This is a genomic window from Pseudoscardovia suis, from assembly GCF_002797875.1.
GTDB classification, from domain to species: domain Bacteria; phylum Actinomycetota; class Actinomycetes; order Actinomycetales; family Bifidobacteriaceae; genus Pseudoscardovia; species Pseudoscardovia suis.
In genome coordinates this window covers 115,344-230,686 of record NZ_PGFC01000001.1, presented here as the reverse complement: position 1 = coordinate 230,686, position 115,343 = coordinate 115,344, and the positions used below count along the sequence as shown (strand labels likewise).

The following is a 115,343-nucleotide window of genomic DNA, read 5'->3' as shown; positions in this document are numbered from 1 at the left end:
AGTGCCGGGCTTTAGAAACGATACGATCCTCGTGCTCACCAAGCCCAGTTCCGGCCCCTCTTCGCTCATCTCCATCCCCCGCGACTCCTATGTGACCGTGGACGGTCAGGACATGAAGATCAATTCCGTCGCCGAAAACTACGGATATCCCCAGCTTGTCAAGACCGTGGAGGGGCTGACCGGCGTCACGGTGGACCACGTGGCGCTCATCGGTTTCTCCGGCGTGATGGGGATCGTGGACGCCTTGGGTGGCGTGAACCTGTGCCTTGACTATGACGTCAACGACGCCTATTCCGGACTGCAGTGGACGGCTGGCTGCCACACCGCCGACGGCACGACGGCGCTCGCGTTCGCCCGCATGCGCTATTCCGATCCGCAGGGCGACATCGGCCGTGCCGCACGGCAACGCCAGGTCATCTCCGCGATCATGACGAAGGTGACGACAGACAAATCGGTGCGCACCTATTCGACACTGCACAAGGTGGGCGATGCCACGTTGGGCGCGCTCACGGTGGACGAGAACTCCAATGCGTTCACGCTGTTGCAGATGGCTTCTGCATTCCGCGATGCCACGGGTTCGGGTGGCGTGACCGGCAGCGTGTATTACTCCAGCGTGAATTATCAGCCGGCGTCAGGCATCGGTTCCTGCGTGCTGCTGGACGATGACAAGAACCTCGACCTGTTCAAGGCGCTGAGCCGAGGCACCCAGCCCGCCGGCACCGTGGGAGGCTACACAGGGGCGTAAGCCGCAGGAGGTTAGGCACCAAGGGCTTAGGGCGCAAGCACAAAGGGCAGGACGCATAAACGCAATCCGAAGTTATCCACAGGATTGTCGCAGAGGTTTTTTCTGCCCCACATGCATCCACATTGGTCATATTCCCGCCGGTCCAAGCCTTCGTGGCGTGACAATGGTCGCATGCCCAAGACACGGATCTTTCCCAAACATTCGCTTCGCCCGCCCAAGGGTAGCGGACGAAACGACGGATATCACAGTGATGAATGCCGACGCGGCGATGCCCGGCCGCGTCGCAGTTCGCTGCTGCCCGTCCTCATGGTGGCTTCATTTCTGGCTCCGGTGTTCGGACAACTCGCGATGGCGGGCATGGTCATGCAGCAGGGCAACCACTGGTATCTGGGATTCGTGATTCCCGCGGCGGTCGGTTCGCTGGCATCCTGCGCTGCGATGATCGTGCAAATGCGCGAAGCCAAGAACGCCGCCGAACTGTACGAGGGCACGGATTCCGACACTGTGCGTCAAGCGCCCGCGACAGCGGATTTCGCAACCTTGCAGCTGCCTGCCCCTCCGCCGTTGGAGGAATTGCTGTTCCCTGCCGTTCCCGCTTCGAAATCCTGCCGGCCCCAGCATGCGTGGCGCGCGGTATGCCATGCGTGGTCACGGCGTTCTCCCCCATGCGACGGGCAGCCTGACGCGCGGCGTGACGGACGGAATGATTCGGGCCTGTGCGCCCCCATAGGCATTGGGACGGACGTGCCGAGTTTTGCGCCTCCGATGCCAGTCCCCGACGGGATGCCAGGGCGAGCAGACGCATCGGCGCGCACTGTCACCATCGACATCACGCGCCAAGGCCCGCACGCCTTGGTCGCGGGCACCACGGGGTCAGGCAAGTCCGTGCTCCTTGAATCATGGTGCCTGGCGCTGGCATGCCTCAATCCTTCGGACCGCCTGCATTTTGTGTTCCTTGATTTCAAAGGCGGCGCGGCATTCCGCCTGCTGCGCAAACTGCCGCACTGCGTGGGCGACGTATCGGATCTCAGTCTTGCGCACGCCGCCCGTGCGCTGCGTGCGTTGGAAAGCGAACTGCGCCGACGGGAGGAATTGCTCGCCAGGCAAGGCGCCGCCACGATGCATGAGCTTGGCCATCCGTGCCCGCGCCTGCTCGTGGTGGTCGACGAATTCGCCGCACTGCGCCAACGCATGCCCGATTACGTCAACCGTCTCGTGTCATTGGCTTCGCTGGGACGCTCACTGGGCATGAACCTCATCATCTGCACGCAGAATCCACTTGGCCAGGTCAGCGCCGACATGAAGGCGAACCTCAACCTCAACATATGCCTGCGCGTGCGGGACGCCTTGCAATCCTCCGAACTGATCGGCTCGCCCCACGCCGCCCATATCAGCCCGCGGCAGCCCGGCACGGCGTTCCTCAGCGACGGCGCGGATCTCACGATGGTGCGTTGCTCCCCATGCTCGTGCACCGCCACGTGGGTGCGCGCATGCCAGCGTGCCGCCGCGTTCTGCGGCTTGGAGACACCCGAACCGCTGTTTTCACCACCGTTGCCACGCCACGTGGACGGCAACGACCTGCAAGCTGCTTCCCTTGACATGCGAATGTCCGACCGACTTCTGCCATCTGGCCAATGCGGCAGCCACGCCTCCCCCAATGCTCAGGCGACGAGTGCACGGGCAGCAGGTGCACAGGCGACGGATGCAGGGACGACAGGTGCAGGGACGACAGGTCATGCAGCCAAAGCCGGCGAATCGCAATCCCACCGTCAGTGTCCCCGACCTTCGGACGGGCTTTCAGTGGGGCTGCGCGACGATGGCATCCATGTGTCCCTGTGGCTGCTGACGTTGAAAGGAAACCTTGCGATCATCGGCGCGCCTGGCTGTGGCAAATCGACGGCATTGGCCGCCATCATGCAAGCCGCGCGAGAGTCGGGCTGGCTTGCGCTCCCTGCGAAACCGCCATGGACCGCGCGCCTCATACAGCCCGATGGCCGCATGACATTCGTCGCCGACGACGCTGATTCTCTGCTCGACCCATTGGCGCAGGGCGATGGCGCGATGGACTTCCGCCGCGCCCTCGATGACCGGGCGACACACGTGGTGTTCGCAGTTCGCTCCGCCCGGCATGTGCGGTATCCGGAGGATTGCGCGCAACGCATCGTGTTTCCTACACCGGACAAGTCCACGAACACGCTCATGGGCATCCCTGCGGACTTAGCCGCGACGCTGAGCGAGGAGGATTGGCGCACTCCCGGCCGCGCCGTCGCCATGACGGATGCATCGTTCCTCGTGCAATGGAGGGCGTGCAATGGAGGACCGACTGCGCCCCGTGAACGCTAGACGTGTCATCAACGCATCCGTGTCATCGACGTACCCATGGAAGCGCTTGAAAAACGCGCATGAATAACCAAAGAACACTCTGGATGCCCACTGTGAAAAATCAGCGGAAAAAATAATCCTAATAAAACCTTGATTCTCGCGCCAAACAGTGCAAAGCTAAAAGTACCAGATTAGACAGGAGTCTTTCTATGAGCACTGCGAGCGATTGGCGTTCGAAGGCCGCGTGCCGGGACAAGGATCCCGAGCTTTTCTTCCCCGTGGGCAACACGGGCGCAGCCTACCAGCAGATTGAAGAGGCGAAGCAGGTGTGCCGCACCTGCGACGTCATCGATCAATGCCTCAAATACGCTCTCGAAATGAACCAGGACTACGGTGTGTGGGGCGGTCTTTCCGAAGACGAGCGCCGCGCACTCAAGCGCCGCGCCATGCGTGCGCGCCGGTCCCAGGCAATGCAGATGCAAATGCAAATCTGAGCATTCGGCATTGCGTCGGTTCTGGAGTTGTATCCCTTGGTTGCGTTGCAGCCAAGGGATTTTTTACTGTGTTACTGCGATTGTCTACCGGGAATCTTTGCCATTGATCACGATGATCACGAGCAGGGACAGCCCCAGCAGCACGCCAGGCGTGGCACCTGCCATGAAATCGCCGAAATTGCCGCGCACCGCAACGGCGATGAAGCCCAGGACCGACACGATGATGCCGATGATGGCTATGATGAGCAAGGCTTTGTACTGACCGTCGTTCATTGTGCGTTCTCTTCTGCGTCTGACGCTGATACGCCGTCAATGTCGGCTGTGCTGGCGGTTTCAGCAAGGCTGGAGCTCTGGGCAAGGATTATCGCCTTGCCGCTGCCCGTGATGGACATCGAAACGACGCAGAATCCCTGCTCTGCTATCTCGTTCGCCATGCGTTCGACCGCCGCTGCCATGTCCTTGGCCTTGGGGTGGTATCCGACCGTGAACGTCTTGTACATGGATGCAACCTCCTCAATGAGAAAATCCTTGTTTGAGTGAATCCCTGACATTAAGGGTAACGAAACACATAGCCCCCATGATGGCTGCCAGTTGAATCCCCAGTGAATTCCTATCGCATGCGAATCCCCGCTCACAGGGAATCTCCGGCATGTGAATCCCATTACAGAAAACCCCGCCCAGCGCCGTGAAAGAACGTTGAATGGCGACGCTGGACGGGGATAACGGATGGAAACAGCAGATGGTGCGGATCACTGCGCCGCGCGCAGTTTCATCTTGAGCACCACGCGCGTGCCATGCGGATGGTTGGGCTCCCAGCGGATCGTGCCTCCGAAGTCGTTCGTCACGAAGGTCTGCACGATCTGTGTGCCCAGCCCGGAGCCGGATGCCTTCGCCATGCCGTTTTCGGACTCAGTATCCATGCCGTTGCCATCGTCTTCGACGACCACGTCCAGAGAGTTGCCTCCCCTGCCGGCGGAGATGGTGATCGTGCCTTCCGTGCGGCCTTCGAAGCCATGTTCCACGGCGTTGGTGACCAGCTCGGTGAGCACCAACGACAATGGGGTTGCGTCTTGGGCGGGCATGCTGCCGAATTCCCCGACGAAATGCACGCCGATGTTCTGGCCGCGTTCCTCGGCCACGTCCACGCTCATGCGCAGCAGGCTCGGGATGATCGTGTCAAAGTCCACTGTCTCGTCCGCCGATTGGCTCAGCCCTTCGTGCACTGCGGCGATCGTGGAGATTCGCCGCTGCGCCTCCTGCAGCTCGGCGCGCACCTCGTCGCTCTTGGTGCGGCGGGCCTGGAGCCGAAGCAGCGCGGAGACGGCCTGCAGGTTGTTCTTGACGCGATGATGGATCTCGGAAATCGTCGCGTCCTTCGTCTGCAGCTCCACTTCGCGGCGCCGCACCTCGGTCACGTCACGGAACAGCACGAGCGCCCCATCGCGCTGCGATTGGGCGTTGTACAAGGGCAGCGAGCGCATGGCCAGGCTGGCGCGGCTCGTATCGAGTTCGCTGTCGGCGGCGCTTTTGCCGCTCAGCACGTATGACAGAGATTCGGGCACCGTGTCACGTTCATGGATCTGGTCGGTCGTCACTTCGGCAAGGTAACGCCCCACGAGCTCCCCTTGCTCCCCCAGTCGCCTGTAGCAGCTGATGGCGTTGGGCGAAGCGTATTCTATGATGCCTTCGCCGGAAAGCACACAGAATCCGTCGGAGACGCGCAGGTCGTTGGGCCGTTCCGAAATGAGTGTCTCCTGATAGGGGAAGCGTCCCAGGGAAATCATGCCGAACAGCCGCTTGCCCGTCTGGATGCATTCGAGCTCGTATCGACCGTTGCCGACGCGGGTGGCCATGTTGGTCTCTCGAATCACCACGCCCAGCACCCTGTCGTCGCGAATGACCGGCGCGAACACGTCGCATACGGTGTTGTTGCCCACCATGCGGTAGTGGTCGAGCCTGGCGACCACACGGTTGGAATACGCGCTTTCGATGGCGGGAACGATCTCTGCCGCGACCGGCTGACCGATGAGGTCCTCCATGAGCACGGACACGACGGTGGATGCGCGGCATTGGTCGGCGACCACATAGTCGCCTTCGTCATTGCGGATGACGAGGATGAGGTCGGCGAAGCTGAGGTCTGCGATGACCTGCCAATCGGACACCAGCCGGTGGAGCCATTCGCGATCGGCATCGATGAACCCTGTCTTGCCTGCGATGATCTGCGAAAAATCTGCCATGCACTTCATCCTAAGCGATGATTGCGTCAAATCCGTGCACCCATGCATTCGATCCGGTTTGCATTTGACAGAACTTACGATAAAGTAAGTTACGGAACGGAAAGTTATGTCGACACCACAGAAAGGCACGCACATGGCAGGCACACAGCACAGCTCGTCGGACACCCCGGACGCAGCGCTGTCGAAGCAGGCCATCGACGAAAACGCGCGCCGCCTTGCATCCCAGGCAGACGCTGAAGTCGAAGCGGCGATGACAGGCCTCGCCGCCCAAGAGACACGCCAGAGGGTGCGCGACGCAGACATCGCACGCGCCCAGGCGAAGGCGGATTCCAAGCGCGCCAAGGCGGAACGCAAGGCGAAGAAAATCCTCACCAAAGGCGAATACAAGGCGCGCAAGATCGAACTCAAGGCGCGCGGCATCGATTTCCGCAAGGTGCGCCTCGACGTGCATGGCCGGCCGAAACCCGCCATGCGCGGCTGGATCCACCTATGCGCCACGCCCCTGGCGCTCGCCGGCGGCATCGTGCTCATATGCCTGGCTCACGGCGCGGGACTCAAATGGGCGTGCGCGGTCTACATGGCGTGCTCGCTCATCCTGTTCGGCAACTCGGCGATCTACCATCTTGGCGACTGGTCGCCTAAGGTCACCGACGTGCTGCGTCGCATCGACCACATGAACATCTTCCTGCTCATCGCCGGCACCTACACGCCCGTCTCATTCGCCCTCGAGGCCCGTACCCGAGACCTCATCCTCATCTCGATCTGGGCGTGCGTGGCGGTCGCGATGATCATCCACGTCGTGTGGATCAACGCACCGCGTTGGCTCTACACGGTTGTCTACATCGTCTTCGGCATCTCCGGCATCGGCTACATGGGACTGTTCTGGCAGTCGCCGCATGCAGGCCCCGCCGTCGTGTGCCTGATTCTCGCAGGCGGCGCGTGTTACATCATCGGCGCCATCATCTACGCCAAGCGCAAGCCCGACCCCTGGCCGCGCGTGTTCGGTTTCCACGAACTGTTCCATCTGGGCACGGTTCTGGGATACGCATGCCACATGGTCGCGGTGTTCATGGTGGTGTGTGCGATGCGGTGATGCGCGATGCGGTGATGTGCACCCCGTCATTTTCAATTCTTCCCGGTTGCCAGCGGGGTCACGGCCGCTGGCGCTCGGGATCATGGCAGGCTTCACGGCCTGCCATTTTTCATGCCCTGACCCCGCACTGCGATTCACTGGCCTCGCCACGCCACATGGCACACCACGCATATGCCAGCGCATGCCCTGCAAACACCCCATGCAGCCCAAACCCCATGCCCGCACATGCCCCGTACAATGGAAAGCAGAGGTGGTTACGATGACGTTCCAGCACACCGACCATTCGGGTCATTCCAATCATTCTGATTCTCTCAATCACTCCGGCCTTGACGACGCCTCGGCTTACGTGCGCCCCGCCGCCGTGGCTGGAGCCTTCTACACCGCGAGCCCGAAGCGTTTGCGCCAGTGGGTCGACGACGCCTTGGCGCAGGCGCAGGCACAGGTCGCGCACTTGAGCGAAACCGGCATCATCTCCAGGGGCGTGCCAAAGGCCGTGATCGTGCCGCATGCCGGCCATCGCTACTCCGGGCGCACGGCGGCGCTGGCGTTCGCACTGCTTGCGCGGGGCAGGGGCCAGATCCGCCGTGTCGTGATTGCCGGCCCCACGCATCGCGTGGCGGTGAGGGGCGTGGCGTGTTGCAATGCACGAGCGTTCGAAACGCCCTTGGGATCGCTCACTGTCGATCGCGACGCCGAGCGCGACGCCGAGCGCCGCGTGCCGTGCATGATTGTCAACGATGCCACGCATGCGCAGGAACATGCCGTTGAGGTGCAGCTGCCGTTCATCCAGCGTGCGCTGGGCGGCGGCGTGCGCATCGTGCCGCTCAACGTGGGCGACTGCTATCCGCAGGAGGCGGGTGACGTGCTGCGCGCCCTGTGGGGAGGCGACGAGACGGCCATTGTGATCAGCTCCGACCTGTCGCATTACCATCCCCACGAATACGCACGCGAGCTTGACGACGCCACGATCGCTGACATCACCGGCGGCGCGCCAGCGATACGCCCGCGACGGGCATGCGGGGCGTTCCCCATCAATGGTCTGCTTGACGTATGTGACGAGCTGGGCATCCGGCCGGTGCTGCTGGGGCGCTGCACGTCCGGCGACGAGGGCGGCGTGCCGGCGCTCGCTGACGAACCGCGTGGTCCGATGCCTGACCCCGATGAGGCAGTGGTCGGCTATGCATCGTTCGGCGTGTGGACGGGCGGAAAGTCACCTGCTGGCGCTAAAAACGCTGATTCGGAATCCTCCCGTGGGGACACGTCCGCCCTGCCCGCGGATGCCGGTCCCGTGCTGCTCTCGATCGCCCGCCGTGCATTGGAGGATGCGCTGGGCATCGATTCGACAGACACAGCAACCGATGCACAACCAGAATCGCACCGCGCCAATCCCGCCGCGCAGGATTCTGACGCATCTCATCCCGCTGCGTCCGATTCCGCCAGCGCGCAGTCCCGCGCCTGGTTGCACACCCCGGGCGCATCGTTCGTCACGCTCACCGAGGACGGGCGATTGCGCGGATGCATCGGCACGCTCACGCCGCATCAACCATTGGAGGCGGATGTCGCCGAGCACGCGGTGGATGCCGCGTTCCGCGACCCTCGCTTCCCTGCCGTGAGGCCGTGGGAGTACCCGTTCCTTGACGTGGAGGTCTCGGTGCTGGGCTCGCCGCATACCATCGATGCGTCAAGCCGCGAGGCGGTGGAGCGGGCGCTCACGCCTGGCGCGGATGGCCTGATATTGGGCGATGGCAGGCATCGCGCCACCTACCTGCCCCAAGTGTGGGAGCAACTTCCCAACCCGCATGATTTCGTCGGGCAGCTGCTGCTCAAGGCAGGTCTGCCCCGTGATTATTGGAGTGACGAGATGACCGCGCAGACTTACCGCGTCACCGCATTCCACGACAGCGGCACGGCGACCGACCGCGATGCATCCGGCACGGACGAAGTCGGAAGGAACTGACATGGCAACCTCATCCACCGCTTCCGCCTCCACCGCTTCCGCCTCCGCCTCTCCGGCCTCCACCGCTTCCGCCTCCGCCTCTCCGGCCTCCGCCGCTTCTGCTTCCGATCAGCGCACCAATGCGGGTGACACCTCCCCGGATGTCGGCAGGTGGCAGCACCGGGGTGCCGATGGTCGCGTCGTATGCGACGTGTGCCCACGGCACTGCCGGCTGCGCCCCGGTCAGCGCGGGTTCTGCTTCGTGCGCTCCTGCCATGACGATGGCCTCATACATTGCGACACCTATGGGCGCAGTTCCGGCTTCGCCATCGACCCGGTTGAGAAGAAACCCCTCAACCACTTCCTGCCGGGCAGCCGCGTGCTCAGCTTCGGCACGGCGGGCTGCAACAGCGCATGCCGGTTCTGCCAGAACTGGGACATTTCCAAAGCACGGGACTGGGACCGCCTGGGCGCCGAGGCTTCGCCAGTGCAGATCGCCACGGCGGCAGTGCGCGACGGCGTGGAATCAGTGGCGTTCACATACAATGACCCCATCGTGTTTGCCGAATACGCCATCGACACAGCCAACGCCTGCCGTGACCGCGGAATCCATCCCATCGCCGTGACCGCAGGCAATATGGAGCTTGCCGCCGCACGCGACTTCTACCCGCACATGGATGCGGCGAACATCGACCTCAAGGGCTTCACCGAGGACTTCTACGAGCGCATCACCGGCTCGCGGCTCGCCGACGTGCTGCGCATCATCGACTATGCGTGCAATGACACGGACTGCTGGGTGGAGCTCACGACACTGCTCATCCCCGGTCACAATGACGACGATGCGCAGCTGCACGCCGAATGCATCTGGATTCGCGAACATGTGGGCTGCGACGTGCCGTTGCATTTCTCCGCGTTCCACCCTGACTACCGCATGCTCGATGTGCCGCCCACTCCTGCCGCGACACTGGAACGGGCGCGTTCGATCGCCATGGACGAGGGCCTGCGCTACGTGTATACGGGCAATGTGCACGACAGCGCCGGAGACGCCACGCTGTGCCCTGCGTGCGGTGCCACGCTCATCCAACGCGACTGGTACATGATTGAATCCGATTTGCTCTCCGCGCCCGCAGGAGACGGCACCTGCCCCACCTGCCATACGCCAATCCCCGGCGTGTGGCACTGAAAACCTGCGTGCGACACTAAAAATTCGGTGCGGTGACAACTGCCACCGCACCGAATTGCCATCGCATCGACATGATTATGAAGATGTGCTTAGAAGATGCGATTGAAAGATACAGCTGATAGCCGCGCCTACGCCGCGAGGGGCTTGGCGTCCTTGATCGTGACGGTGATCTTGCGGCCGTTGGGAGCCTCGTACGTCACTTCGTCGCCGGCCTTGTGGCCTTCGATGGCGGCGCCGATCGGGGATTCGGGGCTGATGACGTCATATTCGGTCGCCACGGCGATGTCACGGCTGCCGAGCACGTAGGTCATCTCGTTGCCAGCGATCTCGATGGTGACGACGGAACCGTTGCCCACCGTGCCTGCCTTGGGGGCCTGCATGATCTGGGCGTTGCGCAGCTTGACGATGAGCTCGTTGATGCGGCCCTCGTTCTTGCCCTGCGCCTCGCGGGCGGCCTGGTAGCCGCCGTTTTCGGAAAGGTCGCCTTCAGCGCGGGCTGCGGCGATCTTCTGCGTGATTTCCTCACGATTGGGGCCTTCGCGCCACTCAAGTTCCTTCTTCAGCTTGTCATATGCCTCCTGCGTGAGCAGGACTGTCTTTTCTTCGGCCATGCTGACCTCCCTGTCGTCCATGACGGATGCGTCACGCCCGCGGGAACCCCGTGCGGACGTGTGGTGTATGGGTATGTGTGCGCAAACGCCTGCGGCCATGAACCGCAGGCGTCCCGCTCACGGCTTCGCGCCGTGGGGCGTCCGGCTGATGCCGGAAAGATTATGTGGAAACCGGTTGAACGGCTGCTGCGACACTCAGTGGATGTCGACAACGAACACGAGGGTGTCGCCGCCCTTGATGCCCGCCTGGGGGATGCCACGGGAACCATAGCCGTAGTCGGAGGGGATGGAGATGAGGAGGCGGGAACGGCGGCTGCGGCCGACGATCGCCAGGTCCCATCCCTTGATGACCTGGCCCACGCCGATGGCGAATTGCGCCGGCGTGCCGCGGTCATAGCTGGAGTCGAAGGGCGTGTCGCTGCCCCAGACAGCGCCGTAATAATCCACGGTCACCGTATCGCCGGCACGCACCAGCGGGCCATTGCCTTCCACAAGCTCCACGACCTTGAGGCCCTTGGGGGCTTCGGTGGCCGGGAATTCGATGACCGGCTTGGCGCCGAACTCGGCGTTCACTGTGGGCATGACGTCTTCTGCCATTGCATTCTCCTCGCTTATGCGGGCTGTTACTGCGTTCTGCACGAGCACCTTGCGGTGCATGCAGGCATTCCGATTCCTTGCAGCACCGGAATGCGCTGGTACCCCAGACGAGACTCGAACTCGTAATCCTTACGGAGGCGGATTTTAAGTCCGCTGCGGCTACCGATTTCGCCACTGGGGCATCGCCGTGCCATGCCAAGGCATTGCACAGAACCACCATACTACCCCATCCATGGGTGTGCTGATAGCCGAACGGCTACGAACCGTCATGCGATTCCTTCCGCCGCGCACACTGCCGGATGCCGCGAAGGCTAGGCTTCGCCGCCCCCGCGCACCCGCTGCGCCAGGTCGCGCACGATTCCATCGAGCAGGCCATGTTCGGATGCCATGTAGGAATCGATGTCGTGCCCCTGTTCGCGCGCAGCCTCTTGGATGCGCCGCAGCACGCGGGTCCACACGAGCGCGCCGCCGCCAATCACATCGATGCGTCCGGGATGGATGACCGGGTACTGCGCCCTGTCGGCGCGGCTCATGCGCAAGATCCTGTCATCGGTGTCGCACACGGCGTCGATGCTGACGCGGGCACCGTCCACGGCGCTCTTATCGTATGTGGACAATCCCAGCGCCAGACCGGTCATCGTCGTGACAGTGCCGGAGACGCCGATGATTGTGCGCGCCGTGCCGGCCGACACGGTGCGGAAAGCCTCGGTGATGCGCTCGTCGATGTCTCGCGTGGCTGCGGCGATTTCTTCCTGAGTGGGAGGATCGGTGTGCAGGTGGCGTTCCGACATGCGCACGGATCCGATGTTCATCGAAAACGCCGCTTGCACGGTGTCCGCATCATCGCCTTCGCCGCCAAGCACCACCTCGGTGGATCCGCCGCCCAAGTCGACGACCACATACGGCGGCTTCGCCACCCCGCCGGCCTGCTGGTCCACGACGGACGTGGCACCAAGGAAACTCAGCCGCGCCTCCTCGGTGCCGGGAATCACATCGGGCCTCACTCCGAGAATCTGCTCGACGGTGTTTTCAAAATCCTCGCGATTGCGCGCATCGCGCGTCGCGGACGTCGCCACGAAACGCAGTGCATCGACCGGATGCTTGCCTAGCACATCGGCGAACTCACGGCACGCAGCGTATGTGCGTTCCAACGCCTCGTCGGCGAACCGGTGCGTCTCATCGATGCCCTGCCCCAGGCGCACGACGCGCATGATGCGGGGCACCACCACGTGCATGCCCGCATCATCGACCTGCGCCACCATGAGGCGAATCGAATTGGTTCCGCAGTCGATTCCTGCAACAGTGACTGCTTTGCTCATTGTTCCTCCCCTGTGCTGTTTGCGTTGACGACGCTGCCTGCATTGTCAGCATTGTCAGCATTGTCAGCATGGCAGCGGCATACCGACGGGCTGAATTCATCCTTCATGCGTTCGAGAGCCATGTCTCCGATCGGATTGGCGCCCGGACCCATCACAAGGCTTTGTCCGATAAGCGCATGCAGACATTTGACGCGAGTGGGCAGCCCGCCGGCGCTCACCGATTCGATATGCTCCTCCGTGTCGCCCAAGCGCACGGCAAGCGCGTGACGGAATGCCAAATACAGCCGGTGGGCGCGATGGTATGCAGCGCTGATCTTGGCGTCATCGTGCACAAGCTGCGTGTACTGCGCCATCACGCCCTGCGCTTCGAGACGCGACGCCGCACGCACCGCCGCCGTTCCGCACAGATAGAACGTCGTGGGGAACGGCACCTTCCCGTCCACCAGCGGACGGGTGACGGTGACGAGCGGCGTTCCGCACACGTCACACCGCCTGCCCACCGCGACCATGCCACGCGGATACCTTCCCAACTGGCGTTGCACAGCGGCGATATCGTCGTCGGACGGCACGTCTCGCATGATCCGCTCCAACAGCTGCGCCGCAAACGCCTCCTCGTCGGGCGTCGGCGTTTCCGCCACGGCGCGCGGCGTGTGGTGGCGGTCGTCGCGGATGGAATTCGTGGAATCTGTCATGTTTCCTCTCAAGCTGGGTTCATTGACACGGATGGATTGGCGCTAGCAGGTTGATGCGGGTGAATTAGCGCTGAGTTCATAGGCAGGGTTCACAGGCGGGTGGTACTGCGTCGGCAGACCCAGCGATGCTCACTGGGCTGCGGAAGAACTGGAATCAGACCCGCCCGCACTGGCGCTCTCACCTGAACTCCCTGCATCAGAGGACGCAGCATCGCCTGAAGCCGAGGCATCCGCCGAAGCGGAAGCACCCTGCGAAGCGGAAGGCGAACTGGAAGCATCGGACGATTGCGTTCCCAACACCTTGCCGATCGTCGCATCCGTGGCGTTTCCAGATGTATCATCCGACTTTTGCAGCGAATACATGAGTTCCTTGTACCACGGCATGGTCGAACCCGTCTTTTGCGAACCATTGGCGGTTGACGTGTCGGAATCCGAATCCCTGCCAGTGTTGATGAGATACACGGGTTTTTCGCCGGAATACACGAAACCGAGGCGCGACCTGGCCTGCGCCTCCACATACGTCTTGTCGCCCCACCTCTGGATCTCGTCTTCCAAGTCGGCCTTCTGCGCGGCAAGCTGAGCTTCCTGCGACTTTGCGGCGTCCAATTCCTTGCGATTTTGCACGTACAACGTGAGCACTTGTGCGAATTGCAAGAAGGCGATGGCGATGATGATAAGCACGACAATGAAGCTGAGCACCGATCCGCTGTTCGCGTCGCCCGTGGATTCGTTCCCGCCACCGTTCCCATGAGCGGAAGAATCACGGTTCTTCGTGCTGCCAGCGGAACCATTGGTGCCGGATCGGCGCGTCGAACCCCAGACGCTGTTACTGCGCCCGCCCGAATTGTGCTCAGCTGAATTGGAATGGTTCGAATGTCGCGTGTCGCTGCGGGATGATTCCGCGCGGGAACCGCCACCGCGGGTCATGCCTACACGCGGTTTGCTGGAGCCTGCTGCAGTACTGCGGGTTGAGCGGGTGCCCGGCCGGACGCCCGAACGGGGAGCTTTCGTTGGCATATCTATGAAAATACCCGTCCCGCTCGACTCAACGCGACGAACCATGGTGGTTCGCGCGCCTGTCGTGCGGGACGGGCATACGCTCGCTCCCCTGCCGCCAGCGAATCGCCGGCAGCCGAGGAATCATGCAATCAAGCGCGCATCACATCACATGACATCACATCACATGAACAGGATGCGCACCGGATGGATCACATGTACTTCTTGCAAGCCTTGAATGCGCTGTAGCCAGCGTACTCAGCGGTGGAGCCGAGCTCCTCCTCGATCTCGAGAAGGCGGTTGTACTTGGCGATGCGCTCGCCGCGAGCCGGGGCACCGGTCTTGATCTGGCGGGTGTTCTTGGCAACCGCGAGGTCAGCGATCGTGGTGTCGGAGGTCTCGCCGGAACGGTGGGACACCATGGAGGTGTAGCCGTTGGCGGTGGCGAGCTCGATGGCGTCGAGCGTCTCGGTCACGGAGCCGATCTGGTTGAGCTTGACGAGCAGGGAGTTCGCGGCACCCATGTCGATAGCCTTCTGCAGGCGCTTCGGGTTGGTCACGAGCAGATCGTCGCCCACGAACTGGAGGCGGTCGCCGAGCTTCTTGGTGATCATTGCCCAGTCGTCCCAGCCTTCTTCCTGGAACGGATCCTCGATGGAGACGATCGGGTAATCGTTGATCAGGTTCTCGTAGAAGTTGAGCATGTACTCAGCGTCACGCTCGCCACCCTCGAAGTGGTACTTGCCGGCCTCGCCCTTGCCGTAGAACTCGGAGGAAGCGACGTCGAGGCAGATGCCGATCTGCTTGCCGGGCTCGTAGCCGGCATCCTGGATGGCCTTCATGATGTAGTCGAGGGAGTCACGGTTGGACTTCATCTTGGGAGCGAAGCCGCCTTCGTCGCCAAGACCGGTTGCCAGGCCGTCCTTCTTCAGCTCGTTCTTCAGGGTGTGGTAGACCTCAACGCCTGCGCGCAGTGCCTCGTGATAGGTGTCGAAGCCGTAGGGGGAGATCATGTATTCCTGAATGTCGGTGGCGAAGTCAGCGTGAGCGCCGCCGTTCATGATGTTCATGTTCGGGACAGGCAGGATGTGGCCGTTGGTGCCGCCGATGTAGCGGTACAGCGGCAGCTCTGCGGATTCCGCGGAAGCGTAGAGAGCGGCGAGGGACACGCCGAGGATTGCATTGGCGCCGAGCTTGCCCTTGTTCGGGGTGCCGTCGAGCTCAATCATCAGGTCGTCGAGGGCGCGCTGATCGGTGGCGTCCATGCCGATGACCTTCGGAGCGATGACATCGTTGACAGCCTTGACGGCGTTGAGAACGCCCTTGCCCTGGTAACGGGACTTGTCGCCATCGCGACGCTCCCAAGCCTCAGCGGCACCGGTGGAGGCGCCGGAAGGCACGAGGCCACGGCCCTGCGCGCCGTCCTCGGTCTCGAGGATGACCTCAACGGTAGGGTTGCCACGGGAATCGAGGATTTCGCGTGCGTAAACGCTTTCGATAACTGCCACAACTACTCCTTTTACGTACTGTTGTGCGGACATTTCTTAGGATAATGGTTCAAATGGACGTTGGCTGGGAGAACGTTGGCTATCGGCGAAAACCTGCGTGTCCAACGTCTTCGAACGCGCAAGCGCCTCGTGTCGCCTGCCTGCGCAGGGCTGTATTGGCAGCGTTGCCGGCAGCCTGTTCGATACCGTTTGCACAACCGTCTCCGCAGCGTCATCGGCGCCCCTGTTCGGCACCCTTCTCAGCAGACTCTTCGGCACCCTTCTCCGCAACCTTACCGACAGCATCACCAGCTTGGCATTGGGCGTTCAGGCGGGATGGCAGGCGGGCAGCGATGAATCAATCCGCCGGTGAATCAACCCGCCTGTGAATCAGCCTGCCTGTGAATCAACCCGCGTATTCCACGATTGCTTTCGTGACATCATGCAGATACGTGAGCGACCGCTCCCAGTCCCCCGGCACTTCGATGGAATGGTTCGCCCCTTCGAACGTGCGCACATGGTCGGTGAGCAGATGCGCCTTGGCGTCATCGAAGTACGGATCAGCCGTGCCGGCGCAGATAAGAGGCTGCGGTGCTTCGTTCGCAGGAGCGGGAAGCGGCACGGGGATGATGGACTTGTGCTTGTCGAACGGCGGCGGATTGAGCACCGGCGTGAGAAGCACGACACGCAAGCCAAGGCGAGCGGCATGCGGGAACGACAACGTGGAAAGCGACTTCGTGATGACCAGCAGGTTCGGGTCCTCCCCCGCTTGGCGCGCCCGGTCAAGCGACTTGGCGCGCCACACGTCTATGACGCGTTCCATGCAGTCGATCATCTCCGGGAACTCCACGCTTTCGGTGAGCTTGAGGTCGAGACGGTCGACATACCAACCTTGCGGTGCGAGCGCTTGCGCAGCCCAATACAGCAACGGGCGGTCGACCGTGTAGCCGATGCCCGGCATGATGAGCACATGCTTGCCGGTGGCCTCGGGCTTGACGATGTTCTTGCCCCATGGTGTGAGTGCCGGCACCACGTTCTTCCACTGCCTGTTGGCGGCGGCACGGCCTGCGGATGTCTGCACGGCTGTCGCCGATGCGCTGGGCGCGGCTGGCCGACTGGATTCTTTTGCACTGGGTTCACTTGACATATGCGGTGTCCTTTTCTTGATGCTGCTTTCAGCTTCGCGCAACACACCGACACCGCCCAGCAAGTTCTTTGATCGTGGAACGCTGCGACCACCACCAGAATCCGCCCAACCTCCGTCATCGGCGACACATTCAGGATTCGCCGAACACGGAAGTTACACCCCCTAAAACGGATCACTAACCTCCGCCATCGGCGACCCACGGACTCGCTCGCCGAACACGGAGGTTACAGCCCCAGAAAACAGACCCTTAACCTCCAGGTTCGGCGACCCATCAACCACTCGCCGAAGACGGAAGTTTGGAGGTCACCAGGACCTGCCCCAACCTCCGCCTTCGGCGACACATTCAGGATTCGCCGATGATGGAGGTTACAGACCCCGAAAACGGGTTCCTAAACTCCGTGTTCGGCGACCCACAGACCATTCGCCGAACACGGAAGTTACAGGTCCCCAAAACGGGTCCTAACCTCCACCATCGGCGACACCTTCAGGATTCGCCGAACACGGAAGTTACACCCCCTAAAACGGATCACTAACCTCCGCCATCGGCGACCCACGGACTCGCTCGCCGAACACGGAGGTTACAGCCCCAGAAAACAGACCCTTAACCTCCAGGTTCGGCGACCCATCAACCACTCGCCGAAGACGGAAGTTTGGAGGTCACCAGGACCTGCCCCAACCTCCGCCTTCGACGACCCATGAACTCGCTCGCCGAACACGGAAGTTTGGAGGTCACCAGGACCTGCCCCAACCTCCGTCTTCGGCGACCCATGGACTCGCCGAACACGGAAGTTACAGACATCTAGAACGAGACCCCAACCTCCGTCATCGGCGAACAATCAACCACTCGCCGAAAACGGAAGTTTGGAGGTCACCAGGACCTGCCCCAACCTCCGACTTCGGCGACACATTCAGGATTCGCCGATGATGGAGGTTACAGACCCCGAAAACGGGTTCCTAAACTCCGTGTTCGGCGACCCACAGACCATTCGCCGAAAACGGAGATTACAGCCCCAGAAAACAGACCCTTAACCTCCATGTTCGGCGACCCATCAACCACTCGTCGAAGACGGAGGTGGCGGTGGCCACCCGCCCTAACGTTCCCCTGCTTACGCGCGGGGCTGGGGGCGCCAGGTGAGGTCGTCGAGCAGCTGATCGGCCCACGCCAGCACTTCGGGCGTGGTCATGGGCTTGGAACCAAGCGAGCCTTGGAACGGCGCGGGGATGATGAGCGTGTGCGTCACCGGGCGGTATTGCGTGCCGTGATATATGCGGATCATGCGCATAAGCACCGAGTCGCGCGGATCGAAGCCGACAACGCGCACGGAACGCCCCTGCGCGATGATGTCGGTGATGCCAAGCGAGCGCGCACGATTGCGCAGCTGCGCCACGGCAAACAGACCGTCGAGCGATTCGGGCAGCGCGCCGTAGCGGTCCCGCAGTTCCTCGCGGATTTCGCGGAAGTCATCCTCGGTGCGTGCCTCGGCGATCTCACGGTATGCGTCCAGGCGCAACTTGTCGGAGGAGATGTAATCCACCGGGATCGACGCCTCCACAGGCAGGTCGATGGTGACGTTCGGCTCTTCCTGCTTCTGCGGCTCCTTGTAGTTCTCGACCGCTTCGGACACCATGCGCACATACAGGTCGAAGCCCACGCCCTCAATGTGGCCGGACTGCTCGCCGCCCAGCAGATTGCCGGTGCCGCGGATCTCCAAGTCCTTCATCGCCACGTCATAGCCCGAACCCAGCGATGTATTCTGCGCGATGGTGGCAAGGCGGTCATGCGCCGTCTGCGTCATGGGTCGTTCCGGGTCATACAGGAAGTACGCGTAGGCGCGCTCGCGTCCACGCCCCACGCGCCCGCGCAACTGGTGCAGCTGGGACAGCCCGAAGCGGTCGGCGCGATCGACGATGAGCGTGTTGGCGTTCGAGATATCAAGCCCGGTTTCGATGATTGTCGTGCACACGAGCACGTCGATGTCGCGATGCCAGAAGTCGCGGATCACGGAATCGAGCTGCTTCTCGCCCATCTTGCCGTGCGCGATGCCGATGTGCGCGTCGGGCACGAGCTCGGCGATGTGGGCGGCGACCTTCGAAATGTCCTGCACGCGGTTGTGCACGTAAAACACCTGTCCGCCGCGCAGCAGCTCGCGCTTGATGGCCGCCGCCACCTGCGCATCCTCATACCGGCCCACATAGGTGAGCACGGGCAGGCGGTCCTCGGGCGGCGTGGCGAGCGTGGACATTTCCCGGATGCCGGTCACCGCCATTTCCAGCGTGCGCGGGATAGGCGTGGCGGACAGCGACAGCACGTCGACGTTCGTGCGCAACGCCTTGAGGGTCTCCTTGTGTTCGACGCCGAAGCGCTGCTCCTCGTCGATGATGACGAGCCCCAGGTCTTTGAACTTGATGGCGGGGTTGAGCAGCTTGTGCGTGCCGATGACGATGTCCACCGTGCCTTTGGCAAGGCCTTCCGCGGTCTGTTTGATCTCCTTGGCGGTCTGGAATCGGCTCATCTGCGCCACTTCCACCGGGAATCCCTCATACCGCTGGGTGAACGTCTCGTAATGCTGCTGCACGAGCAACGTGGTGGGCACGAGCACGGCGACCTGCTTGCCGTCCTGCACGGCCTTGAACGCGGCGCGCACGGCGATTTCGGTTTTGCCGAAGCCCACGTCGCCGCAGATCAGGCGATCCATCGGCACGGGCTTTTCCATGTCGGCTTTCACTTCGTCGATGGTGCGCAGCTGGTCGGGTGTCTCCTGGTAAGGGAACGCGTCCTCGAGCTCGCGTTGCCACGGCGTGTCGGGGCTGAAGGCGAATCCGGGCGTGGATTGGCGCGCCGAATACAGCTTCACCAAGTCGTCGGCGATCTCCTTGACATGCTTGCGGGCGCGCGCTTTCGTCGCCGCCCAATCGGAGCCTCCGAGTTTGTTGAGCTTGGGCTCGTCCGAACCGATGTACTTGCTGATCTGGTCGAGCTGGTCCGTGGGAATGTACAGTTTGTCGGCCGGGGCGCCGCGACGCGACGGGGCGTATTCGATCACGAGGTATTCGCGCTCGGATTTTGCAGCTCCGCTTCCGATCGCACGCTTCATGAGGCCTTTGAAACGACCGATGCCATGCTGCTCATGCACGACGTAATCGCCGTCCTTGAGTTCCATGAGGTCGATTGCCTTGCGACGGCGCGACGGGGTGCGCTGCACTCCAGCGGCCGAGTTGCGCCCGGTGATGTCACGTTCGGTGAGCACCGCCAGTCCGGCGGCTTCGTCGATGAATCCGTCGACGGCACGCGACGGCACGTAGTCCACTCCGGTCACGATCGCTTCGGTGAGCGCCCGCTTGAGGCGTGACAGCGTGCCTTGAGCAGCGGCGGTGACGACGACCTTCATGCGGCGATCGACGAGGGCGCGTACGCCGTCGACGACACGCTGCTCCTCCCCGCGGAACTGCTGGGCAGGCGTGGCGTCGAGAGTCACGTGGCCCGGTGTGTCAAGAGCTGCAGCAGGTGCGGATGTCCCGAAATCCGACAGTTCCCACACCTGGCGGCGAGCGGATCGGCCTGTCACTGTCCGCGCATCCGAAGAAGCAGAAGAACCTTCGGCGGAAGTATCCGCAGCGGAGCCATCGGCCGTCGTGATGCCGGCGACCGCATCATCGTAGTCAAGGAAGCTCGCGGCATCGAAGGTGATGGGGGCGCCGGCACCGGTTCCCTCGGCAGCCACATGCCAGCTGGCGGCGAGGAATTCGCCGGAGGTGCGGGCGAGGTCGTCGGCGGCGCGGCGCAACCGTTCGGGGTCGGAGAGCATGACGGTGCAATCGTCGCTGAACAGGCGGCTGACGGGGCGCAGATCGTCAACGAGCGCGGGAATGAGCGACTCCATGCCTTCCACGGGCACGGCGTTCGCGATGGATTCGAGCATATCGTCAGCGTTGTCGATCTTGCCCACCAAGGAGCGTGCGCGCGTGCGCACGGCGTCGGTAAGCGGCAGTTCACGGCAGGGCGTGGCCCAGATGACGGGCACGTCGCCACCGAACGTGCGCTGGTCGGATGCATGGAATTCGCGAATGGAATCGATGTCGTCGCCGAAGAATTCGATGCGCACAGGGTGAGGTGCCGTGGGCGGGAACACGTCGATGATGCCGCCACGCACCGCGAATTCACCGCGGTCCATCACCAGGTCGGTGCGGGTGTAGGCGTTTTCGACAAGTCTTTTTTCGGCAGCGTCGAAGCCGAGTTCGTCACCTTGACGGAATACGAGCGGCTCCACGTCCTCGATGCCGGCGACGATCGGCTGGATGAGCGATCGCACGGGCATCACGAGGATGCGAATGGGCGTGAACAGCGTGTCACCTGCCTGGGGATGCGCCAGACGGTAGAACACCGCCATGCGCTGCGCCACGGTGTCGGCGCGAGGCGACAACCTCTCATGCGGCAGCGTCTCCCATGCATCAAGCACCGCCACGTCGCGCGGATTGCCGTCACACCACGAGCGGATGGCTCCGGCGGCGTCCTCGGCGTCGCGTCCGGACGGCACGACGAGCACGACCTGGCCTGCCGTCGCCCGTGCCGCGGCAATTGCAGGGCGCAGACCTTCGGGAACGTCGACGACGATGCTGTCGCCGTCGCTGACGCCTTGATTCAACGAATGGGCAGCTCCACTGACAAGGGATGAATAGGCAGCGTCGCCGTCAAGCAACGGCAGCAGCGGGGCGAGCGAACCATCGAGACGAATCGGCGTGCGCTTGGAATCCGTCCGCCGTGCGCCACCTCGGGAGGCAGCGCCAGAAACACGGGAGGCGCCAGAGGTGCCAGAAGCGCGAGAGCGGCCAGAAGTGTGGGGAGCATCAGCGGCCATTGAAATGCTCCTGCGCGGCGGTCAGCCCGTCGATGGCGATGGTTTCCGCGGCATCCGCGCCATCGGCGAGGAATTCCTCAAGCTGCTTGCGCTGGGATGGCGCGAAACCGCCAAGCACCCAGTCGATCGTGTTCTGGTGGGCGTTCGCGCCGCGGGCTGCATGCCCCACGCCCAGGCGCACGCGGTAATACTTGTTGGTGCCCAGCGACCGGTCTATGGACTTGATGCCGTTATGCCCGCCCGCGGAACCGCCGGTCTTGACCTTGATGCGGCCGAATTCGAGGTCCATGTCGTCATGGATCACGATGACATGCTCGGAAGGGATGTTGTAATACGCGCAGATGGATGCGACCGCGTTGCCGGAATCGTTCATGTAGGTGAGCGGCTTGGCGAGGAAGAACTTGCGCGAAGTGCCGCCCAAGTTCATCACGCCCTTGCCCAGCATCGCCAGTCCCTTGTGGTCCGAGAAGCTCACATCCCAGCGTTGCGCGAGCACGTCGGCGCACATGAAGCCCATGTTGTGCCGCGTTCCTTCGTACTTCTTGCCGGGATTGCCCAGTCCAGCCACCAACCAGAAATCAGATGCCATGCCACTCCGCCTTCGCTCCTGTGGACCGATGATGCCTCGATCGACTCATTCATTCGTTTCGAGATAACTCTGAAGGCTCGACTTTGGCACGGTTTCTCACCCACGGTGAAACGGCAACGCTCCCCACGGAGAGAAGGCCATCCGCTCAGCCTGCGACAGGCACGCGCACCGGCTCGGCATCGCCCACGATGGGCACGCCCAGCTTGGCAGGAAGCCCTTCGAGCTCGCCTGCCACGTCCTCTCCCCTGCCGGCAGCACCAGCGGCAAGCGCACGATCGAGATCCGCGATGAGGTCCCGCACGTCCTCAATGCCGATGGACAGGCGGATCAAACCGTCGGTGATGCCCACCTTGAGTCGTTCGGCGCGGGGAAGTTCAAAATGCGTCATGCGGCTGGGCAGTTCGGCGAGGGATTCAACGGCTCCCAGCGACACGGCGAGGCGGAAGAGGCGGAACGCATTGAGCACGACCACCGGATCGATGAGGGATTCATCGACTTCGAACGAGAGCACGCCACCGAATCCGTGCAATTCACGGGAAGCCAGCTCATGACCGGGATCGGACGCAAGGCCTGGGTAGTGCACGGCGGTCACGCCGGGATGCGACTGCAGATGCTCGGCGATCTTCTGCGCGTTGTCCTGCTGGCGGTCGATGCGCAATGCCAGCGTCTGGATGCCGCGGCGCACCGCATCGGATTCCTGCGGTGGCAGCACGCCGCCCAGACGGTTCTGCGCGTAATACAGCCTGTTGGCGAGGTCCTCGCGTCCTGTCACCGCCACGCCGGCGATCACGTCGGAATGACCGGCGAGATATTTGGTTGCCGAATGCAGCACGATGTCCGCCCCCAAGTCGAGGGGGTTCTGCAGATACGGCGAAACGAACGTGTTGTCGACAATCGAAATGGCGCCGGCTTCATGCGCCAGCCGGGACAACGCCTCGACGTCATTGACCTTGAGCAATGGGTTCGTGAGGGTTTCGAAATACAAGGCCTTCGCGTCGGGCTGCGCGAGCGCCTCACGCACCGCATCGAGATCTTGCGTATTCACGACGGTGAACTGCAGCCCCCATCTGCGGAAGAACTCATTGACTTGGGAATAGGTGCCACCGTATATATTGTCACCCACGACGATGCGCTCGCCGGGCTTGAAAATCGACAGCGCCGCATGGATGGCGGCAAGCCCCGATGCGAACGCGAAACCGCGCACGCCATGCTCGAGCTGCGCCACCTGCCGTTCGAGGAATTCGCGGGTGGGGTTTCCCGATCGTGCATAATCCCAGTGGGGCATGGACTCCACCGATTCGAAGGCAAATGTCGATGAATTGTAGATGGGCGGGTTCACGGCACCCGTGTTGTTGTCGTTGACGGGAATCCCGTGGACGAGCTGCGTGGCGAAATATGACATGATGCACCTCCTCGGTGGTGTAAAGCGCAGCATGCGACGCGCTGCGCGATTGTCCTGCTCCGGCTTGTGCCGTCGCATGGCTCCACACTAAGGCGCCGCGCCGCCGGCAACGGCGGCGTGGCTATGCACAATATTGATGGACGGTTATCAACGCGGGACGTTTATCAACGCCGCGAGGAAATTTTCGGCGAATCGTCCCGAATCTGCATCAACCGCCACATGCACCCGCGCAACGTCGTCTTCGGCGACCAGCCGCGCCAATCCCATCGGATCGCCCACCGTGCGCCCGCGCACACCATGACCGTCCCCGGTGGCCAGCTGCACTTTCATCGGCAGGTCGATCGTGCGCACCAGCGTGGGGTCGAGCGCGACCGCCGCCGCCAACGGGTCATGCAACGGCGCACCGAGGGCGAACTGGGGGTCGACACTCGCGTTCGCCTCAATCATCACCGACATGATGTCGGCAAGGAAGTCTGTTTGCGCAGTGCCGGCGCTGCGCACGGCGTCGCGCATCGCCGGCGTGCACAGGCACCGATGCGTTGCATCGAGCCCGACGAGCGTCACGTCAGCGCCGGAGCGTACCACGAAGTCAGCCGCCTCAGGGTCCTGGATGATGTTGGTCTCGGACGTGAGGTCATAGCAATTGCCTTGTTGGAGGAAGGCGCCGCCCATGGCGACGATGCGCAGGTTCCGCGCAATCTCGGGGGCGCGGCGGATTGCCTCGGCGGCGTCGGTGAGCGGCCCGGTGGTGACGAGGGTGAGGTCGCCGCCCCACCTGCGAGCGGCGGCGATGATGGCGTCCACGCCGCCGCCGTCCCCTGCTGGCTCGGCGGTGGCGGGAATCGTGGGGGCGTCCTGTGCCGGCAGATACCCGCCGTACGATATGACCGTGGTGCGGGTGGCGCGTGCCGTGGCGTCGGCTGAATGCACCAGCGCCGGGTCAGGCAACGCCTGAGCGGCGTGCTTCATGGCGGCGCTCAGGTGAGCGGCACGCTGTGCGGCAACCGGGGCGCCAGCCGGCAGGTAATCATCGACGTCCAAGCCGCCCAATCCATTAAATCCATGGAAATGGGCGCAGGCGGCGTCGGGCACGAAGCAATCGGCCCACGAGGGGGCGCGGCTGCCCGCATACACGGGAACCGCATCCGCACCCAGCAGCCGCAGCACATCACGGGTGTTGCGCTCAGCCTGGGATTGCGCCACGTTGCCATAGGTCGCCACCACGCCAATCAACCGGCCCGGGGCGGCGCCGAGCAGCAACGCCAATGCCAGCGCGTCGTCCACGCCTGTGTCAGTGTCCATCAGGATGGGCCCGGCCGGCATCACGCCGCCGTCCGTCGTCCGGTTCCTCATAGCTGGCTTGCCGGCTGCGGATCGGCGAGGTAATCGTCGGTCGCGAGTTGCTTGACCTGCGGGTCGGCGCTCACGGGATCGCCGTTCGCGTCGGTGTAGGTGCCCGCCTGTGAAAGGAAGTCGAGGTACTTCTGCACGCCGTCGTAATCGATGTCGCCGACGCGGGCGGTGCCGGCGACAATGGCGTCATGGTCGCCCCAATACTGCCCTTCGACGATGGTGTTCATGCTTTTCTTGACGAATGCTTCGTCAAGGTTGGCGTCCGCAGCGCCTGCAACAAGGATGCTCGCCGCGTCGTCGGGATTGGCATAGGCGTATTCGTATCCGCGCTGCGTGGCCTGCACGAATGCCTTCACAAGGTCGGGGTCGGACGAGATCGTGGAATTCGATGTGATCACGCCGATCGAATCCGCATTGCCGGGGATGCCGTAGTCAGGTTCCTTGAAGCAGGTGAGCTGGGGGCCGTTCATCTCGGCCTGCACGCCTTCCCACGTTGCGTAGAACCCGCCGAAATCAGCCTGGCCACTGCCCAGCGTCTGGAATGTGGACGTGCCCACGGTCACTTTGTCGAACGTGCCTTGGCCACCGTCATTGCGAATCATGGCCTTGATGACGGCATCATCCTCATTGGAACCGAAGGTGGCGAAGGTCTTGCCGTCGAGGTCCTTGGGGCGGGTGATGGAGGTGTTGGATGCGAGCGCGCACCAGATGGCGCTCGGCTTCTGCTGCACTTGGAGCACTTCGGTGAGGTTGGCTCCCTTGACGCTGTAATCGGCGACGTTCGTGAGGTTCGACAGCGCGAAATCCGCCTGGCCGTTCTGCACAGCCTGCTCGGCGCCCGCCTGGGAAACGGCGATGATGTCGACGTCGAGGCCGGCCTGGGCGAAATATCCGCGGTCCTTGGCGACGTACACGCCGATGTGGTTGGTGTCGGGCGCCCACGACAGCATGAACGTGACCTTGCGCAAGCCCGATGAGCTCGATGATGCGGCGGTGTTGCCTGACCCCGAGCACCCTGATGTCAAGGCAAGTGCGGTGACAGCAAGCGCCGCGGCGAGTCCACGTGCGGCGCGATGAACCATGCCGCTCAGACGGATACGAGCATGGCGATTGAAATGGGATTGATGGTCGGTGGGACCGATGTGACTGGGCATGAAAGAAGGCATTCCCTGGTTCCTCTGATTGATGGATTCGCTTCCTCTGGGATGCGCCTAGGCCGGTCAGAGAAAGCGGCAGGGACCGGGAGCGCCGGCAACGCCCCCGCCACGCTCGTCAAGCCCTTCGCTTTACAAGCGTCCAGCGGTTTGCCACACGTTGCCGTCAGTCACTATAGCGCAACCGCCCGCCGTCCTTGACTGCAGCCGGCATGTCCGCAATCCCGCACCACGTCATCATCCTGCCTCACGCTATCATGGAGACATCCGGTGCTTCGGCACTGCTGGGGCCGGTCGGAGCGGGACTCATCACCTTACCCGCCACGCGGCCCGGAAAGGTGTTTTCGTGACGGTTCTCGCCCATTCCTCCTCGGCGGCATCATCTGCGGCGTCATCCGCTGCATCATCCGCGGTCTCGCCCACCGATTCTTCCGCGACATCCACGGCATCCGCTACATCCGCGACATCCACGGCATCCGCAACGCCCCGCCGCACACGCCGCATTCCGCAGCGTCTGATGCGGGCCGCGACCACCATCGTCACCGGTGTCGTGATCCTCATCATCTGGCAGATATGGACGGATGCGGCGCATGTGCCGTCCACCCTCATGCCCTCCCCCGTCGCCATCGCACAGGCTGCCGGCAAGTCATGGCACACGCTGTGGCCGGCGCTGCAAATCACCGGCGCGGAAGGCATCATCGGCTTCATCATCGCCATCGCGGCAGGCATTGCGCTGGGCGTGGGCTTCCACTGCTCGCGTCTGCTCCATGCCACGCTGCTGCCGTATCTCACCGCAGCGCAAACACTGCCGCTTATCGCCATCGCCCCGATGTTCCTCATCTGGTTTGGATTTGAACCCACGGGCAAGGTGGTGCTGGTGGCGATCTTCGGCCTGTTCCCCGTGGCGGTGCAGACGGTGCGTGGATTGGATTCGGTGCCACGATTCTACGAGGACGTGGCGCTCACCTGCGGCGCAAGCCCCGCGTGGACGCTGTGGCATGTCAAGCTGCGCGTCGCCGCACGGCAGATTTTCGGTGGCATTCGCATCAGCGCCGCTTACACGCTCTCCACAGCGACGACCGCCGAATACCTGGGAGCGCGCAAAGGCCTGGGCATCTGGCTGCAGATGGCCTATAACTCGTTCCGCACGCCGCTCATCTTCGTGGCGGCGTTCGCCATCATCATCGCCACGGGAATCCTGCTGTTGCTGGTGGATGGCGTGGAGCTGGCGCTGCTGGGCAATCCAGAAGACGACGACCTTTCATAACCCGCCGGCCGCCGCCAGCCGCCGATGCGCCGCCGGCCGCCAGCCACCAGCCGCCGATGGACCGCCGACCATCCGCTGACCGTCCGCCTGCCAGCCTCCAGCTTCCCGACAGACAGCCGTTTCCCGAACCCCTTCGCCTCGGGAGCATCAGACGAGGTTCTTGTACCAATACGCCACGTCGAGCGCCACCCCGTCGTTCACCACGCCACCGGGAAGAACCCCAAAGCGGGTGAAACCGAACTTGCGCATGAGCGCCGTGGAACCTTCGTTGCGAGTGAAGACAACGCTCACCGCCATGCGATATCCGCGGCTGCGGGCGGCGTCGAGCAGCCAGTGCACGAGCACGGTGCCCGCGCCCTTGCCCCTCCAGTATTGGCCGATGTAGTAGCTCAGCTCCACGACGCCGTCATAGCCGGCGCGCGGCCTGTAGCGGCTCAGCGACCCGAAACCGATGACCGCCCCGTTGCATGTGATGACCACCACTGGGTATTGCGAGCGCGGCTGGTGCGATCCCATCCAGTCGATGCGCTGATCGAACGTGCGCTCGTCCACATCGCTCGTGGCGTCGCCTTGGCGTATCGCCTGGTTGTAGATGGACGTGATGGAGTGCATGTCGCCCACGCGCGCGTCGCGCACTTCATAGGCCGCTGTGTCTGCCGGCAGACGTGCGCCAGAGCCCGCGGCGTCGGGTTCGGCGTTGCGCACGTCCTTGGGTTCGGCGTTGCCCGCGGCCTCGGATGCGGCCTTGGGTGCAGCATCGTGCGCGGCACTGTTCTGGGCGCCAGACGCATCGGCGCGGCGCCCCTCGGTCTGGTTCAGCTCATCGCCATCATTGCTGCTCATTGAGCTTCGATTCCTCTTCGGTTGCCTTCGCCAAGGCATCCTTGAGTTTCTTCTGGGCATCGCCGTAAGCCGACCAGTCGCCGTTCTTCATCGCTTGGTCTGCGTCGTTCAAAGCCTTGTTGGCGTCGTCGAGAGCCTGCTTCAACGCGGCGTCCGACTGGTCGGCGCCTGTGGAGGAACCGGTTGATGGGCTGGCGGATGACCCAGCAGAGGCACTGGCAGATGGGCTGGAGCTGCTGTCCGAACCGCTGCCGCTGCCTGACGAATCACTGCCGCTGGCATCGCCGCCTGTAGAGTCACCCGACGCATCGCCACCCAGAGCCCCGTTGTTCGCTGTGGTCGCTTTGTCGGCATCTCCTGCCTTCGCGCCGGAATCACCGCCAAACACTTGGTCAAGCGCCTCATCCAGCGTGTCGGCGAATCCCACTTGGTCACCGAACGCCACAAGCACCTTCTTGAGCAGCGGATAGCTGGTGGTGCCGTTCGACTTCACATAAACGGGCTGCACATACACGAGGCCGCCGCCGATGGGCAGGGTGAGCAGATTGCCGCGGTCCACCACGGTGTCGCCCTGCTGCAGCAGGTTGAGTTCCTTCGATACGGTGGCGTTGGCATTGAAGTTGTTTTGCGCCTGGCCCGGACCCGGCACATTGGAGTTCTTGGGCAGTTCGAGCAAACGCAGCGTGCCGTAACGCGAACCCACGGTGCCCGCCTGGTCGCCTGCATCGGAGTCGACGCTGAGGAATCCGGTGAGGATCTCCCTCGTGGAGGTGCCTGCAGGAATGTAGGTGCTGGTGAGCGAGAACGTGGGCTCACTCATGCCTTCGGTCTGAAGTGTGAGGTAGTAGGGCGGCTGGAGCACGCCTTCTGACTTCTGCGCGTCGGATTCCGTCGGATCGGTCGGCACTTGCCAGAAGTCCTCGCCGGAGAAGAACTCACTGGCATCGGTCACATGGTATTTGGCCAGCAGCGAGCGCTGTACCTTGAACATGCCCTCGGGGTAACGCAGGTGGCTCATCAGATCGCCGCTGATGTCGCTGATTGACTTGTATTGGCCGGGGAATATGCCTTCCCATGCCTTGAGCACCGGGTCGGAAGGATCCCAGGCATACAGGTCCACATGGCCGTCGTAAGCGTCCACGACCGCCTTGACGGAGTTGCGCATGTAGTTGACGGTCTCTGACTGCAAGGACTTGACGGTGCTGGAATCCTCCGTCACCGAATCCTTCGTGATGGATGCCAGGTCCACGCTCTGGCTGTAGGGGTAAGCGTCGGAGGTGGTGTAGGCGTCCACGATCCACTTGACGCGCCCATCCACGACCGCCGGATACACGCGTCCGTCCAGCGTGAGGTAGGGCGCGACCTTGCGTACGCGTTGCGACGGGTCGCGGTAATACAGGATTTGCGAAGCGGAGTTGACACGGTCGGAGAAGAAGATCTGGTCGGTGCCGAAACGCATCGAATACAGCAGCTTCGTCAACGGGTTGCTCACCTTGGGGCCGCCATTGCCCTGGAAGGTGGTCGTGACGCCGGAGGATCCGGACGGATAGTCGAACTCCCAACTGTTGGCGCTGTCGGAACCGACGATGGAATAGTCGGGTGCGTTGGGCGAGAAGTAGATGCGCGGTTCGTAGTTTTCCTGGCTGGTGAGCGCGCCGGTGGTGGGAATGTTGGACTCGAAGAAGCTGGGCTGGCCGTCGGCGGTGATTTTGTTGCCGTATGCCGCCACGACGCCGTAACCATGCGTGTAGACGGTGTGGTCGTTGACCCAGTTGCGGTTGTCGTTGCCGTCGAGATTGAGCTCACGGGCGGCGATCACGGTGTCCTGGCTCGTGCCGTTGATCGTGTATTTGTCGATGGACAGTGTGTCGGCGAACGTGTAGTACTGCTTGGACTGCTGCAGCTGTTTGAACGTGGGCGAGACGACCTGCGGGTCGAGCAGGCGGATCTGCGCGGTGGTCTCGGCATCCTGCGAGAGGGCGCCTGTCTTCGCCTGGGTGGAGGCGTCGTAGTCGTTCACTTCGATGTTTTGCAAGCCGTAGGCGTAGCGCGTGGCATCGATGTTGCGCTGGATATAGGGGGATTCAAGCTCCTGCGCATTCGGATCCACGCGGAACCGCGAGAGGACCGCCGGGTATGCCGCGCCTCCGATCATGGAGACGACCACGAGCACGGCAATCACCACGAGCGGCATGCGCCACGATTGCAACGCCTCGCCTGCCGTGGTGTAAACGGCGCCGCCGCGGAACGCCTTGGACGTCATGACCCACACGCCCAGCGCGATGCCGGAGACAAGGAAGAGGACCGCCATGATGAAGTCCATGGGGATTGTGGCGTGCACCGTCGTGTAGGATGCGCCGTCGGTGCGGGAACCGGCATCGGTGAAATGCGAGAAACCGGCGAGCGTCTGGTTGGCGGCAAGCGCCAGGCCGCACAGGATGAGCCATACGCCGACCTGACGGCGCGCCTTGGCGGTGAAGTCGAACACTCCCCTGCCATGCGTGGGCAGCGTGAAGCGGATGCCGCCTACGGCGATGTGCATGGCGACGCTCACCACGAGCCCCAGAAGCATGAGCGCCACGAGGGCGGATGCCAACAGCCTCAGTCCCGGCAGCATGAACACATAGAATCCGCTGTCGATGCCGAACTGCGGGTCGCGTGTGCCGAAACTTTGGTTGTGGAACAGCAGCAATATCTGCGCCCATTGCGAGAAGACCCGGGAGCCGACCGCGATGGCGACGATGATGGCGAGCACGACCGCGATGCGGCGCGCGAAGGAAGTCGTGATGCCTCCTCGCTGTTCGAGCACGCCGTCGTCGGTGGTGTGGAAGTGCTTGCCGTCGGCGCCGTCCGGCCTTACGGCGATGGCACGCCATGCGGCCAGCAGCGTGATGGCGAACGTCACCACGGCGTAGGCGAGCCACACGCCCACTTTGATGCCCAGTTGCGTCCAGATGACAGACGCATAGCCGGCTTGTGCATACCACATGACTTCAGTGATGAAGTTCGCGCACAGCATCAGCACGAGCACCAACGCGAGCACGACGATGGGGGTGATCCATGCGATTCTGTGCCCCTTGCCATGGCTGCCCGATGGCTCGGCGCTGCGGCTGATGCGCTTGCGACGGCGCGCGCTGGCACCCTCGGGGTCGATTCGGTCAAGGAAGGAATCCCACTGCTCGCTATATCTCATACGCACAGCTTACACAAGGCAGTCATGAAACCGCACGACATTCGCGTCTGACGAACGCACATCAACGAACGCACCGGACCACCACAGCAGCCGAGGGACCTCATACTGAGGCGGATCGGCGCTGCGGAAGGCATAAAAAAGCCGCCCGGGGCAGGCACTGCGTGCCACCGGGCGGCTTGATTGGCAGAAGAGACAGGGCGTTCACTCCGTGCCGGGATTCTTGCCGGCGCTGTGATCTGTGCCAGCGCCAGCATTCCCGTTGCCACCATTCCCAGCGCTAACATTCCCGTTGGCAGCCGGATTCTTGGGCTTCGTCTGGAACGGTCGGGCGAAGTCTCGCAGCGGCTCGTCCCAGTTGCGGGCGCGGACCTCGGGATGCTGCAGATCATGGCCATGGCTGTAATGCGCGTGCTGCCAATGGTCGGTCGTGGCGTTTGAACCGTGATAGTGGTCGTGGAAGCGGCGTTCCGCCCCGCCGAACGGCATCGGTTCGTGCGCTGCCGCAATCTGGTTGGCGTTCGTGGCGTCCATGATCGCGATGGGCGCGGTGGGTTCGGCAACGGTGTTGCCCCATGTGCGCCGCTGCATGACGGCAGGCATGCGTTCGGCCAGTCGAGACAGCAGCCAATCGAGGATGAAGTAAATGACTCCGGCGACGACCAGTGTCTGCAAAATGTTGAAGTACATGGCTCCCAGGCGGCGGGATTCCTGCAACAGGTCCGTGTACATGATGATGGAGCCCAGGGCGGTGTCCTTGAGCACGACCACGAGCTGGGTGATCGTGGCGGGGAGCATCGCATACAACGCCTGCGGCACTTCGACGGTCATCAGTGACTGCATCGGCGACAGTCCGAGCGCCACCGCCGCCTCACGCTGGCCGTGCGGCAGATTGCCCACGCCGGAACGCACGAGCTCGGCGACGACGGAACCGTTGTAAAGCACGAGACCGCCCACGACTGCCCAATAGCTGGGCGACGAGACGCCGGCGAAAGCGAACCACCGCCAGAAGAATACCATGAGCAGCAGCTCCGGCACGGCGCGGAAGAATTCGACGATGACCGCCGACACGGCGCGCACAAGGCGGCTGGGCACAAGACGGCCTATGCCGAACACCACGCCGAACACGATGGAGCCGATGATGGCCACGATGGCGGCTTTGAGCGTCATCCACAGGCCGGGCAGGTAGAAGTCCGACCACGCTTCGTAATCGAACGCAGGCTTCCACAACTCCCAGCTGAGCTGGTTCTCGCCTTGCGGCGGATTGTGCAGACGCGCGAGCACCGCCACGACGAGCGCGATGATGAGAACCGCTGCCACGGAGTTGAAGATGCGAATCATCCTGCGGCCGCGCGGACCGGGCTGATCGAAGAGCACGGCGCTTTCGGAATTGTTGGTCTGGGTGTTCATCGGCGCACCGCCAATCTGTTCGACAGATACGTGGTGAGCAATCCGATGGGGATGATCAAAATCACGTATCCGAAGGCGAAGATGAAGAAAATCTGCAGAATCTGGCTGGCGTGGAACTCGATCATGTCGCTCATCACCGAGGATGTCTCGGTGGTCACCGATGCGGCGGCCGCGACGGTGGAGTTCTTGATGAGGGCGATGAGGGTGTTGCCCATCGGGGCAACGGAACCGCGGAACGCCTGCGGCAGGATCACCTGCGAGGCGGACTGCCAGAAGTTCAGGCCGAGCGCACGGCACGCCTCCGCCTGCCCCAGCGGCACGGTGTTGATGCCGCTTCGCAGGGACTCGCACACGAACGACGCCGTGTACAGGCCCAGGCCGGTGACGGCAAGCCAGAAGAAGTTGATGTCGAAGTTGTCGGAGAACGACAGCTTGAGCTGGCCGAACATGCCGAGCACCATGAACACCATGATGATCGTTAGCGGCATGTTTTTGAAGAATTCGACGTAGGCGGTGGCGAAGCCGCGCAATGACGAAATGGGGCTGATGCGCATCATCACAAGGATCACGCCGAGCACGAGCGAGAGAATCGCCGCCCAGAACGTGAGCTGGATGTTGACCCAGAACGCTGCGGGGATGTTGTATTCCCGGAAGAGGCTGAGGAAGTCGTTCATGCTACTCGTCCTCCCCTTCGGTCGGGTCCGGCGGGTTGTATTGCGCATTGGGTTCGAAGCCGGTGCCTGACGTGTTGTCGTCGATGGCACGCTGCCAGGACCCGTCGGCGATCATGTCCTTGATCGCGGCGTTGATCTGCTTGGCCAGTTCCGTGTTGCCTTTCTTGATGCCCACGCCGTAGCGTTCCTGCGTGAACGGGGCGCCGACGAGCTTGAGCTTGCCGCGTGAATTCGTGGCGAGGCCGGCGAGGATGATGTCATCCGTCGTCACAGCGTCCACGATGCCCGAGAACAGTGCCGTGGCGCATTCCGCATAGCTGGGCTGCTCCATGAGCTGCACTTCGGTGGAGAATTTCTTCTTCACCGTGTTCGCCGAGGTCGAGCCGGTGACGGAGCACAGGCGCTTGCCGTTGAGGTCCTGCGGACCGGTGATGTTGGTGTTGTCGGAACGCACGAGAAGGTCTTGGCCGGCGACCAAGTACGGCCCGGCGAAACTCACCGCCTTCTTGCGTTCGTCGGTGATGGAATACGACGCGAGGATCATGTCGACGTCGCCGTTTTGCAGCATGGCCTCACGCTGCTTGCTCGGCGCCTCCTTCCACACGATCTCGTCGTCGCGATAGCCCAGTTTGTGCGCGATGTAACGCGCCACGTCCACGTCGAAGCCTTCGTACGTGCCGGATTTCTTGTAGCCCACGCCCGGCTGGTCGAACTTGATGCCGATCTTGATGATGTGCGTGTCCGTGTTCGCGGACCCGCATGCCGCGGCGGGAACCACGCATACGATTGCCGCCACTGCGGCGATCAGGCGCATTAGCGTGCGACGCCAAGCGCCGCTTCGTGCCCTCATAACGGTTCCTTCCGATGGTAATGGGAAAAAGACTTGAAAATCAGTGCTCGATGATCTCAGTGCACAGTGATTTCACTGCTCGGTGATCTCACTGCACAGTGATCTCAGTGTTCGATGATCTTGGAGAGGAAGTCCTTGGCGCGGTCGGTGCGCGGATGGTCGAAGAATTCATCCGGCGTGCCGGTTTCAAGGATCTGCCCGTCCGCCATGAACACAATGCGGTCAGCGGCCTTGCGGGCGAAGCCCATCTCATGCGTCACGCAGATCATCGTCATGCCTTCGGACGCCAATTCGAGCATGACGTCGAGGACTTCGTTGACCATCTCAGGGTCGAGGGCGCTCGTCGGCTCGTCGAACAGCATGACCTTGGGGTGCATGGCGAGCGCGCGGGCGATGGCGACGCGCTGCTGCTGGCCGCCGGAAAGCTGCGCCGGGTACTTGGACGCCTGCGAGTCCACCCCCACGCGCGCGAGGAGCTCCATCGCCTCGTCATGCGCCTGCTGGCGCGGCACCTTGCGCACCTTGATGGGCGCGAGCATGACGTTGTCGATGATCGTCTTGTTGGCAAACAGGTTGAATTGCTGGAACACCATACCGACCTCGGCGCGCAGACGGGTCAGGTCGCGGCCTTCCTGCGGCAGCGGCGTGCCATCGATGAGGATGCTGCCCGAGTCTATGGTCTCCAGACGGTTGATGGTGCGGCACATCGTGGACTTTCCCGAGCCGGAAGGGCCGAGCACCACGAGGACCTCGCCCTTGCGGACGGAAAGGTTGATGTCTTTGAGCACGTGAAGGTCGCCGAAGTGCTTCTCGACGTGCCGCAGCTCTACAAGCGGACGGTTGTCGTCTTGCGCCTGCCCGCTTGCGCTGGCATCAGGGGTTGTTGTGTGGTTCGTCATGCCCCACACAGTAGCAACCGTCGGTGATTGTTTCGCAACGCGACCACACAGTGGTCATTTCTTGGACACGCGGCGCGCCGGTCACGCTTCCTCTTCTTCGAGGCGGCGACGCGCCTCGGCCATGTCGAAATGCGCGGGCGGCCAGTTGAGGCCCATGTCACGCAAACCCACGCGCAGGAGTTCGGAAACCACGGCGCGCGAATACCAACGGTGGTCGGCCGGCACGAGGTACCACGGGGCGCGGCGCGTGCTCGTTTTCTCGAACACTTCCTGCCAGGCGTCCATGTATTCGTCCCAGCGTACGCGCGCATCAAGGTCGGATGGGTCGAACTTCCAGTACTTATGCGGGTCGTCGAGACGGCCGATGAAGTGCCTTTTCTGGCAGTCACGGCTGACGACAAGGAAGATCTTGATGATGGAACAGCCGTCGTCGATCAGGGAATTCTCGAACTCGTTGATTTCGTCATAGCGGGCGCGCCACACATGTTCGGGATACGTGCCGTAGACGTGCGGCATGACGATGTCCTCGTAATGCGACCGGTCGAAGACCTTGATCCATCCGTTCTGCGGTAGCTCGCGGCGGATGCGCCACAGGTAGTCATGCGATTTCTCTTCATCCGTGGGCTTGCCGAATCCGTGGTAGCTGATGCCCATCGGGTTGCCTTGGCGGAACACATGGCGCACGATGCCGCCCTTTCCGCTGGCATCCATGCCCTGAAGCACAAGGAGCATGCGGCGTTTGCCACCGTCCACGCCGTTGGCATACAGGAGTTCCTGATAGAACGCGATCTGGTGGGAGCTGAGCTCTATGAAACGTTCGGCGTCTTGCTTCGTGCCTTCGAAACCGGGGCGCGAGGCGCCGTCCACATCGGTGAGGCGCATTCCGGGGCGGAACTTGAGCAGGGAGTCGATGGACGGCCTCCATACCGCAGACAGCTTGCCGCTGGATTCCGCCGCGAGTTCGAGACGGTGTTCGAGTTCGGAGTATTCCGAATCGGCCCCTTCCACCACGCCGGTGGTTTTCGCCACATAGTCAAGCGTGCGAGAGACCTTTGCCTTCTCGGCCTTGAGAGCTTTTTTGTCAGCCTTGCCCAGCTTGTCCTTGTCGGCCTTGCCGATCTTGTCTTGCTTATCCATGACGACCGTCCTTCCTTGGAACGCCAGCGCCGATGCATCCATGCACGTTCGCTCCTCTTCGAGCGACGCCAGCGATGGCGCGCGGCGCTGTTGCGACACAGCCCTGTTGCCTACGATTGTAAGCGCAGCATGCACGATGCGAGCTCCGCGCGTCTCGTCCCTCAGCGAAATCACCGCACACGCCTGAAGGCGAATGCACGCATAGTGCTACGCTATGCGTAGCATAGATACTCGCCGCGTAGCATTGCAAGCGACTGCCGACGCCCGCGTCAGCGATCCGTCGCCCGGCGCGCACAAGGCATGGCCAACGCGCAGCGCATCCACAAGAGCACCATCATTACGCGCACCATAAATACACACGGTAAATACGGATAAATAAGGAGCCGCATGCACAATACCTTCAAGGTCTTCACACGCGACCTGCGACGGTTGCTTGCGACTCCCGCTGCCCTCATCATCATCGTCGGCATCACGGTGCTTCCCGCCTTGTATTCCTGGGTCAACATCTATGGCTTCTGGGACCCTTACGGCCACACGAACGCCATCACGATCTCGGTGGCCAACGAAGACAAAGGCGGCAGCAACCCGATGACGGGCGAGCTCAACGCCGGCGACAACATCGTGGAGGCCTTGAAAGGCAACGACCAGCTGGGATGGAGGTTCCGCAGCCATGACGAGGCGCTGCAGGATGTGCAAAGCGGCGACAGCTACGCCGCATTCATCATCCCGCAGGATTTTACCGCCGACCTTCTGACCATCCTCACCTCCGACTTCCAGGAACCGCAGCTTGAGTACTACGTCAATGAGAAGGTCAGCGCCATCGCGCCCCGCGTCACCGACACCGGCGCCACAACTGTGGACGAACAAATCAACGACACATTCGTGGCAACCGTCGCCAAAGTGGTGTCCGACAAGCTGAGCGGCGCATTCGCGCAAGCCAATTCCAAGCTCAATGACGCCGATGAAACGGCGACAGCGGCGCTGCGGGCTGCCGTCGGCAAAGTGGACACCGCCCAGGGAAAGCTCACCGACCTCTCCAGCGACATAGACTCCCAGCATGGCAAGATCGCCACGGTGCGCACCACCATCGGGCAGCTGAGCGACGAGGCGAAGAACCTCAACACACAGGTGTCTTCCATTGTTTCCACCGCCGATTCCACACGACTATCGCTCTCATCATTCGCCCTGGGGCTCGCTGCGCCGCTCGACACCGCATCGAGCTCCATCACGACGGCAGCAGGCACGGCTTCGCTCACGATGCAGTCCGCCAACGGCACATACGCGCGCATGAACGGGCAGATATCCACCGGCATCGACACGGCGCAAAGCCTCGCCGACGCCCAACAGTCCCTCATCGACACGCTGTCGAACTCGCCCTTGGCGTCGCGCCAAACGGTCAAGGACCAGATCTCCCGGCTGCAGTCCGAGCATGACAAGACCCAGAGCCAGCTCGACGCCCTCAAACAGATGCAACAGGACGCCACCAACACAATGAACGACACGACCGCTCTCGTCACCAATCTGTCGAACGACACGACAAGCGCGGTCACATCGCTCGACGCCATGCGGTCCCAGCTGACCGGCACCACCCTGCCCAGCATCAATTCAAGCTTCTCCACCCTCAATTCCGCGCTCAATTCCATGTCTGCCCTCGCCACGTCGCAATCGCGGGAAATCGCGCAGATAAACACGATCCTCGACCAGCTGGATGCGACGCTCACGCAAATGCAATCCGTGCTCAGCACGACGAACAACGCCCTGGGCACCCTCAAGACGGACCTGGACACCGCAGCGACGGACGTGGGACTGCTGGCGAATTCGACGACATGGCACAACATCATGAATGCGATGAATCTCGATTCAGGCAAGATCTCGGATTTCATGTCCTCCCCCACGAAAATAGAGACCGAGAAACTGTATCCGGTGGAAACATACGGCTCCGCCATGGCGGCGCTGTTCACGTCACTGACGATGTGGATCGGTGGCCTGGCATGCGTCATCATCCTGCGCACGGACGCCGATGACGAGGGCGTGCCCGGCATGACAATCCGCCAAGGCTTCATGGGGCGCTTCATGCTGATGTCCGTCGTGAGCGTCTTGCAGGCGATCACGGTGTCGGTCGGTGAAGTCGTGCTGAAAGTGCAGATGGTGAATGTCCCGCTGTTCTTCTTCACCTCCGTCATCGTGGGGCTCATCTTCCTCGCGTTCATCTATTCGCTGTCGGTATGCTTCGCCCACATCGGCGTCGGATTGGCGATGGTGGTCGCATTCCTGCAGATCCCTGGGTCGTCCGGCCTGTATCCGATTGAGATGATGCCAAGCTTCTTCCAACGCATCTACCCGCTGCTGCCGTTCACCTACAGCATCAGCATGTACCGCGAATGCATCGCTGGCTTTTACCGAAACTCCTATTGGATGGATCTGGCCAAGCTCACGGTGTTCGCACTGGTGGCATTCGTGCTGGGCCTCATGATCCGCCCGTATATGACGAACCTCACCCGCGTGTTCAACCGGGAGGCGCTTGAATCCCATCTGGTGGTGGCGGACGAGACGCCCACAGTGGCGCGCCGTTACCGTCTCATGCAGCTGATTCGCGCGCTGGGTTCGAGCGAGACATACCGCACGGATGTGATGCTCAGCGCCACTCGCTATGAGCTGCGCTACCCCAAGCTCAAGCGCGGTGCGCTCGTCGCAGGTTTCGTCATCCCGGCGATTCTAGCGATCCTTTCGCATTACAACACCGGCAACAAACCGCTGGTCATCGCCCTGTGGGTGGGCTGGATGATCATCATCATCGTGTTCCTGCTGGTGATCGACCTCATCCGCGATTCGTTCCAGCGCCAGATGCTGCTGCTCAAGGTGTCTCCGGATGAATTGCGTCGTATGCTGCGCGAACACCGCTCCACCATCCTGGGCAAGCTGCAAATCGCCAACACCACGCCTTCCCCGCTGCCGCGAGACGAAGAGCAGCAGACGCAAAGCCCCGAATCCACGCAGGACGACGACACGGCACAAGGCGATGGCATGGCACACGGCACCAGCATCGAACATGGCACCGGCACAGCCCACAACGACGCCATGGCACATACCGCCACGATAGGCAACGCAGCGACAAACAGCGCTGAAGCGGACATCGCTCACAAGCCCGACACTCGCATGACCAACGCTGTGCCGGCATACGCGACGTCCGCAGACTCCGACGCCCAGACGCAGCCCCTTCGCCCCATCGCCGTCAGTGATTCCGAGACGGAAGATTCAGACACCGGCTCCGACACAAGCGACGCCTCCAATGCAGGCACGGCCCCCAAGCATGGAAGCGATTCCGCGACTGGTGCCGATGCAGTGGCGGCATCGCTCGCCGCCCCGTTGGAAAAGCTCAGCGAAGCAATCGCCCAGCGCAAAGACAGCTTGCAGCTGCGGCAGGATCTTGAATGGGAAGACAATCTCATCGCACGCTTCACCGAGCCTCCAATCGACACCAACGATGAGAATGCACCGCAGACACACACGGGTCAGCCAGACGTCGAAGCAACGCAATCCCCCAAGCCGCTGAGCACCACGGAAGAGGAAGCGCGCACCGCCATGAAGAAGCGCGCCGCCGTCAGGGAACTCGCCAGGTCGCTGGACCCCTCTCTTGCCCAGACGGCATCCCTTCCGCCCATCACCGGAACCACGGCACCCGCAACGGATGCACCTGCCGCTTCGACTCCTGAGACACACATGGCTACAGCTGCACCCGCAGCATCCGCTGCGCCCACAGCTTCGGCCGCGCCTGCAGCTTCGGATGCGCCTGCCACTCCAGCCACAACCACCTCACCCACCACACCGGCCGATGGCGCAGCCACGCCGTCCGATGGCGCAGCTGATACCGACGACAACCAAGGAAGGGAGGGCGCACAATGAGAAACGTCTGGAAGATCTTCGTCACCGACCTCAAGCACGCCGTCTCCAACGCCGCCGCTCTCGTCGTCGTCATCGGTCTGACGATGCTGCCCGCGGTCTTTGTATGGTTCAACATCTCGGCGAGCTGGGACCCGTTCAGCAACACGAAGAACCTCAAGATCGCGGTCGCCAACAGCGACAAGGGATACCATTCCGATATCGCTCCGCTGACAATCAACATCGGCGACACCGTCATCAATACGCTGCGCGGGAACCATCAGCTCGATTGGCAGTTCATGGACGAGGATGAGGCGATCGAAGGCACGAAATCCGGCGACTATTACGCCGCCGTCATCATCCCCGAGGATTTCTCGGACGACATGATGACGTTCTTCTCCGACAACATGGAGCACGCGACTCTCGTCTATTACCAGAACGAGAAGAAAAACGGCATCGCCCCCAAGATCACCGGTCAAGGCGCAAACGAAATCAGCGCGATGATCAACACGGTGTTCACCAAGACCATCACATCGGTCGGCCTTGACGTCATCGACACCTTGGCGCGATATCTCAACTCCGACGACACCCGGGCACTGGTGACGAACCTCGACCATCACGTCCAGCAGCTGAGCTCTCAGGCAACAAGCGCCTCCACCGTCGTCGCCTCATACGGCACGCTCGTCGACTCCGCCCAGACGCTGCTCGACAGTTCGTCCACGCTGCTGTCGATGAGCCAACAGGATGCCGACTCCGCCAAATCCGACATAGACACGGCCGTCTCTTCCGTCAATGACATCACGTCCGCGCTCGATGCGGCATCAGCCACGGCATCGTCATCCATCGATTCCAGCGCGCATGCCTTCGACACGGTGAGCGACGACCTGGCGACCGTGATGGGAGACGCCGGCGCCGACGCACAGGACATGCAGTCGGCGCTGCAACAGCGTGCGGACGCGGTGCAGCAACAGATCGACGCCTACAAAAAGCTGCGCGATTCGCTGACAAGCGTGCGCGACCAGATCAAGCAGGATGCCCAGAACCAAGGCATCTCCGTGGACACGTCAGCGCTCGATCAAGTGATTTCCTCAATCGATTCCACCGTGCTGTCGAAGCTCGATGCCCTGCATTCCAAGATTCAGTCCGCTGCGGACTACGCCGGTCAGGCCGGGGCATCGGCAAATAACAAGAAGGATTCCGTGCTCGCCGCTGCAGCGGATGCCACGAACGCCGTCAACTCTCTCAAGGACGCTTACGATTCGCAGGTCAAGGCGAACCTCGCATCCATCAGCAGCAGCGCGCAGCAAGCCTCCGACTCGCTCGCGGCGATGGGCGACACCATGCAAAACGCCTTCGCCGACCTGTCGCAATCCGACGGTTCCCTCACCGATAAGCTCACCGATCTCAAATCCACGATCAGCGACATCTCGCAGGGACTGTCCACGGCCAGTGGCTCGCTTGACACGATCGACCAAGCTTTGCAGAAGGCGCTGGCGTCGAACGACCTGTCGCAGCTGACGCAGCTCGTGGGCGACGACGCATCCCAGTTCGCCGCGTCCCTCGCCGCCCCGGTGAAGGTGAACCGTCACGCGTTGTATCCTTCGTCGGCGTTCGGCGTGGCGCTCTCGCCGCTGTATACCTCGATCGCCCTGTGGCTCGGCGCGATGCTCATGGGCTTGGCGCTGCGATGCGTGCCCGACGAGGCGACGCTCAAGGAGATTCCGGGCACACGCAGCTGGCAGCGTTATTGGGGTCGTTTTGGCATCTTCGTCGTCATCTCACTGGCGCAAACCACCTTCCTCGCCGGCGGTCAGTTGCTGTTCCTCGGCATGGAATGCGCTCACCCCTGGCTGTATGTGCTGTGTGCTCAGCTGGCAGGTCTTGTCTTCACGTTCATCTGTTACTCGAACGTCGCCACGTTCGCAAACGTGGGCAAGGCCATCAACCTCATCATCATGGTCATGCAGATCGCAGGTTCGGACGGCGGTTATCCGTTGAGGATGCTCGACCCGCTGCTCACTCGCATCAGCTACTTCCTGCCGGCGACTTACCTCATCAAGGCGTTCCGCGCGGCCATCGGCGGCATCTACAACAACGATTACTGGCTCAACCTGCTGCGGCTCGTGCCGTTCATGCTGGTGTTCCTCGTGATCCGGCCGCTTGCCAAGCCTTTGGGACGTTTCAACGCGAAGTTCACGCAAAAGCTGGAGTCGACCAAGCTGTTCTGAGAGACAGCGATCAGATTGCAGCCACGCCCGTCGCCATGCTGCCAGCCTTGTGTCAGGATTCGCACACAACAGAAAGAGATGAAAAGAAAATGACAACCACTCCACCAGACCAGTCCCTGCCTTCGGAAGGCAGGGAGATGGGACGCCAGCGAGTTCGCAGTCGCACCGACCGCAAGCTCGTCGATGCCACGATGCGCATCGCCTTGCAGCGCGGCGTCGATGCCGTCACCATCGAAGAGGTATCCCGCATCAGCGGCGTTGCGAAAACCACAATCTACCGCCGTTTCCACAACCGACAGGAGCTGTTGGACGGCATCGCGCACACGGAGATGGTGCGACCGCTGGATATGTCGCACACCTCATTCGACGTCGAAGGCATCGCAGAGAGAATCCACGCCGCAGTGCAGGAATTCGACGAGGCTTTCGGCGTCAAGGCCGTGGGTCAGGTCATGTCGTCGGATTCGGGTTTCTTTCACAGCGTGGTCGTCAATGTGCTGGAACCAGTGCGCAACCGCATCGCCGATTATTTCAAGCGCGGAGCGCAGGCGCATAAGTTTCGCCCCGACCTCGACGTCGACTTCATACTTGACCTGACGCTGGGCGGCATGGTGGCGACCGCAGCCTTGCATGACGGCGTGCCACAGGAGTGGCCGCACCGCATGGCGGAGTTCCTCTGGCCACACATCGAGGCACTCCCACAGGGAAACACCGGCTCCCAGCCCACCAACCCGACGCAGCCATTGCAGACCGTCGCATAACGCAAACAGTCATATAACCCAGACCATCACCGAGCACAAGCCGTCGCAGAACGCAGACCATCGCAAAACGCATCCACAGAACACAACCTGCAAACACATCCCATTAACACATCCCATTGCATGAAAGGATCTCCCATGGCGAAAAACACCCAGGAAAGCACGCGTAAAAACGAACAGAAGAATGCGCAGCATGACGCACCGAAAAACACGCAGGGACGCCGTGCCGCATCACAACGCCGCCGCGGCCTGTTCCATACAATCGCCATCGGCGCGGAAGCCGGATGGGCCAAGAAGCACATCACCCTCGCCGAGGAACCGCAAGGCATGCGCCACGGCATACAAGTCGGCGACGGCGCCGACCCCACCGCACGCCCCATCCGAATGCTCGCTGTCGGCGATTCCATGATTGCCGGATGCGGCACCAGCGACCAAAGCATGGGGCTCATCCCCCAAATCGCAGGTCTCATGTCGCAGCGTCTCGGGGTTCCCGTCGAATGGCGCACCGACGCGAAGCTGGGCGCGACCATCCGCCGCGTGCGCTACCGGCAGCTCGCCAAACTGGAGCCTAGCTCCTCCAGCGAAAACACTGCCTCAGAAAACCCCGTCTCCGCAAGCACATCCCCCGCTGACGATGCTGCTGCTGCCGACGCCACCGCTGCCAACACCACCGCTGGTGCCACGGCACACGAACAGGCACACGAACCGGTGGAGCAATCGCCGATCAACGAAAGCCGTGACTTCGATGTCATCGTCATCGGCGCTGGATCCAACGACATCATGGCTCGCCGCAAAACGGAGGAATGGAGCGAGGAGCTGGGCGAATGCATTCGCATCGCCAAACGCCACGCTTCCCATGTGGCGGTCCTGTCATGCGGACAGCTCTTCACCATTCCTTCGCTGGGCAAGGCACTGCGCGCCGACCTCGAAAGGCTGTGCAATGAACAGGAAGCGGCATCGCAGGCAGTGTGCGATGCCGCGGGCGCGGTGTACCTCGACATGATCCACGAGGAGCTGCATTCCGATGACTTCTGGTTCTGGTGCGGCGACCAGTTCCACCCCAGCGCGGAAGGATACCGCGTGCTGGCGCATCACTGCACCGACGCCATGCCCAAGGAATGGCTGGACGGGCTGCGGAATCGCTGATACACCGCGCCGGCGTGGCGGTCTCATGCGAATCGCGTCACATCAATGACGTGTAGATGGCGAGGATGTCCTCTTCGGTCGCCTTGCGCGGGTTGCCCGGTGTGCACACGTCATGGAATGCGTCATGCGCGAGCGGCTTGAGATCGGCCTCGGTCGCACCGACCTGCGAAATCTTCGTCGGATTGCCCAAGTCAACGGTCAGACGATGAACCGCCTGGACCGCCTCCTCGCGCACGGTCTCCAGATTGCCGTTCATTGCATCCGCGACACCAAACGCCTGGGCGATGTCACGGTATTTTTCACCGATGTAGTCCTTGTTGTATTCCATGACCGGGGCGAGCAGGATGCCATTGGCCACGCCATGGGCGACACCCAGCCGTCCGCCGAGGGGATGCGCCATGCCATGCACCAAGCCCAGGCCAACGTTGGAATACGCCATGCCGGTGATGTAGCTGGCATACGCCATCTGCTCGCCCGCCGCGACATCGCCGTCAGCGCTTTTCGCCAGGTTCTGCGCAATCATGCGGATGGTCTGCATCGAGAGGCAATCGGACAGCGCCCACGCGCCTGGCGTGACGAACCCCTCGATCGCATGGGTGAGTGCGTCCAAACCGGTGGCGACCTTCAGCCCGCGCGGCATGGAATCGGTCAGGTCAGGGTCGACGAAAGCGACGACAGGGATGTCGTGCGGATCGACCGCCACGAACTTGCGCTTGTTCGCCGTATCGGTGATCACATAGTTGATGGTCGTCTCAGAAGCGGTGCCTGCGGTGGTGGGCACGCCGAAAATCGGGACGGACGGGTTCTTGGTGTCCGCCACGCCCTCGAGCGAAAGCACATCGGTGAACTCAGGGTTCGCAGTGACGATGCCGATGCCTTTGCAGGTATCCTGCGGTGAGCCGCCGCCCAAACCGATGAGGAAGTCCGCTCCGGCGGAAGCGAATTTCTTCACACCGTCCTGAATGCATTCGACCGGCGGATTCGGCTTCACATTGTCGAAGATCTCATATGGCAGGCCGGCTTCATCAAGCACCGCCGTCACCTTCGCCACGGTGCCGGTCTCCAGCAGCACCGGATCGGTGACGATGAACGCCTTCGTGAATCCGCGCGCCTTCGCAGCAACAGGGATTTCCTTGATTGCGCCGCGACCGAAATATGCAGTCTGATTGAAAATCATGCGATACACCATGTTGTTCTCCTTCGAACAGTTCCCGATGCACGGAAATCACCATTGACACACCCCATTGTAGCCACTCCCCGCAGCCACTCCATTGTGGCTCTGTCAGATGCATTGCATGGCATGCACGGGAGTGCTGCACACGGCACATCGGACACCGCGCAACATTGAGACCACGGCACATGGCGCACAGCACGCTGCGCACCACACCGCACATGGCACACGGCACACGATGCCGTCAGTCGGCCGACCCGGACTTCCCGGATTTACCGTTGCCGTCATGCCCACCATCATGGCGCGCACCATCCCGGCCGGTCTCCACATGGGATACGGCGATCTTTCCAGTATGGTATGACGCCGGACGCTTCTCTCCGGTCAAGCGATCCGCCTTGGGTTCACGCGTCGGCTTGCCGAACGGAAGCCCGAAGAACCACCCGGGACGCTGCACGGATGGCGAAGCGATCTGCGAATATCCCGAATCCGGGTCGGGTTCGTCACTCAGCGTGTCGCTGATGAACGCATTGTGTTCCGCCTCCTGGTCACGCTGTTGCTGCAAGCGGCGTCTCTCCGCCGCACGCTGGCGCTCCTGTTCCCCGTAACGCGCGATGTCGGCGGGATGCAGAACCACGGTGGTGTCGCCCGTCGGTTCGCGCCGGGCTGCGGTGCTCACATATTCGTCGTCATCCTCGTCGTCATCCTCGTCGAATCCGTCATCCGAGGCCTCGTGAACATCCTGAGCCTGCATCTGCATGGCAGCGAGCCCGCGTTTGATTTCCCGCAGGTCCTTCGAAATCTCGTCCATGTGACCATGGATCTTGGCGATGCGTTCCTTCGTGAGGCGGTCCTCACGGTTCTTGCGAATGGATTCCTCCTGAATGAGCCACGACGAAAGCAATGCGCAGATGATGCCGTTGAGAATGATTCCGGCGAACATCATGAGACCTGCTATCACGCGCCCCATCGTGGTAACAGGTGCGTAGTCGCCGTATCCGACGGATGTCATGGACACCCACAGGCACCACAGGGACTCGGGATATGTGCGGATCGTGGAGCCGGGAGCGTTGCGTTCAGCATCCAGCAGCGCGAGAGAGCCCACGAAAAACACCATGATGGACACCGCCACGGTGTAGGTGATGATGCGCGCGCGGAAGCTTTGCGAATTTGCCTTGCGCAGCGCACGCAACGGCGTGAGCGCGAAGACGATTCGCAGCGGACGGAACATCGGCAGCGTCACCACCAGCAGGTCAAGCAGGTGGGTGATGAACCATCGGCCTTTGTTAGGCACCAAGATGAGCGTGACGATGTAATCGATGGCGAAAATGATCCACAGGGCGTCCATCACCACGCTGGCGATGGTCGCAGCAAGTCCATATGGCTGCGCCAGCACCACCCACGTGTAGATGGCGAGGAATATGAACGACAGTGCCGTCATGAACGGCTCAGACGCTTTTTCCCACTTCTCGAAGGTCATGCAACCAACCTTAGTCGATGGAGAGAGCTTTACAGGTGGACGACACCCTTCCATGTGTTTTTCAGCCACAGGCACCATAATTGCTATCAGCAGTTCACGATTATTCACGATGCACCGCGGCGTGCGACCCATCGGAGGGTTATGCGCCGGCGGGCACTCATCGAAAGGACACTCATGACACAGCGCATCCGCCGACATTCGCTGTCGCTTTTCGCCGCTTTCACCGCTTTACTACTCGTGCTGTGCGCATCCGGCTGCGGTTCGGGTTCCGCCACGGGTTCGTCTTCGGATTCCACCAGCTCAACCTCTGGCACATCTTGGATCTCCACGGTGGATTGGGCGGCGCATCCGGCCACCGACACGCCGTTGTCCCTCTTCGGCGAGCTGACGGCCCCCATCACGATTGATGCGCTCGTTCCGCACTTGGCAGGCGTGAACATCGCGACCACCGGTGATTCCATCACCGACCCCTCGCAGCTGACAACAAGCGACCTGCAGCTGGATTCCGACGTGACATACGACACGTTCACGCTGGATTCGTCGATGAGCTCGCTGTCGATGAGCGTGTCATTCGCCTTCTATCAGACCGAAACGTCAACCGTGAAGAATGCCTTCACCAACGATTATTGGAAGATGTCGCTTGACTCCACGTCATCGAGCACCATCGACTCCCTGCTCAATGTCGAAGTCGAGGACCAGGACTCCACGAATGTCAATGATGAGGGATCCGTGCGCCTCAATGCGATAATCCGCGCATACGGCGCCCCCACATACATCTGGTATTACGGTTCGCAGTTCGATGTCGCCAATGCCTCCCAAGGCGGTGCCTACGACCTGGTGTGGGAACGCGACGGATACGCGTTCGACGTCGTGGTGCAAGACGTGGTGAGCAATGGCTCCACCGTCGCGGATGCCGCCGGTTTCGGCTACTACCCTGGCAAGGCATGGTCGCGTGAGAAGGAGCAGCTGCAATCCGGCCTCGAAGATGCCAATGGCAACAAGGTGGAGTTCAAGACCTTCGCCGACGTCGCCTCCCAGCTGTGAAGGCAGCTGTGAATGCTATCGCTTCCGTTTCATTGATTCCATTGTCGTGATTGCGGGGTGCGCGCTTCGCGTATGCGCCCCGCAACCCCATCAGACTTTCGCAACAAACGCCCAGGTTTGCGCAATACCCCAAGAACCGAGGAACCATGACACTGCCCACATTGCATACCGCTTCCCATCACACTCTCACCGACGGGCGCCCCCATGCGCACATGCCGATGCTGCGACGCTTCCTCGCGGCAATCGCCATACTGCCGCTGCTTGCGGCCAGCGCAGGCTGCGGCTCATCCGCCTCGACCGACACGTCCTCCAGCGCCTCGCCGTCGCGTGACAACACGGTCTCATGGCTATCGCAAACGGATTGGAACGCCCATCCCGCCAACGACGTGGCACTGAAATTCTTCGGAGTGATTGATGCGCCGGTCAAGGCCAGCGACCTGTTTGACCATGCGACGGATATCTCCGTGGCGGTGGCAAGCGGCGACGGAACAAAAGCGATGACCGACAAGCAGGAGCTGCTCACATCCACCGCAGCGAAGCCTAGCGATGATGCGGGCGACTCCATCGTGATGGACGATTCCTTCGGCGGAGTGACGCTCAATCTGCATTATGAGCTCGACAACAGCACCACCCCCATCAGCGACGTGTTTTCGAAAGGACTGTTCGACCTCGCATACACGCCTGACAGCACCGCAAGCCTGGAAAAAATCGTCGGAATCGCTGCTTCGGATTCGGATTCCTCCAGCGCGGCGCTCGATGCAGTCGTCGACACGTACGGACAGCCCACCGGCATCTGGTATTGGAACGACACGTCGTATTTCGATCCAACCAACGCAGCCAATGGCGGCATCTACGAGATGTGCTGGGAGCGTGACGGATACGCGTTCACCATCACGGTGCAAGACACCATCGGCACGGAATATTCCATCGCGAACACCTCGTTCACCTACTATTCGGGAGCGGCGTGGGAGTCCTTCAAGAAACAGCTGGAAAGCGGCTCCATCGACGGCACTGAAAACAATGTGAAGTACTGGGCGTTCACCGATTTCTACAACTCCTATCTGTCGCCCGAGGCAGTCGCGTCATTGCAGGCGTCGGCAAGCGCGGCGGCATCCTCGGCGGCTGCGTCGGCGTCGGGGACAGCGGAATCCTCAGCAACTGCGTCAACATCAGGATCAGCATCGACGGACGCCGATTCTGAATCCGGGACTGCCGAATCCAGCAACTAGCGCTGATGGGCGCGCCGCCACCCATCCAGCAACTGAGGCCACATAGCAGCTGAAACAATGCCGCGCCCGTCATTCCCGACAGGCGCGGCATTGTTGTGCAGAACGGGTTCGCAACCGCATCGGCTGTCACACGCACCGCAAAACCGTCCACACATCACTGACCAACCCACCACACGCCCTATCTCGCCTGCAATGTGCCAGCCGCCACTGACACATAACCGATCGAACCTCCACTCTGAGCGCCATCCACCCTGCACCGCCCGCAATGTGCCAGCAGCCACTCACACATAACCGCGCAAAACGACCAACTACCCCACAATGTGTCAGCCACCACTCACACATTGCCGCACAGCGAATATTCCCAAACGACAACAACCGCAGAAAACAGCCAATCCCGTACCCGCACCACCAGCCAAGCACCCCAGCTACCCCGCAATGTGCCAGCCGCCACTGGCACATAACCACCAAAACCACCATCAAGAACACCTCCCACCCCTACAAAACCGCAATGTGCAGCCAGCCACTCACACATAGCCGAGCAGCAGACGCTCTAAACACTGTGCATCCACAGGACTACGATGTGGCTGTACAAGAAGCCCAGCCAAAGCCCAAGGCCCAAAAGCCAAGCACCCCAACAGGACTGAGCACACAACCAAACACAGGAGAGAAAGAAGACATGCACAAGAAGCCAATCGCAACAGTCATCGCAGCAATACTCGCGCTCGGACTCGGGGCATGCGGCAACACCAGCGGCGCGCCAGCCTCCAGCGCTACTGGCTCAACGCAATCGCAGACGGCACAACCCACAGAGACGGAATCTGCCGAACAGCCGGCAAACTTGATTGGCACCTGGAAGCAGACAAATTCCAACAGCACCGACACGTGGATGGAGGCCGAAATCACAGCCGACACCATCACAATCCAGTGGGTCAGCGACAATGGCGACACGAAGAGCCTGTATTGGAAAGGCACCTACACCGCTCCCGACAAGGCCGGGGACTGGAAGTGGACAAGCCAAGGAGACACTGCGGCAATGCAGGCATCGCTGCTCGGGTCACAAGACGCCACCAAAGACTTCACCTACACCGAAACGGACGGCGTCAGCTGGGAGACCACCGCGATGGGTACCACCGTCACAGTAAAAACCGCCAAGCAGTGAACGACGATCAATAGATAACGACAAACTCCAAAGAAGTCGAATGCGGGGTGAGGTGCTCACGAAAATGCACACAAAGCGCACTCGCCCGAAGATACCGACCGTCCGGAACACGTCGGCAACAGGCTTGCACGGCGCACATCAATTCCAAAGCGCGCATAAATTCCGATATTCCGCGGATTGGAATCGTTGAAATCACACCGTATTGTCAGCGTCATCCCCTTCCGACAAGATGTGGGCACAGGGGCCAAGGAAAATATGGACAGTGACGGCAGAACGCCGCCTCGGGTTCAAGGGCTCACTCGTGTTCAGGGGTTTGCCAAACGCATCGATATGCTGCCCGGTGCACTGGGCGACTACCGGCCGCCCAAACCGGATGTGCACGTCGATGGCATCCGCGGATGCGGGGGAGCCGCCCATCGACGCGTCCGGGTCGCCGTGCGGCTCCCCCGCATCATCGCGCGCCTGCGATGTGGCGCGTGCTGTTGCGCAACACCCCTGCTGCTCCTGCGTGGGTTCGTTTTGAGGCGTGCTGCTGGTGTTGTCAGGCATTCCGATGTCCCCTCCTGCTTGTTTGATCGGCCCGTGCGGGCGACTGCCCCGCCCGCCGTGCGGCGGACTGGTCTCGTGGCCGGCCATGGAATCGCACCATGGCGCGCGGAGTGGTGTATGGAGAAGGATCCCGCGCCGAGGGCACTAGCCCCGGCCAAAAACACGAAACCCCAGCAGAATCCGCCGGGGTCGGTAAAAGAAAAGCCGCCCGAAGGCGGCTGGAATACATAAGAGGAATACGAGATGGTTAGCCGTTCTGGCCGCCATCGTTCTTCGGGTGATGCCGCGCCTGCACACGCTCCAGAATCTCAAGAGGTTCATGAGCATAACCCACAGCGGCATCTTCGACCCGCGCCAGCTGCATCACAGGAGTCGGGTCAATATCGTAAATATCCATCTCATTCACAGCGATATCCAACGCGCCTCCCACATCGAACGGAAGGACCATGTCCCGGATCTGCTCGGCGCTGTGCTGCCGCCCCGCAGTCTCGAGAAGATCGCACAAGGCGGCACCGAGCTGTTCCGCCAGCCGGTTCGTTTCGTCTATCGACCTCATCGCTTCTCCTTCCAATTCGGGTCAACCGGGAAGAACGACGTGATATGCCGATTCCCGACCTTCCCTGACCACGATACCCGGACGAGGAGCGAACAGGAAAAAACGAACACCATGCGCCTGATAGAACCGGATGATCTTACTCAGGATGCTGAACGGCGGATTATCCACGACGACACAGCCACCCGGATACTCCACGCGTCCGTAATCCGCGCCCGGCCAGAATGGACGAACAATCGGGACATCATCGCCGACACCATACATACTCGTCACGCACCCATGCGAGCACCGCATCATATACCTCAGGCGGCGTATAACAATCGTCAGTAGTCTTCTCCGGTTTGAATTTGTCGACGAACTCCTCATAGGACCGCGACTTCACTATCACCAGCCTCCCGGATACGAGAAAACCCCGCAGAAGCTGCGGGGTTGATAATAGAAAAACCGCCCGAAGGCGGCTGGAATACATAAGAGGAATATGAGACGGCTAAGCGGTCTGGCCGGCATCGCCCTTGGGACGAATCAGGGCCGCGTACTTCTCCGGAAGCGCAACCGGCTCCAATACGTCGAGCACGTCGAGGAACTCGGGATTACCGACGTTGAAGTACTTCCACCCGCCGTCGGCCTTGTGTACGATGATTGACACGCCGAACTCATACCTCGGCTGGCCTTCCGTCCAACCCTGCGCCTGCGTGTTGTACACCCAGCCACCTGAATACTCAAAGGCATCGGAGAGCGGCGACCCAGGGAATACAGATGCGGCGATGTCGCATGCCTGCTCGTATGTGACCATCTATGTCGCCTCCTCACACATCCTGCGGATGACAGGGATGTTCATTTCCTTGTCATCTATTCTCATGAAGGAAGGACTCGTGAAGGAAGGACTCGGGTTCAGGCCTTGCCGATTCTCTCGAGAATTCCTTCCAGCTGCTCGATGACATCATGATCGTATCCAAGCGCCCTGTCATGTCGGCGTGCCAGTTCCATGGCCGGCGACGGATCGATATCATGCATCTCCATGTAATCCGAGGCAGCTTCCAATGCGGCCCCCTCGTCCTCGTCCACGAGGCCACGGCAAATATCGACGGTGTATTGGGCGTCAGCGAATTTGCTTCGCGCGATGATGTCGCACAATGCCAGCGTCAGCTGACGCGCCATCTCGTCCGTCTCCTTTATGGTGCACATGCCGTGTCATCTCCCTTCGACGGCTGGGAAGAACGACGTGATGTGCCTCCCTTGTTTCTTGTTCGTACTCCATGTTATCGCGACTCGTATCGGTTTGCCATCCACGACCAGGTCGGCGTCCTCCCTGCCGCCGGGCCTCGCCGCGATGTCCGGCGCCTTGGCCTTCATTATCTCGATGCACGCGTCGAGTATCTTTTTCTCGTCCCAGTCATCTGGGAACTCGGGCTTGCCGCGGATCCACCCATAGCCATGCATGTGACCGCCGCCATCATCGTATCCATAAAGAATGTGATTCCATGATTTCGCAGTAAGCGGTGCCGGGTCGCCGTGCGCCCCGCATCAACAGGCGGCTACGATTGCGTCGGCTGTTGCGCGGCAGCCTGCGTGGGTTCCTGCGTGGGTTCGTTTTGAGGCGTGCCGTTGGTGTTGTCAGGCATTCCGATGCCCCTTCCTGCTTGTTTGGTTGGCCCGTGCGGGCGACTGTCCCGCCCGCCGTGCGGCGGACTGGTCTCGTGGCCGGCCATGGAATCGCACCATGGCGCGCGGAGTGGCGATATGCGTGGAGAAGGATCCCGCGCGTATGGCACTAGCCCCGGCCAAAAATACGAAACCCCAGCAGAATCTGCCGGGGCACGGTAAAAGAAAAGCCGCCCGAAGGCGGCTTATAGAATAAAACGGCAAGACTTTATGCTTTGCCTTCAGCATGAAGACGCTCATATTCGTCTTCAAGCTCGCTCTCACTCCATGGGATGCGCTCCTTGTTGCGACGTTGGATCTCATTGAAAATCCATTCGCATTCCGCATCCGGTAGGTGTGGCGGATCGTCAGGATCTTCACTGTCAAACGTGAGCTCACCGACGCGCCACGTGTACTTCTCCAGTCCATCACTCACTGTCATTCGCACACCACTCCTTGACATGATTGTCCGTCAAGGCCTCGTCAAGCTCAGCAACGGTCGTACCGTGCACCAAGTCGAGCTTCTCGCCCTTCTTATAGAGCCAATCTTGGAGACTGCGGAAATATGCTCCGGCCCATGCTCTCAACGCACAGGCCTTCCGGTTCGCCGCGTATTTGCCGTCCACTTGTCGACCAAGCACAGCCAACTCGCCTGCCGACGGCTCGATGATCCCGCCGTCCGCCCAAAATCACCGGCTATGTGCCAACCAGCGCTCGCACATAGCCAACCGAACAGCAGACTCAAGCGCCATGCACCCTGAACCGCCCGCAATGTGCAACCAATCACTCGCACATTGCCAACCAGCAAACACTCCCAGATGGCAGCAACACCGAAAACAGCCACTCCCGCGACCCCACCACCGGCCAAGAATCCCACCCGCCCCACAATGTGCCAGCCGCCACTGGCACATAACCACCCAGCCGACACTCCCAAACGACAACAACCGCAGAAAACAGCCATTCCCATGACACCACCTGCAGCCAAGCACATCATCTACCCCGCAATGTGACAGCCGCCGCTCGCACATAACCGCGCGAATCACCACCTGCCCCACAATGTGCCAGCCATCACTGGCACATAACCGCCAAAACCACCATCCAGAACACCACCCACCTATACAAAACCGCTACGTGCCAGCCGCCACTCGCACATAACCACCCAGCCGGCACTCCCAAACGACAACAACCGCAGAAAACAGCCATTCCCATGACACCACCTGCAGCCAAGCGCCTCATCTACCCCGCTATGTGCCAGCTGTCACTCACACATAACCGCGTGAACCACCACCCGCCCCACAATGTGCCAGCCGACGCTCACACATAGCCAATCAGTCAACGCCCCAAGTCAACAACCGCCACGTACGTGACCGCAACAGCCTTTTCGCGCGCATTGAAAAACGGCGCGATTGCAACGTTCCGGGCTTGGAATCGTTGTAATCGCGCCGTTCTAGCAGCATGCAGCAGTGCGCGCCGTAGCATCAGCACGAGCCGTCGCAACAGCGCATGCCGCCGTCGCAGCGTGCCGGCGGCTACTTGCTCACGTTGAACTTGAACTCGACGATGTCGCCATCCTGCATCACGTAGTCGCGGCCTTCCTGACGCAGCTTGCCTTCCTCCTTGATTTCGTTGAGGGATCCGTTCGCCGCCACGAAATCGTCATACGAGACGATGTCGGCCTTGATGAAGCCCTTCTCGAAGTCAGAGTGGATGACGCCCGCGGCCTGCGGCGCGGTCCAACCCTTGTGAATCTGCCAAGCGCGCACTTCCTTGACGCCAGCGGTGAGGAACGTCTGCAGGCCGAGGATGTCGAAGCCCACGCGCGCCAGCTGATCGAGGCCGGATTCCTTGAGGCCGGCGTCGGCGAGCATTTCACGGGCATCGTCCTCGTCGAGCTCGGTGAGGTCGGATTCGAACTGCGCATTGAGGAACACAGCAGGCGCCGGTGCGACGCTTGCGGCGAGCTTGGACTTAAGCTCGTCGTTCTGCAGCTCGTTGTCATCCACGTTGAACACATAGATGAACGGCTTGGCGGTCATCAGATGCAGGTCGTAGATGTCATCCTTGTTGATCTTGCCCGCGGATGCGGCATGGTCGATGGTCTCGCCATCCTCGAGAATCTTCTGGGCCTTCTTGACCGCGTCCATGTAGGCGGGCTCGATCTTGCGACCGCGCAGGTCCTTCTCCAGCTTGGGCAGCGCGTTTTCGATCGTCTGCAGATCTGCGAGAATCAGCTCGGTGTTGATGGTTTCGATGTCATCAGCGGGATCGACCTTGCCGTTGACGTGCACGATGTCGTCGTCTTCAAACGCGCGCACGACTTCGCAAATGGCGTCCGCCTCGCGGATGTTGGCGAGGAACTTGTTGCCCAGGCCTTCGCCTTCGGAAGCGCCCTTGACGATGCCGGCGATGTCAACGAACGTGACGGTTGCGGGCACGATCTTCTCTGTGTGCACGAGCTTGGCAAGCACGGGAAGGCGCTTGTCAGGCAGCGGCACGATGCCGGTGTTGGGTTCGATGGTGGCGAACGGATAGTTCTCCGCCAGCACATTGTTGCGGGTCAGTGCGTTGAACATGGTGGACTTGCCGACGTTCGGCAGACCGACGATTCCGATAGTAAGAGACATGACTCCCAGTCTAGAGCCGCGATTGACAATCCGCACCAGATAGAACATACAGGAGGCAGACGCGCCCCTCATGCACCGTCGAACCCTACCACCACCGTCGCACCACCACCGTCGCATCACCCCGCCATGCCTGCGTCACGCGACACAGCGCAACAGCGGCATAATAGTAAAAAGCGTTTCGAACTCAGAGAGGAGTTCTCATGGGATACGCATTGGTAACCGGAGCGACCAGCGGAATCGGCAAGGAATTCACGCAAATCTTGGCGCAGCACGGCAAAGACGTGATACTGGTGGCGCGCAAAGAAAACGCCTTGAAAACCTTGGCGACACAATTGCACCAGCAATACGGAGTGCACGCCGTGGCGGTGGCGATCGACCTGACGGACGAGGATGCCGCCGGCGAACTGTTTTCGCTGACGCAGGACGCCGGCTATTTCGTCGACACTCTTGTCAACAACGCAGGCTTTGGCGATCTCACGGGCTTCTTGGACTCCAACTGGCATCGCAGCCGAGACCTGATGGAGCTCAACATGATCACGCTCACCCACCTCACCTACTTGTATGGACGCGAGATGCGCGAGCATCATTTCGGACGGATCCTCAACGTGTCGTCGGTGGCGGCGGCATTCGCCGGCCCCAACATGGCGCTGTATTACGCGTCGAAGGCATTCGTGCTCAGCTTCACCGAGGCCGTCGCCGACGAGGTGCGCGGCACGGGGCTGACGGTCACCGCATTGTGCCCGGGCCCCACAGGCACGGCGTTCGGCGCGAACGCACACATGAGCGGGCGCAACTTCTTCACGATGGCGCCCCCGATGAGCCCCAAGGCCGTGGCGCAACGCGGCTATCGCGCAATGATGACCGGTCGCACCGCCGTGTATGCCGGTCCCATTACCAAGGCAGGGTTCTTTGCCGCGCGCATCCTGCCGCGCCGTGTCACCCACGCCATCTGCCGCTGGGCGAACGGCACGCCAGGGCGCCCCACCTTCTAAAGCATCTCCAAAGCCCTTGGCGAGTTCTGACCCGTCAAAAGCGTTCTGGGCTGTTAGAGGCGTTTGCCTTTCTAACAGCCCAGTCTTTCCAAGCCTTAATCACCCAAGCCTTAATCACCCAAGCCTTAATCACCCATGACCGCATCGACGGCGCTCATGACGTCGCCGCGGAAGCCGCGCAGTTCAAGGGCTTCAACGCCTTTGATCGTGGCGCCGCCAGGAGAGCACACGGTGTCTTTCATCGCAGCGGGAATCTGCCCTGTCTCAATCTGCAGGGCGCCGGTGCCCTCCACCATCGCGGAGACCAGACGGTAGGCGGCGACACGCGGGATGCCATGCTTGACGGCCGCATCGGAGAGAGCTTCGATGAACATCGCCGCGTACGCCGGCGCGCAGCTGGTGACGGTTCCCGCCTGATACAGCGTCGTGGTGTCGAGGGATTCGACGAGCGCGATGGGGTCGAACAGGCTGTGGAAGTCCTTGACCTGCGCATCGGTGAGGCTGTGAGTGTTTTCGGCGACCACGACGCCCTTGCCGGCGGCAATGGGGGTATTGGGCACGATGGACAGGTGGTGCGTGCCGGTTGCGAGCACCCTCTCATAGTGTTCGAAGTCCCAGCCCCACACGATGGAGATGACGGCGGTTTCCGCCGCTGCGAGCGCTTGACGGATCGGTTCGACGACCTTGGCGATGACGTTGGGCTTGACGGCGAGGATCACGATGTCGCAATCGCCCACGACTTGGGCGGCGCTGGTTGCAGCCTTTGCCCCCAATGCCTCCGTGGCGGCGGCGAGACGCGTGGAGTCGATGTCGAACGCGCTGATGCGGGAGCCGTTCACTCCCCCGTGGCGCACCATGCCGGTGGCGATGCCCTGCGCCATCGCACCGAAACCGATGAAGCCGATGGTCGGGGCTTCTCCGGTGACCGCCGCTGTATTCTTCTCCACTGCCATGATGTCTCCTTTGATTCCTTTGATTTACCTGATTTACTCGACTCGAGTTGCCGGGTCGATGCACGTCCGGCTTTGCAGCCTTGCGATGCTGCCATCGCTGCCATGCTCCGGATGCCGCACTCTGCGTCAGATTCCCGCGAGGTCGCCGCGGTCCATTGCCTCATTATAAAGGTGACGGAACACCTGGGATCCGTGCACGCCGTCATGCTCGAACTCATTGGTGACCCACGCATGCGACGCGCCGATATGCTCAAGGGTGGCGCGCGATAGGTCGAACGGCACGTACATGTCGTCGGCATACACGGCGGCCTGCAGTGGCGTTTCGTTCGCCGCGAGCCGCTGCACATCGTAGATTTTGCCCCAACGGGTGTCGTGCATGAGGAGTTCCTCGGCGGCGGCGAAGGGCTTGAGCGATGCATCCTGTTCGAACATCTGCGGCAGCGCCGCCTCGCCGATCAAGCACAGTGGGCGTGCGTCCTGCGCCATCTGCGGGTCGGCTTCGATGGCGCGCGATGCAGCCCAGCGCGCTGGCGCACATTCGCCGTCATCACCGCCGTCCTGGTAGATGAATTCCTGCAGCGTCCAATACAGCGGGCGGGAGTAGGACTGGGTAGATTCGAAAACATCCATGAGGAACGCATCGCTGAGCGGTCCGCCTACCGCCGCGCCATTCATCGCCGCGGATTGCGGCACGCTTCCGTCACCTGCGGCGAACGCTTCATCGAACATCCAGTGCAGTCGCTCGGGGCATGGCTTCATTCCCAGTCCCGCGCCCAGCATCTGCAGGCGACGCACGGTGAGCGGGCTCCCGTCAGGCAACGTCACGCCACCGGCCGCCACCACATCCGCCACCGCGCCCACGCGATGAGCATCCTGCGGGTAGCGTTCGTAATACCGCCGCGTCTTGAGCTTCATCATCGGCAGCGTATGCGCATAAGTGACGTCCGGGCTCGCCGGCACGGCCGGGATGCCGCCGGTCGTGAACGCCGCGGCGATTGCCCCGGGGAACAGCGACAGATAGCTGAGCGTAAGGAACCCGCCGTAACTTTGCCCCAGCGACACCCAGCGCCGCGAATCAAAACACGTGGTGCGCAGGTGTTCGAAATCCCGGATTATCGAATCGGCAAGAAAGTGATGCAGATAGTCGGCGAGCTCGCGCGGCTGCATGGATGCGGCGAGGGCGGCGGTGACCCGGCTGGAACGCCCGGTACCACGCTGATCAGGCAGCACGATGCGGAAATGCCGAAGCGCCTCGGCAATCCACCCATCGGAATCTGGCGTGAGCGGGCGCGGCCCCGGTCCGCCCGGTCCCCCTTGCAAGAACACGAGGAGCGGCAGGTCGGCGTGTTCGTTGCCAGGCGCGCACAGCACCCGGTAGAACAGGTCCAGCTGCCGCCCATCATCAGGGTGGTTCCAATCCAAAGGCACGCGGATCGAATGGTCCTCCGTGTACATTCCGGGCAGATAATATCGCGCCAGCAGCGTCATGCCATCCTCCTTTGCCAGCCTGCGTCGGCCGTCCGCCAACCGTTTGCCCAGGCGTCGCCATCGTCTGTCTTGACAATACCGCGCGATGGCAACGCCGCCGCACCGCGCCTGTAGGGGCATGAACACATAACCGAAAGTCGGACAGCACACACGGCCGTGAATCCGCACGAATCAGACCACAGAACGATGGCAGGTCATGCGCCGCCGGCGTATCGTGGTGCGCGACGACACGAAGCAAGGGGGACTCATGGACCACACCCAGCACACCGGGGCCGAGCCTTCCGCCATGCACACAACCGCATACCGTCACCCCAAGTCCCGCCACCCGCTGCCTGACTCATGGCATGCGGCATTCCCGGCCATGCCACGCGACATGACATGGCCGATGCTTGCCTTCGATGTGATTGCCCCGTTGGCGTTCCTGTGGATGTTCCTTGGAGGCACGGCGCTGCCGTGGAATCCGCTGTTGGGTGAGCTGGACGGCCCCCTGCCCCGCATCGTGTGGTCGATGCTGCTGATCATGCCGTGTCTGATGCGGCGCCTGGCGCCGGATGAGGCGGCGTGGTCCTTTGCCGTTATCGCGGCGCTGCAATTGGCATTCGGACCGCCGCTGCTGGGAGTCGATGTGCTTGCCGCCCCGATGCTGTTCACCGCCATCGTGTATGGTTCGCGTTCAAAGACACGCGATTTCATCACCGTCGCAGTGGTGATGGCGTGCGTCGCCACGGTGTTTTACGGCTATGGCACCACCGCAACGAACATGGTGGTCACCGCGCAACTGTCTGGCGAACAAGTGCCCGTGCCATCCCCGGCGTTGGTCTGGATGCATGAGCGCAGCTCCTTCCTGTCGGCGTGCATGGAATGGGGCGTTTTCATCGGCGCGTGCATCACCGCGGCGGCGACCATGGGACTGTGGCGGCGCACGACACGCGAATCCGTGATGCTGTTGCGCGAACACAACCAGATTTTGGAGCGCACACAACACGAGGCGCAGCATGAGGCGGCGATCCGGGAACGGGCGCGCATTGCACGCGACATGCATGACGTGGTGGCGCACACGCTGTCCACGATCATTGTGCAGGCGGATGCGGGACGTTATGCGGGGGCACAGGACCTTGCACTGGCTCGGCGCACGATGGAGACCATTCAGCGCGAGACCACGCACGCTCAGCATGACATGGACCAGCTGCTCGGCGTGCTTGACGTGCCGGGCGGCTCACAGCAGCGGCAGGACGTTGGTTACGACCGGATTCCCCAGCTCATTTCACAAGCATGCCTGGAGCCGAACACCCTTGCGGTGACCCACGCCGTGCAAGGAAATCCCAATCCCTCGCGCCTGAGCACGAATGGATCAATCTGCGCATTCCGCGTCGTGCAAGAAGCATTGACGAACGCGCGCAAGTATGCGGCAGGACCTTTGGTCACACCACAGCCCAGCCCGATGCAGTCCGGCAACACCATCAACCCCGCAAATTCCACCGACCCCGCCCCTACAAATTCCGCAAATTCCACTAGACCCACCAGCCTTGCCATTCCCACCGGCTCATCATCCACCGACGCTCCTGCGCCAATGCATGTGCCCGTGCATGTGCTGGTGGAAGAATCCTGGGATGCATTGCCCGGCAGTCATCCCGGTGACGGAGACACGACGGATACCGTCGGCCTTCATCTGACAATCATCGACGACGGCGTGGGGGCGGATTCCGGCCTGGACGGGCACAAGCCGGGATTCGGCCTCATGGGCATGCGCGAAAGGGTGAACGCCGCCGGCGGCTCGCTGTCCGCAGGACCGCGCAGCGCATTGGAGCAGCCTGACACGGCTGGATTCCGCGTCGAAGCATTCATTCCCTACGAAACGCCTGGCCCCCGCCATTCCGAACCGGACGACACCGCCGATTACGCGACTGGGAGCGCACGCGCCTTAAGCGAACCGACTGACACAGCGGGCATCAACGCCAGCACAAGCGCGGACGCCACCGGCGACGCCGGCGTTTGTGAGACTGGTCTCCGCACGGCTTCTGCACGCGCGGCTGGCAAAGCCATCCGGCGAAAGCGCCACAAGCCATCCATCATCGAACGGGCGGCACGCTGGACGATGCACCACACACTGGCCGTCGACACACTGGAGACGATTCCTGTGATATTGATCAAACTGGCGGCCATCACCAGTTCAGTCGAGACCACATGGTCCTCCGATGGATCGACGCACATCAGAATACGGCTGTGGGGAATGCCCAGCAGCCTCTCCGTTACCGCACTGGCCATCATCCTGGCCATCCTGCCATGCCTGCCGCTGTGTGTGCGACGCACGAAACCGGATCTGTCGTGCATGCTCGTGTTCGCCGCATGCATGCTTGAGCTCACGTTCATCAGCGGCGAGCCTCTTGTGGATATCCTCCCCGTAAGCCTGGCGCTGTATTCCGGTGCCCTGTACGGCACGGCCACGCGCACAAAGCGCCTCGTGGCGTGCAGCGCAATCGGCAGCCTGTGGCTGGGCGTGAACCTGTGGGTGGCGTCGATTGCCGAGACAGCCGATGGCATCGAGACCATCCACACGCCGGTCTCGCCATTCGGCTTGCTCACCGGTGCCCCGATCGCCTTGGCATCGGACGATGTATGGCGCGGCCAGGCGCTCGTCTGCCTGATTTGTGTGATTGTGAGCTTCCTCGCATGTCTCACGTTCATCTTCGCCGGGTCGCATGAGCGTGGCAACGCCGACAACTACATGCTGCTCAAGGCGCGGCAGGAAGCGCTCACCCGTGAACGGGAAGCGCAGGAGCAAGCCGCCGCAGCCGAGGAGCGCACCCGGATATCAGCCAGCATCCAGCAAGAGGTATCGGGCACGCTCGCTCACATCGCCGTCATGGCACGCGAGGGGCGCGCCGGTTTCGACAGCAATCCCACACCGCAGCAAATCAGCGAATCCTTCCATGCCATCGCCTCGGAGGGCAGACGCGCGCTACGCCGCATGCGTGAGCTTCTGGGCGTGCTGAGGGGCACCAGCGGCCAGACCGAGCAAATGGCGGAAGCGGCCGATACCGCCACACTGCCCCAGCGGGAGCTTCGCCCCGCGGCGCCACTGCCCGAGCAATTGCATGAATCCGGCCTGGATCAATCAAACCAAGACCAGTCCCATCAGTGACCTGTGCCCCGCCCCTGACCTGCCGGCGCTCCGTCCGCGACCGGTCACTGACCAGTCCGCAATCTGCCAATGACCCGCCCGCGACTTATCAGAAGCCAGAAATTCGCCAACGACCCGCCGGCACTCAATTCCGCGTTGCCGCGCAATGACTTGTTTACAATGGTGACGGGCGCCACACAGCGGCGCCATGCAGCGGCAGCGCGCCGCGGCACCGCTGCATGCTGGGAGGCGCACTCGCGTGCCAGAGCCTGCATAGCCCGAAGGAGCATGGATGGAGAGGACGACGACAGACAGTCCGACAACGCACATGGCGGACGCCACGGACACCCGGCCGATACGCGTGCGACCCATACGTGTGCTTGTAGCGGACGACCAGGCGCTGGTGTGCAGCGGCTTTGCATCGATCATCAACACCCAAGCCGACATGCAGGCAGTGGGCACAGCGGCCACCGGCAAGGAAGCGGTGGAACTCGCGGCGACGCTCAGACCCGACGTGATCTTGATGGACGTGCGCATGCCCGTCATGGATGGCATCGAGGCGACGCGGCGCATCTGCAGCGCGGAAACCGACAGCCCCTCCCCTCACTCGTCCCCTCACTCGTCCCCTCGAGTGATAATCCTCACAACATTCGATCTGGACGAGTATGTGATGTCGGCCATTCTCGCTGGCGCCAGCGGCTTTCTGCTCAAAGACACGGAACCCGAATCGCTGCTGAGCTCGATACGCACCGTCCACGAAGGCAATGCCATCATTGCCCCGACCGCAACAAAGCGGCTGCTTGAACATATGGTCGCCAATTCCCACACCCCCGCTACCCCGACGCTGGATGCCGGGCGGCAACACATCCCAAGCGCCGTCCCCACTGCCGTCCCCACAGGCACCCCAGCAATCACCCCAGCAGTCACCCCAGCTGCCGAAAGGCAACCCGCGCAGGCGGCGGACGGCTACCATGACGCCGAGCTGGACTCGCTCACCGCCCGCGAGCGCGAGATCCTCATTGAAATCGCCCATGGGTTGTCGAACCAAGAGATCGCTGCGAAACTGTTTATCAGCATGCCCACCGTCAAGACGCATGTCACGCACATCCTGCAAAAGACGCACGCGCATGACCGTGTGCAGGCCGCGGTGTTCGCATACGAGAACCACCTGGTGTGAAGCCGCCTCGCGCAGATTCGGCCATGCAGAGTCGGCCGCGTCAGGGCGTGGCGATGGGACGCACCACGCCGTGCACGATGGATGGGAATGCTTGGAGAAAGGGACAGCCATGAAACTGTATATTCGCGATGAAGACCGTTACGGAATAGACATCAAGAAGTGGGCGTGGGAGCACGAAGCCTACATGAAGCAGCATGAGGATGACCCCGACCCGGAGGCGCTGCTGCGCTGGCACATGGCGAAGACCCGCGAACTGCAGCATGAGCGTCTGGTGCATTTTCTCGTCACGTTCCTCACGGTGCTGGCGGTGATGTTCGATTTCGCCCTCGTGCTGTTCCTCCCCTCCGCCACCGGCGCCGCCATCGCCGCCATCGTGCTCATAGGACTGCTCATACTGCTCGCCTGCTACATGTATCACTACTTCGTGCTTGAAAACACCGTGCAGCATTGGTACCGCATCGCCGACCGCCTGCACGACCGCGTCGTCGCGCAACAGCAGCGCGAACAGGCACCCGCCTCATACCCCGACACCACCGCAATTCATACCGAGGAATGATGGGATTCCCCTCCCGCATCGCATACATTCAATAATGCAAGTAAACGATGCACGGCTGTATCGAACCGCGATGCAGCGAACCGCATCTGACGCGCCTACAGCGCTGCAAGGGAGGAAGAAATGACGAATACGACCGCACCGGCGACCGCACCGGCACAGGGAATTCAAACACCAGGAATGCAACCACAGGGAATCGGAGTGCCTGCGCCGCAAACGGCGCCAACCGCGGCGCCCTATCCGGACATCGCCGTGCAGGCCATCGATCTGGTGAAGGATTATGGCGAGGGCGACAATGCGGTGCACGCGCTGCGCCATGTGAACGTGGCGTTCGAACGCGGCAAGTTCACCGCGATCATGGGCCCGTCCGGCTCCGGCAAATCCACCCTCATGCACGCGCTCTCCGGCCTGGACACCGTGACGAGCGGCCACGTGCTGTTCGGCGGTCAGGACATCACGCAGTTCAACGACAAGGAACTCACGCTGCTGCGCCGCACCAACATCGGGTTCGTGTTCCAAAGCTTCAACCTGCTGCCGATGTTCACCGCGGAGCAAAACATCCTCATGCCGCTCACTCTCGCCGGCAAGAAGCCTGACACGCAGTGGCTGCAGACGCTGACCACGCAACTGGGCATCGCCGACCGCCTGCAGCACCGTCCGTCCGAACTGTCGGGCGGCCAGCAGCAGCGTGTCGCCATCGCCCGCGCTTTCATCGCCCATCCGCGCGTCGTGTTCGCCGATGAACCGACCGGCGCCCTCGACACCATCAGCTCCGCCGAAGTGATGGGGATGCTGCGTCGTTTCGTCAAGGAGATGGGACAGACGGTGATCATGGTCACGCATGACGCGGCGGCGGCATCCTACGCCGACCGCGCGCTGGTGTTCGCTGACGGCCGCATCGTGGCTGACGTGGCGAACCCCACGGAGGAAGGCATGACGGAGCTCGTCATGCGACAGCGCCAGCAGGCCACCGCCGTCCTAGGGAATACTGCGGTCGCGGACTGACCATCCCCATTGCACCGGGCGCTGCGCCCACCATTCTTCATTGTCGATTCTTTTTCAATTCGTAAGGACTTCACCACCATGTGGCCAATAACACGAGGCTTGATGAAGCGAAGCCGCCGCACGCTCGTGCCGGCAGGCATCGCCATCGCCATCGGCTCTCTTTTCATCTGCGCAACGCTGCTGCTGGGCAACGTGCTCGATTCAACATCCACGAAGAATTTCACCGCCCGCTTCGGCGGCGCCGGGTACTCTGTCTCGCTCAACAACCCTGACGATGCCATGAACGTCGGCAACGACGGTTCTCTCGAGCACACGCTCAAGAACACGGGCATGGACCAGGTCTCCCAAGTGCAGGGCGTGGACGACACCCGTTATTCCCTCGAACAGTATGTGCATGTTGTTTCCGCGAACAACACACGGTCGCTGACTGTATTCGAGGTAAGCGCACACCATTCGATCATGCCCGTCGAGCTCACGCAAGGGGCATGGCCGGGCAAAGCCGGCGAAGCGGCGATTGACGAAGACGCCGCGAAATCACTGGACGTGTCCACGGGCGACACGCTCACGATAGACAGCGACTTCGATTATTCGAATACCGAATCTTCCAAGTCTTCCGAATCTTCCGATCCGAGCGCCATCACGATCACCGTCACCGGCATCACCCATGACACGGACGACCAGTATTCGCTCTCCGGCGGTTCACTCGTCGTGACCCCCGACGACATGCTGGCGCTGTACAAGCAGCAGAACGTCGGCGACGACCCTGCCGCAGACCAATTCACCCACAGCGACCTGCCGGCATCGACCATCTACTATTCGGTCGCCAAGGGCGCCGATGCCTCGAAGGTGCGCGACGACGTGAGCTCCAAGCTCACCGGCGCCAAGGTTCAGAGCCGTTCCGAAGCCGCCGATGAAAGGCTGCGTGAGATGAACGGCGGCGGCATCAACCCGATCACCGCTGCCATCCTCGCCTTCGGCGTGCTCGCGATGTTCGTGGCGGCACTGGTGATCGCCAACACGTTCCGCGTGCTCGTCACGCAGCGTCGCCGCACCCTCGCCCTGCTGCGCACCATCGGCGCCAGCAAATCGCAGGTCCACCGTTCGGTGCTCACCGAAGGCACGCTGCTCGGCCTGGAGTACTCGGCCATCGGCACCGCCCTCTCCTGCCTCGTGGTGTGGATCCTTGACCTTGCGAATGTCAAGATCGCCGGCTCGCCAGTGGAATTCATCCCCTCGGCAAGCTCCATCCTCGTGCCCATCGTGTTCGCCACGCTCATCACACTGCTCGCATCCACCGGCGCCGCACGCGCCGCCACGATGGTGAGCCCGATGGAAGCATTGCGCCCCATCGACGCGACGGAGAAGCGCTCTGTCAAGGCCGGGCGCGCAGTGTTCTCCGTGCTGCTGCTGGCAGCAGGCATCGGTCTGGCCGCGAAGGCCATCACGCAGGCGAATCATTACGCTCAGTCGCCGTCCGACCTTGCCGCCGCATCATCGAGCGCACAGGTGACGCCGCTGATCTGCGCCATCCTTGGCGCCATGCTCTCGTTCATCGGCCTGGCGTTGTCGTCGCAGGTGTGGGTGCCATGGGTGCTCGCCGGCCTAGGCAAGCTCGTGTCGCTCATCGGCGGCGCCTCCGGCACGGTCGCCGCTGCAAACATCCGCAAGAATCCGCGCCGTGTGGCCGCGACCAGCACAGCGCTGCTCATCGGCGTCACGCTGGTCGCGACCGTCGCCACCGGCGCCTCCTGCGCCACCGCCACCGTCAACAAGATGCTCGATTCCCATTACACGGTGGATGCCTCCGTTACGACCACCGACCAATCGGATTCCGCACTCTCCACGCTCAAGGCGGTCGACGGCGTGAAGAACGCGACGCGCATACCGATGTATGCCGTGCAAGGCTTGAAGAATTCCGATGGACTCGCACAGTTCTACGGCACCGCGTACGTCGTGCCTGACTCCGCGATCGGCGTCGAAGTGGCGGACGTGTTCGGCACGAAGACGCTCAAGGACGGCACGATCTATGTGTCGAACACCTATACGAACTATCTGTCGTCCTCCACTGCCTCATTGACGGACGGTCAGCAGATCGACCTGACGTTCAAGGCGGCACCGGCGGAGAACTTCTACCTGGGTGTCTACGAGGGGACCGCCGCGTGGGGATCGTCGAGCGCTGCGCAGGAACCTGAGGAATCGGAGGAATCGCCGTCACAGGATGGCTCCGAAACCGAAAGCTCCGATTCCACGGACTCCGATTCCGCCAGCTCCGAAACGCACGACAACAGCATGAACGCCGCGGATGGGCTTGCCCTCGACGATTACGCTTCCCTGCCCTCCGCAGACAAGACGCTCACCGTGCAACTGACCGACTTTGCCATCACGTCATCCGCGGGCGTGCCCATGGTCATGTCTCAGTCCACCGCCAAGAGCCTGGGGCTTGACTCCAAGGCATCGGAAATCTGGCTGGACCTTGACACGGACCAGCCGGCCAGCGATCTCGTCGACAACTTGACGAAGGCAGCGGACGCCCTTCCCCAAGCCCAGCTGGACGGCTCGTTCATCATGCGCACGCTGTTCAACAGGGTGATCAACATCGCGATGTTCACGCTCTTCGCGCTGCTGAGCGCCGCGCTGCTCATCGCGCTCGTCGGCGTGGCGAACACGCTGTCGCTGTCCGTCATCGAACGCCAACGCGAATCCGCCACGCTTCGCGCCATCGGCATGACCGCCGGCCAGCTGCGCGCCTCGCTCGCATGGGAGGCTGTGCTGATTTCCATCGGCGCAGGCATCGTGGGCATCATCGTTGGCGCGTTCTACGGCTGGCTGGGATCCATCACCCTGTTTGTGGGAACCGATGTGGTCGCCGCCCCGAACTGGTCCGTTTACCTGGGCGTGCTGCTGCTCTCGCTCGTCGCCGCCCTGCTGGCAAGCATCGCCCCGGCACGTCGCGCCATCAAGGTGCCGCCCGTCGAGGCACTGACCGAAGCCGACTGACAAACAGCACCGCCGCCCTCGCGGGCGGCAGCTGGCAGACAGCCGACACAGGCAGCCGCCACAGGCCGGCCCTGCGCATTCCCGATACGGTGCGCTCCCGATGGAGCGCATCTCGGTGCAGTGCGCGGGGCCGGCCCTCTTTGTTATGTAATTCGCATTATCGGCTAACTATTCGGAATCTTAGAAACGGCTTAATTCCAACGGTCTTCATTTCGCACAGGTAACTGTGGATGCCTCTGGGGGGCCGTTGTGGCTACGCATTTGGCTACGCATTTCACATGACGGGAGACCAACAATGGCAATGAATGGCGGCGATTGGTGGCTCGCCGCCCGCAGATTCCGGGGCTTGTTGCTGGATGTATTCGGTGAAGCTCTTCCAGAGATCCGACGCGTAGGTAATGACATTGAACGCGATGAAAGTATTCGCGGCCGCGCGTGATATTGTTTCTTGCACATCTGGCAAGGCCATCAGGATTCCCAGGAACGGCAGTACCACAAGGGGTAGATGAGGAACTTGACACCGACCTCCTTGGCTTTACGGCTCTTCCCCTCCAAGTAGACGCCTTTTTACACGCTCCATACATCCTTGCGGCACTGCCTTGTTATCCTTCTTGCCGGCTTCCCTCTGCGAGATATACACCATGAGTGCCAAAGTGAAGAAGGACATCACAATACCTATCTTCCAGAATCCCCGCACCATTCCAGCATCTTTATCTGTATCGCAACAAATCAACAAGAGCAGGTACAAGACCATGTAAGAAAAAATAGATGGCCATCGGCCAACGGCACTCAGGATTGCGGGAGCACCATCCCATCCATATTTCAGCACAACCAAGTACAATAATAGCGTCCCAAAAGCCGGCATCCAGTTTGCCTTCGCTGAGAGTTGTTGCGAGAAAGCTCGCGTCCAGAATGAGGGAAGAAGCGATGCTCTCCCCCACGAATCGATCATTCACACAGTACCGGTATTATCAACTGAGACACCCGAAGATATTCTGGTGTCACACACCCCATTCCAGGCCGAACTCCTGCGGCAGCAGCCCGATGTTGGACCCCCGTGCCAGCGAGTTGGTTCCCTGTTGCGCCCATTGCCATGACGCGGCGTAATCATGCAGCCCGTGGAGCACCGGCTCCGAGGTGACCAGGTCCTTGAACCATGCCGGATCGTCGTCCGCCTGTTCGGTCAGGTGCAGCGAGAGGTCCCGTTTGTCCTCGGGTTTCAGGTCCCCCGTCTCGCCGTGCATGGCGTGTTCGAGGTTGCGTGAGTTGTAGAACAGTCGGTAGGGGACTTGCCGTCCGCCCGTGAGCTTGATCGATGTCTGTCTGCACAGTGCTTCCATGTTGTTTCTCTTGTGCCTGTTGCGTTCGACGATGGATTCCGGGTGGTCTGTTTCGATGCGGTCCGCCAGGTATGCCAGGCCATCGCCTTCGGTGACGTGGCTGTCGGGGATGTACGCGCCGTCGAGGTCGGTGAGCTGGGCCACGGCGATGATGTCACGCACCGCGAACTCATGCATCCTCGCGGTTTCATCCCGGATGAGGGTCCTGATCCTGCCCAGGATGGCCTTCACGGACATGTACCGCACGTCGGCGCCGATGCGGACTTTTTCGACGGTGATGTCCCCGTGCTCGGGGACGCCTTGGAAGCGCGGGGACAGGCATTCGTCGAACGCGTCGGCGATGCACTGGTCGTTCTCTCCCTCGGTCAGGAGGATGAAGACACGGTTACTCATCGCGGCCTCCCGCCACCCGTCCCGCGCGGGACAGCGCCACGGCAACGTGCGCGGTCTTGACCTTCTGCGCGAGCCTGGTGTTTTCCGCGTCGAGGCTGACCGAGCGGATGTACATGTCCCGCAGGTTGTTGCCCGCCCGCACGTTGGCGAACTGAACGAACCGGTTGTCCGGGTCGGCGGTCGAGAACACAATCGATTTGTGGTCGAGCACTTCGAGAACCCTGAGGTTGTGCGCAGTGAACACCAGTTGCCCGCGGCCCCGCTGGGCGAGGACCCTGAGGATGTCGCCGAGCAGCACCTCGAAGATGCCGGAGTCGATCTCGTCGATGGCGATGCACGTGTCCGTCTCGTTGAACATGCGCACCAGCAGGGACAAGATGCCCACGATTCGCCGGATGCCTTCGGATTCCGCCCAGAACGGGATCCGTACCCCGCCCCTTGACGAGTACAGGAACACGCGGGCGCCCGCCTCGCCGGCCTCGTCGACGTCCTCCTTCATCTCGCATTCCAGCTTAAGGCCGGGAATGACGACCGGGAGCACGAGGTTCGCCTGTTCCACCATCTGTTCGATCTCCCTGCGGATCGCGGCCGGCACGAAGCAGGGGCGCCCGATGTCGAGGATGTCGAACCGTCCGCCATGTATGAACGGCGTGTATCCGAAGCACACACTGGCGCCCTGCCGCGTGGTGACGACGCGGATGCCGTTGTCGGCGAACCGTGCGAGCCGTCTGATGACGTCCAGCAGCGGGTCGAGGGTCCTGTCCAGCGCCGTCCGGCGTGCGGCAGGCAGCGCGTCCTGCGCGTGCAGCCGGCCCGAGATGCGTGTGAACTGCGTGGAGAACTCCTTGGAGAACAGGAGGCTGCGGTTCTGACTGTATGCCAGGGCGGCCTCCTGGCGCAGGAGGTCGTCGGCATGCTGGAGGGCGGTGAGCGAGTTCCACGCGCCCGTGGGCGATACGGTGGGAGTCAGCAGGCCGGTCTCCTCGTCCCGCGCCATCCTGTAGTCCACGAGAATCCGCCGCCGGTCGCCGTCCGGTCTCACCGCGAGCGTCTCGCGCACCACGTGCAGGCCTGTGCCGCATGCTTCGAGGACCACGGTGTACACCGCCAGGGTGTCGTCCACCTGGATTTCCGCGTGCAGCGAGGCGTACGAGCCCGCGCCGCCGGCACGGTTCACGAGGATGCCCGCCCGCTCGCCTTTCAGCCCCTCGCCGACCATGAGCAGCCGGAGCACCTGTATGGCTTCGATGACGCTGGTTTTACCCGAACCGTTCTGCCCGTAGATGCCGGTGACGCTGCTGACTTCGTCGGCCGTGCGTCCGTCGCCGTTTCTGTCGGGCTTGTACAGGTCGATCGCCCCGTGGCGGATGTTCTTGACCCCGTCGAGCTCTATTCTGGTCAACCGTATCATGATGCTTCCTATCAGGGAACCATAAAATTCCGCTATTCCGTAAACCTTTTACAGATTTAGCAAATATTCTAAACGTTTCGACTGACATTGCACTGTAATGTCGGCGTGCCGGGGCGGGTTCGCCCGTCACCACAGTGTGACGGGCGCGCTCGACGCGGACGGGACAGCGATCGCGGCGGGGTCCAGGACGGGCATGCCCGCCGCGGTCCCGCCCATGGCTTCCAATCCGGCGCAGGGCTCCTCCCGCGTCCACGGCCGCCCGCCAGACGCCGCGTGCGTACCTGCGTATCCAAGCCCTGTGCCTCGCCCTCGTCGTGGAGGACACCTTGGTCAGTGAGGACATGAAATGCTCCGTCGGGATATGGAACTCAACCGCGTAACCTGTCATGCCCTTGGCTGTCCGGCCGCTTTCCGCGCCATGCCTTAGATGAACAAGGAAAAATGACGAAAGGTTGGCAAGCATATGTCGAAGGAGCTGGAGACCGTGGCGCTGTGGCGCGACGGGGGCGGCGGACTGTGGGTGGGGCGGAGCGGGCCGGAACGCCCGTGGAACTGGCTGACGGGGACGGACGCCTCACCGGACAACCTGCTGCTGGGCGGGAGCCGGAAGGCCGAGGGATCGTTCGTGAAAATCGACCCCGACGACGTGCGCCCGTCCGCTGACCTGCCCGACCGCGACCCACGGCAAGGGCAATGCAAACCGAGGCCGTGGGTCACTCCATCCCCATAGCCAATTGTCATATATGGGTTTGGCTACCTTCGACAGGCTTCGGTTCAAACCGCTGACTAACATGGCTTCAAACCGTTGAAATAAAGCCATTCTTGAAGACCAGCCGAATCACTGTCGCACAGCATACATTTACGCCAGCAACATCACTGCAATCGCCGCGGCGGTGCCACCGGCAGTGATGGCAAGCAGCAGCCAGTCGCCAGCGTTCATTCGCACCGTCACGTGGTAAGTGCGCCTGACGCCAGGCATTCCCAATCCGCGTGTCTCCATCGCCCACCCCACGTTGCGGCTCATCGTGTAAGCGCGTATGAGCACGGCGATGATGACCGGCATGTACGAGCGGAACCTGGCGACCATGCGGGCGAGCGGCCCTCGCCTTTTGCCGCCGGCACCGCCATCGCCGCCGATGTCAAGGCCCCGCGCCCTCTGGGCGTCCATCACGCTGCCGAAAATCGAGAAAAACACCGGGATGTAACGCAGTGCAGTCGACAACGTGAGCCCGGCTTTGTAAGGCACGCCGATCGAGACAAGACCCCGCACGAACATTGGCTGGCTGGTGGTGAACAGCGTGAGAAAGCAGGCGAATCCCAATGCCGGGACGCGCAGCCCCATCACGACCGCCCTGAGCAGGTTCTCTTGCGTGAGGCGAAGGAACCCCGCATGCCAGATTTCATTCGCGCCGCTGGGATCGGTGATTGGTGAGAGCACGACAATGAGCACGATGACCGGCGCGAACACCTTCCACGCCCATGTCACGCTACGTCGCGGCACGCCATCCGTGGCAAGCATCACATGCTCCGCAACGAGCGCCGCCGCAATCAGCCACCAATGCCGCCACACCAGGCACAGCACGAGCACCGCGAGGCTGAGCGCCATCTTGGCGCGCGGATCGCGCCGATGCAACCATCCGTCGCCCGGCACATACAGGTCCGAATCCATCAGGCGGTCTCCTTTCCCTGTCGGCCCGTGGATTCCGTGGATTCCGTGGCCCCTGTGGGTCCTGTGAATCCTGCGGATCCCGTGACCTTCGAGCAGCCGGCGCAGCGACAGCGCCCCACTGCGTCACATGGCCACGCTCCATGCGCAGCAGATGCGTGCAATGCCGCGCGATGGCCCGCATGTCATGGCTGATCATGATGACCGTCACCCCACGAGAATTCGCCTCGTCGACAAGGTGCAGAAAACGTTCCGACAGGTTTGCGTCAAGGCATGCGGTGGGCTCATCGAGCACCAGCACCGGCGTGCGCATCGCCAGCACGGAAGCGAAAGCCACCGCGCGGCGCGCACCGTAATCCAGCGTCGCGGGCGGAGCGGCGGCGACGTCGCGCAACGACAAGGCTTCGAGCAGGGAATCCACCCGCTCCCCCACCTCGTGTGCAGGCACGCCAAGGACACGCGGTCCGTAGCCGATTTCGTCGCGCACGGTGGAGCAGAAAATCTGATGATCGGGGTTTTGAAACACGAATCCCACATGGCGCGCCATGCCACCCACGCTGTGTGAAGAGACGTCCGTTCCGTCCACCCGCACCGTGCCGCTCTGCGGGCGTAGCAACCCATCGAAGTGACGCACCAGTGTCGTCTTGCCCGAGCCATTGCGCCCCACAAGCCCCACGAACGCCCCGCGGGGAATCGCCAGGGTCACGTCGTCGAGCGCAGGCGCCGCCCCTTTGAGCGCATTGGGATACCGATACGTCACATGATCGGCGGTGATGATGGCATCGTCCGGGCGCATCGCAGACTGCTCCAACTCTATGCGCGGATTCGCTCCGATGGGCTGCGCCACGCCGGCGTGGGCAAGCGGGACGCGCATCGTATCGAAAATCTCCATGCCACCGCTTGTCTGCACCTGACCGTGGTCGAGGAACACCACGCGGTCGGCGCGCCCCAGAAAGCATTCGGTGTGCTGCTCCGCCATGACGATGGTCATCGGTGTGCCGCGCTGCGCCGACCGACGCCGAATGGAATCGAGCGCTTCCATGACCTCGCGCCGCCCATCCGGGTCGAGCGCGGCAGTCGGCTCGTCCAGCACCAGCACATCCGGATGGCTGACGAGAGCCGCGGCGATGGCGACTCGCTGCATCTGCCCTCCGGAAAGCTGCGACGGCTGACGGTTGCGAAAGGCCTTCATGCCGACCGCGTCAAGCGCCTCGTCTATGAGACTGTCCATCGTCGCAGGATCGACGCCGCGGCTTTCAAGCGGGAAGGCGATCTCATCCTCCACGCTGGCGCAAAACAATTGCGATTCCGGATCCTGCTGCACGTAGCCGACGTGTCGTGACAGCTCGGGCACGCTGCATCCGCGGGTGTCCTGCCCCATCACCGTCACGGTGCCGCTCATGCGTCCCTCCGCGAGCGCGGGAACGATGCCGGTCAGTGCCATGCACATGGTGGATTTTCCCGCTCCGGTGGCGCCAACGATCCCCACGAATTCGCCGGACGCGATGCGCAGGTCAACGCCACGCAGGGCCTGCACCGGCGCCTGCCCCTCACGCGAGGGGTCGTAGCGCCAGCCCAGGCCCTGTGTTTCGATGACGATGCGTGGCAATTGTGTCACTGAGCATCCTCCATCACTGGGCAGCCTCTGTCATTGGGTATCTTCCGTCACTGAAACAACCCGTCACTTGGTACTGTCAGCCGCTTCATCGGCCGCAGCGTTCACACCGAGGTTGCCCAGCCGCACCAGCGGCGGATACGCCTTGCGCACCGCGGAGAACAACGCAATGCCAATCACGATGCCGACGCCTGCCTGCGCAAGGTTGCCCGGCACATCCACCAGCGATGCGGAAAGTCCGGAAAGCACAATTCCGGCAAGGAAGTAGCCGAGCACTTTCCACACGCCCGCCACGACGGAACCGACGATCATGGTCACCGGCTTGAACCGGCGCACCGACAGTCCCACGATGATCGCCTGGATGCCGTCGATGAGAAGCGTGAAAATCGCCCACTGCGGGTAGCCCGAAATCAGGTCGGAAAGCGCCGGACCCAAGCCGCCGATGATGCCGCCAATCCACGGGCCGAACGCATATGACGAGAAGTAGATCATCGTATCCGACAAGTTGAGGTAGCCGCGTGACAGCGTGGGGATTTTCACAAGCATCGTGCACACGGTCGTTACAGCCGTCATGATGGCGATGAGCGGAATGAGGCTCGCCGTGGGCTTGGAACCCCATGCGCCGCGAGCGCCGCGCGCTCCTGAGCCCTTGCCGGCCTGCTCGGAATCCTTGCCGGCCTGTTCGTCGTTTACAGCATTGGCATTGTTCGCCATGTGTTCCTCCTCGTGTCAAACACAAGCAATAGCAATATATATCCCTGCCGATATTTCGTCCCTGTTATGTTCCGCCGCCGTGACCTTGCGCTGCCGCGCGTTTCATGCTCCGCGACTGCCTGAGCGTACGCCGGGCACACGTCGGGCACGCCGGGTACACGCAGGGCACACGCAGGGCACACGCAGGGCACAGAAAAACCGCCAAGCCCAGCATAGGCTTGGCGGCAAAACAGGAGACATCGCTATGGCGATTTATAAGTAATGAATCGGCAGTGCGTCCGGCTCTTACTTAGCGAGTCCGGATTCGCGCAGGGCCTTGAATCCACCCTCGAGGTCCTCGATGATGTCATCGATGTTCTCGAGGCCGATGGACAGGCGGATCGTGCCCTGGTGGATGCCCTGGTCCTCCAGCTCCTCCGGGGATTCCTGGGAGTGTGTGGTGGAAGCCGGGTGCACGACGAGGGACTTGGCGTCACCGACGTTCGCCAGCAGCGAGAACAGGTGCAGGTTGTTGATGAACACGCGTGCCGCGTCCTTGCCGCCCTTGATGTCGAAGGTGAAGATGGAGCCGCCGCCGTTCGGGAAGTACTTGGCATACAGGTCGTGGTCCGGGCGTCCCGGAACAGCCGGGTGGCTGACGGACTCGACTTCCGGCACGGTCTGCAGGTATTCGACGACCTTGAGGGCGTTCTGCACGTGGCGCTCGACGCGCAGGGAGAGCGTCTCGGTGCCCTGCAGCAGCAGGAAGGCTGCGAACGGGGACAGTGTGGCACCGGTGTCGCGCAGCAGGATGGCGCGTGCGCGGGTGACGAATGCCACGGGGCCGAGGGCCTCATAGAAGTTGAGGTTGTGGTAGGACGGATCCGGCTCGGTCAGGGTCGGGAACTTGCCCGGCACCGCTGCCCAGTCGAACTTGCCGCCTTCCACGATCACGCCGCCGAGGGTGGTGCCGTGACCGCCGATGAACTTGGTGGCGGATTCGATCACGACGTCCGCGCCGTGCTCCAGCGGGCGGAACAGGTACGGGGTTGCGAAGGTGTTGTCGACGAACAGCGGCAGGTTGTGCTTGTGGGCGATTTCGGCGACGGCCTCGATGTCGGCCAGGTCAGCGTTCGGATTGCCGAAGGTCTCGATGTAGAGCAGCTTCGTGTTGTCCTGGATGGCGTCCTCGAAGTTCTTCGGATCGGACGGCTCGACGAAGGTCGTGTTCACGCCGTCGCGGGGAAGGGTGTGGCGCAGCAGGTTGAACGTGCCGCCGTAGATGTGCTTGGAAGCGACGATGTGGTCACCGGTCTGGGTGATGTTGCGCACTGCGTATTCGACTGCGGCGGCGCCCGATGCAACCGCCAGGCCTGCGGTGCCACCTTCGAGGGCGGCGATGCGGTCCTCGAACACACCCTCGGTCGTGTTGGTCAGGCGGCCGTAGATGTTGCCCGGATCCTGGAGGCCGAAGCGGGCCTCGGCGTGGTCAAAGTCATGGAAGACGTAGCTGGTGGTGGCGTAGATCGGGACCGCGCGGGAATCGGTCGCGGGGTCCGCCTGCTCCTGTCCGACATGCAGCTGCAGGGTCTCGAAACGGTAGTGGTTGTTCTTTTCTGCCATGGTGGCGCTCCTTGCGCTCCTTGCGGAGCCTCGTTGTTTTCCATCTGACGCCCGGTGCGTGTTGCCTTGGTGTGCACCGCGCTTCCGTGCTTGTTGATTTGAACAATATGACGGCTGCACGCTCGACACAACGGGGTTGCTATACCCAATGCTTATGACCTGCCATAACTGCAAAAATCGTTGCAAATGCAAGGGAAAAAACACCGTTCCATTCTGCTTGCCGCCGTGCGAGACCGACGTCGGGGATGGCAGCGGATAACTTGTATGTCTTGCATGCCCTTGCCCGCACGCTTTGGATTATTGGCTTGGATATTGGATTTAGGAAGACATGATGCCCTCTCATTTCGCTGCTGCCTCTGCTGCTGTTCCTTCTGCTGCCTCTGACACCTCCGCTGCCGCTATCAGCACCGATTCCGCTCAATCCGCCCGCTATGCAGGCCCCGCCGGTCACCCCGTCGCGACGGAGGGCGTGCTGTACGAACGCACACCCGGATACATCCCGCGTGTCGCGGCGGTGCATGACATGTGCGGTTACGGAAAGTGCTCCCTCACAGCCGCGATTCCGATTCTGTCGGCAGCCGGATGCGACGTGTGCCCGGTACCCACCGGCCTGTTTTCCGCGCACACGCATTACCAGACGTTCACGTTCGAAGACACGACAGACATGCTCACCGGGTATCTGGACGCCTGGCAGGCCGAGGGCGTGGAACTGGACGCCGTGTATTCCGGATTCCTCGGCAATGCCCGCCAAGTGCAGATAATCCAGCGCATCTGGCGCGACTACCCCACCGCCCTGCGCATCGTGGACCCGGTGATGGGAGACGGCGGCGTGCTGTATGCGACCTATGACGACGCGCTGTGCGCGGCGATGGGCGAGCTGGCGGACGGCGCGCAGGTGCTCACTCCGAACCTCACCGAGGCTGCAATCCTCACCAGCACCCCCTACCATGGCCAGGATCTGGCGGACGGGCAGGTGCATGAGCTGATTGAGGCGCTGCTGGCGCTGGGCGCGCAATCCGTGGTGCTCAAGGGCATAGACCGAGGTGACGGGGCGTTGCGCAACTTCGTGGCGAATGCGCATGATGGCGCCGGCAACGCCATGCAGATCGCACATGAGAAGCTGCCTTTCATGGCGCACGGCACGGGAGATGCGTTCGCGTCGTCGCTGTGCGGAGCAATCATGGCCGGCCGCACGCTTTCCCAAGCGGCGCAGATTGCAGGACGCTTCGTGCATGATGCGATGGTGGACACCCAGCGCCAGCCTCACCACGACGAGCGTGGCGTGAACTTCGAGCTCGAACTGCACGAGATGACCGCGCTGCTGGGCTGACGCGGCACTGGGCTGACGCGGCACTGGGCTGACGCGGCACTGGGCTGCATGTGGCGCCGGACTGTGCGTGCACGTGACGCAGCAGCAGTTGTCCACAGGACGTGAAGTTGTCCACATCCTGCCGCGACGTTCATCCACAGACGTCCCCGCAGGATGTTTTTTGCCTCAAGACGGTCCACATTTGCCAAAATGGGTGGGGTGGCGAGCGCCGCGATGCTTGACTTGGCGCCATGACATCTTCCCCAGCACACAGCACCGCAACATCCAGCATCGCATTATCCAGTGTCACGGCACCCAATGCCGCAACACACAGCGCCACGGCACCCGGCATCGCAGTATCCAATGCCACGGCACCTGACACTGCCGCTTGCAATGAGCCCGATGACATCTCGGCGCGCCTGGCGCGCACCCTCAACGCTTCCGGGCTCGCCTCCCATGCCTTGGGGCAGGTGGGCGAGGACTTCGCCTGCCATGAGCTCACCAAACGGGGCTGGCGCATACTCGACCGCAACTGGAGGTCGCGCTACGGCGAACTCGACATCGTGGCGCTTGACACCGACGACGTGCTGGTGTTCGTCGAGGTGAAGACGCGCCGCGGCCATGCGCATGGCACGCCGCAGGAAGCCGTGACGTTGCACAAGCAGATCGCCATGCGGCGCACTTCCTGCCTGTGGATGCGCGAGCGCAAGCCCGGCATGCGCCGCCTGCGCTATGACGTGGTCGCCATCGACGTGCGCCTTCAGGACCGGGACACGTCACGCTTGCCCGTCATCACTCACGTGGAAGGGGCGCTGTGATGCGCATTGGCTCCGCATTGTCCATCGGCTTGCTCGGACTCAAGGCGTTCACCATCCAAGTGCAGGCGTTCATATCCCCCGGGCTGCCGTATTTCTCCATCATCGGTCTGCCGGACACCTCGCTGAGCGAAGCGCGGGAACGGGTCAAATCCGCGTGCACGGCGTGCGGCTTCACGTGGCCGGACACTCGTGTGACGGTGAATCTCTCCCCCGCATCGCTGCCCAAGCGTGGCTCTCTTCACGACCTTGCCATCGCCGCCGCGGTGTTGGAGGCGGCGCATGCGATAGACCCGGATGCGACCGTCAACACCTTGGCGTTGGGAGAACTCAATCTTGACGGCACGGTGCTGCCGGTCAACGGCGTGCTGCCGATCCTCATGCATGCGCAGGCGCAGGGCATCCGTCGCGCGTTCGTGCCATGCGCGAACGTGGATGAGGCCAAGCTCGTGGACGGCGTCGACGTGATAGGCGTGCGGCATCTGGGCGAGTTCATGGAACTGTGCGGCGGCACGGCAACATGGAGCATGAACGAACAGGTGCTGGCGGAAGGCACAGGCGCGTCGCAGGACGCGACCGCCCCGCAGTCGCCGACGCTTGACATGAACCAAGTCATCGGCCAGGAGGAAACGAAATGGGCGTTGGAGGTCGCTGCAGCCGGAGGCCACCATGTGCTCATGATCGGGCCTCCCGGTGCCGGCAAGACAATGCTCGCTTCGCGGCTTCCCAGCATCCTGCCTCAGCTGAGCGACAGCGAACAGCTTGAGGTCGCCCAGATTCGTTCGCTGTGCGGCACACTGGGGGCATACGGGATCACGCCGGTGCCGCCGTTCGAGGCTCCGCATCACACGGCGTCGGTGGCGTCGCTTGCAGGCGGCGGATCGGGAATCGCCATGCCGGGAGCCATCACCCGCTCCCATGACGGCGTGCTGTTTCTTGACGAGGCACCGGAATTCTCTCCACGGGCGCTGCAATCATTGCGCGAACCGTTGGAGACGGGACTGGTGTCGCTGTCACGCGCCCGCGGCACCACACTGTATCCGGCGCGCTTCCAACTAGTGATGGCGGCGAACCCCTGCCCGTGCGGGCATGGCTGGGGACGGGCCACCAACTGCACATGCCGGCCGCAGGAACGCATGAGGTACTGGAATCGACTGTCCGGACCCATTCTCGACCGCATCGACATACAGGTGGACGTGCCTCCCATCACTTCCATGGCGAGCGCCGCCGGCCGGCCATCGGAATCCAGCGCTGTCATACGCACCAGAGTGGAGGCGGCGCGAGGTGCGGCACGCGAAAGGTTCGCACACCAAGGCTGGGGCTGCAATGCGGCGGCGAGCGGCGAATGGCTGCGCGACAACACGCCGCGGCAGGCACGGAAAGCCGTGGACAAGGCGTTGGAGGGCGAACTGCTGTCGCTGCGAGGCGCGGACCGCGCGCTCCGACTGGCATGGACGCTTGCCGACCTTGGCGGCAGGACAGTGCCTGATTCCGACGACACCGCGGCGGGAATCATGCTGCGCACGCGGCTTCGACAATGACCGCCCGCAGGCCTCTGCTGACCTCGATCATTCCGCTCCTTGCCCGCCCGATTCCTGAATCCTTTATCCCCTCACCCCGGGTTCTTGTTACACACAACCCCGATACCCTCACAACCCCGACATCCGCACATCTCACCTCTGCGAAAGGCACGCCATGACACTGGTCACGCTCCCACTCATCCCCGCACTCGCATCACCCGCAGCATCAGCATCACCCGCGGCGCCAACACCCGCAACATCGACAACGCCTGTGGCGCCAGCGCCCTCAACGCCATTGATGACCTCTGCATCAGCTCCATCGATGCCATCAGCGCCATCAACAACCACAGCAATGACCACCACGGCACATGCCATGATCGCAACCGACACAACCACCGCACCCAGCCCCCACAAGCCGGCATCCGTCGCACCCATCGTCGACGACGAGCATCTTGCACACGGCGCCCTTGCCCTCGTCTGTGACGGCGCCGATCCGGTGATGAACGCCGTGCTATGCGTCTGCCCTGCCGAACAGGTGTGGGAGACATTGCAGTGCGACCCAGACCGGTCAGTGGACGGCATCCTGGCGCTCGCCTTGCCAAACGCGCGACAGCGCAAAGAGTTCGAATCCGATCCGCGACGCACTGTGGCGTGGCGCACCCATATACGCGGTTGGGTGAACCGCGCCGCAGGTCTTCCGCGCAGCCTCGACGACCTGTGGGAACGCTTGACGGATTCGGGTGCGCTGCATATCGTCATCCCCTCCGACCGGCTATGGCCGCAACGTGTGGAGGACCTAGGCCTGTCGCAAGAATTCCCCGACCCCACCTGCCTTTGGGTGCGCGGCGACCCCGCATGCCTCACTGCCTGCGCGGCTCCTTTAGCGATCGTCGGCTCGCGCGAAGCGGATGCCTATGGGCTGAGCATGGCGCGCCAAGCCGCCATCGCCGCCGCCAAGGCAGGCCATACGATCATCTCCGGCGGGGCGATGGGCATTGACGCCGCAGCCCATCGCGCCGCCGTCGAAACCGCACCTGCCAGCACAATCGCCGTGATGGCAGGCGGCCTCAACCACACCGGCCCTGCACGCAACCTAGGGTTGTTCGACGACATCATCGCCAGCGGCGGAGCGCTCATCAGCGAGGTCGCGCCCGACACGCCACCCATGTCATGGAGGTTCCTCATCCGCAACAGGCTCATCGCAGCCCTCTCCCATACGGTGCTCGTGGCGCAGGCGCGCTACCGTTCCGGCGCACTCAACACCGCATCCCACGCCGCGCGCCTCAACCGCGTGGTACTGGCGATGCCAGGAGACGCCGACCGCGCAGGCAACGCCGGATGCAACGACCTCATCTATCAAGGCAAGGCGATCCTGCTGCCCGATCCGCGCAATGTGCTCGACATGCTCCCTGACTCCCATGAGCATCACAAGACCCCCAGCCAATCCACGAATCCGAACCGACGCACGGATCCTCATCCAGAAATGGGCCAAGGTGCGTCAAGCACACCCGACGGCTTTCCCCTGCCCTCCCGGACTGCCGATGACGAACCGCTGCCCGGCCTGTTCCCCGACCCTGACGAAGATCAGATTCCCAACGCCAGCGCCAATGCCAGTGTCCGTTCCAATACCGGCTCCAATGCCGGCGCCAATGCCAACACCGCCACGCATTCCATACGACCTGCCGATTCCGTCTCGCCATCTGACAGCGGCGAGAGGACACTGGACGATGAAATCATCCGCTCCGTGCGCACCCTGCGCTCGTCGCACCGCACCACCGACATCGGTTCCATACAGGCGAGGCTGCAACGCCATGGAATCGCCGTCACATGCCGCCGCCTAGCCGTGCGACTCGGCGCCTTGGAGATGGACGGAAGGGTGCTGCGTCATGCCGACGGCACATTCGCCGCATTGGAATGAGACGCCATGCAGCCCCCGACCGTCGCGCGCACAGCGTCTGGTCGCCGAGATCGAGGCGCGTCACAGCATGCAGTCCCTGACCGTCGCGCGCACAGCCCCAATCTCCACGCGTGCAGCCCCGACCGCCATGCCGGCAGCGCGCGGCGTCAATGCCCATCGCACCGGGAGGCACGGGTGCGGCGATACGTGGCGGGGGGTCGTGACACAATCAGAGGCATGAATCCACAGCTTCCGACACTCCCCTATGACCTGATCATCGTGGGAGCCGGCGCAGCAGGCCTTTCGGCGGCGCTCGGCTTCCTGCGCTCGTTCGACACCGAAGCCGCCGGACGCGACCCTCGGGTGCTCGTCGTCTCGAAGCTGCAGCCCCTGCGATCCCACACGGGGTCGGCGGAAGGCGGCATCGCCGCTTCCTTGGGCAATGTCGAGCATGATGACTGGCACTGGCATTACTTCGATACCGTCAAGGGCGGCGACTTCCTGGTAGACCAAGACATGGCGAAAATCCTCGCCCATGACGCCCCTGCCACGGTGATCGCGCTGGAACATGACGGCGTTGCATTCTCCCGTCTGCAGGACGGTCACATCGCCCAGCGTCTCTTCGGCGGCCATACCAGCGATTTCGGCAAGGCATCGGTGCACCGCACCGCCTACGCCGCGGACCGCATCGGCCATCAGATACTGCATTCGCTCTGGCAGCAATGCGTGAAGCAAAACGTGGACTTCGCCGAGGAATGGTATGTGACCGACTTGGTCGTGGACCATGATGATCCTGACGGCGCCGCATGCCGGGGAATTGTCGTGCTCGACACCCATACGGGCGAGCTTCACGCGCTTGCCGCCGCAAACGTGATTCTGGCGACGGGCGGCGCCGGCAGACTGTTCCACACGACGTCGAATTCATGGGATCTCACCGGAGACGGCATGGCCCTTGCCTTGCGCGCCGGACTGCAGCTCGAAGACAGCGAGTTCGTGCAGTTCCACCCCACCGGTCTGGCACACACCGGCATACTGTTGTCGGAAGCCGCCCGCGGCGAAGGCGGTGTGCTGCGCAACGCGAACGGCGAGGCTTTCATGGAGCGTTATGCGCCTGACCACAAGGACCTTGCTGCGCGCGACGTAGTGACGCGGTCCATCGCTTCCGAAGTCGAGGCGGGACGCGGAGTGGCCGACCCCATGCAGCCGGACGGCCCCAAGGATTGCGTGTGGCTCGATTTGAGGTCCCTTGGCAGGCAGACGCTGGAATCGAAACTTCCCGAAGTGTATTCGACGATCCGCACATACGCGGGCATCGACGCCGCCACGGATCTGGTGCCGGTCAAGCCGACCGCCCACTACACGATGGGCGGAATCCCCATTGACAAGGACGGTCGCGTCTACACGGTGGGCGCCGATGGCGAGCGCAAGTTCGTGTCCGGCCTGTACGCCGCCGGCGAATGCTCGTGCGGAAGTGTGCATGGCGCCAATCGTTTGGGCGCCAATTCCCTGCTCGATGCCTGCCTGTTCGGGCACCGCGCAGGACTTGCCGTCTGCTCATCGGTGTTGGAATCCGCGGCACAGGCCGATTCGGATGCCACCTCCGACGTTTCCGCTGCCCTTCCGCCGGCCTTGACGCAGGCTCTGACGCAACGCACGGCGGCAATCGACTCCCTTCTGCATCCCGCGGCTACCAGCGACGCTTCAGTCCACGGCAACGCATTGAGCGGCAATGCCCCGCATGGTACCGCCGATACCGCCGACAGCAACGACAGCGCCGACAGCAGCGACCATGGTGACAATCCGTATGCCGTGATGTCAGACCTGGGCGGCCTCATGGAACGCGACCTCGCCATCCATTGCTCCGAGAGGACCATCACGCACGCCCTGGAATCCATCGAATCCAGCATTGCACCGCGTGTGCAGCGCCTCACCGCCCACAGCGCATCCGCCGCCTTCAACCAAGAGCTTGTGGCAATCATGGAATCGCGCAACCTGGCCCTCGTCGCCACCGCAATGGCAACCGCCACGCTCGCCCGTCACGAATCGCGTGGATCGCTGCACCGCGACGACTTCCCGCAACGCGATGACAGCGGCTTCCTCAAGCATTCGTTCGTCAATTCCCATGGCGAACTCACGTGGGAACCCGTGGCGATCGTCGACTTCCAACCGCAGGCCCGCACATACTGACGCAACTGACACCCGTGTGGTGCGGCGGGGTTTGCGCCGCGACGCCGCAAGCCCCGCCGCATTCATCGTTTCCATACACCATCGCTTCCCTTTGCAAACAGGCTCACCAGCCATAGAGGTTCGCATAACAGAGGTTCGCATGACATTCGACCAAACGTCCGCAGTCCACGGCACTGACTCCCCCACGCTCATGACCGTCACGTTCCGCGTGCACCGGTTCGAGCCCTTCGACCAACGCAACGGAACGCAGAGCGCCCCTGCGCAGAACACCTCCGCGCAGAACCGTCCTGATTCCGCCACCGCGCAGCCGTCGGCATCACATGGAGCCGACGCCGCACGCCCGCGACGCCATCATTCCAGCCCCTTCGCCAAGATCGACGCCAAGCGGGAGCACGGCGACGAAAACGCTGCCGGCGCCGCTGACGGAACCAATGCCGCTGGAGCTTCCGCAGTCGCAGGCAGGGCTTCTTCAGCGGCCGCCACGCCATCCGCTCCGCGCGCTACGGCCCGTCCACCCCGCCGCACGCACACGAGTCCTTTCGCAAAAATCGATGCACAACGGGAACGTGAATCCACCGCAGGCACCGCACGTACCACGGGCATCACAAGCACCGACACAGCGAACACCACAGACGACGGTGTCCCACGACGCGGGCCCAAGGCTCGCTCCCATGGCCATTCCAGCCCGTTCGCCAGAATTGACGCCCGACGCGCCACCTCATCCCGCGATGCCTCTCAGGGCACAGAACCAACGACCGCCCCGTCCGCCTCTCGCATGCGCCGCACGATGCGCCCAACACGCCGTGCCGCCTCGACCCTGGGCGGAGCACCGGTGGCAGGCGGCTTCGGAGCCAGCGACGCAGGTCGCAGCTGGACGCAGGATTACACGCTCACCGTCGATCCACGCACCACGGTGCTTGACTGCCTGCTGCTCATCAAGCGCACACAGGATCCGACGCTCGCCTTCCGCTACTCCTGCGGGCATGGCATGTGCGGGTCCGATGCCGTCGCCATCAATGGCACGCCATCGCTGCTGTGCAAAACGACCGTCGGTCAGGCGGCGCAGACCGCCAAACCAGTCACCCCTGCTTTCCGCCGCACCGCAGGTGCACAGCCCACTGCCACTGCCACGCCATCAACAGCTGCCACAACCCCCACAACTACCCCAGCCTCGGCCTCGGCAGCCTCGACAACCTCCGCAGCTTCCGCAGGCACCATGAATGCCCCGGTCATCGATCTCGCCCCCATCGCGGCATTCTCGGTGCAGCGCGACCTCATCGCCGACATCGACCCGATGCTCGACCAGATTCGCGCACTGCAACCATACCTGCAGGCGCGCGGCGACCTCGCCATGACCGCCGACGGCAAGGTCAATGTGTTCGAATATCTGCAGTCGCCCGAGCAACTCGCAAAATTCGAGCAACTGACCACATGCATCGCCTGCGGGGTGTGCGAGGCGAGCTGCCCGGTGTTCGTCGGCGGCGACGCATTCGTGGGACCTGCCGCGCTCGTCAACCAGATACGTTTCATCGATGATTCACGCGATGGAGCGGCCAGCGAGCGCCTTGCCGCAATCAGCGAATCCGACGGCCTGCCCGCATGCCAGTCGGTGCGCGCCTGCGGCCTCAACTGCCCGCAGGGAATCGATGTAGGCGAGGTCATCTGGCAGTTCATCCAAGGCGTGCAAACCCGCAAGCAAGAGGGCTGAGGGCACTGATTGCGCGCTTTGCCGCGATTGCTGAGACGTTCCCAGCAATCGCGGCATCTGCGGTATACGCTTGCAGCCATGAGCTTGAATGTGTATGACAACATCGCACATGCGTGGGATTATGTGGAAAACCAAGCGATTAGACAAGAAACCGCTGGCGAGAAAAACGCGCGGCAACGCCTCAAGGATGCAGGCTTCCGCCCCGGTTTTGCAGCACAAGCGGAATTCATCGCCCACATGGCGCTGGCTGTGCGCGCACAATCCGTCATTCTGCTGGGCGGCGCACAGATCATCGAAGCCATGCATCTGACACATACCCTGGGCAGCGAAGGCCAGGTCACGATCATCGATACATCCGCACAAGCGACGGCGCTTGCCACTACCATCTTCAAGTCAGTGGAAGAGGAATCCACCGTCCGCGTGCGCATCGTCAACGCCAGCGGCGACAGCTACCTGCCACGCCTCAACAGCATGGACTACGACATGATCGTAGCGGCGGGCGACCCCGCCAATTACCGCACGGCTTACAACAGCGCGGAAAGGCTGCTGCGCCGAGGCGGCGAGCTCGTGTTCTCCGATGCCCTGGGATTCCTCAACGCCGATTCCAAAGGCGGTGTGACGAATCCCGCGGACCGCAGCGACAAAGCCACGTATCTGCGCGAATTGGACAAGCAGCTGCGCGACGACGACCGTTTCTCATCCACGCTCGTCTCCATCGGCACCGGCCTGTCGCTCAACGTACTTCAGTAGCCCAGCGCTTCAGTAGTCCCGTGCTCCAGTGCATAGTGCGTCCCAAACAGTGCGTCCCATTAGCTCAACGCCCTGGGACGCACTCCACTAATTCAATCTCAACGCGTGCGGGACGCGTCACCATTCCCTGCAATTCCAGGAATCATCCTGCACGCGTACTCCACGGCCTCCGTGGGGTCATCCGTGACCTTGAACAACTGCGGGTCGAGGGCTGAGATCATGCCGCGGCTTTGCAACGTGCCGGTGATCCAGTCAAGCAGGCCGCTCCAATACTCGGAATCGTAAAGCACCACCGGCATCTTCGCGGTCTTGTGCGTCTGCACGAGGGTCAGGCATTCGAACAGTTCGTCCATCGTGCCGAACCCGCCGGGGCACACGATGATGCCGGACGAATACTTGACGAACATCGTCTTGCGCACGAAGAAGTAGCGGAAGCTCATGCCGAGGTTCACATACGGGTTGATGCCCTGCTCGTGCGGCAGTTCGATGCCCAATCCTACGGACACTCCGTCTGCGAGCGCCGCTCCCCTGTTGGCGGCTTCCATGATGCCGGGGCCGCCGCCGGTGATGACGGCAACATTCTTTCTGGCGGCCATGCCGCCCATCTTCTCGGCTGCGATGTAGTCAGGCGTATTGCGCTTGACCCTTGCCGAACCGAAGATGGAGATCGCGGGGCCGAGTTCGGCGAGCGCACCGAAGCCGTCGACGAACTCAGCTTGAATGCGCAGCACGCGCCACGGGTCCATGTGAAGCCAATCCGTGGAGTCTTCGCCGCTGAGCAGGTGGCCGCTCGTCGTGCCGTCGGTGGGGATCATCTGTCCGCGGAACATCACCGGGCCGCGTTGGTACGTGGTTCCCAGCGGCGAGTCGGCGCCCTGCCGGGCCTTGTCATGGTCGAGAACGCTGGGGTCTTCCAGCGTGGCGGGCGTGATGTTCGCGTCCTGCGCCCACGGGCGGTCGTCTGTTGCTTCCTTGTGCCCGTCTTGCTGGTTGTCGCCGCCGCGTCCGGCCTGCGTTCCTTCATCTGCGGATTGCTCTTGCGAAAGCTGTGCGGACTGCGCCTGTTCCTCTGCCTTGCCGTCCTGCGTGTTGGAATCCGCGTCGCCCTGGATTCCTTCGCTCTGGATTCCTTCGCTCTGGATTCCTCCGCTCTGGATCCCTCCCAGTGCGTTCGCATCCGCCGTTCCTGCCCACACACCGCCATTGTGCTCGTCATCTGCGGTGTAGCGTCGAACGAATCTATTCATTATCACTTGTGCTTTCTGTCTTTTGATTATCTCTTTCCCTACTCATCGTAGGGCGAAATATGAATGACAGCACGCACCACAGTGAATTGTTGGTTTTTTCTTCACGCAACGGCAACGGATTGTTTGTCAATCCACGCGAGGCCAACGCATCAGGCGGCCTCAGGCAACCGCCGGCAGCAACTGGCATAGCCGGCGCGACCGACACGTCAGTCAGCGTCATCCTCCGATTCACCCTCATCCGCGATTTCCTTGCCGACGGCGGCTGCGGAAGTCTCGACGTAGGGGAACGCCGCGTCGCCATCCACGTGGGACATGTCACGCAGCTCGACAGCATCCTCCTCGGACGGCGTGGCGGCCTTGGTGCGCCGCGTGGCCTCAGCCGCAACGTAGCGGCGCGATTGCACGGACAGCAGGACGCTGGAGATGACGGCGGATATGATCGATCCGATGAGCACGCCCAGACGGGCCTCGCCAGAAAGCTCGGAATTCCTGAACGCAAGCGTGGCGATAAGGAACGACACGGTGAAACCGATGCCGCAGGCGGTCGCCATGGGGAACAGGTCGCGCACCCGCAAGCCCTTGGCGAGCTTGAGTCCGCACAGGTGCGTCGATATCCATGTGACGAGCATGACGCCGGCGGGCTTGCCGATGATGAGCGCCAGGGCGATGCCCATGACCACCGGCGACAGCAAGATCGCCGGGCCGCTTGCATCGATGTGGATGCCAGTGGCGAAAAGCGCGAAGATCGGCAGCGCGAGCAGAGCGGAGAACGTGTTGAGCTTGTCATGGTAGCGTTCAGCGCGCGGAGTGTCTTCCCCGTGGATGGTGTTGGCGGGCGTGAGCAGACCGACCAGCACGCCGGCGAGCGTGGGATGGATGCCGGCCTTGTACATCATGATCCATGCGAGTATGCCATCGGCCGCCACCAAGATCCACGGCACCTTGCTCATGCGCACGAGGAACGCCCAGATGACGGCGCACACGGCGACGCCCACGAACCAATACCACTGGTTGACGGAAGAGAAGAACACGGCGATGAGGATGATGCCCAGGAGGTCATCGACGGTGGCGAGCGTCATCAGGAACGCGCGGATGGCACCCGGCAGCGCCTTGGCGAACAGCGCAAGGATCGCCAGCGAGAATGCGATGTCCGTGGCGGTCGGCACCGCCCAGCCTTGCGCGACTTCGCTGAACGGATGCGTCGTGTGGTCGCCGATCACTTCGTTGCCCACGCCGCCGGGGCCGAACTGCGAAAACAGCTTGGACACGCAGATATACACGATAGGCGGCACGAGCATGCCTCCCACTGCCGCCAGCATCGGCACGGCGGCAGCCTTGGGGTTCGACAGGGATCCCGTGGTCAGCTCCTGCTTGAGGTCAAGTCCCACGCACAGGAAGAACAGCGTGAGCAAACCATCCTGCGCCCATTCGGAGATGGAGAGGTCGAAATCGGTGTTGGCGATTCCGATGTGGATTTCGGAGAAGTGCATGAACGCTTCCGTCGTGAAAGGCAGGTTGGCGAGCAGCAATCCGACGAAGGCGAAAACGAGCATGATGACGCCGCTCGATCTGTCGGAGGATGCCAATCGGTGAAGCCGTGCGCCGATGCTCATTTTCTCACTGCTGCTCATGCTGCCCTTCCCGCCTGCGTGCATGTCAGGCACTGTGTGCCCGGCTGCAGCGCATGCTTGTCGTGTCGATTGGTGTTTCGGCCTGTTGCTGGCGTGTTACCGTTGCGGTCACAGCACATGATGACGGATAACGCACCGCTTGCCGTGTTAAGGAACGATTCCATGGTATGCGGCGAGTGTGTCTTGCGCATAACGAATGTGAGAATTTGCCCGGCTCGTGAGATAGACGCATCCGATGAGCAACGCCAGCGCCGCGGATCATCACGACACGCCGATATTGCCATGCAGACCGCACAGACCTATTCTATAGAACCGTTGTGAGCAATCACAGCGTTGCGCCAGTAGCCCAATGGATTAGAGCAGCTGACTACGGATCAGCAGGTTGCAGGTTCGAATCCTGTCTGGCGCACAAGCGAAAACCGCGATTTTGTCGCGGTTTTTTGTTTTTCTGTATGTCTCTCATGCCGTTGTGCAAACCACGTTGCTCTTCCCCACATGCCGCGATACACGCCATAATACACCGCACACCACACCATGCGCCATGCCCTGCACCACACCATAAAACTGCACGCAATGCGGCTCAGATGTAGCCCGCCATCCAATGCGTCGCATCTCAAAACAATAAGACACGCCGTTTTTGGTGAATTCTCCGTAACGTGGTTAGTATGTTCGAGTTGCCGCAAGGAAAACAGATGGTAAATCCACCGTTATCCAAGCAAGCAGCGTTGCGCCAGTAGCCCAATGGATTAGAGCAGCTGACTACGGATCAGCAGGTTGCAGGTTCGAATCCTGTCTGGCGCACAAGGAAAGCCCGGGACCGAATGGTCCCGGGTTTTTCAATTCTCCAGCATCTTCATCACTAGTATCTTCATCATCAGCGCCCCATCACCCGAATATCCTCGCTTCCCTGCATCTCGTCACAGGATTCCAGCGAGGGTTGGATGATTGCACCGCCCGGCAGGGCGATTCGTATCGGTTGGATTCATGCCAACGGAACGTTCACGCACAAACGAGCGGAATTCACACCCGAGCGGGATTCACACCGAGGTGAGGGAAGAACCGGAAGACAGATTGCCGAGTGAATCACCGAGCAGCAGCAGCACGATGATGTACAGCACGGCAGCGATTACTCCAAGAAGGAGGATGGCTCGGGAGAAATTCTTCAGGTTCTCGTTCTTTGCCTTGATGGAGTAAAAGATAATCATGATGGTGCCGACGACGGGAAGCGAGAAGAGGATCAGATAACCCACGTAGTCGAGCACCGACAGAGGCCGCAACGACTGCGGCAGGTCATCGGAAGACAGCACGGAATCAAACAATGAGCCCGGATTCACCTGGTACATGGGGGTTCCCGACATCGGAGCGCCCTGTCCAGGGGTTCCTTGCCCCGGAACGCCGATCATCGGAGCGGCAGATGGGACTGTTCCGCCATTCGTCATACCATACGGCTGCCGGTACGGCTGCTGGTACGACGACTGTTGACCGTATGCCGCCGAATACGAATCCGGCCCCTGTGATTGATACTGTTGATTGCCACCGGCATTGGCCTGCGCATATGCAGATGGCGAATATGTGGATTGCGAATACTCAGTCTGCGTGTATTCCGATTGCGCATACCCAGGCTGCGTATATCCCGCGTTAGAGGTATCTGGCTGCACATACCCTGCGCTGCCAGAGGCGTCGGGCTGCGCATCGCTATACTGCGAGTACGTTTGCTGAGAATATTGCTGGGCATACTGGGACGGAGGATACCCAGTGAATCCGTTATCCCCGTTGTCTGGGATTCCATCAGTCATGACGACTCCTCATCTCTTGAGCCGGTTCAGCCGCCTTAGCTGCTCCATTTCACTGCCTTGGCTGCCCTGCAGATGCCGCTGCCTTGCAGACTCACTGCCTTGCAAGCATCCGTCCGGCAAACTCCTCTGATTCACCTTCCCTCTCTAGGATACACGAGGCGCAACGCCTCAGGTTCAGCTCATGCTGACGCGATTGAGCGGCATGGCCGAATCGATGGGAAAATCCAACGCGGATGGTGCCACGCCCGCCTGCATCAGGTTCGACCCCAGCATGGCGACCATGGCGCCGTTGTCGGTGCACAGCGCGATGCGCGGTATGCGCACGTCGATCCCCGCCGTGCGTCCGGCCTGTGCGAGGGCTTCGCGCAGCTGCGAGTTCGCCGAGAATCCTCCGCCCACAATGAGGGTATGGGAATCGAAGCGTTTGCACGCATCGATCGCCTTGCGGCTGAGCACCGTGGCGACGGAATGCGCCAGCGATGCGCACACATCGTCCACCGGCACGTCAAGGCCTTGCGCACGGCGCGCCTCCACCCAGCGGGCGACGGCGGTCTTCACGCCGGAGAAGCTGAAATCATAGGGATGCTCGGCGCCGGCACGCCCTTGGGTCAGACCCATCGGCACCTTGAGAGCCGTGGGGTCGCCCTGCTGACCGTGACGGTCGATGTAGGGGCCGCCCGGATAGGGGAATCCCAACAATCGAGCGACCTTGTCGAAGCACTCCCCCGCCGCGTCATCGAGCGTGGAGCCGACGACCTGCACGTCCGTGGCAATGTTGCGCACCCGCAGCAGCGACGTGTGGCCGCCCGAGACGATGAGCGCAAGGGTGTCCTCGGGCAGGTCACCGAACTGAAGCTGCGTGACACCCACATGGCCGATCACATGGTTGATGCCGTAGATCGGCTTGCCGGCGGACCATGCGAGGGATTTCGCGCCGGAGACGCCCACTGCGAGGCATCCGGCGAGGCCCGGCCCTGCGGAGACCGCGATGGCATCCACGTCGCTGATGTCCATGTTGGCGTCCGCCAAGGCTTTTGACACGACCGGCACGAAGCTTTCGGCGTGCGCACGGCTGGCAATCTCGGGAATCACGCCACCATACCGGGCGTGCTCGTCCATCGACGACGCCACGACGTTGCTCAGCAGCTGTTTGCCGCGCACCACCGCGGCGGCTGTTTCGTCACACGTGGATTCGATCCCCAGTATCACCGGGCCGTCGCCGGGCTTCGCCTCCGTCTCCACCATCGGCGCGTCCATCTGCGATTGGGATTGTTGTGTCATGGTCATTCCTTTGAAGTCTTCCGATCTTGTTGTGCTGTCTTCATGATCGTTCGTTTCATGATCGTTCGTTTCATGATCGTTCGTTGGCACCTGCGCCTGCGGATCCGCTGGAATCCACATCGCCGGCGGGCATGAACCCGACGACGCGCGGCTGTAAGTCCAGGGCCATCGTGTAGGCGTCCTTGTTTTCGGGCTGGTAGTAGCGTCGTCGCAGCCCAATGCGGTAGAAGCCAAGCTTGCGGTATACCGCGAGCGCCGGCTCGTTGTCGGTGCGCACTTCGAGAAGCATGCGGCGGGCGTGTGTGGTGCGTTTGGCGTCGTCGATGAGTGTGGAGAGCATGCGAGTGGCGATTCCTTTTCCTTGCTGGCCGGTCGCCACGCCGATGGTCATGAGTTCCGCGTCGTCGCCGTCGAACCAGTAGCCTGCGTATCCGCGCACTGCTGATGGCGCAGCATCCGTCTGGTTCGCCGCTTCTGCACTGTCGCCCGTCTCTTGCGATGCCGTGGCTGCCTCTTGCACGTCCACTATGTACCGTCGGTGTGGCGCATGGAATTCCTCATCAAGCGCCCCGCGGCTCCACGCGCCGGAACCGAACAGTTCGCTTTCGAGAGCCGCCACGACATCAAGGTCCGCTTCGGTCATCGGGCGTATCATCGCCGCACTTCCCCGTGAGATGCACCCTGGGATGCATTCTGGGAGGCACTTTCATGCGCGGCACCGGCTGCCTCCGCCTGTGCGATGCGTTCCATGCGGGCGGCATGGTTGGGTTCCTCCGTCACATGCTTGAACGGCGCCGGTTCCGAGACATCGGGACGGCGAAGGTACAGCGGTTCGCTGGAGCAGGGGTCGCCGGCGGCGTGATGCGCTGCGGCGAGCTGCGCAAATATGCGCGGCCCCTGCACGCCCGCCACATGCAGGCAGGAATCATCATGCAGATCGCCCAACGCCACAATGCCTTGGAACGACGAGAAATAGCGTTTGGCGCCCGTGCCGCACACATCCACCACGATTTCGCCGCCTTCAGGCGTGTCACGGCTGCGCAGCCATTCATTGACCTTGTGCGCGATGGTACCTGCCGACGCGATGTCCATGTCGATCAGCACGTGCGGCACCGGGTCGCCCGGCACCATTTCATACAGCGCGTAATACAGCTGCTTGCGGCGTGCGTCGTTGACGGCGAGTGTCACGTGACGCCTGCCGTCCGGCAACTGCCCTTGAGCCAGCCACGCCGCCTGGGGTTCGAGCACGTTCTGTCCCAGCAGTTCGGCGCCCGTGGCGAACGCCATTGCCCTCGCAGCGACGATTCCTGCGCGCAGCCCGGTGAACGGAGCCGGGCCGGTGCCCACGACGATGCGACGGATGTCGGAAGGCGTAAGTCCGGCCTGCTCCACGACGTGGCTGATCGCCGGCTCGAGTTTCTCGACATGCGAGCGCGAATCCGGCTCGTAATGGGGTTCGTGCCCCACGACCGCCACCGTCGCGCCGAAAGACGTGTCGATCACCAGTGTGGGAATGTCCTGGGACTCCCGTGTCGCGCTGCCTGCCGCCTGCGTCGTGCCATCAGCCGTGCTGTTTGTTGCGTTCATTGCATCATTCATAGCCATCACTCTTTCATCACTCTTTCATCACGCCTTACTCTTTCATCGCTCCGTCATCGCTCCGTGTGCCGCCTGCAGTGCTGCGATAAGCGCCGGCATGCGGTCGGCGCATCCGATTGCGTGGAATGTCACGGTGCGCGCCCCGTCGCTTGTCAATGGCGCGTCGTCCACCGACCCGCCGTCTTTCGACGAATCCGCGACGGAACGGTCGATTGTCACTTCCCATCGCGTGCTTGCCAATTCGCTGGCCATCGCGCTGCCCCATTCGATGAGCACGACGGTGCCGGGGCCTGGATCCTCGAGCTCTTCGTCCAATCCCAAGGATTCGAGTTCGTCCATGAGCCGGCTTGCGGCGACCTGCGGCTGGTCATCCGACCCTGGCAAGCGGTAAGCGTCCACGTGCACGAGATTGGCGGGAGAGCCGTCAGCGAAACGGCCGGCGAGGCTTCGCGCAATGGTGAACGTGGGAGAAACCATCTGGCCCTCCACATGGAGACCGGCGCCAAACCCTTGGGCGAACGTGGTTTTGCCGGCGCCCAATGGCCCGGAAAGCACAATGACATCCCCGCCGCGCGCCACGGAAGCCGCAGCGGCGCCCGCCGCGCGCATGTCGACGGCGCGAGGCGCCGTCACCGTGTAGGAATCCGCCTGCGACCGCGTTGAATAATCCTGAGACATGCTCCCGTTCATCAACGAATCCTTCCTGCATTGCCGAACATGCCGTAGTCCCCTGGCGCAAACCCCTGCTGTGGCACGCCTTTCGCTGCCACGCATTCGATGGCACGTTCCAGTGCGTAAACAGGGTCGCCGCCGTTCGTCTTGCATTGTTCATCCGCCTTGGCCAACGCTTCGAAGCACGCCGCCATCCCCGGTCCCGTCCACCCACGCAGATGACCGCGCGCACGGTTGAGCTGCCACTCGGGGATGCCTGCTTGTTGCACGCTGATTGAGCCGGCGCTCACAGCCGCCGCCTTGGCGAGTTTGCGCATCTCCGTGGCGATCGAACCGACGATGGAAACCGGGGCGACGCCTTGTTCCACCACGGAGCGCATCATCACGATGGACCGCGGGGCGTCGCCGCTGATGGCAACATCGGCGATCTCGTAGCCTTTGGCCTGCGGATTTGCCGTCATGTATTGCCTGACGCGTTCGAGCATGATGGGATCGTCATCGAAATCCGCACACAGCTGCTCGCACATCGCATAGAGTTCGCCGGGGTTCTCGCCCATCACGCCCACCAAGAGCTGCGCGGCGCGCCCATCGATGTGCCGGCCGAGGGATTCGAAGCGCTGACGCACGAAGTTGACCTTCGCCTGCGGTTTGTCGAGTTTGGGGACCTCATCCCGCCACGCACCCGCCTTGACGAGCGCGTCCACGATGCCTTTGCCTTTCTGCCCGCCGTCATGCCGGCAGATGATGATGGCGTCGGCCTGCTGTGGGTTCGCCATCATGCGTTTCGTGATGTCCACAAGGCTTTGCGCGACAACAGGATCGGCTTCCTGCAGGTTGTCGATGACGACGATGCTGCGCGGCGCGAGCAGACTCGGGCTTACCGCCTGAACCAGATCGGCGTTGGTGGCGGTTCGCGCATCAAGATCCGTCTGCTCGGCGTCAGGCATCGCTTCGCGAGCGGCATGGCGAATGTCACGCACTGCTTGGGAAGCCAGGAATTCGTTGCCGCCGAAGACAATATTGACCTGCGAAATCTGCATACTTGCTAATCTACACGCCTCCATGCCGACCCTCCCATGGTTCGTCCCATCGCGCATCCAGTACCTCGCGGCGCGTGTCACGCCACCATTGCCGCATGGCGTGGCGCATCATCATGATCGGCCCCACCGGCGTGCCCTCCTCGCTGCCCGTGCGATGGATGCGCCTCATGCGCACCATCCGCCGCGCAATAAGCGTCAACGCCACGGTGATCACTTCGCATGCCGCCGCAAGGAAGCCTCCTGCCACGCCGTCCGGCCATGCGAGCACACCACTCGCCCCTCCCATCCATGCGGCGCTGCGCTCCATGAGCGCCGTTCCGCCGGACGCCAGCCATGCCAACGCGAACCCAACGGACGGCGCGCACCAGCTGACCGCGAACGACGCCAGACCGCATATGGTGGCCGCGCTCACACACGGCGCCACAATCGCATTCGCGGCAACCGACCACAACGGCACACCCGTCCCCATCATCACCTGCACCGGCAGAGACAATGTCTGGGCTGCGATCGTGACGGCGCACGCCTGTGCCAGCGCGCGCGGCATCACACACCTGGCGGCTCGCGTAAGCATGGGGGTGAACGCCACGATTCCCGCCACAGCCGTCACCGACAGCGCAAACCCATAGCTCACCGCAAGCCCGGGGCATGCCACGACGGCAATCAACACGGTCCAGCTCAAGGCGCTCCACGCTTGGGTCCTTCTGCCCAACGCCAGGCATGCGGCGCCCATGCATCCCATCGCCGCCGCACGAGTCACGGAATCCGAGGGATACAGCACCGCGGCAAGCCCTGCATAAGCCACAACAGTGACGAACGCCGTAACGCGCCGGGACGCCAACCATCGGCGCGATACCGCCGACACCATCGCCGCCACCAGCGCAAAATGCCCACCGGAAACCGCCATCAGGTGCATGATGCCGGCATTGCAAAACCGATCGGTCAGTCCTGCGGCATACACGGCGTCCACCGCGTTCTGCCCCGCGAGGGCGTTCACCGCACTGCGCTGCCCCATGACGCCCAGGGTGAGGCCCGGCACCAACACGCGGCCTTGGTCAGACAACCGCCCTGCAACGCGCAGGAACGCGTCCTGCATCCGCGCAATCATGCGCCCAAGGGCATCCGGGGCGCGAATCATCGCCCATGCATCATCATCCTGCGCGACTTCCATCCACGCGGCATCATTCCCCCATTGAGGCGGCGTGACTTTCCCCACCGCCACGTAACGCGCACCAGACTGCGCCAGGCATCCACGAGAATCCGCCCACAGCGTCACATGCGCCATGCTGCCTTCGCTCACTTCCGACGATGTCACGCCCAGAGCCGTCGCCATCACACTGCAGGTGAATCCCCGTCGCACAGATGCCTGTGCCGGCGCCGTCACCCGCACCACGAGCCTCACACCATCCACACCTGCCGGAGCACCCTCAGCGGCAACGCGCGCCACCGCATCATGGGACGCGACCATCCGCACAGCCGTGGCACTCACCAACGCGCACAGCATGGCAACGCCGCACACCGCAACAAGACAACGCATGGCGCGCCGAACCGCCCTGCTCTCTCCTGCCCATGCCCGGGCATGCGTCTGGATTCCATGTGTCTGGGCTCCATATGTCTGGATTCCATCCGTCTGAACACCGTGCGACACCGAACCATGCGACACAGAACGCAAACCGTAGCCGTTCGCCATCGCCGCCACGCACAAGCACACGACCGCCGCTACGCAACATGCACCGCCTGTCAACGCCCCTTTCACCACTGAGCCCAGCGCATCGCCGAACGCCACACCGGATGTCCCTCCCACTGATTCCATGCACGATTGACAGACAGCGGAAGCCGACCACGCCACCATCGCCGGCACGACCATGCGGCAATCCTTCGCCCCGCTTTCCGCAAACCGATATCCCAGCGGCTCTCTCCGACCGGCGCGTCGAAAAGCGTGCACCGCGGTCATCTGCGGGACCGCAGCATCCTCCTGTTCCAGAGCAGCCACACCATCCGCCGGCCATGAGGCGACAATCCTCCATGCACCACCCGCCCGCCTCATACCGTCACCTTTCCACGAAGTTTCTGCACGGTCTTGGCACCGATGCCGTCGATGTTCAGCAGTTCGTCCACGCTGGCAAACGGACCATGGGCGTCGCGGTATTCGATGATTTTCCGCGCGGTAGCAGGTCCGATTCCCTTCACGGTCTGCAGCTGTTCGCTTGTGGCGGTGTTGATGTTGACGAGTCCCCCTCCCGCAGATGAGCCATCAATCGATGCCCCGGAATCGGGCGGCTGCGTTTGTTGCGCCGATGGTTCCGTGGATGAATTAATGGATGAATCAACGGATGGCTGCCCAGATGATTGCCCAGGTGATTGCCCAGATGGCTGCGCCGACGGTTGCATGGACGGATGCTCAATGCCTGACTGTGCGGACGACGATTGCGTCGCCGCACCGGAATGTGCCGTTCCCCCGTTTCCCGCATCCGCATGCGTTGACGACCGGGAGTATGAGGATTCCTCCCCTTGTGCGAACTGTGCCAGAGCAGTCCCCTGCTTGATGAGCAACACCAGGCAAGCGCACAATGCGACGGTGAGCACAAGGACAATGACCGCGCACGCTCCCGGCGTGAGAATGAACCGTGGCGCCTCCCGTTTGCACTCAGTCGAAATGTCGTGATCGGCATTCCGCGCACCGTACGCCCTTCCCGCGTCGTCCATGTTCTCTGTGTCGCCGACGCCCTCTGCAGCAGTTCCCGCCTTCAGACCCGCGAAGAGCGACCCTTGTAAATCCTGCGGAAGGACGCCGCCCAATGATTGCAAAGGATGCATGGGCTCGGCGCCACCATTCGCGCCACCTGTGTCCACGGTGTCATCGTCATCCATCCAATCCACGATGAGGCCATCAGCCGACGCTACCTGTGCTGTCAGCGCCGGCCGGGCTGTCAGCGCCGGCCGGGCTGTCAGCGCTGTCCTAGCAATCCCCGAGTTACTCATACTCATGCGCCCATCGAAGCACACTCTCGTGCTCGACCGACGCCTTTGAGACCAATGTGGACCGTTTGCACTCCTACAAATGAAGCCTGTGGATAACCTCAGCATTCACAGGGTTTCCCATAGATTCGTTCAGCAGACGTCCAATCCTTGGAACGAACGTTAAATCCGCCAAGCCTTATCGGCGCCAGTTTTCCACCAGCATCAGTTTCCCCACCGGCCCAGCCTCCCATCCACCTGCCTCGTCCACCCCTTAAACGCAACGGTCCCCATTCGTCCTGGCATATGCCACAGACGAACGGGGACCGTTCCAAAGCGCTGGCGCCGATTAGCACCGGCACCATTTATCGCCAGTGCCAATCAGCGCCAATCGGCTTCACAAGCCAAATCAGCCGATCACAGCACGATCGACACGATCTTCGGAGCCTTGACGATGACCTTGCGCGGCTCCTTACCGCCCAGCAGCTCCACGATCTTGGGGTGTGCAAGCGCCTGTGCCTGCAGGTCCTCACCGGAAATGTCCGGCGAAACCTCCAGCTTGGCGCGCACCTTGCCCTTGATCTGCACGACGGCGGTCACGCTGTCGGCGCCCACGAAACGCTTGTCGGCGACCGGCCACGGCGCATGTGCCAGCGATTCCTCGTGGCCCAGGCGCTGCCACAGTTCCTCGCACACGTGCGGGGCGATCGGCGAAAGCATGAGCACGAGCGGCTCCACGGCCTTGCGCGGCACTGCCTTAAGGGACGTCAGGTGGTTGTTGAGCACGATGAGCTTGGCGATGGCGGTGTTGGGACGCATGTTCTCCATCTCCACCGTCACGTCAGCGATCGTGTTGTTGAGCAGCTTGGCGGTCTTGGCATCGAGCTCGTCGTCAGTCACCGTGACGGTGCCGGAGTTCTCGTCTACCACATTGCGCCACAGGCGGGCGAGGAAACGCTGGGCGCCCACGACGTTGCGCGTGTTCCACGGGCGGGACTCGTCGAGCGGACCCATGCTCATCTCGTAGACGCGGAACGTGTCGGCACCATACGTGTCATACATGTAGTCAGGCGTCACGATGTTCTTGAGGCTCTTGCCCATCTTGCCGAACTCGCGGTTCACCTGCTCGCCGTCATACCAGAACGTGCCGTCGGCGTGTTCCTCCACCTCTGCGGCGGGCACGTACTGACCGCGAGCATCCGTGTAGGCATAGGCCTGGATGTAACCCTGGTTGAACAGCTTGTGGAAGGGTTCGGGGGAATCGACGAAGCCCAGGTCGAAGAGCACCTTGTGCCAGAAGCGGGCATACAGCAGGTGCAGCACCGCGTGCTCCACGCCGCCCACATACAGGTCCACGCCACCGGACTTGCCGGCTGTGGCGTTGTGGTCAGGTCCGAGCCAGTACTGGAATTCCTCGGGATCGACGGCATACTGTGCGTTCTTCGGGTCGATGTAGCGCATGTAGTACCAGCAGGAACCAGCCCAGTTCGGCATCGTGTTCGTCTCACGATGGTACTTCTTGGGGCCGTCGCCCAAGTCGAGGGTCACGTTGACCCATTCGGGGTTGCGGCTCAGCGGAGCCTCCGGATTGCTCTCGGCGTCCATCGGGTCGAAGGTGCGCGGCTTGTAGTCGGGCACGTCAGGCAGGTTGATGGGCAGCTGGTCATCCGGCACCAGGTGAGGCACCTCGTTCTCGTCGTACACAATCGGGAACGGCTCGCCCCAGTAACGCTGGCGGGAGAAGAGCCAATCGCGCAGACGGTACGACACGGTGCCCTTGCCCACGCCATGGGCCTCGAGCCATGCAATCGTGCGGTCCTTGCCCTCGTCGACGGTCAGGCCGTTGATGTCGAGCGTGTCGCCGCCCACATGTGTGGCTTCGACGCGGGAGTTGATGATCGTGCCGTCGTGGGAGACGTATGCCGCCTTGCCTTCGTAATCGGCGAGGGTCTCGCCGGATTCCTTCGTGGGGGCCACCGTGTAGATGACAGGCAGGCCGAACTTCGCTGCGAAAGCGTAATCGCGGTCATCGCCGCCAGGCACAGCCATGATGGCGCCGGTGCCGTAATCCATGAGCACGTAATCCGCCGCGAAAATCGGCAGCTTGGCGCCGGTGATCGGGTTGATCGCATACAGGCCAGTGAACACGCCGGTCTTGTCGCCTTCCTCAGCGACACGATCCTTGGCGGTCTTGGCTTCGGCCTGCAGCCTGTAGGCGTGCACCGCCTCCTTGGGGGTGGCGTATCCGCCCTTCCAGGAATCCGGCACGCCATCCTCCCACTGGTCGGGGGCGTCAGCGAGCAGCGGATGCTCCGGGGAGACGACGGCGAACGTCGTGCCGAACAGCGTGTCAGGACGGGTGGTGTAGACCTCCATGTCGCGCTCGCCTGCCGCGGTGGGCACTGCGAAATGCACGGAAGCGCCATGGGACTCGCCGATCCAGTTGCGCTGCATGAGGCGCACCTTCTCAGGCCAGTCGATCATGTCAAGGTCTTCGATGAGGCGATGACCGTAAGCGGTGATGCGCATGGACCACTGGCGCAGCTCACGCTGGAACACCGGGTAGTTGCCACGCTCGGAACGACCGTCTGCGGTGACTTCCTCATTGGCGAGCACAGTGCCCAGACCCGGGCACCAGTTGACAGGCGACTTGGAGATGTAAGCGAGGCGGAAGTCGTTGAGCACGTCGGCCTGCTGTGCTTCGGTGAGGGAATCCCAGGATGCGCAGTCGAAGCCGGGGATGGCGCGCTTGCCGGAACGGAGCTGCTCGACGAGTTCGCTGATGGGGCGTGCGGAACCCTTGCCGCCATCCTTGCGCACAAATTCGGGGTCGTACCACGAATCGTAGATGCGCGAGAAGATCCACTGCGTCCAGCGCACGTAGTTCATGTCGGTGGTGGCGAAGCTGCGGCGTTCGTCAAGGCTCAGGCCGAGGCGGTGAAGCTGACGGTGCATGTTGGCGATGTTCTGCTCGGTGGTGATGCGCGGATGCTGGCCGGTCTGCACGGCGTACTGCTCCGCGGGGAGGCCGAAGGCATCATAGCCCAGTGCGTGCAGCACGTTCTCGCCCTTCATGCGATGGTAGCGGCTGACGACGTCCGTGGCGATGTAGCCCAGCGGATGGCCCACGTGCAGGCCCTTGCCGGAGGGATACGGGAACATGTCGATGACGAAGTACGGCGAGCGCCCCTCAGCGTTGCGGCCCTTGCCATCCGTCAGGCCACCCTTGACGTTGGCTGCCCAGAAGGTGCCTTCCTTGTCCCACTTGTTCTGCCACTTTTCTTCGATCTTCTGGGCCAGCGCCGCGTTATAGCGGTACTCGGGCTCGCGGTCTTCGGAAACACCGGACTCGGCCATTGTTCTCCTCACGTGACGTGGCGCTCCTGCGCCGAATTATGAAAACCGCGTCGTCCGAACCCGCACAATCCCATGCGACGCATTGGCAGGTTGAGACGGCACGCACTGATTAAAAATTATCGTGAATCATGTGGACACGAGCCGCTTCGAACCGTTCACCATGCGAACCGCGCGGCGGCGGGATCGGTAGCGGCCATCATCGGCAGATGCCACACCTGCCGGCGGAAGCGGCGTGAGAGGGGCGCACGCGGCGGTCAGGATTTCGCAATCGCGGAGTTGAGCGCGAAGCCTTCGAGGTTGATGTTCGCCTTCACGCTGGCGTCCCAGCTGCCATCATCCACCATGCGTTGCAGCGCGTCATCCACGTTGTCCCGCAGCTTTGCATCACCAGCGGGAAGCGCGATGCCATATCCCACTGTCGTCAAAGGCGTGTTGAGAAGATGCATCGTTCCCGAACCACTGTTTTCCACGATGCCGGCAAGCACCAGGTCGTCGCCTTCCACGGCGTCCGTGGTGCCTGACAGCAACGCGGTGACGCATTCGGAATAGCTGGATGTGGTGATGGTGGTCGCCCCGGCCTTCTTTATGGCCTCCGCCACGCCGGGAGCCACGGAGCCGTCCACCGTGCAGATGGACTTGCCTTTCAGGTCGGAAAGCTCCGTAATCGTATCGGAATCGGACGTGCGGACCATCAGGTCTTGCGCGGAATTGACGTATGGCTGGGAGAATTCGACATCATCGGTCGTGCCGTCCAGGTCCGCGTGCACGCCCACGATCATGTTGACGTCGCCCTTTTTCAGCAGTTCGTCGCGATCGGCGTTGCTTGCCTCACGCCAGCTGATTTGGTTCTTGGCATATCCCAGCCGGTGTGCCACATACTGCGCCACGTCCACGTCCAGACCGGTGAGGTTGCCCGACAGCTCCATCGCGACCCCCGGCCTGTCATAGGCAATCCCGATGGTGATGATGGGTCCCGTGACTTCGCTGGCGTTCATGGATTCGGCGCAACCGGCAAGCGGCGCGACCGCCGCAACGACGAACGCCAGGAGCGCCGCCGTGCGCTGCCGGCGCGAAGTCTTGCTGTGCAACACGTGGAGAATCGACATACGTCTCATATTACCGACACCCCTGGGGCGCAATCGATGGGGATTATGCCACGCGTGAATAATCCGGATGGCAGATTGCTGTGGGTGGGACGATCGCGATGATGCGATGACGCAGCGCAGCCAGTGCAGCAGTGCAGACAGTGCTGCACCTGCTGCGCCCACTCATGCGAACCGACGTCTCACTTGAACATCTTCGTGCGCGTGAGCACCCATGCCACAATGGCGGCCAGCGCAATCGAAAGGATGACAACAACCGCAAAGCCCCACGGATCGCCTGTCAAAGGCATGCCGAGCATGCCGCCGTCCTGGAAGTTCATGCCGAACATCGAGAAGATGAGCGTGGGCACGGAAATGACGATGGAGATGATCGTGAACACTCGCATCACGTTGTTGAGGTTGTTCGACACAATGGACCCGAATGTCTCCGTCATGCTGGCAAGAACGCCGCTGTAAATGTTGGCCATCTCGATAGCCTGCTTGTTTTCGGTGATGACGTCGTCAAGCAGGTCGGCGTCATCCGGATACTGCCGGATGCGGTCGAGGCTCGTCATCTTCTCGAGCACGATTTCGTTCGATTTAAGGGATGTGGCGAAGTAGACCAAGGTCTTGCTCAGTTCCATGAGCTGGATGATTTCTTCGTTGCGCATGGAATCGCGCAAGCGGAATTCCAGCTTGTCACTTTCTCGGTCGATGATGCGCAGGTAACGCAGGTACATCGTGGCGTTGCGATACAGGATCTGAAGGATGAACCGGGATTTCATGAAGGTGTTGAACCCACGGATTGTGCCTTCCATGAACGGATGCAGCAGCGGAGTGTCCTTCATGCACACGGTGACGATGTAATCCTCGGTGACGATGACCGACAACGGGATCGTCTCATACCAATCGCGGCCACCTCGTTCCTCGACGGTGGGGATGTCCACGATGATCATCGTGTAGCCTTCCTCGACATCCACTCGCGAGCGCTCCTCGTCATCCAATGGTGCGCGCAAATCGGCGAGGTCGATGTCGCATGCGGTGGCGACGGAGGTGAGCTCCACATCGGTGGGGTCGGTCAGGCACAGCCAGGAGCCTTGCTCGGGTTTCTCAATCGGCTTCGTATGTGAGTTCACCGTGCTGAATATTCTCAACATTCCGATCACCTGCCCCTCGTGAGCCGTCTTCCTGCCTTCATGACCCCGACCAAGGGATCAACCTATAGAAGAATACTCCGACCCTGGGGCGTGGGAACGCCACTAAGTGAATTTTGCACGAATAATCCTGTCGCCAGTCCCAAGGATTGCCTAGAGCCGCCATCAGGATTGCATTGAGAATCGAGCATCGCATGTGAGCGTCGCGCGTGGATGGAAGCGGTCTGGCTACAGGGATGTGCGCCCCGTCTACCGTGCGCGACACGCCGAGTTTTGCGTGAGCAAAAACGCTATGTATAGTAGTCGAGGTTCGCAAGAACGGGGCTATAGCGCAGCTGGTAGCGCACCTCCATGGCATGGAGGGGGTCAGGGGTTCGAATCCCCTTAGCTCCACAAATCAAGGGTCGCAGCTCATTGGCTGCGACCCTTTTGTTGTTGTTTGCGTTGTGGTTAACCGGCTTTGTGACTATGCACCGGTTGCGTCACTCCGTCGGCACATCACCGGACTGGGTGTGGTCGAAGACCGGCTTGTTAGAGGCGTCGAAGGTATAGACGCCAATGTTCGCCGAGCTCGGGTCGTTGTTCGTGTTGAATGCCCCGATGCCAGTCTGCCCTTGGTACTGGATCTCCTTGCCATCCTTGAGCAGCGCAACGCACGCCTTGTAGGAATCGCACTTCTCGCCGTTGGTGGAGCCGGAGACCGCCGCCATGTTCGCCTGAATCGTCTTGCCGTCAGCGCTGCCACCCTTCTGCGCGGCGAGGGCGGCGAGGATGATGCCGTCATATGTTTCGGCACCATACGTCGTGACGTTCTTCAGATCGACGCCGGTGGACTCCAGACGCTTGACGAAATCCTCGGACGGGTTCACGCCAGGGATCGTGCCCTTCGAGCCTTCCAGCACGCCCGCGTCCACGTCATCGGAATAGTCCTGCGTGTTGCCATCGACGAAATACAGCTTCTTCGTATTGACGCCTGCGGAAACAAGAGCCTTGAGCAGCGGCACAGTCTGGTCGAAGGCGATGACGAGCGTCGCGTCCGGGTTGGATGCCTTGATGGCGGTGGCGATGGACGAGAAGTTCGTCTCGGTCGGGTCGAACGTGTCGGTCTCGCCATAGACGACGCTCACGCCTGCCGCAGTGGCGGTCTTGACGATGGTGTCACGCAGGCCGGTGCCGTACTCGTCGTTGAACGTCGCGATGGCGAGCTTCTGCACGCCGTCCTGTGCGATGAGGTTGCCCATGACCGCGCCCTGCACCGAATCCGGCGCGACCGTGCGGAAGAAGTAATCGGAAACGCCGGACAGGCTCGTGGACGTGGCGCCCATCGACAACATCGGGACGTTCTGCGCGGTGATCGTCTTGTACGTGTTCTTGACCACGGAGCTGGACGCCGGGCCGATGATGAATGACGGGTTCTTGCTGAGCACGGACTGGGCGGCGGATGTGTTTTGGTCGGCGTGGTCAGCGTCGGAGGTGTCCGCGTCCACGGTGGTGATTGAGTTGCCCAGCACGCCGCCTGCGTCATTGATGTCCTGCACCGCCAGCTTCTCCGCGGCGAGTTCGGGCGGCGCCAGGCTCGCCAAGGATCCGGTCTCGGGCCATAGACCGCCCAGCACGAAATTCGAAGTCGTGGCGGCGGAGCTCGAGCCCGAACCGCTGGAACTGGACGACCCACATCCGGCGAGCGCCAGGACCGCTGCGGTCGAGGCGGCGATGACGGTCATGGCTGCCTTCCTCACGCGATGGGACGCGTTGCTGCGCAAATTGCGGTGGGTAATGCCATTGATGCGTGTACGACTGATTGTCTTCATTGCGATCACCATTCCTTCTCATGGGTGGCAGAGCGCCACATCGGAAACGATCCCGGGCAGGCATTCGAACCATGTGTTCGGGAATCATTGATTCGCAATATATGCGGCTGCCTCGCAGGCTTTGTATGGCGCAGATTAACTGAACGTGACATGTGAAAAAATCAGGAAACACATGGCCCTTTGCTGAAAAATTGCATGATGAAGCCGCCGGAGAGCGATGCCCGCCGGCGGCATATCAGAAGACCGTTAGCGGCCTTCCTCGCTCACCTTCTCTTCCAAGTTGCCCAGATACAAGGCAATGACCTTGGGGTCGGTCATGAGATCGCGGCCCTTGCCGGAGTAGGCGTTGCGGCCTTGGTCGAGCACATAACCGCGGTCGCAGATCTGCAGGCAGCGCCGTGCGTTCTGCTCGACTATGACCACGGATACACCCGCTTTGTTGATCTTGCGCACCCTGATGAATGTCTCGTCCTGAAGCATCGGAGACAGGCCTGCGGACGGCTCATCAAGCAGCAGGACGGACGGCATCATCATGAGGGCGCGCGCCATCGCCACCATCTGGCGTTCGCCGCCTGACAGCTGACCGGCGAGCTGGCCGCGGCGCTGGCCGAGTTTGGGAAAGATCGAGCACACGTAGTCGAAGCGCTCATTGAACAGTTTCGGCGCTTGGAACGCGCCCATGCGCAGGTTCTCAGCGACGGTCAGGCTGGGAAAGACGTTTTCGGTCTGGGGCACGAAGCCCACGCCGCGTGCCACAAGCCGGTCGGCGCGCATGTTCGTGATGTCCTCCCCCTTGAGCATGAGCGTGCCCGAGTGGATGCGCACGAGGCCGAAAAGGGATTTGAGCAGCGTCGACTTGCCGGCGCCATTGGGACCGATGATGCCCACGATCTCGCCTTCGTGCAGCGTGAGTGATGCGCCGTTGAGGATATTCACGCCTGGTATGTAGCCGGCGACGAGGTTCTGCGCGTCGAGCAACGGCTCGCCTTCAGGCTCCCCCACGTGAATCTGCTCGCGGGCAAGGGGCGCGGGAGCCGCGGCCTCGCCTTCCGCCGTCCGGTCAGCGGCCGGGGCTTGCACGGCCGTGCCTTCCATGGTTGCGATGGCACTCATCGTGATGCCTCCTTTGCGTCGATTCCCGAGGTTTTTGCGATTTTTGCGGTTTCTGCGACTGCCGCAGTTCCCGAAGGTCCCTCAATTTCCGGAGTTCCAGCGGTTTCTGTGGTTTCTGCGGTTTCCCCAGGATCGTCGAGCACTGAATCGTCGCCCAGATCGATGTTCGCATGCGCCCCCAAGTAGGCATCGACGACCGCAGGGTCGTCCATCACCGTCTTGGGCTGGCCTTCGGCGACGATCGCGCCTTCCGCCATCACAGTGACCCAGTCGGCGATGTGGCGCACCATGTTCATGTCATGCTCGACGAACAGCACCGTGGTGCCTTCCTCGCGCAACGCGAGGATGTGATCGAGCAACGACTGCTTGAGGGCGGGGTTCACACCCGCCATCGGCTCGTCGAGCATGACGAGCTGTGGGTCGCTCATCAACGCCCTCGCCATCTCCAGCAGCTTGCGCTGGCCGCCGGAGAGGGAGCCGGCGTAATCATCCTTCTTCTTGATGAGCAGGAAGCGTTCGAGCAAGGCTTCGGCTTTCTCGACGTTCGCTTTCTCCTGCTTGCGCCACGTGGCGGGAAACAGTGCGCGGAACATGCCCTCGCCCGGCTGCACCGGGGCGCCGAGCAGCATGTTGTCGAGCACCGTGAGCCGACTCATCACCTTGGTGAGCTGGAACGTGCGCACCATTCCCATGCGCGCCGCCTTCTCGGGCTGCGCATGCGCCATGTCCTTGCCGTCGAACTGCCAGGAGCCGGTGTCCGGCGTATCGAAACCGGTCAACAGGTTGAAGAACGTCGTCTTGCCGGCGCCGTTGGGCCCGATCAAGGCGGTGATGCCGTGGCGTTCGATTTCGAAATGCGTCACGTCCACGGCGGTCATGCCGCCGAATCGACGGGTCACGTTGTCGGCAACGAGAATCGGGTCGGGCTTGTGCACGCCTGGCACGTTTTCCACGAATCTGAGATCCTCGGTCACTTTGTCGCGGTACGCGGTGGAGATGAGCTTCTCCCCTTCCGGGGCTTTCGTCGCCCATTGCGCCAGGTCGTGGAACGGCACGCCGGGTTCGATGCCGGCGGGCGCGACTGATGGATTCGTTGTGTTACGCATGGTGTTACGCATGGAAAGCCAACTCCTTTCGGTCTCCCAGCAGGCCTTGTGGTCTGAAAATGACCAGGCACATCAGCGCGATGCCGACGATGACCCAGCCGAGGGCTTCGATCTGATTGGAGGTGATGAACGTGGCGGGGATCGTGCCGCGCATGAGCTCCTTGACGAACGTCAGCAGCACCCACAGCAGACAGGACCCGAGGATCGGACCAAGGATCGTGGCGGCGCCGCCCAGCAGCAGGATCGTCCACGTATAGAACGTCACCGTGCGGCCCAGGGAATCCGGCTGCACGGACCGGGGCAGCACGAAGATGATGCCAGCGAGCGCGCCGAACACGCCGCCGAGGATGAGGGACTCCATCTTGTAGCGTGTCACCGGCTTGCCCAAGGAACGGATGGCGTTCTCATCCTCGCGGATGCCTTTGAGCATGCGGCCCCACGGGGAATGAAACCAGCGCCAGCACAGCAGCGCGGCGATCGCCACCAGCGCCCAGGCGACGATGCGCAGCCACCAAGAGTTCGCGATGTTGTTGCTATATGTCCACAGCAGCACTTTCGTCGTGCCGTCCGGCAGTGGCGAAAGCTCCTCGAACTTCTCGGTGAAGTTCTGCGGCGAAATGCCACCGGAGCCTCCGGTGACGTGCGTCATGGCGGTGGAGCGGCCGATGATGCGGATGATCTCGGCGGCGGCGAGCGTGACCATCGCCAGGTAGTCAGGCCCCAGCCGCAGGGTCGGGATTCCCAGCAGGAGCGCATAGATGACGGCGAGCAGCAATGCCGTGCACACCGAGGTGAACAGGTTGGCGCCCATCGACTGGGTGATGGCGAAGCCGTAGGCTCCCAAGAGCATGAAGCCCGCCTGCCCCATGTTCATCAGGCCGGTCATGCCGAAATGGATGTTGAGCCCGATGGCTGCGAGCGCGTATGCCGCCGTGGTCGGGGCGATGAACTCGCCGGCTGCGTTGGTGATTATTGTCAAGGTGTTCATGTCTCAGCCCACCCTTTGCTGCTTGCCGAAGATGCCCTGCGGGCGCACCAGCAGAACGATGATGAGAATTGCCAGCGCGCTGGCGTAACGCATGTCGTTGGGGATGACGAGCGAGCTCATGTCCGACACGATGCCGATGACGAGGGATCCGATCAGCGCACCGTTGGCGGTGCCCAAGCCGCCAAGCGTGACCGCGGCGAACATGAGCAGGATGAGCGTGGCGCCGGTGTTCCACGAGATTCCGTTGAGGTAAATTCCCAGCAGCACACCGGACAGCGCCGCCATCGCGCACGAGAGGATCCATACGATGCGCACGACCTGGTCCACGTTGATGCCGCTTGCCGCGGCGAGCGCCGGATTGTCGCACACCGCCCGCGTGGCGCGCCCGAAACGCGTCTTGTACAGGAACAGCGTGACGGCAATGATGACAGCGAGCGCGATGAGCGCGGAGACGATGGTCGGCGCGTTTGTGGTGACCGGCCCCAGTTGGAAGCTCGCCGGCACGGATTTGACGATGCCCACGATGTTGCCGCCGAAGAAGAACTGGAACGTGTATTGCAGCGCCATCGACAAGCCGATGGTGACGATCATCTGCTGCATGGTGCCCACGTGGCGGCGTCTCAGAGGGCTCCACACGATCTGGTTCTGGATGAGGCCGGTGAGCGCGCCGACCGCGATGGCGAAGACCGCTGAAACGATGAGCGGCATATGCATCAGCTGGGTGCCGACGTATGCCATGAGTCCGCCGAGCGTGACCTGCTCACCATGGGAGAACGACTGCAAACCGGTGGTGCCGTACACGAGGTTCATGCCCACCGACATAAGGCCGAGCATGAGGCCGAAGACGATGCCGGAATACAGCTGCTGCCAGATGCGCATGGCGGTGTTCGAACCGGACGGCTTGCCGGATGCCTGTACCGTCGAGCCTGAATCCGACGCGGTGCCGGAGGCGGCGCTTGCCGATCCGCTTGCGCTCGATGCGCCGGCGGCGGAATTCGCTTGGTCGAAGCGCACGACGGCGCGCTGTTTGCCAAAACTGGATTTTTTTATCGTGACTGTCGCGCTGCTTGCCGCGAGCCCATGCTGGCTGGCGACCGTCGCGTCGATGGTGACGGTGTAATCGCCATCATCGGCGACGGAAAACGCCCAGGTGCCGTCTGCCGCGGTCGTGGTCGTGCCGGTTTCTGCACCGGAAAGGGTGACGGTTGCGCCAGCAATCGGGGATTTGCCGGCATCCTGCAAGATGCCATTGACACACCCGTTGGAAGACGTTGGATTGCACGTTGCCACGGCCTGTGCAGCGGATGGGGCTGCCTGCGCCGTGGGGGCGCTGACAAGGGCGAATGCGAAGAACACGGAGAGAGCGGCACAGATCACGCAAGGCATTGCGATTGCCAATCGACAATGCCGTTTGGAAAACACTATGGCTGTCATTGGTTTCCTCTCTTCTTAACTTGTTGGTTCACAAGCTAAGCGAGAAAACCGCCATGAGGATTGCCTTCAGATATCCCGGATATTGCGCAATGTGATTTGTCGTAACCCCAACTATCGATTGCGAAACACAACGGAAACCCCATGGTGAAAAACCTCATGAGAGAACTTCATGAGGGGACCATGGAAAGCCATGAGAAGACTATGGGAACAGGCTGGGAATAATCCCGAAGAAAGCGATCCCTGCGGTCAGTCCCTGCGGTCAGTTCGTGCTGGTGCCCGTGGTGCTGCTGGCCGTGGCACTGCTGCTTGCCGGAGCGGATGCCGAGCTTGACGCGGATGCCGAAGGACTGGAGGATTGTGACGGCGAAGCCGATGTCGAAGCCTCCGGATTCTTCGTCTCCTCCTGTGTTGCGGACGACGAAGCCGTGACGGATGGCGACGCGGTGGCGGACTTGCTCGCCGTCTCGCTCGGCGACTGGTCCTGCGTCGGATAGGAGTCCACATCGTCGGTGGAATCCGTGTCGTCCTGGGAATCATCGATGGAGGTCTCGTCGTCAAGCGGCGTATTGCTCTGTTGCTCGTCTGTGCTCGGCGAATCCTGATATGGCGTCTGTATCTGCTGCTGCATATCCGCGGGCTTGGTGCCCAGGCCTTCGCCGCCGGTCACGGCACTGATGATGACGACGGTGATGACCACCGCGATGAGCGAGCATACAAGCGCCACGATGAACATGCGCGCCTTGGGGCTCAACTGCTTCCTGCCAGCTGTGCCACCCTTGCCGGACTTGGCGGAGTCTGCTCCCTGACCGCTGCTGATTTCACGGCGCAGCTGCATCGGGCTCGGCTTCGCGTCCAACGTCGCCTTGACGGCGGCGTCGCGCACGGCATCCGGCAAAATCTGGGTGGGTGCAGTCTCGGTGATGGATGTGAATCCAGCGAAATCCTCATCCTTGATGCCACTGCTATCGCCTGCGGACTGGTCTGCACCTGCTCCGGTTGTACCACTGGTCGCGTCGTCTGCCGCTGCCCCGCCAACCGACGACGCAACGGCGGCTGCTCCCAGTCCGTCCGCAAGATCGTCATCCTGCGCCAGGCGGTCCTGCATCTGTTTGCCATAGGGGTCTACGACAGCCACGGCGGCACGGGGCTTGCGCTGGGCCTTCCCATCGCCTTGACTGTCGTCGGATTCAGAATCTGTGGAATCACCGTCAGCGCCAGTGATCTTCTGCATGGTGTCGTGCGACGCTTTGAGCACGTCTTGGTAAATCTGCGTAGCGAGCGCCGTGACGATGGATGCCACGGCAGCGCCAATCACCGATCCGGCAATGCCAATCTTGTTCATGAACAGGAAGGATGTCACGGCTGCAAGCGCACCCGCGAGAATCTGTGACCACTTGATGTTGCCGAAGAAATTCTTCATGAGCCCTCCCAACCGTTTGCCAACCGAGGAACCGATACCAACATCCGATAGCGACGTCCGATGATATTGCCAAACCGGTTTCTTCGCCACCCGCTTCTGCACATACTCTACCGCAAAGGCTCAATACGTTAACGGCGTTACTTCATCGGCTGAATAGGTGGATGGCGGATGATGCTGACGGCGCTGATGACAGCACTGATGGCAGCGTCCGGCGCCGGTCACAGCACAGGTGGCACAGCTGCCGCCGTGTCATGCGCCGAATCCTCGCCGGAGCCATTCGCGGCGAACGGATCGTTCCAATCGACACCCGGCTCCACGCTGGGACCGCGATTGAATTCCGTCATGCGCCACAGCAGCGCGCCATCGAGCGTGCGCAACACACGGAAGCGCACCCAATGGCCGTTGTCAGGGCCACTGATTGAGGCATAGGTGGGGTCTACGACGTCCAGATGCATGAGCTTTTGGGCGGTTTGCGAAATCCATGCGCCGTGCGAAAACACGAACAGCTCATGGTCCTGTCCGGCACGGCTCGCCCAATCCTCCACGGCGAGCGCACCACGACGCCCCACCGACGCCTTCGCTTCGGCGCCATGGCGCATCTCACCATCCTGGAAGCGTTTCCACATGCCGAAGTCACGCGGATAATTCTGCTCGAGATCGGACCAGCGGCAGCCTTCCCATTCGCCGAAGCTGCGTTCCTTGACGCGCTCATCCACGGCCACCTGCACGCCTGCAAGCTGCGCGAAGCGCTCAGCCGTCTGGCAGGCACGCTCCAACGGGGAGCTCACGACGATGGGCGTGCGACCGCTGCCCTTCACATAACGCTCATACAGCGCTTGCGCAGTGCGGTCGGCCTGCCACAATCCGGTGTCGTTGAGTGGAATGTCCACTTGGCCTTGCAGCTTGCCGGCGGCATTGTATGCCGTGCGACCGTGGCGCACGAGCGTGACCGCGTAAACGGTCTGCCCATGGGAATCAGCGCCAGGCATATCAGGCCTCGTCGGAATCCGTGCCAGCCGTGGAGGAATCGGCGGAATCCTCACCGCTGTCCGCCTGTGACCCCTCCCCTTCTTCCAGCACGGACGCGCCTTCGGGCAGCTGCAGGTCGATGCACGGGCAATCCTTCCACAGCCTTTCGAGATTGTAGAAAGCGCGGGTCTGGGAATCCATCACATGCACCACGAAGTCGCCGTAGTCCAGCAACACCCATTCGCCTTCCTCAACGCCTTCGCGATGGCGAGGGTCGCGTTTCGTCTGCAGATACAGCTGCTTCTCGACTTCCTCGGCGATGGAAAGCACGTGGCGCGGCGTGGTGCCGGATGCAAGGAAGAAGATGTCGGTGATGGCAAGGGGTTCGGAAACGTCGAACGCCACCATGTCCTCTGCCTTCTGGCTGTCCGCCGCCGCTGCCGCGATGCGCACCGCATCGATGGAATCCTGAACTGCTGCCATGTGTTGTGTCCTCTCTGTTGTTTTCCGGTTTCTAGTGTTCTCTAGGATTTCTTGAAGTCCCTAAGGTCTTGGGACCCCGAGGAACTTTCGTTTGTGACGTTCCGTTTGTTGCTGACGCAATGGACCGGGTTGGCCTGGCCTTCGTTTGCCGCAGGGCGAAACCACCCCGATCCGTGCCGGCATCCGTCTCAGCGTGCGTCGTCCTGCGCGTCACGCTCCCACTTGGGCTTCCAACCGGGCACCACATGCTGCGTGTTTTCCGAGTAGACCATCGCGTCAGACTCCACGTCATGGCGCACGACGGAACCGGAGCCGGTCGTCACATTGTCGCCCACGGTCACCGGAGCCACGAACATGTTGCCTGCACCCACGTGCACATTCGAGCCAATCTCCGTATGGTTCTTATGCACGCCGTCGTAATTCGCCGTGATCGTGCCACCGCCCACGTTCGTGTGCGTGCCGATGTGAGTGTCGCCGATGTAGCTCAAGTGTGGTACCTTGGAGCCTTCGTCGATGTGGGCTTTCTTCATTTCAACGAATGCGCCAGCCTTCGTGTCCGCGGCCAGGTCGTTGCCCGGACGCAGATAGGTCCACGGCCCGATGTTGGCGCGTTCACCGATATGCGTGCCCTGCACGCGGCTGCGTTCCACGTGGGCGCCGGCGTCGATTGTCGCATCGATGAGCGTCGTGTAGGGGCCGACCACGGCGCCTTCACCGATCGTGGTGGTGCCTTGCAGGAAGCTGCCGGGCAGAATCTGGGCATCGCGGGCGATGGTCACATCATCCTCAATCCACGTGGTCTCGGGGTCAAGGATCGTGACGCCTTCGCGCATCCAGTTCTCGCACACGCGCACATTGTGGGCCTTCGCCAGACGGGCGAGCTGCACGCGGTCGTTCACGCCTTCCACTGCGAGGCTATCGGGGGCCTGCCATGCACCCACCTTGCCGAATTCACGCGCCTTCTCAAGGGCATCCGTCAGATAGAACTCGCCTTGCGCATTGTCGCTGTCCAAGTCGGCGATGGCACGCTCAAGCACCCGGGAATCGAACACAT

The 115,343-nt window shown here is 62.2% G+C and carries 90 protein-coding genes, 4 tRNA genes and 3 pseudogenes (2 of these 97 cut by a window edge); 31 read left to right on the top strand and 66 right to left on the bottom strand.

Annotated elements, in window-relative coordinates:
* The 3 genes from CLV65_RS00875 to CLV65_RS00865 all read left to right on the top strand — a co-directional run.
* Nucleotides 1-745: the 3' portion of an LCP family protein gene (locus CLV65_RS00875; RefSeq protein ID WP_094691027.1), read on the top strand. It extends 656 nt beyond the left edge of the window; the window shows 745 of its 1,401 coding nt (coding positions 657-1,401); its start codon lies beyond the left edge, outside the window; the stop codon is at nt 743-745.
* A 357-nt stretch (nt 746-1,102) separates the two neighbouring features.
* Complete coding sequence (locus CLV65_RS00870) at nt 1,103-3,088, top strand: FtsK/SpoIIIE domain-containing protein (protein WP_244569126.1); 1,986 nt, start codon at nt 1,103-1,105, stop codon at nt 3,086-3,088.
* 188 nt (nt 3,089-3,276) lie between these two features.
* Nucleotides 3,277-3,561, top strand: a complete 285-nt coding sequence (locus CLV65_RS00865; RefSeq protein ID WP_094691028.1) for a WhiB family transcriptional regulator — start codon at nt 3,277-3,279, stop codon at nt 3,559-3,561.
* An 84-nt stretch (nt 3,562-3,645) separates the two neighbouring features.
* Here CLV65_RS00865 and CLV65_RS00860 read toward each other — a convergent pair whose 3' ends face one another.
* The 3 genes from CLV65_RS00860 to CLV65_RS00850 form a co-directional block, all read right to left on the bottom strand.
* A complete protein-coding gene (locus CLV65_RS00860; protein WP_094691029.1) occupies nt 3,646-3,834 on the bottom strand; it encodes a hypothetical protein in 189 nt (62 codons plus the stop codon).
* Nucleotides 3,831-4,061: a hypothetical protein gene (locus tag CLV65_RS00855; RefSeq protein ID WP_094691030.1), complete on the bottom strand. Its 231-nt coding sequence runs from the start codon at nt 4,059-4,061 to the stop codon at nt 3,831-3,833. Before CLV65_RS00855 ends, CLV65_RS00860 begins: the two co-directional genes overlap by 4 nt.
* Before the next feature lie 249 nt (nt 4,062-4,310).
* Nucleotides 4,311-5,798, bottom strand: a complete 1,488-nt coding sequence (locus CLV65_RS00850) for a sensor histidine kinase (RefSeq protein WP_094691031.1) — start codon at nt 5,796-5,798, stop codon at nt 4,311-4,313.
* Between the two features lie 250 nt (nt 5,799-6,048).
* On the opposite strand from CLV65_RS00850, the gene trhA reads away from it, so the two are divergent.
* From trhA to amrS, 3 genes are all read left to right on the top strand, one after another.
* On the top strand, nt 6,049-6,891 hold the full coding sequence (gene trhA / locus CLV65_RS00845) for a PAQR family membrane homeostasis protein TrhA (protein ID WP_244569140.1): 843 nt from the start codon (nt 6,049-6,051) through the stop codon (nt 6,889-6,891).
* 259 nt (nt 6,892-7,150) lie between these two features.
* Nucleotides 7,151-8,848: an AmmeMemoRadiSam system protein B gene (gene amrB / locus CLV65_RS00840; RefSeq protein WP_094691033.1), complete on the top strand. Its 1,698-nt coding sequence runs from the start codon at nt 7,151-7,153 to the stop codon at nt 8,846-8,848.
* A 1-nt stretch (nt 8,849) separates the two neighbouring features.
* Entirely contained in the window at nt 8,850-10,010 is a 1,161-nt protein-coding gene (gene amrS, locus CLV65_RS00835) for an AmmeMemoRadiSam system radical SAM enzyme (protein WP_094691034.1), read from the top strand.
* A 128-nt stretch (nt 10,011-10,138) separates the two neighbouring features.
* Here the strand turns inward: amrS and CLV65_RS00830 are convergent, their stop codons facing one another.
* From CLV65_RS00830 to CLV65_RS00765, 13 genes are all read right to left on the bottom strand, one after another.
* Nucleotides 10,139-10,621: a GreA/GreB family elongation factor gene (locus CLV65_RS00830; protein WP_094691035.1), complete on the bottom strand. Its 483-nt coding sequence runs from the start codon at nt 10,619-10,621 to the stop codon at nt 10,139-10,141.
* A 195-nt stretch (nt 10,622-10,816) separates the two neighbouring features.
* Nucleotides 10,817-11,218: an FKBP-type peptidyl-prolyl cis-trans isomerase gene (locus tag CLV65_RS00825; RefSeq protein ID WP_094691230.1), complete on the bottom strand. Its 402-nt coding sequence runs from the start codon at nt 11,216-11,218 to the stop codon at nt 10,817-10,819.
* Nucleotides 11,219-11,314: 96 nt separating this feature from the next.
* Nucleotides 11,315-11,399 (bottom strand) — tRNA-Leu (locus tag CLV65_RS00820).
* A 130-nt stretch (nt 11,400-11,529) separates the two neighbouring features.
* Entirely contained in the window at nt 11,530-12,537 is a 1,008-nt protein-coding gene (locus CLV65_RS00815; protein ID WP_094691036.1) for a Ppx/GppA phosphatase family protein, read from the bottom strand.
* Nucleotides 12,534-13,115 carry a DUF501 domain-containing protein gene (locus CLV65_RS00810; protein WP_244569141.1) on the bottom strand — a complete coding sequence of 194 codons (582 nt, stop codon included), beginning with the start codon at nt 13,113-13,115 and terminating at the stop codon, nt 12,534-12,536. The genes CLV65_RS00815 and CLV65_RS00810 overlap by 4 nt, the downstream gene beginning before the upstream one ends.
* Before the next feature lie 243 nt (nt 13,116-13,358).
* Nucleotides 13,359-14,156: an FtsB family cell division protein gene (locus CLV65_RS00805; RefSeq protein WP_157847178.1), complete on the bottom strand. Its 798-nt coding sequence runs from the start codon at nt 14,154-14,156 to the stop codon at nt 13,359-13,361.
* A 281-nt stretch (nt 14,157-14,437) separates the two neighbouring features.
* Nucleotides 14,438-15,733, bottom strand: a complete 1,296-nt coding sequence (gene eno, locus CLV65_RS00800; RefSeq protein WP_094691041.1) for a phosphopyruvate hydratase — start codon at nt 15,731-15,733, stop codon at nt 14,438-14,440.
* A 385-nt stretch (nt 15,734-16,118) separates the two neighbouring features.
* Nucleotides 16,119-16,859 (bottom strand): alpha/beta fold hydrolase, encoded by a 741-nt coding sequence (locus CLV65_RS00790; RefSeq protein WP_244569127.1) that lies wholly within the window; start codon nt 16,857-16,859, stop codon nt 16,119-16,121.
* A gap of 1,106 nt (nt 16,860-17,965) precedes the next feature.
* Nucleotides 17,966-21,715 carry a transcription-repair coupling factor gene (gene mfd, locus CLV65_RS00785; RefSeq protein ID WP_094691045.1) on the bottom strand — a complete coding sequence of 1,250 codons (3,750 nt, stop codon included), beginning with the start codon at nt 21,713-21,715 and terminating at the stop codon, nt 17,966-17,968.
* Complete coding sequence (gene pth / locus CLV65_RS00780; protein WP_094691047.1) at nt 21,705-22,304, bottom strand: aminoacyl-tRNA hydrolase; 600 nt, start codon at nt 22,302-22,304, stop codon at nt 21,705-21,707. Before pth ends, mfd begins: the two co-directional genes overlap by 11 nt.
* Nucleotides 22,305-22,449: 145 nt before the next feature.
* On the bottom strand, nt 22,450-23,706 hold the full coding sequence (locus CLV65_RS00775; protein ID WP_094691048.1) for a trans-sulfuration enzyme family protein: 1,257 nt from the start codon (nt 23,704-23,706) through the stop codon (nt 22,450-22,452).
* A gap of 147 nt (nt 23,707-23,853) precedes the next feature.
* The gene (locus CLV65_RS00770; RefSeq protein ID WP_244569128.1) at nt 23,854-25,059 is read right to left on the bottom strand and encodes a nucleoside hydrolase; all 1,206 of its coding nucleotides are present in this window, start codon (nt 25,057-25,059) and stop codon (nt 23,854-23,856) included.
* A complete protein-coding gene (locus CLV65_RS00765) occupies nt 25,056-26,141 on the bottom strand; it encodes an ABC transporter substrate-binding protein (protein ID WP_094691232.1) in 1,086 nt (361 codons plus the stop codon). Before CLV65_RS00765 ends, CLV65_RS00770 begins: the two co-directional genes overlap by 4 nt.
* Nucleotides 26,142-26,730: 589 nt before the next feature.
* Between CLV65_RS00765 and CLV65_RS00760 the strand changes: the two genes are divergently transcribed.
* Complete coding sequence (locus CLV65_RS00760) at nt 26,731-27,480, top strand: ABC transporter permease (protein WP_094691233.1); 750 nt, start codon at nt 26,731-26,733, stop codon at nt 27,478-27,480.
* A 147-nt stretch (nt 27,481-27,627) separates the two neighbouring features.
* Here CLV65_RS00760 and CLV65_RS00755 read toward each other — a convergent pair whose 3' ends face one another.
* The 7 genes and pseudogenes from CLV65_RS00755 to CLV65_RS00725 form a co-directional block, all read right to left on the bottom strand.
* The gene (locus CLV65_RS00755; RefSeq protein ID WP_094691051.1) at nt 27,628-28,323 is read right to left on the bottom strand and encodes a GNAT family N-acetyltransferase; all 696 of its coding nucleotides are present in this window, start codon (nt 28,321-28,323) and stop codon (nt 27,628-27,630) included.
* A pseudogene (locus CLV65_RS00750) lies at nt 28,310-31,471 on the bottom strand (UPF0182 family membrane protein); the annotation flags it as partial. The pseudogene CLV65_RS00750 and the gene CLV65_RS00755, both read right to left, overlap by 14 nt.
* Before the next feature lie 246 nt (nt 31,472-31,717).
* Nucleotides 31,718-32,923, bottom strand: a complete 1,206-nt coding sequence (locus CLV65_RS00745) for an amino acid ABC transporter permease (protein WP_094691055.1) — start codon at nt 32,921-32,923, stop codon at nt 31,718-31,720.
* The gene (locus CLV65_RS00740; RefSeq protein WP_094691057.1) at nt 32,920-33,597 is read right to left on the bottom strand and encodes an amino acid ABC transporter permease; all 678 of its coding nucleotides are present in this window, start codon (nt 33,595-33,597) and stop codon (nt 32,920-32,922) included. The genes CLV65_RS00745 and CLV65_RS00740 overlap by 4 nt, the downstream gene beginning before the upstream one ends.
* A 1-nt stretch (nt 33,598) precedes the next feature.
* Entirely contained in the window at nt 33,599-34,447 is an 849-nt protein-coding gene (locus CLV65_RS00735; RefSeq protein ID WP_094691058.1) for a glutamate ABC transporter substrate-binding protein, read from the bottom strand.
* Between the two features lie 104 nt (nt 34,448-34,551).
* A complete protein-coding gene (locus CLV65_RS00730) occupies nt 34,552-35,346 on the bottom strand; it encodes an amino acid ABC transporter ATP-binding protein (protein ID WP_094691060.1) in 795 nt (264 codons plus the stop codon).
* 81 nt (nt 35,347-35,427) lie between these two features.
* Nucleotides 35,428-36,483: a PPK2 family polyphosphate kinase gene (locus CLV65_RS00725; RefSeq protein ID WP_094691234.1), complete on the bottom strand. Its 1,056-nt coding sequence runs from the start codon at nt 36,481-36,483 to the stop codon at nt 35,428-35,430.
* Between the two features lie 387 nt (nt 36,484-36,870).
* Here CLV65_RS00725 and CLV65_RS00720 point away from each other — a divergent pair, with 387 nt between their 5' ends.
* The 4 genes from CLV65_RS00720 (at nt 36,871) to CLV65_RS00705 (ending at nt 44,491) form a co-directional block, all read left to right on the top strand.
* On the top strand, nt 36,871-40,386 hold the full coding sequence (locus tag CLV65_RS00720; RefSeq protein ID WP_094691061.1) for a YhgE/Pip domain-containing protein: 3,516 nt from the start codon (nt 36,871-36,873) through the stop codon (nt 40,384-40,386).
* Nucleotides 40,383-42,590 (top strand): YhgE/Pip domain-containing protein, encoded by a 2,208-nt coding sequence (locus CLV65_RS00715; protein WP_094691062.1) that lies wholly within the window; start codon nt 40,383-40,385, stop codon nt 42,588-42,590. The genes CLV65_RS00720 and CLV65_RS00715 overlap by 4 nt, the downstream gene beginning before the upstream one ends.
* 89 nt (nt 42,591-42,679) lie before the next feature.
* Complete coding sequence (locus CLV65_RS00710) at nt 42,680-43,348, top strand: TetR/AcrR family transcriptional regulator (RefSeq protein WP_244569129.1); 669 nt, start codon at nt 42,680-42,682, stop codon at nt 43,346-43,348.
* Between the two features lie 135 nt (nt 43,349-43,483).
* Nucleotides 43,484-44,491 (top strand): GDSL-type esterase/lipase family protein, encoded by a 1,008-nt coding sequence (locus CLV65_RS00705; RefSeq protein WP_157847177.1) that lies wholly within the window; start codon nt 43,484-43,486, stop codon nt 44,489-44,491.
* A 37-nt stretch (nt 44,492-44,528) separates the two neighbouring features.
* On the opposite strand, the gene fucO is transcribed toward CLV65_RS00705, so the two are convergent.
* Together fucO and CLV65_RS00695 are read right to left on the bottom strand one after the other, a co-directional pair.
* Complete coding sequence (gene fucO / locus CLV65_RS00700; protein WP_094691065.1) at nt 44,529-45,680, bottom strand: lactaldehyde reductase; 1,152 nt, start codon at nt 45,678-45,680, stop codon at nt 44,529-44,531.
* Between the two features lie 226 nt (nt 45,681-45,906).
* Nucleotides 45,907-47,139 (bottom strand): ion transporter, encoded by a 1,233-nt coding sequence (locus CLV65_RS00695; RefSeq protein ID WP_157847176.1) that lies wholly within the window; start codon nt 47,137-47,139, stop codon nt 45,907-45,909.
* Nucleotides 47,140-47,313: 174 nt separating this feature from the next.
* Between CLV65_RS00695 and CLV65_RS00690 the strand changes: the two genes are divergently transcribed.
* From CLV65_RS00690 to CLV65_RS00680, 3 genes are all read left to right on the top strand, one after another.
* Complete coding sequence (locus tag CLV65_RS00690) at nt 47,314-48,183, top strand: hypothetical protein (RefSeq protein WP_100346261.1); 870 nt, start codon at nt 47,314-47,316, stop codon at nt 48,181-48,183.
* Between the two features lie 146 nt (nt 48,184-48,329).
* Nucleotides 48,330-49,412 carry a hypothetical protein gene (locus CLV65_RS00685; RefSeq protein ID WP_094691070.1) on the top strand — a complete coding sequence of 361 codons (1,083 nt, stop codon included), beginning with the start codon at nt 48,330-48,332 and terminating at the stop codon, nt 49,410-49,412.
* Nucleotides 49,413-50,088: 676 nt separating this feature from the next.
* Complete coding sequence (locus CLV65_RS00680; RefSeq protein ID WP_094691071.1) at nt 50,089-50,571, top strand: hypothetical protein; 483 nt, start codon at nt 50,089-50,091, stop codon at nt 50,569-50,571.
* A gap of 192 nt (nt 50,572-50,763) precedes the next feature.
* Here the strand turns inward: CLV65_RS00680 and CLV65_RS00675 are convergent, their stop codons facing one another.
* The 8 genes from CLV65_RS00675 to ychF form a co-directional block, all read right to left on the bottom strand.
* The gene (locus tag CLV65_RS00675) at nt 50,764-51,120 is read right to left on the bottom strand and encodes a hypothetical protein (protein ID WP_094691073.1); all 357 of its coding nucleotides are present in this window, start codon (nt 51,118-51,120) and stop codon (nt 50,764-50,766) included.
* A gap of 247 nt (nt 51,121-51,367) precedes the next feature.
* On the bottom strand, nt 51,368-51,676 hold the full coding sequence (locus CLV65_RS00670; protein WP_094691075.1) for a hypothetical protein: 309 nt from the start codon (nt 51,674-51,676) through the stop codon (nt 51,368-51,370).
* A gap of 21 nt (nt 51,677-51,697) precedes the next feature.
* Nucleotides 51,698-51,946: a hypothetical protein gene (locus tag CLV65_RS08660; protein WP_144441864.1), complete on the bottom strand. Its 249-nt coding sequence runs from the start codon at nt 51,944-51,946 to the stop codon at nt 51,698-51,700.
* A gap of 214 nt (nt 51,947-52,160) precedes the next feature.
* Nucleotides 52,161-52,466 (bottom strand): hypothetical protein, encoded by a 306-nt coding sequence (locus tag CLV65_RS00665; RefSeq protein WP_094691077.1) that lies wholly within the window; start codon nt 52,464-52,466, stop codon nt 52,161-52,163.
* Nucleotides 52,467-52,564: 98 nt separating this feature from the next.
* A complete protein-coding gene (locus tag CLV65_RS00660) occupies nt 52,565-52,858 on the bottom strand; it encodes a hypothetical protein (RefSeq protein WP_144441865.1) in 294 nt (97 codons plus the stop codon).
* Between the two features lie 6 nt (nt 52,859-52,864).
* A complete protein-coding gene (locus CLV65_RS00655; RefSeq protein ID WP_094691081.1) occupies nt 52,865-53,113 on the bottom strand; it encodes an EndoU domain-containing protein in 249 nt (82 codons plus the stop codon).
* A 430-nt stretch (nt 53,114-53,543) separates the two neighbouring features.
* Entirely contained in the window at nt 53,544-53,756 is a 213-nt protein-coding gene (locus CLV65_RS00650) for a hypothetical protein (RefSeq protein ID WP_094691083.1), read from the bottom strand.
* Nucleotides 53,757-54,843: 1,087 nt separating this feature from the next.
* Nucleotides 54,844-55,938: a redox-regulated ATPase YchF gene (gene ychF, locus CLV65_RS00640; protein WP_094691085.1), complete on the bottom strand. Its 1,095-nt coding sequence runs from the start codon at nt 55,936-55,938 to the stop codon at nt 54,844-54,846.
* Between the two features lie 200 nt (nt 55,939-56,138).
* Here ychF and CLV65_RS00635 point away from each other — a divergent pair, with 200 nt between their 5' ends.
* Nucleotides 56,139-56,930: an SDR family NAD(P)-dependent oxidoreductase gene (locus CLV65_RS00635; protein ID WP_094691086.1), complete on the top strand. Its 792-nt coding sequence runs from the start codon at nt 56,139-56,141 to the stop codon at nt 56,928-56,930.
* Nucleotides 56,931-57,055: 125 nt separating this feature from the next.
* Here CLV65_RS00635 and proC read toward each other — a convergent pair whose 3' ends face one another.
* Nucleotides 57,056-57,883, bottom strand: coding sequence for a pyrroline-5-carboxylate reductase (gene proC, locus CLV65_RS00630; protein WP_094691087.1), 828 nt, complete (start codon nt 57,881-57,883; stop codon nt 57,056-57,058).
* A 126-nt stretch (nt 57,884-58,009) separates the two neighbouring features.
* Nucleotides 58,010-59,371, bottom strand: a complete 1,362-nt coding sequence (locus tag CLV65_RS00625; protein WP_094691089.1) for an alpha/beta fold hydrolase — start codon at nt 59,369-59,371, stop codon at nt 58,010-58,012.
* Nucleotides 59,372-59,567: 196 nt separating this feature from the next.
* Here CLV65_RS00625 and CLV65_RS00620 point away from each other — a divergent pair, with 196 nt between their 5' ends.
* From CLV65_RS00620 to CLV65_RS08835, 5 genes are all read left to right on the top strand, one after another.
* Nucleotides 59,568-62,513 carry a sensor histidine kinase gene (locus CLV65_RS00620; RefSeq protein ID WP_094691091.1) on the top strand — a complete coding sequence of 982 codons (2,946 nt, stop codon included), beginning with the start codon at nt 59,568-59,570 and terminating at the stop codon, nt 62,511-62,513.
* A gap of 307 nt (nt 62,514-62,820) precedes the next feature.
* The gene (locus CLV65_RS00615) at nt 62,821-63,669 is read left to right on the top strand and encodes a response regulator (protein WP_094691235.1); all 849 of its coding nucleotides are present in this window, start codon (nt 62,821-62,823) and stop codon (nt 63,667-63,669) included.
* A 109-nt stretch (nt 63,670-63,778) separates the two neighbouring features.
* Nucleotides 63,779-64,225, top strand: a complete 447-nt coding sequence (locus tag CLV65_RS00610; protein WP_094691092.1) for a hypothetical protein — start codon at nt 63,779-63,781, stop codon at nt 64,223-64,225.
* A 120-nt stretch (nt 64,226-64,345) separates the two neighbouring features.
* Nucleotides 64,346-65,227, top strand: coding sequence for an ABC transporter ATP-binding protein (locus CLV65_RS00605; RefSeq protein WP_244569130.1), 882 nt, complete (start codon nt 64,346-64,348; stop codon nt 65,225-65,227).
* Nucleotides 65,228-65,329: 102 nt separating this feature from the next.
* Nucleotides 65,330-68,224: an FtsX-like permease family protein gene (locus CLV65_RS08835; RefSeq protein WP_158216096.1), complete on the top strand. Its 2,895-nt coding sequence runs from the start codon at nt 65,330-65,332 to the stop codon at nt 68,222-68,224.
* 274 nt (nt 68,225-68,498) lie between these two features.
* Here CLV65_RS08835 and CLV65_RS08655 read toward each other — a convergent pair whose 3' ends face one another.
* From CLV65_RS08655 to CLV65_RS00580, 4 genes are all read right to left on the bottom strand, one after another.
* Nucleotides 68,499-68,693: a hypothetical protein gene (locus tag CLV65_RS08655; RefSeq protein WP_157847175.1), complete on the bottom strand. Its 195-nt coding sequence runs from the start codon at nt 68,691-68,693 to the stop codon at nt 68,499-68,501.
* 66 nt (nt 68,694-68,759) lie between these two features.
* A complete protein-coding gene (locus CLV65_RS00590) occupies nt 68,760-69,089 on the bottom strand; it encodes a hypothetical protein (RefSeq protein ID WP_094691098.1) in 330 nt (109 codons plus the stop codon).
* Between the two features lie 136 nt (nt 69,090-69,225).
* Nucleotides 69,226-69,957, bottom strand: a complete 732-nt coding sequence (locus CLV65_RS00585; RefSeq protein WP_094691099.1) for a hypothetical protein — start codon at nt 69,955-69,957, stop codon at nt 69,226-69,228.
* Nucleotides 69,950-71,368, bottom strand: a complete 1,419-nt coding sequence (locus CLV65_RS00580) for an AAA family ATPase (protein WP_094691100.1) — start codon at nt 71,366-71,368, stop codon at nt 69,950-69,952. The genes CLV65_RS00585 and CLV65_RS00580 overlap by 8 nt, the downstream gene beginning before the upstream one ends.
* 463 nt (nt 71,369-71,831) lie before the next feature.
* Between CLV65_RS00580 and CLV65_RS08830 the strand changes: the two genes are divergently transcribed.
* The gene (locus CLV65_RS08830) at nt 71,832-72,098 is read left to right on the top strand and encodes a hypothetical protein (protein ID WP_244569131.1); all 267 of its coding nucleotides are present in this window, start codon (nt 71,832-71,834) and stop codon (nt 72,096-72,098) included.
* Nucleotides 72,099-72,227: 129 nt separating this feature from the next.
* Here CLV65_RS08830 and CLV65_RS00570 read toward each other — a convergent pair whose 3' ends face one another.
* The 4 genes and pseudogenes from CLV65_RS00570 to CLV65_RS00555 form a co-directional block, all read right to left on the bottom strand.
* Entirely contained in the window at nt 72,228-73,037 is an 810-nt protein-coding gene (locus tag CLV65_RS00570) for an energy-coupling factor transporter transmembrane component T family protein (protein WP_094691101.1), read from the bottom strand.
* 121 nt (nt 73,038-73,158) lie between these two features.
* A pseudogene (locus CLV65_RS08825) lies at nt 73,159-74,571 on the bottom strand (ABC transporter ATP-binding protein); the annotation flags it as partial.
* Between the two features lie 144 nt (nt 74,572-74,715).
* The gene (locus CLV65_RS00560) at nt 74,716-75,363 is read right to left on the bottom strand and encodes an ECF transporter S component (RefSeq protein WP_094691104.1); all 648 of its coding nucleotides are present in this window, start codon (nt 75,361-75,363) and stop codon (nt 74,716-74,718) included.
* 285 nt (nt 75,364-75,648) lie between these two features.
* On the bottom strand, nt 75,649-76,965 hold the full coding sequence (locus tag CLV65_RS00555; RefSeq protein WP_094691105.1) for an O-acetylhomoserine aminocarboxypropyltransferase/cysteine synthase family protein: 1,317 nt from the start codon (nt 76,963-76,965) through the stop codon (nt 75,649-75,651).
* Between the two features lie 328 nt (nt 76,966-77,293).
* On the opposite strand from CLV65_RS00555, the gene CLV65_RS00550 reads away from it, so the two are divergent.
* The 3 genes from CLV65_RS00550 to CLV65_RS00540 all read left to right on the top strand — a co-directional run bounded on the left by CLV65_RS00550 (nt 77,294) and on the right by CLV65_RS00540 (nt 80,630).
* Nucleotides 77,294-78,295, top strand: a complete 1,002-nt coding sequence (locus tag CLV65_RS00550) for a bifunctional hydroxymethylpyrimidine kinase/phosphomethylpyrimidine kinase (protein ID WP_244569132.1) — start codon at nt 77,294-77,296, stop codon at nt 78,293-78,295.
* A 230-nt stretch (nt 78,296-78,525) separates the two neighbouring features.
* A complete protein-coding gene (locus CLV65_RS00545; RefSeq protein WP_094691106.1) occupies nt 78,526-79,092 on the top strand; it encodes a YraN family protein in 567 nt (188 codons plus the stop codon).
* Nucleotides 79,092-80,630 (top strand): YifB family Mg chelatase-like AAA ATPase, encoded by a 1,539-nt coding sequence (locus tag CLV65_RS00540; RefSeq protein ID WP_094691108.1) that lies wholly within the window; start codon nt 79,092-79,094, stop codon nt 80,628-80,630. Before CLV65_RS00545 ends, CLV65_RS00540 begins: the two co-directional genes overlap by 1 nt.
* A 132-nt stretch (nt 80,631-80,762) precedes the next feature.
* Here CLV65_RS00540 and CLV65_RS08890 read toward each other — a convergent pair whose 3' ends face one another.
* Complete coding sequence (locus CLV65_RS08890) at nt 80,763-80,972, bottom strand: hypothetical protein (RefSeq protein ID WP_211287607.1); 210 nt, start codon at nt 80,970-80,972, stop codon at nt 80,763-80,765.
* A 10-nt stretch (nt 80,973-80,982) separates the two neighbouring features.
* Between CLV65_RS08890 and CLV65_RS00535 the strand changes: the two genes are divergently transcribed.
* From CLV65_RS00535 to CLV65_RS00520, 4 genes are all read left to right on the top strand, one after another.
* The gene (locus CLV65_RS00535; RefSeq protein ID WP_157847173.1) at nt 80,983-82,527 is read left to right on the top strand and encodes a DNA-processing protein DprA; all 1,545 of its coding nucleotides are present in this window, start codon (nt 80,983-80,985) and stop codon (nt 82,525-82,527) included.
* A 216-nt stretch (nt 82,528-82,743) separates the two neighbouring features.
* On the top strand, nt 82,744-84,693 hold the full coding sequence (locus CLV65_RS00530) for an FAD-binding protein (protein WP_094691110.1): 1,950 nt from the start codon (nt 82,744-82,746) through the stop codon (nt 84,691-84,693).
* A 775-nt stretch (nt 84,694-85,468) separates the two neighbouring features.
* Entirely contained in the window at nt 85,469-86,401 is a 933-nt protein-coding gene (locus CLV65_RS00525; RefSeq protein WP_094691237.1) for a succinate dehydrogenase/fumarate reductase iron-sulfur subunit, read from the top strand.
* 78 nt (nt 86,402-86,479) lie between these two features.
* Nucleotides 86,480-87,151 carry an O-methyltransferase gene (locus CLV65_RS00520; protein WP_094691111.1) on the top strand — a complete coding sequence of 224 codons (672 nt, stop codon included), beginning with the start codon at nt 86,480-86,482 and terminating at the stop codon, nt 87,149-87,151.
* A gap of 98 nt (nt 87,152-87,249) precedes the next feature.
* On the opposite strand, the gene CLV65_RS00515 is transcribed toward CLV65_RS00520, so the two are convergent.
* Together CLV65_RS00515 and CLV65_RS00510 are read right to left on the bottom strand one after the other, a co-directional pair.
* On the bottom strand, nt 87,250-87,981 hold the full coding sequence (locus CLV65_RS00515) for an LOG family protein (protein WP_094691238.1): 732 nt from the start codon (nt 87,979-87,981) through the stop codon (nt 87,250-87,252).
* Between the two features lie 623 nt (nt 87,982-88,604).
* Nucleotides 88,605-90,029, bottom strand: coding sequence for a Na+/H+ antiporter NhaA (locus CLV65_RS00510; RefSeq protein ID WP_094691112.1), 1,425 nt, complete (start codon nt 90,027-90,029; stop codon nt 88,605-88,607).
* Between the two features lie 335 nt (nt 90,030-90,364).
* Here CLV65_RS00510 and CLV65_RS00505 point away from each other — a divergent pair.
* Nucleotides 90,365-90,438, top strand: a tRNA-Arg gene (locus tag CLV65_RS00505).
* Nucleotides 90,439-90,756: 318 nt separating this feature from the next.
* A tRNA-Arg gene (locus CLV65_RS00500) sits at nt 90,757-90,830 on the top strand.
* A 236-nt stretch (nt 90,831-91,066) separates the two neighbouring features.
* Here CLV65_RS00500 and CLV65_RS00495 read toward each other — a convergent pair.
* The 11 genes from CLV65_RS00495 to CLV65_RS00445 all read right to left on the bottom strand — a co-directional run bounded on the left by CLV65_RS00495 (nt 91,067) and on the right by CLV65_RS00445 (nt 104,968).
* The gene (locus CLV65_RS00495; protein WP_094691114.1) at nt 91,067-91,825 is read right to left on the bottom strand and encodes a hypothetical protein; all 759 of its coding nucleotides are present in this window, start codon (nt 91,823-91,825) and stop codon (nt 91,067-91,069) included.
* Nucleotides 91,826-91,999: 174 nt separating this feature from the next.
* The gene (gene tsaD / locus CLV65_RS00490) at nt 92,000-93,070 is read right to left on the bottom strand and encodes a tRNA (adenosine(37)-N6)-threonylcarbamoyltransferase complex transferase subunit TsaD (RefSeq protein WP_094691239.1); all 1,071 of its coding nucleotides are present in this window, start codon (nt 93,068-93,070) and stop codon (nt 92,000-92,002) included.
* Between the two features lie 106 nt (nt 93,071-93,176).
* Nucleotides 93,177-93,749, bottom strand: coding sequence for a ribosomal protein S18-alanine N-acetyltransferase (rimI, locus tag CLV65_RS00485; RefSeq protein WP_244569133.1), 573 nt, complete (start codon nt 93,747-93,749; stop codon nt 93,177-93,179).
* A gap of 8 nt (nt 93,750-93,757) precedes the next feature.
* Nucleotides 93,758-94,621, bottom strand: a complete 864-nt coding sequence (gene tsaB, locus CLV65_RS00480) for a tRNA (adenosine(37)-N6)-threonylcarbamoyltransferase complex dimerization subunit type 1 TsaB (RefSeq protein ID WP_094691240.1) — start codon at nt 94,619-94,621, stop codon at nt 93,758-93,760.
* Nucleotides 94,622-94,747: 126 nt separating this feature from the next.
* Nucleotides 94,748-95,395, bottom strand: coding sequence for a tRNA (adenosine(37)-N6)-threonylcarbamoyltransferase complex ATPase subunit type 1 TsaE (tsaE, locus tag CLV65_RS00475; RefSeq protein WP_420848389.1), 648 nt, complete (start codon nt 95,393-95,395; stop codon nt 94,748-94,750).
* On the bottom strand, nt 95,395-96,417 hold the full coding sequence (gene holA / locus CLV65_RS00470) for a DNA polymerase III subunit delta (protein ID WP_094691116.1): 1,023 nt from the start codon (nt 96,415-96,417) through the stop codon (nt 95,395-95,397). The genes tsaE and holA overlap by 1 nt, the downstream gene beginning before the upstream one ends.
* A 10-nt stretch (nt 96,418-96,427) precedes the next feature.
* A complete protein-coding gene (locus tag CLV65_RS00465) occupies nt 96,428-98,461 on the bottom strand; it encodes a ComEC/Rec2 family competence protein (protein ID WP_094691118.1) in 2,034 nt (677 codons plus the stop codon).
* Nucleotides 98,458-99,402 carry a ComEA family DNA-binding protein gene (locus CLV65_RS00460; protein WP_244569134.1) on the bottom strand — a complete coding sequence of 315 codons (945 nt, stop codon included), beginning with the start codon at nt 99,400-99,402 and terminating at the stop codon, nt 98,458-98,460. The genes CLV65_RS00465 and CLV65_RS00460 overlap by 4 nt, the downstream gene beginning before the upstream one ends.
* Nucleotides 99,403-99,789: 387 nt before the next feature.
* Nucleotides 99,790-102,729 carry a leucine--tRNA ligase gene (gene leuS / locus CLV65_RS00455; protein ID WP_094691119.1) on the bottom strand — a complete coding sequence of 980 codons (2,940 nt, stop codon included), beginning with the start codon at nt 102,727-102,729 and terminating at the stop codon, nt 99,790-99,792.
* Nucleotides 102,730-102,983: 254 nt separating this feature from the next.
* Nucleotides 102,984-103,835: a transporter substrate-binding domain-containing protein gene (locus CLV65_RS00450; protein WP_157847172.1), complete on the bottom strand. Its 852-nt coding sequence runs from the start codon at nt 103,833-103,835 to the stop codon at nt 102,984-102,986.
* Nucleotides 103,836-104,014: 179 nt separating this feature from the next.
* A complete protein-coding gene (locus tag CLV65_RS00445) occupies nt 104,015-104,968 on the bottom strand; it encodes a magnesium transporter CorA family protein (RefSeq protein ID WP_094691121.1) in 954 nt (317 codons plus the stop codon).
* Nucleotides 104,969-105,285: 317 nt separating this feature from the next.
* On the opposite strand from CLV65_RS00445, the gene CLV65_RS00440 reads away from it, so the two are divergent.
* Nucleotides 105,286-105,358: transfer RNA gene (locus CLV65_RS00440), tRNA-Ala, on the top strand.
* An 89-nt stretch (nt 105,359-105,447) separates the two neighbouring features.
* On the opposite strand, the gene CLV65_RS00435 is transcribed toward CLV65_RS00440, so the two are convergent.
* The 9 genes and pseudogenes from CLV65_RS00435 to glmU form a co-directional block, all read right to left on the bottom strand.
* Nucleotides 105,448-106,689, bottom strand: coding sequence for an ABC transporter substrate-binding protein (locus CLV65_RS00435; RefSeq protein ID WP_211278413.1), 1,242 nt, complete (start codon nt 106,687-106,689; stop codon nt 105,448-105,450).
* A 333-nt stretch (nt 106,690-107,022) separates the two neighbouring features.
* Nucleotides 107,023-107,871 carry an ABC transporter ATP-binding protein gene (locus CLV65_RS00430; RefSeq protein WP_420848392.1) on the bottom strand — a complete coding sequence of 283 codons (849 nt, stop codon included), beginning with the start codon at nt 107,869-107,871 and terminating at the stop codon, nt 107,023-107,025.
* 152 nt (nt 107,872-108,023) lie between these two features.
* A pseudogene (locus tag CLV65_RS00425) lies at nt 108,024-108,995 on the bottom strand (ABC transporter ATP-binding protein); the annotation flags it as partial.
* A 4-nt stretch (nt 108,996-108,999) separates the two neighbouring features.
* Entirely contained in the window at nt 109,000-109,983 is a 984-nt protein-coding gene (locus tag CLV65_RS00420; RefSeq protein ID WP_094691127.1) for a branched-chain amino acid ABC transporter permease, read from the bottom strand.
* 3 nt (nt 109,984-109,986) lie between these two features.
* Nucleotides 109,987-111,369 carry a branched-chain amino acid ABC transporter permease gene (locus CLV65_RS00415; RefSeq protein WP_420848390.1) on the bottom strand — a complete coding sequence of 461 codons (1,383 nt, stop codon included), beginning with the start codon at nt 111,367-111,369 and terminating at the stop codon, nt 109,987-109,989.
* Between the two features lie 307 nt (nt 111,370-111,676).
* Nucleotides 111,677-112,837: a hypothetical protein gene (locus CLV65_RS00410; RefSeq protein ID WP_094691130.1), complete on the bottom strand. Its 1,161-nt coding sequence runs from the start codon at nt 112,835-112,837 to the stop codon at nt 111,677-111,679.
* Nucleotides 112,838-113,055: 218 nt separating this feature from the next.
* The gene (locus CLV65_RS00405; RefSeq protein WP_094691132.1) at nt 113,056-113,826 is read right to left on the bottom strand and encodes a histidine phosphatase family protein; all 771 of its coding nucleotides are present in this window, start codon (nt 113,824-113,826) and stop codon (nt 113,056-113,058) included.
* 1 nt (nt 113,827) lies between these two features.
* The gene (gene rsfS, locus CLV65_RS00400; protein WP_094691133.1) at nt 113,828-114,289 is read right to left on the bottom strand and encodes a ribosome silencing factor; all 462 of its coding nucleotides are present in this window, start codon (nt 114,287-114,289) and stop codon (nt 113,828-113,830) included.
* A 188-nt stretch (nt 114,290-114,477) separates the two neighbouring features.
* On the bottom strand, nt 114,478-115,343 hold the 3' portion of the coding sequence (gene glmU, locus CLV65_RS00395) for a bifunctional UDP-N-acetylglucosamine diphosphorylase/glucosamine-1-phosphate N-acetyltransferase GlmU (RefSeq protein ID WP_094691134.1). 589 nt of this gene lie beyond the right edge of the window; the window shows 866 of its 1,455 coding nt (coding positions 590-1,455); the start codon falls outside the window, past its right edge — the gene reads right to left on this strand; the stop codon is at nt 114,478-114,480.

What these genes read in the sequence shown, in the direction of transcription:
- CLV65_RS00730 (WP_094691060.1), bottom strand. Translation starts at nt 35,346, where the DNA reads ATGACGAACCACACAACAACCCCTGATGCCAGCGCAAGCGGGCAGGCG.
- CLV65_RS00695 (WP_157847176.1), bottom strand. Translation starts at nt 47,139, where the DNA reads ATGACCTTCGAGAAGTGGGAAAAAGCGTCTGAGCCGTTCATGACGGCA.
- CLV65_RS00435 (WP_211278413.1), bottom strand. Translation starts at nt 106,689, where the DNA reads ATGACCGTCATCGCCGCCTCGACCGCAGCGGTCCTGGCGCTCGCCGGA.
- CLV65_RS00740 (WP_094691057.1), bottom strand. Translation starts at nt 33,597, where the DNA reads ATGAACGACTTCCTCAGCCTCTTCCGGGAATACAACATCCCCGCAGCG.
- CLV65_RS00865 (WP_094691028.1), top strand. Translation starts at nt 3,277, where the DNA reads ATGAGCACTGCGAGCGATTGGCGTTCGAAGGCCGCGTGCCGGGACAAG.
- rsfS (WP_094691133.1), bottom strand. Translation starts at nt 114,289, where the DNA reads ATGGCAGCAGTTCAGGATTCCATCGATGCGGTGCGCATCGCGGCAGCG.
- CLV65_RS00405 (WP_094691132.1), bottom strand. Translation starts at nt 113,826, where the DNA reads ATGCCTGGCGCTGATTCCCATGGGCAGACCGTTTACGCGGTCACGCTC.
- CLV65_RS00665 (WP_094691077.1), bottom strand. Translation starts at nt 52,466, where the DNA reads ATGGTCACATACGAGCAGGCATGCGACATCGCCGCATCTGTATTCCCT.
- CLV65_RS00535 (WP_157847173.1), top strand. Translation starts at nt 80,983, where the DNA reads ATGATCGCAACCGACACAACCACCGCACCCAGCCCCCACAAGCCGGCA.
- proC (WP_094691087.1), bottom strand. Translation starts at nt 57,883, where the DNA reads ATGGCAGTGGAGAAGAATACAGCGGCGGTCACCGGAGAAGCCCCGACC.
- amrS (WP_094691034.1), top strand. Translation starts at nt 8,850, where the DNA reads ATGGCAACCTCATCCACCGCTTCCGCCTCCACCGCTTCCGCCTCCGCC.
- CLV65_RS00670 (WP_094691075.1), bottom strand. Translation starts at nt 51,676, where the DNA reads ATGAGGTCGATAGACGAAACGAACCGGCTGGCGGAACAGCTCGGTGCC.
- CLV65_RS00745 (WP_094691055.1), bottom strand. Translation starts at nt 32,923, where the DNA reads ATGAACACCCAGACCAACAATTCCGAAAGCGCCGTGCTCTTCGATCAG.
- CLV65_RS00465 (WP_094691118.1), bottom strand. Translation starts at nt 98,461, where the DNA reads ATGAGGCGGGCGGGTGGTGCATGGAGGATTGTCGCCTCATGGCCGGCG.
- CLV65_RS00610 (WP_094691092.1), top strand. Translation starts at nt 63,779, where the DNA reads ATGAAACTGTATATTCGCGATGAAGACCGTTACGGAATAGACATCAAG.
- CLV65_RS00825 (WP_094691230.1), bottom strand. Translation starts at nt 11,218, where the DNA reads ATGGCAGAAGACGTCATGCCCACAGTGAACGCCGAGTTCGGCGCCAAG.
- CLV65_RS00635 (WP_094691086.1), top strand. Translation starts at nt 56,139, where the DNA reads ATGGGATACGCATTGGTAACCGGAGCGACCAGCGGAATCGGCAAGGAA.
- pth (WP_094691047.1), bottom strand. Translation starts at nt 22,304, where the DNA reads ATGGCATCTGATTTCTGGTTGGTGGCTGGACTGGGCAATCCCGGCAAG.
- CLV65_RS00850 (WP_094691031.1), bottom strand. Translation starts at nt 5,798, where the DNA reads ATGGCAGATTTTTCGCAGATCATCGCAGGCAAGACAGGGTTCATCGAT.
- CLV65_RS00520 (WP_094691111.1), top strand. Translation starts at nt 86,480, where the DNA reads ATGAGCTTGAATGTGTATGACAACATCGCACATGCGTGGGATTATGTG.
- CLV65_RS08830 (WP_244569131.1), top strand. Translation starts at nt 71,832, where the DNA reads ATGTCGAAGGAGCTGGAGACCGTGGCGCTGTGGCGCGACGGGGGCGGC.
- CLV65_RS00765 (WP_094691232.1), bottom strand. Translation starts at nt 26,141, where the DNA reads ATGGTTCATCGCGCCGCACGTGGACTCGCCGCGGCGCTTGCTGTCACC.
- CLV65_RS00580 (WP_094691100.1), bottom strand. Translation starts at nt 71,368, where the DNA reads ATGATACGGTTGACCAGAATAGAGCTCGACGGGGTCAAGAACATCCGC.
- CLV65_RS00420 (WP_094691127.1), bottom strand. Translation starts at nt 109,983, where the DNA reads ATGAACACCTTGACAATAATCACCAACGCAGCCGGCGAGTTCATCGCC.
- CLV65_RS00545 (WP_094691106.1), top strand. Translation starts at nt 78,526, where the DNA reads ATGACATCTTCCCCAGCACACAGCACCGCAACATCCAGCATCGCATTA.
- holA (WP_094691116.1), bottom strand. Translation starts at nt 96,417, where the DNA reads ATGCAGATTTCGCAGGTCAATATTGTCTTCGGCGGCAACGAATTCCTG.
- CLV65_RS00620 (WP_094691091.1), top strand. Translation starts at nt 59,568, where the DNA reads ATGCGCCGCCGGCGTATCGTGGTGCGCGACGACACGAAGCAAGGGGGA.
- CLV65_RS00625 (WP_094691089.1), bottom strand. Translation starts at nt 59,371, where the DNA reads ATGACGCTGCTGGCGCGATATTATCTGCCCGGAATGTACACGGAGGAC.
- CLV65_RS00430 (WP_420848392.1), bottom strand. Translation starts at nt 107,871, where the DNA reads ATGGAAGGCACGGCCGTGCAAGCCCCGGCCGCTGACCGGACGGCGGAA.
- CLV65_RS00725 (WP_094691234.1), bottom strand. Translation starts at nt 36,483, where the DNA reads ATGGATAAGCAAGACAAGATCGGCAAGGCCGACAAGGACAAGCTGGGC.
- CLV65_RS00530 (WP_094691110.1), top strand. Translation starts at nt 82,744, where the DNA reads ATGAATCCACAGCTTCCGACACTCCCCTATGACCTGATCATCGTGGGA.
- leuS (WP_094691119.1), bottom strand. Translation starts at nt 102,729, where the DNA reads ATGGCCGAGTCCGGTGTTTCCGAAGACCGCGAGCCCGAGTACCGCTAT.
- CLV65_RS00770 (WP_244569128.1), bottom strand. Translation starts at nt 25,059, where the DNA reads ATGAGGAACCGGACGACGGACGGCGGCGTGATGCCGGCCGGGCCCATC.
- CLV65_RS00510 (WP_094691112.1), bottom strand. Translation starts at nt 90,029, where the DNA reads ATGAGCAGCAGTGAGAAAATGAGCATCGGCGCACGGCTTCACCGATTG.
- trhA (WP_244569140.1), top strand. Translation starts at nt 6,049, where the DNA reads ATGACAGGCCTCGCCGCCCAAGAGACACGCCAGAGGGTGCGCGACGCA.
- CLV65_RS00605 (WP_244569130.1), top strand. Translation starts at nt 64,346, where the DNA reads ATGACGAATACGACCGCACCGGCGACCGCACCGGCACAGGGAATTCAA.
- CLV65_RS00585 (WP_094691099.1), bottom strand. Translation starts at nt 69,957, where the DNA reads ATGAGTAACCGTGTCTTCATCCTCCTGACCGAGGGAGAGAACGACCAG.
- fucO (WP_094691065.1), bottom strand. Translation starts at nt 45,680, where the DNA reads ATGGTGTATCGCATGATTTTCAATCAGACTGCATATTTCGGTCGCGGC.
- CLV65_RS00515 (WP_094691238.1), bottom strand. Translation starts at nt 87,981, where the DNA reads ATGTTCCGCGGACAGATGATCCCCACCGACGGCACGACGAGCGGCCAC.
- ychF (WP_094691085.1), bottom strand. Translation starts at nt 55,938, where the DNA reads ATGTCTCTTACTATCGGAATCGTCGGTCTGCCGAACGTCGGCAAGTCC.
- CLV65_RS00655 (WP_094691081.1), bottom strand. Translation starts at nt 53,113, where the DNA reads ATGCATGGCTATGGGTGGATCCGCGGCAAGCCCGAGTTCCCAGATGAC.
- CLV65_RS00570 (WP_094691101.1), bottom strand. Translation starts at nt 73,037, where the DNA reads ATGGATTCGGACCTGTATGTGCCGGGCGACGGATGGTTGCATCGGCGC.
- CLV65_RS00540 (WP_094691108.1), top strand. Translation starts at nt 79,092, where the DNA reads ATGCGCATTGGCTCCGCATTGTCCATCGGCTTGCTCGGACTCAAGGCG.
- CLV65_RS00710 (WP_244569129.1), top strand. Translation starts at nt 42,680, where the DNA reads ATGACAACCACTCCACCAGACCAGTCCCTGCCTTCGGAAGGCAGGGAG.
- CLV65_RS00495 (WP_094691114.1), bottom strand. Translation starts at nt 91,825, where the DNA reads ATGACTGATGGAATCCCAGACAACGGGGATAACGGATTCACTGGGTAT.
- CLV65_RS00525 (WP_094691237.1), top strand. Translation starts at nt 85,469, where the DNA reads ATGCGCCGCACGATGCGCCCAACACGCCGTGCCGCCTCGACCCTGGGC.
- CLV65_RS00450 (WP_157847172.1), bottom strand. Translation starts at nt 103,835, where the DNA reads ATGTCGATTCTCCACGTGTTGCACAGCAAGACTTCGCGCCGGCAGCGC.
- CLV65_RS00685 (WP_094691070.1), top strand. Translation starts at nt 48,330, where the DNA reads ATGACACTGCCCACATTGCATACCGCTTCCCATCACACTCTCACCGAC.
- CLV65_RS00870 (WP_244569126.1), top strand. Translation starts at nt 1,103, where the DNA reads ATGGTCATGCAGCAGGGCAACCACTGGTATCTGGGATTCGTGATTCCC.
- amrB (WP_094691033.1), top strand. Translation starts at nt 7,151, where the DNA reads ATGACGTTCCAGCACACCGACCATTCGGGTCATTCCAATCATTCTGAT.
- CLV65_RS00815 (WP_094691036.1), bottom strand. Translation starts at nt 12,537, where the DNA reads ATGAGCAAAGCAGTCACTGTTGCAGGAATCGACTGCGGAACCAATTCG.
- CLV65_RS00560 (WP_094691104.1), bottom strand. Translation starts at nt 75,363, where the DNA reads ATGGCGAACAATGCCAATGCTGTAAACGACGAACAGGCCGGCAAGGAT.
- CLV65_RS00775 (WP_094691048.1), bottom strand. Translation starts at nt 23,706, where the DNA reads ATGTCATATTTCGCCACGCAGCTCGTCCACGGGATTCCCGTCAACGAC.
- CLV65_RS00715 (WP_094691062.1), top strand. Translation starts at nt 40,383, where the DNA reads ATGAGAAACGTCTGGAAGATCTTCGTCACCGACCTCAAGCACGCCGTC.
- CLV65_RS00755 (WP_094691051.1), bottom strand. Translation starts at nt 28,323, where the DNA reads ATGAGCAGCAATGATGGCGATGAGCTGAACCAGACCGAGGGGCGCCGC.
- CLV65_RS00855 (WP_094691030.1), bottom strand. Translation starts at nt 4,061, where the DNA reads ATGTACAAGACGTTCACGGTCGGATACCACCCCAAGGCCAAGGACATG.
- CLV65_RS00805 (WP_157847178.1), bottom strand. Translation starts at nt 14,156, where the DNA reads ATGACCCGCGGTGGCGGTTCCCGCGCGGAATCATCCCGCAGCGACACG.
- CLV65_RS08835 (WP_158216096.1), top strand. Translation starts at nt 65,330, where the DNA reads ATGAAGCGAAGCCGCCGCACGCTCGTGCCGGCAGGCATCGCCATCGCC.
- tsaE (WP_420848389.1), bottom strand. Translation starts at nt 95,395, where the DNA reads ATGAACGGGAGCATGTCTCAGGATTATTCAACGCGGTCGCAGGCGGAT.
- CLV65_RS00705 (WP_157847177.1), top strand. Translation starts at nt 43,484, where the DNA reads ATGGCGAAAAACACCCAGGAAAGCACGCGTAAAAACGAACAGAAGAAT.
- CLV65_RS00760 (WP_094691233.1), top strand. Translation starts at nt 26,731, where the DNA reads ATGCGGGCCGCGACCACCATCGTCACCGGTGTCGTGATCCTCATCATC.
- CLV65_RS00410 (WP_094691130.1), bottom strand. Translation starts at nt 112,837, where the DNA reads ATGAAGAATTTCTTCGGCAACATCAAGTGGTCACAGATTCTCGCGGGT.
- CLV65_RS00720 (WP_094691061.1), top strand. Translation starts at nt 36,871, where the DNA reads ATGCACAATACCTTCAAGGTCTTCACACGCGACCTGCGACGGTTGCTT.
- CLV65_RS08655 (WP_157847175.1), bottom strand. Translation starts at nt 68,693, where the DNA reads ATGGCCTTGCCAGATGTGCAAGAAACAATATCACGCGCGGCCGCGAAT.
- CLV65_RS00590 (WP_094691098.1), bottom strand. Translation starts at nt 69,089, where the DNA reads ATGCCGGCTTTTGGGACGCTATTATTGTACTTGGTTGTGCTGAAATAT.
- CLV65_RS00615 (WP_094691235.1), top strand. Translation starts at nt 62,821, where the DNA reads ATGGCGGACGCCACGGACACCCGGCCGATACGCGTGCGACCCATACGT.
- mfd (WP_094691045.1), bottom strand. Translation starts at nt 21,715, where the DNA reads ATGGCCGCTGATGCTCCCCACACTTCTGGCCGCTCTCGCGCTTCTGGC.
- rimI (WP_244569133.1), bottom strand. Translation starts at nt 93,749, where the DNA reads ATGACCGAAGCGGACCTTGATGTCGTGGCGGCTCTCGAAAGCGAACTG.
- CLV65_RS00810 (WP_244569141.1), bottom strand. Translation starts at nt 13,115, where the DNA reads ATGCGAGACGTGCCGTCCGACGACGATATCGCCGCTGTGCAACGCCAG.
- CLV65_RS00830 (WP_094691035.1), bottom strand. Translation starts at nt 10,621, where the DNA reads ATGGCCGAAGAAAAGACAGTCCTGCTCACGCAGGAGGCATATGACAAG.
- CLV65_RS00735 (WP_094691058.1), bottom strand. Translation starts at nt 34,447, where the DNA reads ATGAGGGCACGAAGCGGCGCTTGGCGTCGCACGCTAATGCGCCTGATC.
- CLV65_RS00650 (WP_094691083.1), bottom strand. Translation starts at nt 53,756, where the DNA reads ATGACAGTGAGTGATGGACTGGAGAAGTACACGTGGCGCGTCGGTGAG.
- CLV65_RS00415 (WP_420848390.1), bottom strand. Translation starts at nt 111,369, where the DNA reads ATGCCTTGCGTGATCTGTGCCGCTCTCTCCGTGTTCTTCGCATTCGCC.
- CLV65_RS00790 (WP_244569127.1), bottom strand. Translation starts at nt 16,859, where the DNA reads ATGTCAAGTGAACCCAGTGCAAAAGAATCCAGTCGGCCAGCCGCGCCC.
- CLV65_RS00460 (WP_244569134.1), bottom strand. Translation starts at nt 99,402, where the DNA reads ATGAGTATGAGTAACTCGGGGATTGCTAGGACAGCGCTGACAGCCCGG.
- CLV65_RS00860 (WP_094691029.1), bottom strand. Translation starts at nt 3,834, where the DNA reads ATGAACGACGGTCAGTACAAAGCCTTGCTCATCATAGCCATCATCGGC.
- CLV65_RS00550 (WP_244569132.1), top strand. Translation starts at nt 77,294, where the DNA reads ATGATGCCCTCTCATTTCGCTGCTGCCTCTGCTGCTGTTCCTTCTGCT.
- tsaD (WP_094691239.1), bottom strand. Translation starts at nt 93,070, where the DNA reads ATGGTGGAGACGGAGGCGAAGCCCGGCGACGGCCCGGTGATACTGGGG.
- CLV65_RS00690 (WP_100346261.1), top strand. Translation starts at nt 47,314, where the DNA reads ATGACACAGCGCATCCGCCGACATTCGCTGTCGCTTTTCGCCGCTTTC.
- CLV65_RS00660 (WP_144441865.1), bottom strand. Translation starts at nt 52,858, where the DNA reads ATGTGCACCATAAAGGAGACGGACGAGATGGCGCGTCAGCTGACGCTG.
- CLV65_RS00555 (WP_094691105.1), bottom strand. Translation starts at nt 76,965, where the DNA reads ATGGCAGAAAAGAACAACCACTACCGTTTCGAGACCCTGCAGCTGCAT.
- CLV65_RS00680 (WP_094691071.1), top strand. Translation starts at nt 50,089, where the DNA reads ATGCACAAGAAGCCAATCGCAACAGTCATCGCAGCAATACTCGCGCTC.
- CLV65_RS00675 (WP_094691073.1), bottom strand. Translation starts at nt 51,120, where the DNA reads ATGCCTGACAACACCAGCAGCACGCCTCAAAACGAACCCACGCAGGAG.
- CLV65_RS00445 (WP_094691121.1), bottom strand. Translation starts at nt 104,968, where the DNA reads ATGTTGAGAATATTCAGCACGGTGAACTCACATACGAAGCCGATTGAG.